Here is a 110,835-nt window from a genome sequence, read left to right on the forward strand (position 1 = left end):
GGTCATCATTATTTCTGCGGTCACGCTATGTAGCGACGATGGATCCGGACATCACGTGACCATCACCTCACAGCGGCGACCTTGAAATCGCCCTGCCATACGCCCGTGGGGTTTGGGGCGAATGACCCAGCTCTCGGAGACAAAGCCGGAATATCACACCGTCGATTTCGATGCCGCGACGCAGCTCACGACCTTCCGCGACGCCGCCGGGGCGATCGTGGACATGCAACGGGGTACGGTCACCATGTCACAGGGCGGTAGCGACGGGTCCGGCAACTCGCCGAAGGTCGCCGACGACTCTACCGACTGACAGATGCACGCAATTCCGTATGCCGTATTGGTCGTCACGTCATTGGATGATGCGACGGCCAATATGGTCATCGAAGCGCTGAACGAACGCAAGGTACAGGTGTTGCGTATCGACCCTGTCGATATCGGCACCGGGGTGACGGTCAGCGCACTCATCGACAGCAAGCGCGCGAGCTGGAGCGGGTGGCTTCGCACACCCAGCCGTGACGTCCCCTTGGATGAGATCGCGGCGGCCTACTATCGCCGCCCCACGTCATTGCGCAGCGACGCGACGCAAGACCAGGCGAGGCGATTTATACTCACCGAAGCCCGATTCGGGCTTGGTGGGCTGCTGAGGACCTTGCCAAATTGCCGTTACGTCAATCATCCCTCCGCGACTGAACGCGCGGACTACAAGGTGACCCAGCTGCAGGTGGCCACTCAGGTGGGCATGAAGATCCCTTCGACATTGGTCACGAACGATCTACCCTCAGCCCGCGATTTCTCCCTGAAACACGGGCGAACCATCTACAAGTCCTTCCGGGGCGCCCCAGCGGTCGATGGTCAGGCGAGCCAGATCTGGACACAACGGATCAGCCCCGATGATCTGGACGGCACGGTGTCAATGACCAGCCACATGTTCCAGGAAGAAATACAGAAGACCAGCGACGCCCGCGTGACCGTCGTTGGCCGACAAGTATTCGCAAGCAGAATCACAACGTCTGACAGATCGCTGGACTGGCGCTCTGGCGACTGGGGCCAACTAGTCCACGACACCATCGAAGTCCCTGAAGCGATCAGGAAATCCCTTTTTGCTTACCTCGATCACTTTGGGCTGACCTTCGGCTGTTTTGACTTCACACTCGAATCGGGGGAAGCCAAATCATCGGAGGTGTGGACATTCGTCGAATGCAACCCCAACGGCCAATGGGGATGGCTGCCGAACAGCGAAGCGATAGCCGACGCTTTCGCTGACGTACTGCTGGAAGGATGGTGGCCATGACCGCCACTGCCGCTAGCCTCCGCCTCGTCCTTGCGGGCTCAATAGCATCGCCCGACTGGCACAACGCGCTAGCAACGGTGCCGCGGGAGCGATTCCTAGGCGATGCCCTCTACCTGTCCGATCCGGCCCGAGGCGACTTGTGGACGCCACTACGGCGTTCCGAGGTCAGTGAGGAAGAGTGGCTGAGCTTGGCCTACTCCAACGAGACCTGGGTAACCCAGGTGGGCGACCTTATGGCCGAGGAAGCGACAGGAGTTGTGCAGGGTGAGCCACGGTCATCGTCCACGCTCCCCGGCCTCATCGTGAGGATGCTGGAGGCGGCCCAGATCAGCGAAGGGGACACGGTCCTAGAAATAGGCACAGGTACGGGCTACTCAACCGTATTGATGTGTCAGCGGCTGGGAAACGCCGCGATCAGCTCAGTCGAGTGCGATCCGACGGTGGCCGCTCGCGCCCGTGAGGCGATCATTGGGGAAGGTTATACCCCCACGCTAGTGGAGGGAGACGGTCTATACGGATACGCCGAGAACGCCCCATACGATCGGCTGATCGCAACCTGCTCGGTTCGCACAATCCCCCGAGAATGGATGTCACAGGTTCGACCAGGAGGCACCATTACAGCCCCCATGCGAGGGTGGATGGGGGGAGTTGCGTTCGCGCACATCACCATGGCCCATGACGGCACGGCCAGTGGCCGTTTCTTGGAAGACGACCTGTATTTCATTACCGCCCGCTCCCACCTGCCTCCACCGCGCCCTCCGATGGTGCGAGGCATCGGCGACACGTCCAAGAGCAGGATCAACCCAGCGATCTTGGAGAATCAAGCGGCTCTGTGGGTCGCTCAGCTTGCGATACCCCAAGCGCAGTGTTCCTGGGGAGAGGACGGAACCACTTTCCTGCTCGACGTCGGCACCGGCTCGCGAGCCGAGGCCCTACCGGGCCCCGCAGGCGAGTGGACGGTACGACAGCACGGGCCGGTTCGCCTGTGGGATGCGGTGGAGAAAGCCATCGAGATGTGGCAGGAAGCAGGCAGCCCGCATCAGTCTGGCTTCGGGCTCACGGTAACCCGTGAGGGCCAGCAGGTATGGCTCGGCAACCCCACAGGGCTGAGCTGGAGCCTGCCGGCGTAGCAAAGAAGTCAGCTCGGTGATCGGCGAGGTCGAGGGCAAGGACGTGATCATCCTGGACGACGAGATCGCCAGAGGCACGACCGACGGCGAGTCGGTGAGCGCGCTGTTCAGCCCGCCGTGACGCATCAGTAGAGCCTGACGCGCTGGCCGGTGACGGTTCGCGCCTGGTGCGAGACGAGAAAGGTGATCACGTCGGCCACCTCCTCTGGCCGCCCGACGTGCCGCAGCGGGCTGTTGGCCGCCACCGCCCGCTCGACCTCGGCGTTCACCCAGCCCGTGTCGGTGGCCGCCGGGTAGACCATGTTGGCCGTGATGCCGTAGCGGCCCAGCTCGTGGGCCGCCGACATGGTGAAGTTCTCCTGTGCCGCCTTCGCCGCGCCATAAGAGACCTCGGTCGGGAAGCCGTCGGGTCCGCCGGATGTGAGCCCGATGATCCGGCCCCAGTCCGCTCGGCGCTCGATGTGGCGCCGTGCGAACTCGGCGATCAGCAGCGTCGCGGCGCGTACGTCCACGGCGAACTGCCGGTCGTAGCTCTCCGCGTCCACCGGCCGCAGCGGCCGCCCGAACGCGTCGTGCCCATCAGGCGTGAACGTGTCGCCCAGTGAGCCGCTGCTGGCATTGTTGACCAGGATCTCCACCGGCCCCAGCGCCCGCTCGGCCAGGTCGAACAGCGCTCGCGGCGTCTCGGGGTCGGCCAGGTCGGCCTCGGCCGCCTCCGCCGTGCCGCCCGCCTCGCGGATGCGCCGTACGACGTCGTCGGCTCCCGCGCCTCGCGACGTGTTGTACCCATCCGGATAGGCCGGATGGTTCACTGGTGCCAGCCGCTTGTACGTCAGGAACACGGCGACCCCCTGCGCGGCCAGCGCGACGGCGGTGGCAGCACCGATGCCCTGGTTGGCGCCGGTCACCAGCGCCACTCTCCCTCGCACCTTCGGGTCGATCACGAACATGCTCCTTGGATGGTCGATACGAAACGCCCCGGTCAGGTGGCGGGAGGCCACGCGCTCTAGGCGAAGCCGCCGTTGCTCATCAGCAGCTGACCGTTGATCCACTGCCCCTGGGGTGAGCAGAGGAAGTCGACGAGGTGGGCGGTGTCCTGGGGCGTGCCGAGTCGGTTGTGCGGGGTCTGGCGGGTGAGGCTCTCCCGGGCCTCGTCCGACATCCAGCCGGTGTCCACCGGGCCGGGGTTGATGACGTTGGCGCTGACGCCGAGGTGGGCCAGCTCGCGGGCGGCGGCCAGGATGATGCGGTCCAGGGCGGCCTTGCTCGCGCCGTAGGGCAGGTTGCCGACGGTGTGGTCGCTGGTGAGGCCGATGATCCGGCCGGTGCCGCGGGTGCCCGTGAAGCGGCGTCCGTACTCGCGGACCAGCAGCCAGGTGGCGCGCGCGTTGACGGCGAAGTGCCGGTCGAAGCTCGCGACGGTGGTGTCGAGCAGGCCCGAGTCGACCGACTCGCAGTGGCACATCACCAGGGCCGTGACGTTGCCCAGCCGGCGTTCGGCCTCGTCGAAGATCCGTGCGGGGGTGTCGACGTCCGCCAGGTCCGCCTCGATCGCCGCGCCGCGCCCGGCGAGGGACTTGCCGATCGCGTCGGCCGCCTCGGGCTCGGCGCCCCAGGCCATGCGTTCGTCATACGGGGTCCAGTAGGTGTAGGCGATGTCCCAGCCCGCGGCCGCCAACTGGCGGGCGATCCCCGCGCCGATGCCGACGGTGCGGCCCACGCCCGTGACCAGGGCAACTTTTCGGTTGGAACTCGTCTCGACCATAGTGGCCATCATGCACGGGCCCACCGATCTTCTGCTAACCCGTTTTCTCGACGACCTCAGGCCGGCCGTACCCCTCGTCGCGTTGTGGGCGCACGGGTCGCTCGCGGCGGGCGACTACCAGCCGGGCAAGAGCGATCTCGATCTCATCGCGGTGGTCGAGACGGACGTCACCGAGGAGCAGCGGCGGCGGCTCGCCAAGCTGCACGAGCGGCTCGATCTGCCGCTCGTCGAGCATCTGCACTGCTCCTACATGCCCAGGCACCGGCTGTCGGACTTCGCGACCGAGCATGTGACCTGGGCGCACCAGGAGCTGTACGAGCGGCCGGTCACGCCTGTGACCCGCCGCGAGCTGCACGCGGGCGCTCTCGAGCTGTACGGCGAGCCGCCCGCGGGACTGCTGCCGCCGGTGTCGGACCAGGAGCTGGGCGAGTTCATCCGGACCGATCTCCGGGACTTCTGGCTGGTCAAGACACGTGGACGTAAGCGCTGGCTGCAGGACATCTGGGTGGATCTCGGGATGATCACCGTGGCCAGAGCCACGGTCACGTTGCGGGACGGGCGGCTGATCACCAAGCGGGAGGCCCTGGACGTGCTGGCCGAGCTGGGCGCGCCCATGAACGTGGTGGCGGACGTCCGAGCCCGCCGGTACGACATGCCGCGGCCGTTCCTGAGCCGGTTCAGGCGCGGGACGCTGGCCCGGGTCTTCATCAGGGCGGCGATCAAGCGCGCCCTGGACTGAGTCCCAGCAATCAAGTGCGCCGCCCGGCGACCGGCCGCATGGCCCTCAGAGGCGCGCGCTCACCCTGATCCAGCGCGGGATAGTGTGGGCCGGGTCATCACCAGAACCCGGGGAAGGGCGGCACATGGGGGAGATCAGAGAGTCCTATCTGGTCGCCGCGGAGTCCGCGGTGGCGCTGCTGCGCGAGCCCGCCGTGGCCGCCGCGTGGGAGAAGCCGAGCGCGCTGAACGAGTTCAGCGTCGCGGGCCTGGCCGCGCACCTGGCCCACCAGCTCGTCCGGGTCGACAACCTGCTCGACGACGGCGGCCGGCCCGCCGAGCCGGTCCCGCTGATCGAGCACTACACCAGGTCGCCGTGGGTGCAGGCGGGTCTCGACCACGAGAGCAACGTGGGCATCAGGCGGGCCGGTGAAGCGGCCGCCGCCGACGGTCCGGCGGCCCTGGCCACCAGGGCCGGGGAGCTGTTCGACCGGCAGCGGGCCGAGCTGCCCGCGCAGGCCCGCGACAAGGTGGTGCACCTGCCGTGGTCGGGCTGGTCGCTGCGGTTCGACGACTTCCTGCTCACCCGCCTGATCGAGCTGGTCGTGCACTCCGACGACCTGGCCGCCAGCGTGGGCGTGGAGACTCCCAAGCTGCCGGCCTCGGTCATCGATCCGGTCGTCGAGCTGCTGGCGCGGCTGGCCGTACACCGTCATGGCGCGACGGCGGTGATCCGCACGCTGAGCCGGGCCGAGCGGGCGCCCGCCACGATCAGCGCCTTCTGACCCGAGCCAACCCGAGCTAACCCGAGTTCTGGACCATGCGCAGGGCCGCGACCACCTCGCGGCCCGACAGCGCGCTGTCCGGGTCGACCAGCCACTGCGACAGGAACCCCGTCAGCATGGCCTGGTAGAACGTGCCGACCAGCCGCGCCCGCTCCGGGTCGGCCGCCGGGTCGATGCCCTCGAACAACTCCGCCAGCCCGACGCGCCCCTCTTGGATGCCGGCCACGAGCTGCTGCCGGATGTCCGGCGTGTGATCGATCTGGCCCAGCAGCTCGAACTGGGTGACCCAGAGCGGCCGCAGCCGGTCGAATGACTCGATCACCCGGTCCCACGCCGCCTCGAAGCGTTCGAGGGGCGTCGCGTCGGCCTTGACGTCGGCGGTCAGTGTCGCCGCCAGGTCATCGCCCCACTCGCGCATCACCTCGAACAGCACCTCGTTCATCAGCGCTTCCTTCGATCTGAAGTGATAGCCGATGCCCGCCAGGCTCACGCCGGAGGCGGTGGCGATGTCGCGCGCCGTCGTGCGCGAGTAGCCCTTCTCGATCAGGCAACGCTTGGCCCCGGCCAGCAGATCTTCCCGGTTTCCCATGCCGCAAAGTCTAACACAATCGTTCTAGACAAGCGTCTGAGACGCGTGTACCTTTCAGGACATGACGAACATCCTGATCTCCGGCGCGAGCATCGCCGGCACCGCGACGGCTTACTGGCTGCGGCAGCACGGCTTCACCCCGACCGTGGTGGAGCGGGCGCCCGCACTCCGCGAGGGCGGCTACAAGGTCGACATCCGCGGCGTGGCACTCGACGTGATCGAGCGGATGGGCCTCCTCGACGCGGTCCGCGCCAAGAGCACCGACATGCGGATCGCCACGCACTACGACGCCAAGGGCCAGCGGATCGCGGAGATGGACGCCGACCTGTTCGGCGGGCGCGAGGGCACCGACGCCGAGATCATGCGCGGCGACCTCAACGAGCTCCTGTACGACCTGACCCGCGACGACGTCGAGTACATCTTCGACGACTCGATCACCGGCATCTCCGAGGACGGGACGGTGACCTTCGAGCGGTCGGCGCCGCGGCGGTTCGACCTGGTCGTCGGCGCCGACGGCGTGCACTCCAACACCCGCCGGCTGGCCTTCGGCGACGAGTCGGCGTTCGTCCGCGACCTCGGCTACTACATCTCGATCTGTACGGTCCCCAACCGCCTGGGCCTCGACCGCGAGGAGGCGGTCCACGCCGCCCCCGGCCGGACCGCGAACGTCTACAGCACGCGGCAGGACTCCAACGCCAAGGCGCTGTTCATGTGGTCGTCGCAGCCGCTCACCTATGACCACCGCGACCTCGGCCGGCAGAAGGAACTGCTGGCCCAGGCCATGGCCGGGGTCGAGTGGGAGGTGCCCGAGCTGCTCGAAGCCGTACGCGGGTCGACGGACTTCTACTTCGACTCCGTCAGCCAGATCCACATGGACCGCTGGTCGACGGGCCGGGTCGTGCTGGTCGGCGACGCCGCCTACTGCGCCTCGCCGGCCTCGGGTCAGGGCACCAGCCTGGCCCTGGTGGGGGCGTACGTGCTGGCCGGTGAGCTGGCGTCCGGCGGCGGCGTCGACGGCTTCGAGCGGGAGATGCGGGCGTTCGTGGACGTCAACCAGAAGCTGGGCCCGGCCAACGTCAAGGGCATGGTGCTGCCGTCGCGCGCGGTCATCTGGTTCCAGACCAGGATGATCAAGCTGCTCCCCCACCTGCCCGGCCGCGACCGGATGATCGACCGCATCGCCGGCCCCATGGCCCGCGCCGCGACGGCCATCGCGCTGAAGAATTACGAGGAATAAAGCATTCCGTTCTGGTATAGTGAGAACCGAACGTTCCGTTCCGCATAAATGCCAGAAGGAGCCTGTCATGACGATCCTCGTCACCGGTGCCACCGGAACCGTCGGCCGCCTCATCGTCGACGAGCTCGCCCGGAACGGGCACCAGGTGCGCGCCCTGACCCGCGACCCGGCCAAGGCCGACCTGCCCGAGGGTGTGGAGGTCGTCGCCGGGGACCTGGCCGAGCCGAACAGCCTTATGGCCGCCTTCGAGGGCGTCGAGGCCGTTCATCTCATCAACTTCGCGGGCGACGACTACGCGCCGCTGAAGACCGGCGAGCAGCTCGTGGCGCTGGCCGGCACGTCGGGCGTGCGCAAGATCACCGTCCTGGGCGGGCGTGCCGACGGCCCGCTGGAGCAGGCCCTGGCCACCAGTGAGCTGGAGTGGACGCTGCTGGCGCCGGTCGAGTTCATGTCCAACACATTGCAGTGGTGGGCCCAGACGATCAAGGCCGAGGGTGTCATCAGGGAGCCGTTCGGCGGCCGGCTCAGCGCCGTGGTGCACGAGCGCGACATCGCCGCCGTGGCGGCCACCGTGCTGACGAGCGACGGCCATGCGGGTAAGACGTACACGCTGACCGGGCCGCAGGCCATCACCACCACGGAGAAGGTACGCATCCTCAGCGAGGCCGTCGGCCAGGAGATCCGCTTCGTCGAGCTCTCCGAGGACGAGGCCCGCGCCAAGTGGCGCGGCGACGGCATGGGGCCGGAGACGATCGAGTTCCTCATCGGCGCGCTCGGCGACACCCCCGAGGCCGGCTACACGGTGGTCCCGACCGTCGAGCAGGTCACCGGCCGGGCACCGCGTTCCTTCGCCCAGTGGGCCGCCGAGCACGCCACGGCGTTCAAGCGCTGAGCACCGGGCAGCTCAAGCGGCCCCGCGCAGCTCGAAAGCCGAGCTCCGCGGGACTCAAGCGCTGAGCTCCGCGTAGTGGCAGGCCGCCTGCGCCGCCGCCGTGGCGGGCAGGATGTCGAGCAGTTCCGACCGGCACTTGGCGTCCACGCCCGCCTCGGCCGCCTTGCCGGAGGCGAGCACCTGGCAGCGGGCGTGGAAGCGGCAGCCGCCCGGGATCCGCGTCGGGTCCGGCGGCTCGCCCGTCAGCACGATCCGCTCGGGCGACTCCGGCAGCACCGACAGCAGGGCCTGCGTGTACGGGTGCCGGGGAGCGGTCAGCACCTGCTCGACCGGGCCCGACTCGACGATCCTGCCGAGGTACATGACCGCGACCCGGTCGGCGATGTTCCAGGCCAGCCCGAGGTCGTGGGTGACGACCAGCGCCGACAGGCCCAGGTCCGCGCGGAGCTTGAGCAGCAGCGCGAGGATCTCGCCCCGCACCGAGGCGTCGAGCGAGGCCACCGGCTCATCGGCGACCAGCACCTTGGGGCTCAGGGCCAACGCCCCGGCGATGACCACCCGCTGGCGCTGACCGCCCGACAGCTCGTGCGGATAGCGCTGGAAGAACCGCTCAGGCGGCCGCAGCCCGGCCCTGGACAGCGCCTCGGCCACGATCTCCCGCTCGCCGGACAGGCCGTGGATGCGCGGGCCCTCGGCGACCGCCTCGTAGACGGTGTGCCGCGGGTTCAGCGAGCCCATCGGGTCCTGAAGGACGAGCTGGACGATCTTCCGGTACGCCTTGAGCGCCTTGGAGCGGTAGTCCAGCGGCGCCCCGTCGTACACGACGGAGCCCGAGGTAGGACGTTCCAGGCCCATCAGCGTGCGCGCCAGCGTGGTCTTGCCGCAGCCGGACTCGCCGACGAGCGCCACGATCTCGCCCGCGCCGATCGACAGGTTCACCCCGTCGACCGCACGGGCCCGCCGCCCCCGCGAGGGGAACTCCACGTGCAGGTCACGGGCCTCCAGCAGGGTGTGGCGCGCCGTGTCGACGGTGTCCGAGGACGTCTCCGTCTCGATCATGAGGCCTCCTCCTTCGCCCGTACGTGCACGCAGGCAGCGGCACGGCTGTCGCCCGCGGGCCAGAGCTCGACATCGAGGGTCGCGCACTCATCCAGCGCCACCGGGCAGCGTGGATGGAACGTGCAGCCGGTGGGCAGGTCCATCGGGTCCGGCGGATCGCCGCCGAGTCCCTTGGGCGCCAGCCGCGACACCGGGTCGCCGACCGTGGGGAAGGCCGCCGCCAGTGCCCGCGTGTAGGGGTGCTTGGCCTCGTGGAACACCTCGCGCGACGGGCCGTTCTCCACGACCCGGCCCGCGTACATGACCGCGAGCTGGTCGCAGACGTCGGCGAGCACCGAGAGGTCGTGCGAGATCATGACCAGCGAGATGCTCTGCTCGGCGATCAGCTCCTTGATCAAGGTCAGCACCTGGGCCTGGACCATCACGTCGAGCGCGGTCGTCGGCTCGTCGGCGATGATCAGCCGCGGCGAGCAGGCCAGTGCCATCGCGATCATCACACGTTGCCGCTGGCCGCCGGAGAGCTCGTGCGGGTAGCTGCGGGCCCGCCAGGTGGGCATGCCGACCTGTTCGAGCAGCTCGGCCACCCGCTTGCCGGCCTGGTCGGGCTTGGCCAGGTTGTGCACCAGCAGCGGCTCGGCGATCTGGTCGCCGATCCTGCGCACCGGGTTGAGACCGTGCTGGGCGCCCTGGAAGACGATCGACGCCTCGGCCCAGCGGACCGCGCGCAGGCGGCCCCACTTCATGGCGAGGATGTCCTCGCCGTCGAGCAGGACCCGGCCGGCGACGCGGGCGTCGCGCGGCAGCAGTCGCAGCAGCGCCATGGCCAGCGTCGACTTGCCGGATCCCGACTCGCCCGCCACCCCGAGCGCCGCCCCCGAGTCCAGCTTCAGCGACACTCCCCGTACGGCCGGCACCTCGCCCGAGGCGATCCGGTACGTCACCGAGAGGTCGTCGAGTTCGAGGAGGGTCATGCGCCCGCCTTCCTGAGCCGCGGGTTGAGCACGGCTTCCAGTGCGCGTCCCACCAGCGTGAACGCCATGACGACGGCGAGGATGCACAGGCCGGGAATGAGGATGTACCACCACGCGCCGTGGGTGGGGGCGCCGAAGTCGTAGGCCGCGCGCAGCATCGTGCCCCAGGAGGTCTTGTTCGAGCTGACGCCGAGGAAGGCCAGCGTGGACTCGGTGACGATCGCGCTGGCGACCTCCAGCGTGGTGCTGGCGAGCAGCAGCGGCGCCACGTTCGGCAGCACGTGCCGGGTGGTGATGTGCCAGTGCCCGCCGCCGAGCGCCTTCGACCGCTCGATGTACGGCCTGGCCTCCACGGACAGCGTCTGAGACCTGATCAGCCGGGCGGTGGACGGCCAGGTGGTGATGCCGATGGCCACGATGATCGTGGCCGTGCTGCCGCCCAGGATGGCCGCCAGCACCAGCGCCGTGATCAGCGAGGGCAGCACCAGGAACCAGTCGGTGACCCGCATGAGCACGGCCCCGATCCAGCCGCGGAAGTGCCCGGCGGCGATGCCGACGATCATGCCGATCACGATGCTCAGCAGGGCGGCGAGGAAGCCGATGAGCAGCGAGGTACGCGAGCCCCACCAGACCATCAGCAGGATGGACCGGCCGGACTCGTCGGTGCCGAACGGCTCCGCGAGGCTGGGCGCCGCCCACTTGTCGGTCGTGCCGCTCACCACGCTGGTCACGCCGTCATCGATGAACAGCGGCGCGATCAGCGCCAGAAGGACCGCGGCGACCAGCACCACCAGCCCGGCCATCCCGGCCCGCTCCTGGCGGAAGCTCCCCCAGAAGCGGCCGAGCGCCAGCCGTCTGCGGGACGCGGCGACGGAGGTCATGCCGACCTCACCCTCGGGTCGATGATGTGGTAGACCACGTCGGCCAGCGTGTTCATGAGGATCACCGCGACGGTGATCAGCATGAACGTGCCCTGCATGAGTGTGAAGTCAGGCACCCTGATCGCCTCGTAGAACAGCTGCCCGAGCCCGGGCCAGCTGTAGATGGTCTCGACGGTGACCGCGCCGCTGACCACGAAGCCGATGCGCATGAAGACCAGGGTCACCGTGGGCAGCAGCGCGTTGGGGACCGCGTGGCGCCGCCGTACCTCCTCGTCGCGCAGGCCCTTGGCGCGGGCCACGTTCACGTAGTCCTGGCCCACCTCCTCCAGCAGCGACGACCGCATGACCAGCAGGTACTGGGCGTAGACCACGGCCACCAGGGTCAGGCACGGCAGCACCATGTGCATGCCCACGTCGAGCACGTAGGCGAAGCCGTCGGGCGCGTCCACGCTCTCGATGCCCCGGGTCGGGAAGAGGCCGGGAATTGGCCCGATCCCGACGCCGAACACCATGAGCAGGAGCAGCCCCAGCCAGAACGTCGGCATGGACCACAGCACCAGCGAGACGCCCGTGGAGATCCGGTCGAAGCGGCTGCCGCGCCGCCATCCGGCCCGCTGGCCCTGCCAGATCCCGAGGCTGACCGCGATGACCAGGCCCCCGCCCGCGAGCAGCAGCGTCGCGGGGAACCGCTCGCCGATGAGGCTGAGGACCGGCCGGTTGTACTCGTAGGAGGTGCCCAGGTCGAAGTGGAGCGTCTTGCCGACGAAGTCGAAGAACTGGTCGAACAGCGACTTGTCCAGGCCGAGCCGGTGCCGTTCCAGGGCGAGCTGCGTCGGGGTCATGTTGCGGCCCTGCGCGAGGTTGCGCACGGGGTCGCCGGGCAGCAGCCGGAACACGAAGAACGTGCCGACGATCACCATGGCGACGCTGAACAACGCCCCGCCGACCTTCGACAGCGCGTATTTCAGCGTGCCTCGGTAGGCGGGGCGGTCGTCACCAGAGCCCGCCGCCTGGACGGCGGGCTCTGCCGCTTCGAGCGGAGTGGTCATTCGCGCTCGTCGGCGACGCTCTTACGCCGCCGGGTCAGGAAGAACGCGGCGAGGCCGATGACCACGACACCGCCGACCACGCCGGCGATGAGGCCGGTGTTGGAGCCGCCGCCGGCGGCGGCGGACCCCGCCGTGGCGGTGGCCTTGACGTCCATGGCGTAGAACGGATAGCCGCTGCTGCCGCCGTAGATCAGGCCCTTGTCCTCGGGGATCGGGGTGATGCTGGTGATCCGGTCCTTGCGGTAGCCCTCAAGGTCGTTCGGGTAGTAGATGGCGATCACCGGAGCGTCGGTGTAGAGGCGCTCCTGCATCTTCTTGATGATCTCGACGCGCTTGGCCCGGTCGAGCTCCTTGAGCTGCTCCTGGTAGAGCTTCTCGTAGGCCGGGTCGCAGTAGAACGACTCGGTGCCGCCACCCTCGCCCGTCGCGGTGGGCCTGCGGCTGCACAGGTGCGTGGCCAGGACCTCTTCGGGGTCGGGGTTGACCGACCAGCCGCTGATCGCGATGTCGTACAGCCCTGTGACGCCCGTCTGCTCGCCGAACTTGCTGGAGTCGAGCTTCACCGTGGTCAGCGTGACGCCGATCTCCTTGAAGAAGCCCGTCAGGTATTCGGCGAGCTTGTCCTCGATCGGGGTGTCGGTGTGGATGCTGAAGCGGAACTCCAGCTTCTTCTTGCCGTCGGGCATCGTACGGACGCCGTCGGCGCCCTTCTTGTAGCCGGCGTCATCGAGGATCTTGTTGGCCTTGGCGACGTCGTAGGTGACCTTCTGGTCGCCCGTGGCCTCCCAGAAGAACTCCTTGTACAACGGCGGGATGATCGAGCCGTCGGCGGGCTTGGCCAGGCCGCTCTGCACCTCGTCGGCCAGCTTCTGCTTGTCGATCGCGTAGTGCAGCGCGGTGCGCACCTTCGGGTCCTTCAGCGCGGGGTGACCGTCGCCGACGGGCTTGTTGTCCGTGGTGGTGGCGCCGGGGTTGACCTCCAGGTACGCGGCGCGGCGGCCCTGCGTGTTCCACTGCTCGATGTTGGGGTCGCCCTTGATCGACTCGAAGTCCGGCGGCGTCATGCGGCCGATCAGGTCGATGTCACCCTTCTTCAGGCCGGCGATGGCGGCCTGCGGGTTGTCATAGAAGATGAACTGCAGTTCGTCGATCTTGGGCTTGCCCAGCCAGTAGTCGGGGTTGGCCTTGAGCTTGACGTACTGGTCCTTCTTCTGCTCGACCGCGATGTACGGCCCGCTGCCCACGGCCGGGTAGACGTCGGCCTCGTACTTGGCGATGTCGGTGACCTTCTCCCAGACATGCTTGGGCATGATCGGGATCGGGTTCTCCAGCATGGACGCCTGTGGAGCCTTGGTCTTGATGACCAGGTCCTGGCCGTTGGCGGTGACGCTCTCGAAGTTCTCGACGGCCGGACCGTTGGCGGTCTTCGCGGCATCGTCGGTCATGACCTTGTTGAACGTCCAGGCCGCGTCCTCGGCGGTGACCGGCTGGCCGTCGGACCACTTGGCGCCGCGGATCTTGAACGTCCACGTGAGCCCGTCGGGCGAGGTCGTCCACGACTCGGCCAGGTCCGGGCTGGGCTTCAGCGTCTTGGGGTCGGGCACGGTCAGGAAGCTGTACATCTCACGCTGGATCGCCGACGAGACCAGCCTGACCGCCAGGAAGGGGTTCATCGAGTCCATCGACTGCGTCGCGCCGATGCGGACGATCTTCTTCCCCGCTGCCGGTTCCGCGGCTTGGGCCGCCTGGCCCTGACCAGCGACTAATACCGCTACGCCCAGCAGAGCCAGGCGTGCGAACCATTTCCTCATTGTGCCTCACCTTCAGGCGGGGGTGTCCTGTGTAGAGAAAGGCACACCATACGAACACTGCGTGTCAACGAGTGCCGGAAAATTGTTTCACCTTCGTTTCCTTGAGCGGTGTAAATTTTCAGCCGAGCTCAAGGACCGTCCCGTCGCTCACACTCAGGCGGCGATCGACGTGTACGGCGTCGAGCATCCGCCGATCGTGGGTGACCAGCAGCAACGTGCCCGGGTAGCTCGACAGGGCCGACTCCAACTGCTCGATGGCGGGAAGATCGAGATGGTTCGTCGGCTCGTCCAGCACCAGCAGATTAACGCCTCTGGCCTGCAACAAGGCCAGTGCCGCGCGGGTACGCTCACCGGGCGACAGCGTGTCGGCGGGCCGCAGCACGTGCGCGGCCCGCAGCCCGAACTTCGCCAGCAGCGTCCGCACCTCGGCGGGCGGCAGCTCCGGCGTCTGCGCGGCGAACGCGTCGAGCAGCGGCTCCTCCCCCTCGAACAGCCCTCTGACCTGGTCCACCTCGCCGACCACCACGCCGGGCCCGAGCGTGGCGTCCCCCTCGTCGAGCGGGGTGCGCCCGAGCAGCGCGGCCAGCAGCGTCGTCTTGCCCGCGCCGTTGGACCCGGTGATCGCCACCCGCTCGGCCCAGCCGATCGCCAGATCGACCGGCCCGAGCGTGAACGCTCCCCGCCTGACCACCGCGCCACGCAGCGTGGCCACCACCGCGCCGGAACGGGGCGCGGCGGCGATCTCCATCCGCAGCTCCCACTCCTTGCGCGGCTCCTCGACCACCTCGAGGCGCTCGATGAGCTTCTCCGACTGGCGGGCCTTGCCGGCCTGCTTCTCGGTCGTCTCGATGCGCGTGTTGCGGCCGATCTTGTCGTTGTCGGTCGCCTTGCGCCGGGCGTTCCTGACGCCCTTCTCCATCCAGGACCGCTGCGTCCTGGCCCGGGATTCCAACTGGGCGCGGGTGTCGGCGTACTCCTCGAACCGCTCGCGGGCGTGCCTCCTCGCCACCTCACGCTCGTCCAGGTACGCCTGGTAGCCACCCCCGTACAACCGGATCTGCTGCTGGGCCAGATCGAGCTCCAGCACCTTGGTGACGGTCCTGGCCAGGAACTCACGGTCGTGGCTGACCACCACCGTGCCGGCCCGCAGGCCGTGGACGAAGCCCTCCAGCCGGTCGAGCCCGTCGAGGTCGAGGTCGTTGGTCGGCTCGTCGAGCAGGAACAGGTCATAGCGGCTGAGCAGCAGCGAGGCCAGCCCCGCGCGGGCCGCCTGGCCGCCGGACAGCGAGGACATGGGCTGCTCCAGGTCCACCGGCAGCCCGATCTCCGCCGCCCGCTCCTCCAGATCGGCGCCGCCGAGCGCGAGCCAGCGCTCCAGCGCGACGCTGTAGTCGTCGTCGGCGCCCGGCCGCTCCTCGACCAGGCCCTGGGTGGCCTCGTCGAGCTCCCGCTGCGCCCGCTCGACGCCGGTGCGCCTGGCCAGGAACCGACCGACCGTCTCGCCGGGGCGGCGCTCCGGCTCCTGCGGCAGATGGCCGACCGTGGCCGTGGCCGGGCTGAGGCGTACCGAACCCTCCTCGGGCCGGTCGAGCCCGGCCAGCATGCGCAGCAGCGTGGACTTGCCCGCGCCGTTGGCCCCCACGAGCCCGATGACGTCGCCGGGGGCCACCACCAGGTCGAGGCCCGAGAACAGGACCCGCTCGCCGTGCCCCGCCGCGAGGTCCTTCACCACCATCGTCGCGCTCATGTAGGCCGATGCTACTAACGTGAGCGGGATGTCTCGCTGGCCCGTACTCGCCGCCGCCGTCGTCACCGTCGTGGCCGGGCTGGGGGTGCGGCTGCTGTGGGACGGCCCGTTCGCCAAATACTCGGGCGACGCGCTCTACACGGTCCTGATCTATCTGCTCATCGTGCTCGTCCTGCCACGCGTCCGGCCGGTGTGGGCCGCGCTGGGTGCGACCGCGCTGAGCTGGGCGATCGAGTTCGCCCAGCTCTGGGAGATCCCGCCGCTGCTCCGGCCGCTGCTGGGCAGCACCTTCAACCCGCCCGACCTGTTCTGGTACGCCGTGGGGGCCGCGGTCGCGTGGGCGGTACATATGCGCCACAGCCGTATTTAGGTAAAGAACGGTCCTTACCAGCTCGAAACTCGGCTGTAACGCCTTGCCTGTGAGATGGAAATGGTCTAGACCTAGACCAAATACCCAGAGAGTCCCCTCCTTCACATACCCCCCAGGGAGACCTCAATGACCACAGAAGAGGATTCCAAGCGCCTCGCCGAGCTTGGTTACAAGCAGGAGCTGTCCAGGACCTGGAGCGGCTTTTCCAACTTCGCCATCTCCTTCTCCATCATCTCGATCCTCGCCGGCTGCTTCACCACCTTCGGCCAGGCCTGGAACAACGGCGGCCCCATCGCCATCTCATGGGGCTGGCCGCTGATCTCCATTTTCATCCTGATCATCGGTCTCTGTATGTCGGAGCTGGTCTCCGCGTACCCGACAGCGGGCGGCATCTACTGGTGGGCCGCCACCATGGGCAAGCCAATCCACGGCTGGTTCACCGGCTGGCTCAACCTCATCGGCCTCATCGCGGTCACCGCGTCGGTCGACTACGGCTGCGCCACGTTCCTGAACATCACCATCAACCGGCTCACCGGCGGCGGGTGGGACGCCTCGCTCGGGAACGCGTTCCTGCTGTTCGTCATCGTTCTGGTGCTCCACGCGCTGATCAACATCTACAGCCACCGGCTCATCTCGCTGCTGCAGAACGTCTCGGTCTGGTGGCACGTGGCGGGTGCCGCGGTCGTGGTGGCGATCCTGATCTTCGCTCCGACCCACCACCAGACGGTCGGCTTCGTCTTCACCGACACCATCAACAACTCCGGCTTCGGCAGCGGCGAGGGCGGCATACCGTTCTGGTTCTACGTACTGCCGCTGGGCTTCCTGCTCACGCAGTACACGATCACCGGCTTCGACGCCTGCGCGCACGTGTCGGAGGAGACGCAGGGCGCCTCCACAGCGGCGGCTCGCGGACTCTGGCAGTCGATCTTCTACTCGGCGATCGGCGGCTGGATCCTGCTGCTGGCCTTCCTGTTCGCCGCGACGAACGTGGACGAGATCAACAAGCAGGGCGGCTTCGTGGGCGCCATCTTCGAGACCGCGCTCTCCTCACCGCTGGCCACCGCGATCTTCGCGATCTCCACGATCGGCCAGTTCTTCTGCGGGATGAGCTGCGTGACCTCGATGTCGCGGATGACCTACGCGTTCTCGCGCGACGGCGCCGTCCCGGGCTGGCGGCTGTGGTCCAAGGTCGACCGCAACCGCACGCCGGTCAACGCCATCATCGCGGGCTGTGTGGTGGCCGCGCTGATCACGCTGCCCGCGCTCTGGGCGCCGCCGGGATCGACCACTCCGGTGGCCTTCCTCGCCGTCGTGTCGATCGCGGTCATCGGGCTCTACCTGGCGTTCCTCATCCCGATCTGGCTGCGGCTGCGGATGGGCGACAAGTTCCGGCCCGGCCCGTGGACGCTTGGCCGGAAATATCGGGCCATGTGCTGGATCGCCTGCATTGAGATCGTGATCATCTCGATCTACTTCATCATGCCGATCAAACCCTCGGCGATCCCCGGCAACGAGAAGTTCACCTGGACGGACGTGAACTACGCGCCGGTCCTGGTCGGGGTCGTACTGATCGGCATCGCCCTGTGGTGGAAGCTGTCGGCCAAACACTGGTTCACCGGGCCACGCAGGACGGTCGACGAACTGCCCACGCCTTAGGACGCCTCGAAAGCCGTGGCCACGGCCGAGCGGACGGTGTCCATCGACGTGGCCTCGAGCTCCCTCTTGAGGGAGGTCATGTCCACGTCGGGCATGCCGCACGCGACCGCCCAGTGCCACGGCTCCAGGTCACCGTCGACGTTGAGCGCGAAGCCGTGGCTGGTGACGCCACGGCTCTGCCTCATGCCGATGGACACGACCTTGCGCCCCGTCTCGGACGTCCAGACGCCGGTCAGCAACTCGGACCCGGGCGGGGTGTCGCGGCGCTCCGCGGGCAGCCCCAGCGCGCCCAGCGCCTCGACCAGCCGCAGCTCCACCTCCCGCACGTAGTCGACGATGCCCTCCTCCTCGCCCAGCTTGACGATGAGGTAGCCGACGAGCTGCCCGGGGCCGTGGTAGGTGAGCTGGCCCCCGCGGCCGGTCTCGACCACGGGGATGCCACGCGACGGGTCGGGCAGGTGAGTCACCGGCGTGCGGCGGCCGGTCGTGTAGACCGGCGGGTGGCTCAGCAGCCAGAGCGTGTCCGGCCGCTCGTCCCGTTGGCGCTCACCGACGAGGTCGGTCATGCGCTCCATCGCCTTGTCGTAGTCGACGAGCTCATCCTGGACGAGTGTCAGTGGCCTTGCCCTCATGCGTCCCAGGATAGGACGCTTTTCGGATAAGACGCCTAGTAGCGCTTCGGCTCCTCGGGGATGAGGATCCACATGATCACGTAGACCACCCAGAGCGGCCCGGGAATGAGCGACAGCAGCAGCCAGAGGATCCGGACGAGGGTGGGAGACCAGCCCAACTTGTCGGCGAGACCGCCGCAGACGCCGGCCAGGATTCTGTGCTCTCGTGAGCGGTACATCGTGTTCCTCCGTGTGGTTGTACCTACCTGAGAAACGGATGGTCAGGCAGGAGATATCCCACTAGGAACCCCGAGAAAACCCTGAGAGGGTCAGCCACTCGTGCGCCTGGGCGAGATGTCGGCTGGTCAGGCCCTCTCTGGGATCAACATGAATGAGCAGGAAATCATCGAGACCCTGAGTGCCCCTGAGGTATTCCTCGTCCTCCAGCCACACCTGGTCGTCGAACCACACGAACGGCCTGCGCTCGACATAGGCGGCCACATGCGGCGTCTTGAACATCTCGCCGTACATACCGCTCTGGTCCGGCCCCATGGGTATGACGGGCAGCTCGGGCAGCCCGATCCGGGGCCCGATCCACTGGTTGGCGTGCTGTTCCCAGGTCGTCGCCCAGACCAGCTCGGCACCGGTGACCAGGGCCAGCTCCAGCAGCCTGGTGCCGTGCCTGGGGTTGAGGTGCACGGTGTAGGTCTCCTCGCCGACCGTGCACACGTACCGGCGGAAGTCAGGTGAGGGCCGACTGAACGGGTTGAGCACACCGTCGACGTCGAGCAGCAGCAGCGGTCTCATCGGACGGCCCGATGCTGCCGCGGGCTGACGCCGCGCACCCGCTTGAAGGCCGCGCTGAGCGCGAACGGGCTGCCATAGCCGACCTGCCTGGCCACCGAGCCGATCGTCGTGTCGGGCTCGCGCAGCAGGTCGGCGGCCAGAGCCAGCCGCCAGCCGGTCAGGAACGCCATGGGCGGCTCGCCGACCAGCTCGGTGAAGCGCCTGGCCAGCGAGGCCCGCGAGACGCCCACCTGCGCGGCCAGCGTGGCGACCGTCCACGGGTGGGCCGGGTTGTTCTGCAGCATCCGCATCGCCCGGCCGACCACCGGATCGCTCTGGGCCCGATACCTGGCCGGCGCCTCGTGGGTGGCGAACCAGGACCGCAGCACGGAGATGAGCAGCAGGTCGAGCAGCCGGTCGAGGACCGCTCCCTGTCCCGGCTGGTCCTTGACGATCTCGGTGGCCAGCAGCGGGAGGAGCGGGTCGCCCCGCTGGACCAGCAGCGTGGGCAGCACCTCCAGCAGCCGCCTGCTCACCTCCCCCTCCATGTGGTAGGTGCAGGTGATCATCACGGTGCCGCCGTCCGTGGCGTTGCCCCAGGTGCGTACGCCCAGGTCCAGCTCCTGGTAGAGGGACTGTCCGTCGATCGTGGCGCAGCGCTGGCCGGGGTGGATGACGACCTGCGGCGGCGTGGCGGGGTCGTCGGCCACCGTGTACGGCTCGGCCCCGCGCACGATCACCACCTCCCCGGGACTCAGCCTGGTGAGGTCACCGTCGTCGGGCACCACCCACGCCTCCCCGCGCACCATCACCACCACCGTGAGCGGCGCCTCGTCCTGAATCCGCAACGACCAGGGCGGATCGAGGATGGAGCGGAGCATGAAGGCGCCCCTCGCCCGCGGACCGTCGAGTAGAGCGGCAAGCTGGTCCATGGGTTAGACGATCGCATATGGGATTGCGCTTCTCAACGATGGAGAGTCTCAGTCTCTGGCGGCTTACTGGAGCCATGACAACTTTGGTGCTGGGCGGCACGGGCAAGACCGGCCGCCGCGTGGCTCACCGGCTCACCGTTCTCGACCATCCGTGGCGGATCGGCTCGCGCTCCGCGAGACCGCCCTTCGACTGGACCGACCGGTCGACGTGGGCGCCGGCGTTGGACGGCGTCGACTCGGTGTACGTGACCTACTACCCGGACCTCGCCTTCCCTGGGGCCGTCGAAGCCGTCCAGGCGTTCACCGAGCTCGCCGTGTCGAGCGGCGTGGGGCGGCTGGTCCTGCTCTCCGGCCGGGGGGAGCCGATGGCCGAGGCGAGCGAGCGGATCGTCCAGACGTCAGGGGCCGACTGGACGATCGTGCGGTGCAGCTGGTTCATGCAGAACTTCAGCGAGGGCTACCTGCTGGACGCGGTGCTCGAAGGAGTGATCGCGCTGCCGATCGCGGACGTTCCCGAGCCGTTCGTGGACGTGGACGACATCGCGGACGTCGTGGTGGCGGCGCTGACCCAGGAGGGCCACACCGGCAAGCTGTACGAGCTGACCGGGCCGAGGCTGCTCACCTTCGCGGACGTGGCCGCCGAGCTGTCCAAGGCCACGGGCCGGGACATCGCCTACGTGCCGGTGACGGCCGGCCAGTTCGCGGCGGGGGCCCGCGAGCAGGGCGTGCCCGAGGACGAGATCGAGGGGCTCAACGGGCTGTTCGCCGAGGTGCTCGACGGCCGCAACGCGCACCTCGCCGACGGCGTACGCCAGGCGCTGGGCCGGCCCGCGCGGGACTTCTCCGACTACGCCGCCGCGAACGCATCGGCCTGGACCGCGCGCTAGCCGCTAGCGCACCACCTTGGCCGGGTCCCAGCCTGGGCCGGGCACGGAGGCCAGCAGCAGGCGCGTGTAGGGGTGCTCGGGCTCGGACAGCACCCGCTCGACCGGGCCCCGCTCCACGACCACCCCCCGGTGCAGCACCAGCGTCTCGTCGCACAGGTGCCGGACGACGGCCAGGTCATGGCTGACGAACAGCAGGGCCACGCCCGAGTCGCGGCGTACCTGGGCCAGCAGCTCCAGGATCTGGGCCTGGATGGAGACGTCGAGCGCGGCCACGGCCTCGTCGAGCACGAGCACGGACGGCTCGACCGCGAGGGCCCTGGCGATCGCGAGGCGCTGCCGCTGGCCGCCGCTGAGCTGGTGCGGGCGCGCGCCGGCCTCGCGGCTGCCGAGGCCCACCTGGTCGAGCAGCTCGGCGGCACGGCCGGGGGGCTTGCCGTGCAGGCGGAGCGAGGTGTGCAGGCATTCGGTCGCGGTCAGCCGGGGGTCCAGCGAGAGGTAGGGGTCCTGGAAGACCATCTGGATCTCGCGGGCCCTGCGCAGCCTGGCCGCCTTGCCGCGCTCCTTCGGGCCGCGGGCGCGGCCGGCCACGGTGATCGTGCCGGAGTCGGGGGTGACCAGGCCGACCAGCATGCGGGCGATCGTCGTCTTACCGGAGCCGGACTCGCCGACCAGCCCGAGCGAGCCGCCCGGCGGCAGCTCGAAGGAGACCTCGTCGGCGGCCACGGTGCTCTGGAAGGACTTGCCGAGCTTGTCCACGGCCAGCATCATGCCTCCACGAGGTCTCGTACGGGCGGCACCGGGCCGCGGGCGGCGAGCATCAGGCCTCCACGAGGCGGCAGGCGGCCGAGCCGCCCGCGACGGTCAGGGGGCTCGGCTGCCAGGTTTCGCACTCGGCGCTCGCGTGCGGGCAGCGCGGCGCGAACGGGCACCCGGTGAACGCGTCGTCGAGCGACGGCGGCCGGCCGGGAATGGGGCGGATCGGGCGCGGGTCGCCGAGCTCGGGCGTGCAGGCGAGCAGCCCGGCCGTGTACGGATGCCGCGGGTCCGCGAACAGCTCCTTGGCCGGCCGGGACTCCACCACCGTCCCCGCGTACAGCACGTGCACCCGGTCGCAGTAGGCGGCGGCCAGGTGCAGGTCGTGCGTGATGAACAGCATGCCGAGCTCCCGTTCGGCCTGGATGCGGCGCAGCAGGGCGAGCGTCTCGGCCTGGGTGGTGACGTCGAGCGCGCTGGTCGCCTCGTCGGCCAGGAGCAGCGCCGGATCGGCGGCCAGCGCGGCGGCGATGACCACGCGCTGGAGCATGCCGCCGGACAGCTCGTGCGGGTACTGCCGCAGGCACAGCTCGGGGTCGCGCATGCCGACGGCGGCCAGCAGCTCCAGCGCCCGTGCCCGCGCCTCGGCCTTGGGCCGGCCCAGCGTGTGCACCATGCGTTCGGTGAGGAAGTCGCCGATCCGGCGTACCGGATTGAGCGACGAGCGCGGATCCTGATAGATCATCGACACCTGCGAGGCACGCAGGTCTCTGAGCGCGGCCGGGTTCATCGAGAGCACGTCGGCACCCGAGACCAGCACCCGTCCCGATACCGTCGCCCCCTGCGGCAGCAGGCGCAGCACCGCGCGGGCGATCGTGGACTTGCCCGAGCCGGACTCGCCGACCAGGCCGACGACCTCGCCCTTGCCGACGCTCAGCGACACCTCGCGCAGGATCGGCCGCCGGCCGCCCGCCTCGATCGTGAGGTCCTCCACGGAGAGCAGCATCAGATTCCCCTCACGCCCATGCGGTCGGCGAGCCGTACGCCGATCACGTTGAACGACACGACCACCAGGGCGATGGCCGCACCGGGCACCAGCACGGGCAGGAACGCGCCCTGGACGATCGCCGGCTGCCCCTCCTTGACCATGAGGCCCCAGTCGGACGACGGCGGCTGCGCGCCGAACCCCAGGAAGCTCAGCGTGGCCAGGCTCATCAGCCCCTCGCCGAACAGCACCACGAGGTAGCCGACGATCGAGCGGGCCATGTTCGGCACCAGGTGGCGCACGCAGATGGCCAGCCCGCCCATGCCCTGCACCCGATAGGCGTCGATGTACGGCTTGCCGCACTCGGCCAGCGCGACGCTCCTGGTGTACTTGGCGATCGTCGGCGCGTAGGCCAGGCCCAGCGCGATGACCGCCGTGGTCATGCCGTTGCCGAAGACCGCCACGATCAGCACCACGAACAGCAGCCCGGGGAAGGCGTACATCACGTCGGTCACCCTGGACACCACGGCGTCGACCCAGCCCCGGTGCCAGGCCGCCAGCGTGCCCAGGGCGACGCCGAGGGCCGAGGCGATGGCCAGCAGCAGGAGCGGCCCGACCAGCGAGGTCCTGGCCCCGTACAGGATCCGGGTGAGCAGGTCGCGGCCCGACTGGTCGGCGCCGAGCAGGTGCTCGGGCGAGACCGGCGCGAGCGAGGCGGCGAAGTCGACCGCGTCCGGCTCGTACGGCGTGACCAGCGGCGCGCACACCGCCGCGACCACGACCAGGGCGAGGAAGGCGGAGGCGAGCAGGTAGCCGAGCGGCCGGACCGGCCGCGGAGAAAGCGTGGCTACAGCGGTCATGCCCGCCTCCTTGCTCGGGGGTCGATCAGCGGCTGGACCAGCTCCACCAGCGTGGTCACCAGGATGTAGGCGGTGACCATGAGCAGCAGCACCGCCTGCGTCACGGGGAAGTCGTGCGTGTTGATCGCGTTGACCAGCAGCGAGCCGATGCCGCTGAGGCCGAACGCGGTCTCCACGGTCACCGTGCCGGCGAGCATGCCGGCCGTCACCAGCCCGCACATGGTCACGATCGGGCCGAGCGCGCCGCGGAACACGTGCCTGACCACGATCAGCCGCTCGGCCAGCCCGGAGGCGCGGGCGACGGTCACGTGGTCGAGCTCGCGCTGCTCGATCATGGCCTGCCTGGTGACCCGGCTGATGATCGCGAGCGCGCCGAGCGCCAGCGTCACGGCGGGCAGCGTCAGGTGCCAGAGCGAGCCGCCGCCCATGACCGGGAACCAGCCGAGCCGGACGCCGAACAGCGAGATCAGCATGGTGGCCACCACGAACGGCGGCACGGAGGTGGCGAACGTCGTGCCCGCCACCACCGCCGCGTCGGTCCGCCCGCCGCGTACCGCCGCCAGCACGCCCAGCGCGATGCCGAACACCACGAACAGCACCGCCGCGTAGGCGACCAGCCCGAGCGTGCTCGGCAGCCGCGCCGCCAGCAGGTCGCCCACCTGGTCGTTGTACTGGGTCGACCGCCCCAGGTCACCGGTCACGGCGTCGCCGAGCCAGCGCCCGAACTGGACGAGGAACGGGTCGTCCAGGTGGTACTGCGCCCGGACGGCCGCCAGGTACTCGGGCGTCAGGTTCTCCTTGCCGCCCGCCAGGAACGTCACCGGGTCACCGGGCGCCGCGTACGACGCTCCGAAGATGACGAACGAGGTGACCAGCAGCGTCGCGAGCAGGCCCGCCAGCTTGCGGACCATGGTCAGCCCTTGGCCCCGAGGTCGGCGGCCCACGGGTAGCCCATGTAGACCTGGGAGGCGGGCGGCCCGGTCACCTTGCCGCCGAGCACGACCGCGGACGGCACCTCGACCAGCGAGATCCACACCATGTCGGCGGTGAACCGCTGCTGCAGCTCGATGACGTCCTTGGCGCGCTGGGCGTCGTCGGTGTCGGCCAGCGCCTTCGCGACGAGCGCGTCGTACTCGGGCGAGCTGAAGCCGACCCAGTTGTTGGCCGAACCCGTCAGCCCGTTGTCGTAGAAGCCGATCGGGTCGGACTTGGTGATGTACCAGTCGTCGGGCACCAGGTCGACCTGGGCGCGCAGCGACTTGTCGGTGTAGAAGCTGCCGAACTCCGACGGCGGCACGGTCTTGATCTGCGCGGTGAGCCCGATCTTCTTGGCCGCGTCGACCACCGCGTTGGCGATCACCGTACGGGCCTCGTCCCCGTTGGTGGCCACCACGATCGGCTCCTTGGGCGTGCCGGCCTCCTGGACGAGCTTCTTGGCCTCGTCGAGCGACGGCGTCTCGGGCGCGCCGGGCAGTTGGTCATACGCGGTCTGGAACGCCTGCTTCTCGTACGACCAGGCACCCGCGCCCACCGGCACCTTCCACGGCCTGGCCAGCCCGGCGAACCCGGACTTGGCGATGCCCGCCCGGTCCACCGCCAGCGACAGCGCCCGGCGGATCTTCGGGTCCTTCAGCACGCCGCGGTCGGTGGGCAGCAGCACGTACACCCGCGTGGTGGGCCCGTAGGCGACGCTGACCGCCTGGTTGCCCTGCATCGCGACCGCCGGGCCGGTCTCGGAGAGGTACGCGCCGTCGGCCGCACCGGTCGTCAGGCTGTTGACCAGCGCGGTGTCGGCGGCCCACTTGAAGGTCACCGTCTTGGTGAGCGGCTTGACGTCCTTGTTCCAATAAGCGGCATAGCGCTCGATGGACAGCTCGGTGCCCGACTTCCAGTCCTTCACCTGGTACGGACCGCTGCAGGCGTCCTCGTGGCCCGGCGTGCCGTACTCCTTGCCGAGCTTGTCGACGATCTTCTGGTTCAGGACGATGCCGCCGCCGCCCGCCATGGCCTGGACGAACAGCGCGTTCGGCTTCTTGAACGCGATCGTGACCTTGCCCTCGCCGGACTTGGTGATCGAGTCGACGTCCTCGAACTCGTCGGACTCGTCCATGCCCTCGCCCGCGTGCCGCTTCAGGCTCCACACGACGTCGTCGGCGGTGACCGGCGAGCCGTCGTGGAAGGTGGCGTCCTTGCGCAGGGTCAGCACCATGGTCTTCGGGTCGGGCTGCTCGACCTTCTCGGCCAGCCACGGCTTGACCGTCATGTCGGGCTGCGTCTGCATGAGCCGCTCGCAGACGTTGGCCATGACCGTGCGGTTGTTGGTGTTGCCGTCGATGTCCATGTCCAGCGTGCCGGGCTCCTCGTCGAGCAGCCAGGTGGCCGAGTCGAGGGCGCCCGTCGCCTTGGCCGTCTGGTTGACCAGGGTGAGCTTGGCCGGGTCGGGCGCCTTGGTGGTGGCGGCCGGGCCGCCGCACGCGGCGGTGAGCCCGATCAGCCCGACCAGGGCGAGTGTCTTCTTCACAACGTCTCTTCTCCGTGCGGTCCGTCGTAGAGGTTCCAGGGCACGAGTTCGTACTCGTGGTCGCAGGGCGTGCCGGCCGCGATGAAGTAGTCGCCCGTGGTGAGGTCGACGCAGCTCGACAGCAGGGTGGCCCACCGGTTCACGGGGGGCCGGGTCTCGTCCGGGTGGGTGCAGAGCGACTCGGGGTAACCGAGGTGGTCGGACATGGCGTGCCTGATCAGCTTGCGGGCCTCGTCACTGCCGGAGGCGTGTCGTACGGCCCGCAGCCCGCTCTCCGCGCGCGGCACCCGGAACAGCGAGTCGGCCGAGCCGGGGCGGTAGACGGCGGCGAGCTGGGGCGGCATGAACGCCTGGTAGTGGTTGCCGTGCACGAGCAGCCCGTCGGTGGGATACATCCAGCCGACCGGGCCCGGCGTGGTCTCCAGGTCGATCGCGAAGCCGTCGCGATGGGTGATCAGCGCGTTGCTGGCGATGTGGGCCCGCGACTTGGTCAGCGCCTCCAGCGCCGAGTTGAGGTCGGCGCTGTCGAGGACCCGGCGCCTGATCAGCGTCTGCGGCACGCCGATCGCGTCGTCGAAGCGCCCGCCGAGCCCGTTGGCGTTGAGCGCGATGCCCGCCGAGTTGGCCCCCTGCCGCCCGACCTGACCCGCCTCGACGTGCATGATCACCGTGGGCTTCCCCGGCTGGACCACCCTGAGCACCATGAGCGTGTCGGACACGCCGTCGCGCCAGTCCCAGTTCTGGCCCGCGTAGACGTGGCCGTCGCCGGACGCCTGCTCCAGCAGGGCGAAGGAGGTGCACCCGTCGGGCTCCATGGAGTTGAACGTGGTGTCGTAGATGATCTCCCCGCGGGCGTTCAGCGCGACGACGTCGAGGAAGCCGATGCCGGCGCCCTCGGCGACGCCCTCCATCTCCTCGACCAGGTCGGGGGCGAACGCCTTGCTCGGCTCCACCCAGCGCGCCGCCCGCTGCGTCACCTGCTCCCAGACCAGGCCGCTGGAGTGGCCGAACGCCTCGGCGTAGTAGGCCAGCGCGCGGTGGATCCGTTCGCGGGCCTGCTCGCCGTACTGGCGGCCGCGTTCGCGCGGACCACCGGCGATCTCGACGACGGGCAGGGAAGTGAGGCTCAATGGTTCTCCTTGGACCGGCCGATGCCTGTAACGTTCATTTCAGTGAGGCAACGAGTCTGTAGCGGTCGTTTCCAGGAAAGAGTAATGGGCGCTACACGGGAGTCAAGAGTCGTAATGGAAAATTCACACAGTCCGATCGAGCAGCTCAGGAGCGCGGTCAAGCAGCTCTGGGACGAGCTGTCGCCCGCCGAGCGAGCCGTGTGCCAGTTCCTGATCTCCGCCGCGCCCGAGCAGATCCTCTTCTCCAGCGCGCAGGAGCTGGGCACGGCCTCCGGCACGAGCAACGCCACCGTGATCCGCACCATGCAGCGGCTCGGGTTCGGCGGGCTGCCGGGGCTCAAGCGGGCGCTGGCCGGCGAGTTCACCTCGGCGGTCGCGCCCGACGTACGCCTGCGGCAGCGCATCAGCCATGTGGGCCACGACCTGTCGGCGATCTGGACCAGGGTCTTCGACGAGGCCCGCGAGCGCGTCGACCACTGCCGGCGGCTCTATGACGCCGAGGCGTTCCAGCGCGCGATCGAGGTGATGGCCCACGCGAGCTCGGTGCTCGTCTACGGCGCGGGCGCCTCCGAGCCGTCGGCGCGCTACTTCGCGCTCAAGCTGGGCCGCCGCGGCCACCGCGCCCGCGCGGTCTCCGCCACCGGCTTCGCGCTGGCCGACGACCTGCTCTCGCTCCAGCACGGCGAGGCCGTCGTCATCTTCCAGCCCGCCCGCAAGCTCAGGGAGCTCACGGTCCTGATCGACCGGGCGCACGCGGTGGGCGCCGGCGTGATCCTCATCTCGGACGACCTGGGCAGCTTCGCCGACCGGGTCGACGCCGTGCTGGCCGCCCCCCACACCCCCACCGGCATCAGCGCCGAGCCCCTGACCGGCATCATCGTGGCCGACGCGCTGCTGCTGGCGCTCGACTCGGTCGACGAGACCCGCTCCGTCGAGCACTCCCACCAATTGACCGCCCTTCGCGAGCAACTGCTCGGCCCGCGGATCCGCTAGCCTCGCCTCGTCACTTACGCGGGCGCAGGAAAGGTGAAGTCGTGATCGGCTGGCTCGAAGCAGTGGTGCTGGGGCTCATACAGGGCCTCACAGAGTTCCTGCCGATCTCTTCCAGCGCCCATATCCGGGTGGTCTCCGCGTTCTTCGGCTGGCCGGATCCCGGCGCCGCGTTCACGGCGGTGATCCAGCTCGGCACCGAGACCGCCGTGCTGATCTACTTCAGGAAAGAGATCTGGGAGATCATCTCCACCTGGACCCGCTCCCTGTGGACACCGGCCCTGCGCAGTCACTACGCGGCCCGCATGGGCTGGTACGTGATCGTCGGCTCCCTGCCCATCGGCGTCCTGGGCATCGTGTTCAAGGACCAGATCGAGACGGTCTTCCGTGACCTGCGCCTGGTGGGCACCACGCTGATCGTCTTCGCCCTCATCCTCTGGTTCGCCGACCACACCGCCCGCAACAAGCTCACGCTGGAGAAGCACCTGAGCTTCACGCACGCCATCGTGTACGGCTTCGCGCAGGCGCTGGCGCTGATCCCCGGCGTCTCCCGCTCCGGTGGCACGATCACGGCGGGCCTGCTGCTCGACTACCGGCGCGAGGACGCCGCCAAATACTCCTTCCTGCTGGCCATCCCCGCGGTCCTGTCGTCCGGCCTGCTGGAGGTCGCCCAGATCGGCAATGGGCAGGCCCCCGCCTGGGGCCCGACCATCGTGGCGACGGTCATCTCGTTCTTCGTCGGCTACGCCGCGGTGGCCTGGTTCCTGAAATACATCGGCAGCCACCGCTTCACCGCCTTCGTGATCTACCGCATCCTGCTGGGCCTGTTCGTGATCCTCGCGGTCACGATCGGCTGGATTCCCGCCCAGGGCTGACCCTCGGACCGTCATCGGCACGCTGGGACGCGCTCTCGCTCGGCGAGTTCGACGAGCTCGCCGAGCCGGCCGGCTCCGGCCGATAGGTCACCAGCGTGAACAGCAGCGCCACCAGCCCGAGCCCGGTGGCCAGCACGACCACGCCCGTCCGGCCGTACCCGTCGAGTGCCAGGCCGCCGGCGATGCCCGCCACGAACAGCCCGACGTACTGGGCCGACGACAGCAGCCCGAGACCGATCGGCACGTTGTGCGGCACGGCCGCGACGGTCCTGTACTGCTGCGCCGGCCCGACCAGCCAGCCGAGCGCGCCCCAGCAGAACGCCCACACCAGGGCGACGGGCAGGGCGAGGTTCGCGACCGGGATGAGCGCCATGAACACCGTCGAGGCGGCGATGCCGATCAGCACCATCCGCCGCGGCCCGTACGCGTCGGTGAACCGCCCGCCGAGCTGGTTACCCACGATCCCGCCGATCCCCCACGCCCACAGCACGGCGGGCAGCGGCAGGTCGAACAGCGAGCCGATGTAGGTGTAGGCGGTGAACGCGGCGGCGAACATCAGCAACTGCGTCGTCAGCACCGCCACCACACGCCGGTCGGCCAGCGGGGCGAACCGATCGGCCAGCCGCCGCGTCGTTTCGATCATGACGTCGGGCACCACGGCGGCCACCCCGGCGAACCCGACCACGCCGAGCCCGACCACCAGCCAGATCGTCGCCCGCCAGCTCGACGCGGAGCCGAGCCAGGTGCCCAGCGGCACCCCGATCGCCGAGGAGACGGTCAGACCGCCCATCACCAGCGCGAGCGCGCGGCCCCGGCGTTCCGGCGAGGTCAGCGCGGTGGCGACGCCGGAGGCGGTCGGCGTGAACATCGCCGCACCGGCCGCGGCGACCACGCGGGTGGCCATCACCAGCGGGTACGTGGGCGCCAGCGCGGTCAACGTGTTGCCCAGCACGAACACGCCCAGCGCGATCAGCAGCACCCGCCTGCGCGACAGCCGGGCGGTCAGAGCGGCGAGCGGCGGCGAGAGCAGCGCGTAGGCCAGCGCGAACACGGTCATCAACTGACCGGCCGCCGACGGCGAGATGTTCAGGTCACGGGAGATGGGCGACAGCAGCCCGGCGGTGACGAACATACCGGTGCCGACGGCGAAGTTCCCGAGCGCGAGGGGGTAGAGCCGACTGCTCACTGGATCTCCTTTAGTTGGATGTCCATCAAACTGACGCATAGTTGGATTGTTGTCAAACAATAAGACGGAGGTAAGGTCGGACCATGCGCCTGCTCCCACACCCGGCCACCGAGGACATCCAGCTCACCGAGGTGTTGCGCGCGCTGTCCGATCCCGTACGCATGGAGATCGTCATCCGTCTCGCCGTCCACGGCGAGATGACGTGCACCAGCGCGGGCGACGCCCTCGGCGTCCACAAGTCGACCGCCTCGCACCACTACCGGGCGCTGCGCGAGGCCGGGGTGATCATGTCGAAGCAGGAGGGGCGGCTGAAGTACATCAGCCTGCGGCGCGCCGACCTCGACGCCCGCTTCCCCGGCCTGCTCGACTCGATCCTGTCGGCGGCCCATGTCCCGGTCTGAGCGGCGGCCCACGTTTGACGGGCGGCCGGTTTCCCCGGCTGATGGGCTGCCCATCCGGCATGTGCTGCCCGAGCTGCTCGGCGTGCTCGATCGGGTCGGCGCGGCCGTCCTGACCTCTCCGCCCGGCACGGGCAAGACCACCGTCGTACCGCTCGCGCTGGCGGAGGCCGGGCTACGCGTGCTGGTGGCGGAGCCGCGACGACTGGCCGTACGAGCCGCCGCCAAGCGGATGGGCGTCAGCTACACCATCCGCGGCGAGCGGCACACCGGCGCGAACCCCATGGTGGAGGTCGTCACCACCGGCGTACTCCTCCAGCGGCTCCAGCGCGACCAGGAGCTGCCCGGCGTGGACGTGGTGATGCTCGACGAATGCCACGAACGCCACCTCGACGCCGACACCGCCCTCGCCTTCCTGCTCGACGTACGGGACACACTCCGCCCCGACCTACGCATCCTCGCCGCCTCGGCCACCGCGGACGCCGCCCCATGGTCCCGCCTCCTCGGCAACGCCCCGATCGTCCGCGCCTCGGGCGCGACCCACCCCGTAGAGATCGTGTGGACCCCACCGGTACGCCCGACCGCCCCACCACACGGCCTCCGCGTCGACCCCGCCCTGCTCTCTCACGTCGCCCAGGTCGTACGGCGAGCACTGGCGGAACGGGACGGCGACATCCTGTGCTTCCTCCCCGGCACGGGCGAGATCGCCAGAGTGGCGGCAATGCTCGGCGGGATGCCTGGTGGCGTCGAGGTGCTTCAGGTGCACGGCCAGGCACCGGCCCGGGTCCAGGACGCCGTGCTGTCGCCCGGATCGGCGCGCCGGGTGGTGCTGGCCACATCGGTGGCGGAGTCGAGCCTGACCGTGCCCGGGGTGCGGGTGGTAGTGGACTCCGGCCTGGCCAGGGAACCGCGCACCGACCACGCCCGGGGGCTCGGCTCGCTCACCACCGTACGAGTCTCGAAGGCCTCAGCCGACCAACGCGCCGGACGAGCGGGACGAGAGGCCCCCGGCACGGTGTACCGATGCTGGACAGCCGCGGAACACGAGCGCCTCGCCGACCACGCCCGGCCGGAGATCGCACTGGCGGACCTCACGGGATTCGCCCTCCAGGCCGCCTGCTGGGGCACCCCGGACGCCTCCGGCCTCGCCCTCCTGGACCCACCCCCACCCGCCGCGATGACCGCCGCCACCCGCACCCTCCACACCCTGGGCGCCCTGGAACCGGCCCCCGACACCCCCACGCCCTCGTACGCGATGGACGACGGCGCCGATCGGGTGACGTGGCTGGTGACCGAGCGGGGGCGGCGGATGGCGCTCGTCGGCGTACACCCGCGCCTGGCCAGAGCGCTCCTCGACCTCGGACCGCGCGCCGCCGAGGTGGTGGCGCTCCTGTCCGACCAGCTCCCACGGGAGGCGGGTGACGACCTCGTGGAGATCTGGCGCTCGGCCCGCCACGGCCGCGACGGCTTCACCGCCCGCTGGCGCCAGGAGGTCCGCCGCCTCACCCGAAGCGCCCCCCGCCCGACCACCCACGACCTACCGCAGGACGAGCCACCCCCACGAGGCGCCCAACAAGACATGACCGACGATGCGATGGCCGGGCTGGCGGTGGCGTTGGCGTTCCCCGAGCGGGTGGCGCGGCGGCGTGGCGGCGGCTACCTGATGGCGTCCGGCACTCAGGCCCAGTTGGCCGAGGGTTCGCGGCTCGGCGAGGCGAAGTGGCTGGCCGTGGCGGTGGCGGACCGTCCAACCGGGTCGGCGTCGGCGCGGATTCGCCAGGCCGTGGTGATCGACGAGGAGACCGCCAGGCTGGCACTCCCGGTCACCACCGAGGAGGAGATCGCGTGGCGAACCCCGCCGGGCGACCGCCGCGGCGACGTGTCCGCCCGCGTGATCGAGCGGCTCGGCGCGATCGAACTCTCCTCCGCCCCGCTCAAGAACGCCGACGTGCGTGCGGCCATCCTGTACGGCCTGCGCACCGAAGACGTGCTGACCTGGACCAAGGAGGCCACCGCACTCAGGGACCGCCTGGCGTTCTGCCATCGCGAGCTCGGCGACCCATGGCCCCCGATGGACGACCTGACCGCCCTGGCCGACCGCTGGCTGGAGCCGGAACTCTCCCGCGCCCGCCGCCGCGCCGACCTGGAGCGCATCGACGTGGCCACCGCCCTGAAGCGGCTGATCCCGTGGAACCGCCGGCTGGACGAGGTGGCGCCCGAGCGCATCGCGGTGCCGACCGGCTCCCGCGTCCGCGTGGACTATTCGGGCGGGCAGCCGGTGCTGGCGGTCAAGCTGCAGGAGCTGTTCGGCTGGACGGAGACACCGATGATCGCCGGCGTACCGCTGCTCGTACACCTGCTCTCCCCCGCCGGCCGCCCGGTGGCGGTCACCGCGGACCTTGCGTCGTTCTGGCGCGACGGCTACCGTGCGGTCCGCGCGGAGCTACGCGGACGCTACCCCAGACACCCCTGGCCGGAGGACCCGCTGACAGCGGCCCCCACCCGCCGCGCAAACCCGAGATGAGCCGGGTGAGACGGAGTGCGAGATGACCGATGATCGCCTACTTGAGGCGGCGCGCAACAACGCCGAGTGGTGTGACGCGGTATGCCGCTCGCACGGATCGCCCGGCACCTTCGGCGCGCTGAGCTGGACCCACCCCGGCGTCACCCCGCCCTACTATCCCGACGCCATCACCCTCTCCCCGGACGCGACGTGGACCGACCTGCTGGACGGGGTCGAGGGCAAGGAGAGCGCCTCCGTCAAGGACAGCTTCGCGGCGATCCGGCCGCCCGGGTGGGACCTGCTGTTCGAGGCCGAGTGGATCCACCGCCCCGCCCCCGTGAAGACCGGCGAGGCCATCGCCACCGCGGCGACCGGTGACGTCATCGACTGGGAGGTGGTCCGCGACCCGGGCACGCTCCGTGACTGGGAAGGCGCCTGCTTCTCCGGGCATAACAACGACCTGTTCCGGCCGTCGTTGCTGCGCGAAGTAACCGTGCTGGCGGGCCGGATCAGCGGCGACATCGTGTGCGGTTCCGCGCTCAACGCGAGCGGCGGTGTCGTAGGTGTCTCGAACGTGTTCGCCCTCGGCTGCGACCTGAACGCCGCCTGGTCGGGCACGGTGGCGCTGGCGGCCGAGCTGTTCCCCGGCCCCCCGCTGGTCGGCTACGAGACCGACCCGGCCCCCGCATCCCGGCACGGCTTCACCCCAATCGGCCCGCTCCGGGTGTGGGTCAAGCCCTGAGCACATCCACCATGCCACCCCGGTCGAACGCCCGAACGTGACCGTCACTCTTTACTGCGAGGCCGAGCGGGGATCCCGTTCTCTCGTGCCACTCGACGCACATACGCGTCCGTGAACGGAGAACGCGCCGCGACATCCGTTGGACGCTTGCCAGCTCTGAGCGCGGCCACGATGCATCTGATCAGTTCACCTCGGGCTTGCTCATGAGCTCGCTCCGTCTCACGGTACCGACGCGTGCTCTCCACCAGCGCATCCAAGGCATCCATGTCATCCATGTCATCCACCATGCGCGACAAGGTATCGAAAGGCGGTTGCGCTCGCGGAACGGAAAGGGCTACCTTTAACGAAACAGAGTATCGATACACGGTTTCGGTTAAGCAGCCCCGCCAGGTGTGTCACCACCCAGCGGGACCTGGACCCATTTCCTGCAGGCACAGGAGACAGATCATGACCGACAATGTACCTTCCGGGCCATGCGCCCGCCTCTCGTGGTGCCGCATCCATCACCTTGCCGCATCCACCGACGTCGAACATGTCGGCACCCTGCTCGACCTGTCCGACCTCACGCACCGTATGAGCGTGGTTCGCTGGCAGAGCGAGCGCGATGGGATCTTGCGGAATCTCCCCAAAATCCGCATTACATACGGACCCGCGCATTCGACCCTGAGCCCCGCATGGCTCGACCTCACTCTGAGCGAGGCGGATATTCTCGCCGAGATTCTCGGCTGCCTCACCATGAGCAGCGCCGCTGGACTCATCAACGTCCTGTACGACCTAGCCCACTAAACAAAAGCTCCGCATGGGCTGAGATGCCCCAAAATGTGACCCGAGGGCCACATGCACCCGGGATCGAGCTATCCTGGTGACCTGCCTGCGGAAGCGGATCACGGTAATATTATGTTGCACGACCGGCAATATCTACTTGAGGAGCACCGCTGGCATCGGCAGCCGACTTCCGCACCATCACGCGAATGCGCATCCGCGAGGCCCGCATCCTGCTTGATCAAGAAGAGTGGTCGGGAGCATATTATTTGGCGGGATACGCCGTTGAGTGTGGGCTAAAAGCGTGCATAGCCCGAGAGTTTCGCGAATATTGCATGCCGGATTTGCAATTGGTCAAGGACAGCCATACCCACGACCTCACGAAGCTGGTCGTCCTGGCCAATCTCAAAGGCCCACTGACACAACAAGAACGTTCAGACTCGGTTTTTGCCATGAACTGGACGCTCACTAAAGACTGGAATGAAGGAAGTCGATATAGCATTTGGGCAGAGGCCGAGGCTAGAGATCTTTACAAGGCAATCAGCCAACGCGGACATGGGGTGCTCCGGTGGGTGAAAGAACACTGGTGAAGCAAGACATCAAAGAAGGAGCGCGCCTGATCCAGGAACTGAACGATCTGGACTTCCCAATAAGTTCCGCCCTGTGGGCGTATATGACAGACGCCGACGAGTGGCGCCTGGTCATCGCAACACCGCCACGCGCGGCTGCCGCCAGGTCAACGACGTACCGACTGATACAAGACGCGCTGATAAGGCTTGAGCTGAGCATCCCTCTAAGCCGGATTGCCTTGGTCCGGGACGACGATCCAGCGGTTCAAAACCTTCGCGCTCTGGCCGAGTCCAATAGAAGCGGCGCGCTGGGCCTCAAGTTCGGCTCGGTGAAAATCTCCGGCCAGCACGTGGATGAAGGCTACGCATATCTGCACGGGGCGCTTGAATACGAGCGTCAGGTGCTCGCGGCGCTCAGGCGAATGAGCGATCTGGGGGAGGCGTACGCGACTGGTGGCAGCAGCCTGTTCACAGACGTACCCGCCGAAGTTGATTTCGTGTTCACCAACCCCCGAAAGATAGTGCTGGTGGAGGTCAAGGCCCTGGCACGCAAAATGGAGGTGGATCACCTTCGCAAGATCGTCGCATGGCATTCACGAGTTGCCGGCATGTCACCTTTTCCGACCACATTTCTCATCGTCGCCAAGAACGGATTCACCGAGGCAGCCCATGGCTATGCGCAAGATTTCCACGCCTTCCTCCGCCTTGTAACCTGGGACGGAGGCAAAGATATATCAGCACTGCGAGAGGGAATATCAGCTTTGCTGAATGAAGAGGGCGAGGCGTAGTGGCGGTAGGCGTCGGGTGCCTGGTCGAAGGGAAAGCCGACACTGGCGATCGGCCCGCTCCGGGTGTGGGTCAAGCCCTGAGCACGTCGTCCACCGTCGGGTTCGTCAGTACCTCGACCGTCTCCACCCCCACCCCCACATCCTTGAACCCACTGGACGTGGCGATGCAGACCACCGGCCCGTCGAAGTCCCGCCCCAGCCTGCGATAGGCCGCCAGCCCCGCGGCCCCCGACAGCTCCTGCCACAGCCCCCGAGACGCGAGCGCCCCCTGCGCCGCCCGCATCCAGGGAACGCTGGCCCGAGGCGAGAGATGGTCCGTTCACGCCGCCCAAGCCTATGAAGCTCCTGCTGCGTCTCGACCCGGCCCCGTCTACGACGCGATCGCCAAGTGGGCGTCGACGCGCGGATCGAGTACGCGTTGCGGCTCGCGCTGAAGCAGGCAGGCCGGGAACCTCGCAAGAAAGAGTGAAAACCCGCACACTTTAAGCATGTTGTGGGCAGGCAGGTCCGCCATCGAGATCGCGACAGCCGTACGTCAAGGTGAGGTGACGGCCGCGGCCGTCGTCGAGGAGCATCTTCACGAGATCGCCGAGCGCGATCCGGGAGTCGGGGCGTTCCGCCTGGTCAGGGAGCGGGCGGTGGACGAGGCGCGGGCCCTGCAGCAGCGCCGCGACCTCGCGCAGCTGCCGCTCGCCGGCGTGCCCGTGGCGGTGAAGGACAATCTGGAGGTCGCGGGCGAGGCCACTCGCGGCGGATCGGCCGCGACGGCGGACACGCCCGCGCCCAAGGATCACGAGACGGTCGGCCGGCTGCGCGCGGCCGGCGCGGTGGTCATCGGCCTGACGAACCTGCCCGAGCTGGGCCTGGTCGCCTTCGGTGACAGCGCCTACGGCATCGTACGCAACCCCTGGAACCTCGCCCGTACGGCCGGCGGCTCGTCGGCGGGCAGCGCCGCGGCGGTGTCGGCCGGGATGGTGCCGGTGGCACTGGGCAACGACGGGATGGGCTCGCTGCGCATCCCCGGCGCGTGTTGCGGGGTGTTCGCCATCAAGCCGGGCACGGGGCTCGTACCTCCGCCGACGGACGACTGGGGCGGCCTCACCGAGAACGGCCCGCTGGCCAGGAACGTGCCGGACCTGGCGCTGACGCTCTCCATCCTGGCCGCCGACCCGGGCCTGGCCGAGGCGTGGCGCGGCGGCACGCGGGTGGAGCCCCGGCCGTCCCTGCCCCGCTCGGTCTGGGCCGACGACGACGAGCTGTGGGCCGCCCAGCCGCCGCCCGAAAGCCCGGAGCCCTTCGACCTGCGTGTGGCGTACGCCCCTCAGCCGCTGCCGGTCGGTCTGCCGATGGACCGGGAGTTCCAGGCCGCGGTGCGCGCGGCGGCCGAGACGCTCAGGGTCGCCGGGCACACGGTCGTCGAGCACGACCGCCGCCTGCCGGCCGCGCTGGGCCCCGCCACGATCGCCACCTGGCTGACCCGCGCGTCGGGAGCGGCCGCCGGCCTCGACCGCAGGCGCCTGGAACGCCGCACCCGCGTGCTCGCCCGCGCGGGCCGCGTGCTCCAGGCCCTCAGGCTGGACGGCGAGCGGGGCCGTGCCCGCTGGCACGGCTACGGTGCCGACACGTGGTTCGGCGACGCCGACGTGCTGATCACGCCGACGCTGGCCGCGATCCCGCCGAAGGCCGACCGCTGGGGCGATCGCGGCTTCGCGCGCAACCTGCTGGCCAACATCAGGTACGCGCCCGCCACGGGCGCCTGGAACATGTGCGGCTGGCCCGCGCTCACCGTCCCCATCGCCACGCACTCCAGCGGCCTGCCGATCGGCGTCCAGCTCATCGCCCCACCCGGCGGCGAACCACAACTGCTCGGCCTGGCCGCCCAACTCTCGGCCGCACACCCACCGGTCCGCCCCCGGGGCTACTCGAACTGACCCGCACCCACCGACCCGCACCCGCGCCCGCGCCCGCGCCCGCCGAACCGACCACGCGGCCGCGCCCCGCGCTCAGCCGAAGTCGGGCAGCCGGCGGCGGGCGTGGTCGATGAACGCCCGCGCCGCAGGCCCCGACGACCCCGTGGACCGCCAGACGAGCGCCATCCGGCCGCGCAGGCCCGGCTCGATGATCTCCAGTACGTGCAACTCGTCCCGCGCGGCGCCGACCGCCGACTCGGGCAGCACGGCCAGGCCGAGCCCCTTGGCGGCGAGTTGCCCCAGCACGTACGGCTCGCTGGCCTCGAAGGCGACGTGTGCCGTGAACCCGGCGGCGGCGCACGCCTCGTCAAGGGCGGCCCGCAGCCCGGTGCCGTGCGGCAGGCAGACCAGCGCCCGGTCCGCCAGCTCGGACAGCGTGATGGCGGGCTCCCCCACCAGGTCGTGGCCGAGGCCGACGGCGGCCACCAGCGCCTGGTCGACCACCACCTGCGCGTCGAGCCCCGCCGGCACGCTCGATCCGATGCCCATGAGCCCGAGGTCCATCCGTCCCGCCCGCACCGCCTCGATCAGGCTCTCGGGGTCGGTCTCCCGGAGCGAGATCTCCACGGCCGGATGCCGCTCGTGGAACTCGGCCAGCAGCCCGGGCAGGTCGAGCACAGAGGGCGCGGAGACCGCGCCCATCACGACCTGCCCGCGCAGCAGCCCGGTGATCTCGTCGACGACCAGCCGGGTGGCGGCGACCGCCGCGAGCGCGGCCCGCGCGTAGGGCAGCACGGCCTCCCCGACCTCGGTGAGGCGCACCTGCCGCGCGGAGCGGTCGAACAGCGGCTGGCCCAGCTCCCGCTCCAACTGCCGGATCTGCGCGCTCACCCCGGGCTGCGCCACATGGAGCCGGGCCGCGGCCCGGGTGAAGCCGGACTCCTCGGTCACGGCCACGAAGTATTCAAGCTGCCGAAGCTCCATAAGCAAACATGCTAGCAGCCAGATAATCCATCTCTTTGACTTCTAGATGAGTCGAGCGCAGGCTATACCGATGGACATGGTGAAGGGCCCGGTGTTCCGACCGGGTGATGAGGGATATGACGGCGAACGCGCCGGTTTCCAGGCACTCGCCCGCCACCGGCCGGACGTGATCGTCGGTGTGACGGACGCCGCCGACGTGCGCGCGGCCGTGGCCCACGCGGCGGCGAACGGGCTGCCCGTGGCCGTGCAGGCGACCGGGCACGGCATGCCGATCGCGGCCGACGGCGGCCTGCTCATCAGCACGCGCAGGATGACCGGCGTGCGGATCGACCCCGAGGCGGCGACGGCTCGGATCGAGGCCGGGGTGCGCTGGGAGCGGGTCATCGAGGAGGCGGCCCGCCACGGGCTGGCCCCGCTGTCCGGCTCGGCCCCGTCCGTCGGCGCCGTGTCGTACACGCTCGGCGGCGGGCTGGGGCTCATGGCGCGCCGCTACGGGTACGCCGTCGACCAGGTACGCGCCGTCGAGGTGGTCACCGCCGACGGCGAGCTCAGGGAGTTGACGGCCGCGACGGAGCCGGACCTGTTCTGGGCGCTGCTCGGCGGGCGGGGCAACTTCGGGGTGGTCACGGCGCTGGAGATCGGACTGGTCCCGGTGACCGGTCTGTACGGGGGCGGCCTGTTCTTCGATCTCGCCACCGGCGTGGTGCGGGGCTGGGCCGAGTGGACACAGGGGCTGCCCGAGGAGATGAGCTCGTCCGTCGCGGTGATCCCGTTCCCCGACGCCCCGCAGGTGCCCGAGGTGTTCCGTGGACGCCGCGTCGCCCACGTGCGGATCGCGTACACGGGCGGCGCGCAGGAGGGCGAGCGCCTGCTGGAGCCGCTGCGCGCGATCGGCCCCGTGCTCGTGGACTCGGTGAAGGAGCTGCCCTACACCGAATCGGGCAGCATCCACAACGACCCGGCCGAGCCGATGGCCTACTACGCCACCCACTCGCTGCTGCGCGAGCTCCCCGCACGGGCCGTCGACGCGCTGCTGGAGAACGAGCGCGCGATCCTGGAGATCAGGCACCTGGGTGGCGCGCTGGCCAAGCCGGGCCTCGGGCCCGTGGTCAACCGCGACGCCGAATACCAGGTCGGCGTCCTCTCCCGGCTCGCGCCGGGCGGCGACCCCGGCGAGGTGCGCCCGCTCCACCAGCAGGTCCGCGCGGCCCTGGCGCCGTGGGCCACCGAAGGTCGCAGCCTGAACTTCCTGTACGGCGAGAACACCGCGCCCGACCAGGTGCGCCTGGCCTACGACCCGGACGACTACCGGCGGCTCGCGGCGCTGAAGGCCGTGTGGGATGCCGGCAACCTGTTCCGGCTCAACGCCAACATCCCACCGGCCTGACTGTCAGGCTCCCATCGGGTGCCAGACCGTCTTGGTCTCCAGGAAACGCGTCATGCGGGTGGGGGCCGGCGCCGCCCGCCAGTCCTCGTCCGACGGGCGCAGGACCCGCTTGAGGTTCTCCGCCGCCGCCTGCTCGCAGCTCAACGCCAGGTCGGCGTCGGCCACACCGGTCAGGTCCAGGCCGTTGACGTCCATGTGGGCCGCCAGCCAGGGCGCGAGCTCCCGCTGGTGACCCGTGAGGACGTTGACGACCCCGCCCGGCAGGTCGGAGGTGGCCAGCACCTCCGCCAGCGTGATCGACGGCAGCGGCGTCTTCTCGGAGGCGATCACCACGCAGGTGTTGCCCGTGACGATCACCGGCGCGACGACTGAGATCAGCCCCACCAGCGGGTCCTCGGGCGCTACGACCCCGACGACCCCCGTGGGCTCCGGCGAGGACAAGTTGAAGTACGGGCCGGCGACCGGGTTGGCCGTGCCGTGCACGGAGGCGATCTTGTCGGACCAGCCCGCGTACCAGACCAGCCGGTCGACCGTGGCGTCCACGGCCTCCAGCGCCGCCTTCCTGCCGCCGCCCAGTTCCTCGGCGAACTGCGCGCGGCGGCCCTCCAGCATCTCGGCGATCCGGTAGAGGATCTGGCCCCGGTTGTAGGCCGTGGCGCCCGACCAGCCGGGGAACGCCTTGCGTGCCGCCACCACGGCGTCACGGACGTCCTTGCGCGAGGCCCGCGACGCGTTGGCGAGGAAGTCGCCCTTGGGCGAGGTCACGGCGTAGGACCTCCCGCTCTCGGAGCGCGGGAACGCCCCGCCGATGTACAGCTTGTAGGTCTTGCGAACGGCCAACCTACTCATCGCCGCGCCCCCTCCACATGGTCTCCTCCGACAGTTGGACCGGCGCGAAGACCTGGCCGCACCGGCTCACGCCGCAGCGGTGGGCGTACCAGCCGGTGCGTACGGGCCGGCCCGCGCGGGCGAAGGCGTGGCCCCGGGTGGCCTGCTTCCGGCGTTTACCCCGGCGCGAACGGCGGTGCTCACACATCAAGGTAGGCCTCCAACCCGAGGAGGCCGCCTTCGCGACCGTACCCGGACTCCTTGTACCCGCCGAACGGGGCGGTCGGGTCGAACCGGTTGAACGTGTTGGCCCAGACCACGCCGGCCCTGAGCTTGTCGGCCATCCACAGGATGCGCGACCCCTTCTCCGTCCACACCCCCGCCGACAGCCCGTACGGCGTGTTGTTCGCCTTCTCCACCGCCTCGGCCGGAGTACGGAACGTCAGCACCGACAGCACCGGCCCGAAGATCTCCTCCCGGGCGATCCGATGCGACTGCGCCACCCCGGTGAACAGCGTCGGCGGGAACCAGTAACCCCGCTCCGGCAGCTCGCAGGCGGGCGACCAGCGTTCGGCGCCCTCCTGCTCACCGGCCTCGCTCAGCGAGCGGATCTTCGCCAGTTGGTCGGCCGAGTTGATCGCGCCGATGTCGGTGTTCTTGTCCAGCGGATCACCCAGCCGCAGCGTGCCCAGCCGCCGCTTGAGCGCCGCCAGCAGCTCCTCCTGGATCGACTCCTGCACCAGCAGCCGGGACCCGGCGCAGCACACGTGCCCCTGGTTGAAGAAGATGCCGTTGACGATCCCCTCCACCGCCTGGTCCAGCGCGGCGTCGTCGAACACGATGTTCGCCGCCTTACCGCCCAGCTCCAGGGTGAGCTTCTTGCCGGTGCCCGCCACCGTCCTGGCGATCAGGCGGCCGACCTCGGTGGAGCCGGTGAAGGCCACCTTGTTCACGTCGGGGTGGGCGACCACGGCGGCGCCGGTCTCGCCCGCACCGGTGACGATGTTGACCACACCCGGCGGCAGGTCGGCCTGCTGGCAGATCTCCGCGAACAGCAGCGCGGTCAGCGGCGTCGTCTCGGCCGGCTTCAGCACCACCGTGTTGCCGCACGCCAGCGCCGGCGCGATCTTCCAGGCCAGCATCAGCAGCGGGAAGTTCCACGGGATGACCTGCCCGGCCACGCCGAGCGGCCGGGGATCGGCGCCGAACCCGGCGTACTCCAGCTTGTCGGCCCAGCCCGCGTAGTAGAAGAAGTGCGCCGCGACCAGCGGCAGATCCACATCCCGGGACTCGCGGATCGGCTTGCCGTTGTCCAGCGACTCCAGCACCGCCAGCTCGCGGGCCCGTTCCTGGATGATCCGGGCGATCCGGAACAGGTACTTGGCCCGCTCCGAACCCGGCAACGCACTCCAGACCCCGAACGCCTTCCGCGCGGCCTGCACCGCCCGATCGACGTCGTCGGCGGAGGCCGTGGCGACCTCCGCCAGCTTCTCCTCCGTCGCCGGGTTGACCGTCTTGAAGGCCGAGCCCGAACCGTCGACGAACTCGCCGTTGATGAACAGCCCGTACGACGGCTTCACCTCGACGACGTCGCGCGACTCGGGCGCCGGTGCGTACTCGAACATCGCCATCATCAGTCCAGGGTGAAGTAGTCGGGGCCCGCGTAACGGCCGGTGGCCAGCTTCTGACGCTGCATCAGCAGGTCGTTCAACAGCGACGACGCGCCCAGCCGGAACCAGTCGGGCGACAGCCAGTCCTCGCCCGCCGTCTCGTTGACCAGCACGAGGTTCTTGATGGCGTCCTTCGTGGTGCGGATCCCGCCGGCCGGCTTCACGCCCACCTGCCGGCCCGTCTCCTCACGGAAGTCACGCACCGCCTCCAGCATGATCAGCGTCACCGGAAGCGTCGCCGCCGGAGCCACCTTTCCCGTGGAGGTCTTGATGAAGTCGGCCCCGGCCAGCATCGCCAGCCAGGAGGCCCGCCGCACGTTGTCGTAGGTCGACAGCTCACCCGTCTCCAGGATCACCTTCAGATGCGCGGCGCCACACGCCGCCTTCACCGCGATGATCTCCTCGAACACCTTGAGATAGTCGCCGGACAGGAACGCGCCCCGGTCGATCACCATGTCGATCTCGTCGGCGCCCGCCGCGACCGCCAGCGCGGTGTCGGACACCTTCACCTCCAGCGACGACCGCCCCGACGGGAACGCGGTCGCCACCGAGGCGACCTTCACCCCCGAGCCGCGCAGGGCCCCGGCGGCCACGGCCACCAGGTCGGGGTAGACGCAGACGGCCGCCACCCGGGGCGCTCCCTCGCCGGGATGCATCGCCTTGGCGCACATCGCACGGACCTTGCCGTGCGTGTCCGCGCCCTCCAGCGTGGTGAGGTCGACCATCGAGATGGCCAGATCGATCGCCATGGCCTTGGCGCTGGTCTTGATGGAGCGGGTGCCGAGCATCGCCGCTCGCTGGTCCGCGCCGACCCGGTCGACACCGGGCAGGCCGTGCAGGAATGCTCGCAGCGTCGCGCCGGACGAGCCGACGTCGGCGAGCGAGGTAGTCACAGTTGACACCCCCACAGGATCGCCGACCAGGTGGGCTACCTCCAAACCGGATCTATAAGGCGGTTCCCGCACATCTCCTAGGTACCCCGCGGCCTGGAGTTTCCCGGAGATAGGGCATCCGCCCGATGTGCCGGTAGGTGCCTTAGCCCGAACCTTAAGAGTGTCAGCAAGGAACAAGAAGGAGTCACCGTGAGTCCCGAGATCGAATACCAGCTCATGAAGAGCCACGTGAACGAGCTGCGTCAGGCGGCCGCCCGGCACCGTCAGGTACGCGAGGCTCAGGAGGGTAACAAGTCCGAGCGCCGCTCGTTCTTCGGCAAGCGCCGCTCCTCATGACCACCCCACAAGCGCCCGGCCGCAACCTCCCTCGCGGCCGGGCCACTATTCCTCCATAAATGCGTCGAAAGCGGCTGATGGGGCATGACATGCTGGATGACATGCTGGGACGTTCAGTAAGTCCCGTCTTCGTGGGGCGGAAAGAGGAGCTCACAGCCCTCTCTCAAGCCTTCGACGAGGCCCGGAAGGGTGCCGCGACGGCCGTGCTGGTCGGTGGCGAGGCGGGAGTCGGCAAGACCCGGCTGGTGCAGCGCTTCGCCGATCAGGCGGCGCGCAACGGCGCCCATGTGCTGTACGGCGGGTGCGTCGAGCTCTCCACGGAGGGCTTGGCCTACGCGCCGTTCACCGCTGCCCTCAGGCAGCTCGTCAGAGAGCAGGGCACCTCCCAGATCGCCGCGCTGCTGCCGGGCGGCGCCGAGCGCGACCTGGCGCGGCTGCTCCCCGAGTTCGGCGAGCCCAGCGGCGACGGCGAGACCGACACCGGCCGGGCCCGCCTGTTCGAGCAGTTCCTGACGCTCCTCGAACGGCTGGCGAGCAACCGGCCGACGATCCTGTTCATCGAGGACATCCACTGGGCCGACAGGTCCAGCCGCGACCTGATCGCCTTCCTCAGCCGCAACCTCAGCGCGGCGCAGATACTGATCGTCATGACCTACCGCTCCGACGACCTGCACCGGCAGCATCCGCTCCGGCCGGTCCTCGCCGAGCTGGGCAGGGTCAGCGGCGTGCTCAGGCTCGACCTGCCCCGCCTGTCGAGGGACGAGGTCGCCCTGCAGATGGCCGGGATCCTCGGCAGCGCCCCCGAATACCCCAATGTGCAGAAGATCTACGAGCGCAGCGAGGGCATCCCGCTGTTCGTCGAGGCCCTGCTGGACTGCGGCGTGGACTGCGCGTTCCCCGAGTCGATGCAGGACCTGATCCTCGGCTCGGTCGAGCGGCTGCCCGAGGAGACCCAGCGCGTGCTGCGCATCGCCGCCGCGGGCGGCATCAGGGTCGGCCACGCCCTGCTCGCCGCGGCCAGCGGCCTGTCCGACCTGGAGCTGGAGGCCGCGCTGCGCCCGGCCATCGCCGGGAACGTGCTGCAGATCGCCGACAACCGCGCCTACGTCTTCCGGCACGCCCTGATCCGCGAGGCCGTGCACGAGGAGCTGCTGCCCGGCGAGCACCAGCGGCTGCACGCGCGCTACGCCGAGGAGATCTCCCGCGACCGCAAGCTCGTCCCGCCGGGCCGGGCCGCGGTGGAGCTGGCCCACCACTGGTACGGCGCCCGGAACGACCTGTGGGCGCTCATCTCCGCGTGGGAGGCCGCGCAGAAGTCATTCTTCGCCTTCGCATACACCGAGGCGATCCCGCTGCTCGAACGCGTGCTCATGCTCTGGGACCGGGTCCCGGACGCGGCCGAGCGCATCGGCGCCGACCACACGGCGGTGCTCGAACGGGCCAGTGAGGCCGCTCACGCGGGCGGCGAGCTCGACCGGGGCATCAAGTTCGTCAGGGCGGCCCTGTCGGAGCTCGACGAGACCCAGGAACCCGCGCGGGTCGCCGCGTTGATCGTGCGCTGGGCGAACCTCAAGATCTACAAGGGCAAGCTGGGCGTGCTCGAGGACTTCCGCCACGCCCTGCGCCTGGTGCCCGAGCCGAACCTGGCCCGAGCCGAGGTCGTCATGCCGCTGGGCCAGCACCTGATGCTCCGCGGCGACGTCGAGGAGGGCACCCTGCTCATCGAGGAGGGCCTGCACCTGGTCAGGGAGCTCGGCGACAAGTGCCTCGAAGGCGACCTGCTGCTGAACCTGGCGCTCGGCCACTCGATCGCCGGCGACACGGAGTCGACGCTGGCCACCAACCTGCGCGCTCTGGAGCTGGGCCGCGCGGAGGGCTCGGGGCGGCTGATCACGCGGGCGATCGGCAACAACATCGACGCGCTGAGCGATCTCGGCCGCTCGGACGAGGCACTCGCGCTGAGCGAGGAAGGCTGGCAACTGGCCAAGCAGTACGGCCGGATGCGGCTCAACGGCCTGTTCATCCTGCTCAACCGGGCCGAGGCGCTGGAGGCGATCGGCCGCTGGGACGAGGCCATCGAGACCGTCGGACAGGCGCTCAGCTTCGGTCCGGTGCTGCGCACCCATCAGCATCTGCTCCGCGTACGTGCCGACATCGCGCTGGCCCGAGGTGAGCTCGCGGTCGTCGAAGGCATCCTGTCGGAGCTCGGCGTGCTCAAGGAGCGGCCCGAGGTCTTCCTCCAGGACCTCACCAACAACACCCGGCTGCGCATCGGCTGGCACCTGTTCAGAGGCGAGCCGCAGGCCGCGCTGGCCGTGACGGAGCAGTTCCTGTCCCGGCCGTCCCAGTCTCCCAAGGCCATGCTGGGCTGGCGGCTGCTGGCCCAGCTCAGCAGGGTCTGCGATGCCATGGAGGCCGCCGAACCGGCCCGGGTCCGCGCGGTGCGCGAGACGGCCGCCGAGGTGGCGGGGAGCCTCAAGGTCAGCGGGCCGGTGGCGGAGGCGTACCGGCTGTCCTACTCGCGCGACTTCGACGCGGCGGCGACCGCCTGGGAGCGGCTCAGACGCCCGCACAACCAGGCCAAGGCCCTCGTACGCGCGGCCACGGCCGCGGCGCGCTCCGGCGACCGGGAGGGCGCGGCGACCCGGCTCACCGTGGCCGCCCCCCTGGCCGCCGCGCTGGGGGCAAGGCCGCTGATGGACGAGATCGAGGCGCTCTCCCGCCGCGTCGGCGTCGTCCAGCAGCAGGCGGCCACCCCAGAGCTGCTCACGCCACGCGAGACGGAGGTGCTCCGGCTGGTGGCGCTCGGCCGTACCAACCGGGACATCGCCGCCGAGCTGTTCATCTCGGCCAAGACCGTCAGCGTGCACGTCTCCAACATCCTGGCCAAGCTGGGCGTGACCACCCGCGGTGAGGCCGCCGCGGCCGCGCACCGGCTCTCGCTGCTGTCCCGCTAGGACGCCCCTGCGAAGCCGTTGCGCACCCCTCTACGAAGCGGTCAGAGGATCGCGTTCACCAGCAGGACGACGCCGAAGATCGCGAACGCGGCGGCGGCACCATACCTGATCGCCTTCTCCGGCAGGTGCTTGCCCAGCAGGCGGCCCACCACGATCGCGAGGGCGTCGGCGGCGACCATGCCCACCGTGGACCCGATCCAGGTGCCCAGCCAGCCGTGCTGCGTCGCCAGCGTGATCGTGGCCAGCATGGTCTTGTCGCCGAGCTCGCTCAGGAAGAACGCCACCGTCACCGCGACCACGGCGTTCCTGGTGGTGCGCCGGGCCTTGCCCGACTCCTCCTCCGTCAGCTCGTCACCGCGCAGCGTCCACAGGGCGAAGCCGAGGAAGGCGATGCCGGCCACGATGGAGATGGCGGTGGTGGGCAACGAGTCACCGATCAGCCCGCCCACCGCGACGCTGACGAGGTGCACGGCGGTCGTGGCGATCGTGATGCCGGCCAGCACCGGCCAGGTTCTGAAACGGGTGGCGAACGTCATCGCCATGAGCTGGCTCTTGTCACCCAGTTCGGCCACGAAAATGACCACAAGGCTGATCCAGAACGCTTCCAACAGTCCTCTTCCGCGCCACCGAGCCGGAAGCAGGCACCCCAGGGGATTTCGGGCACGACTTCGGCCCGGTAGCTTCTTGATCCATAGCTACCAGGCCGAAGGTCTCGTCCGCCCGTTCAGGCCCGCGTGACCGGGCGCGCAAGCGCGCCAGTATGTCGATCACGCGATTGGGACTACTCCCCTTCGGTAATTCCGCACAACCCTAACAGCGGCAGTCAGAGACCTATTCCGCCAGGGAGCAGCCGACCAGCACCGGCTCGTTGACGAGCGTGACGCCGTACTTCTCCAGCACCCCGTCACGCACCTCCCTGGCCAGCAGCAGCAGGTCGGCCGTGGTGCCCGCGCCGGTGGGGTTGGTCAGGGCCAGCGTGTGCTTGGTGGAGATGCGCACCGGGCCGCGTTCGTAGCCCTTGGGGTAGCCCGCCTGCTCGATCAGCCAGGCGGCGGGCACCTTGACCGAGCCGTCCGGCATGTCCCAGCGCGGGTGGCCGGGCGCCCGCTTCGCCAGCTCCTCGGCCTCGGCGGGCGACAGGATCGGGTTGGTGAAGAACGACCCGGCGCTGCGAGTGTCGGGATCGGCCGGATCGAGCACCATGCCCTTGCCGCGCCGCAGCTCCAGCACCGCCCGCCGGGCCTGGCCGAGCGGCACACGGTCGCCCGGCTCGACGCCGAGCCGCCCGGCCAGCTCCTGGTAGGCCACAGGGCCCGACAGCTCGGAGACATCGAGCGCGTACGTCACGCCGAGCACCACGTGCCGCGCCAGATCCCGCTTGAACGCGCTGTCGCGATAGGAGAAGCCGCACTGCCGCGCCTCCACGTCGACCACCTGCCGCGTCTTGCGGTCGTAGGCCCGCACGCACCTGATGGTCTGGGCCACCTCCTGGCCGTAGGCGCCGACGTTCTGGATCGGGGTCGAGCCGACGAGCCCCGGGATGCCGGACATGCACTCGACGCCGGACCAGCCCTCGGCGACCGCGCGGGTGACCAGCGCGTCCCAGTCCTCGCCTGCCTCGACCGTGACCAGCACCTCGTCGCCGTCACGGGAGACGGCCACGCCCTGGGTGACGACCCGGATGACCAGCCCGTCGAACCCCTCGTCGGCCACCACGAGATTGCTCCCGCCGCCGAGCACCAGCGTGGGCTGGGCCAGCCGGTCAGCCTCGGCGATCAGCGAGACGAGATGCTCCGCCGTGCCGGCCTCGACGAATTCGCGGGCGGGGCCGCCCAGCCCCAGGGTGGTGTACGGCGCGAGGTTCTCCATGGGTCACAAGCTTATGAGGCCCTCGGCATGCCCAGCACCTTGTCGTGGTTTCGCCGGGATTCGCGCTTGGCTCCCCGCGTCAGGCGAGTTGGACCACCGCGCGCGCCTTGGACAGCACCCGGGCGTCGCCCGCCTTGGCCGTCAGCGCGACGACCACCCGCCTGTCCGCCAGCTTCTCCTCCACGACACCGCTGATCGTGATCGTCGCGCCTTCGTCGTCGTCGGGGACGACCACCATCGAGGAGAACCGCACCCCGAAGTCGACCACCGCGCCGGGATCGCCGACCCAGTCGGTGACGAACCGCCCGCCCTGCGCCATCGTGTACATGCCGTGCGCGATGACGTCGGGCAGCCCGACCGCCTTGGCGAACCGCTCGTTCCAGTGGATCTGGTTGAAGTCGCCCGACGCCCCCGCGTACATCACCAGGTTGAGCCTGCGGACTCCGTAGTCGGTGGCCGGGATCTCGTACCCGACCTCGATCTCGTCGTACTTCACCGTGGCAGTCATCTCAGGCCGCCCCTCCGCGCTCGACGATCGTGTTGTACGTGGTGCAGACCGGCTCGCCGTCGACCGTGGTGATGTCGCTTCGCACGGTCAGCAGCTCGTTGCGCCCGGCGCTGCGGATGTCGGTGATCGTGGAGCTGGTGACCAGCTCGTCGCCGGCGTAGATGGGGCGGACGTACTCGAAACGCTGCTCGCCGTGGACGACCATGGCGAGGTTGAGGCCGAGGTCGGGGTCGGCCAGCGCCTCACCGCCGCTCTGAATGCTGAACACGATGGGGAAGGTCGGCGGTGCGACCACATCGGGATGCCCGGCGGCCTGGGCGGCGTCCCGGTCGCGGTAGATCGGATTGCCGTCGCCGATCGCGGCGGCGAACTCCCTGATCTTCACCCGGCTGACCTCGTACGAGGCCTTGGACGCGTACGTCCGGCCCACGAAGTCGCGGTTCAAGGCCATCTGTGCTCCCTCGCATGTCCGTTAGGCAGACGCTAACAGAACAAGGTTCGGCTGTCGCCGTGATGACCGCGATTTTGCAACAGCAGGCAGCAGGTAGACGCGACAAACCGGCGCCCTGAGGCAGGACGCCGGTTGTGCGTTATGTGGCCAGGAGAGTGCCCCCGGCGAGACCGCGCTCGGAAAAGAGCTAGCGGGTCTCGCGGTGCGCGCGGTGGCAGCGGCAGTTGGGGCAGTATTTCTTCAGCTCAAGCCGATCCGGGTCATTGCGCCGGTTCTTCCGCGTGATGTAGTTGCGGTGCTTGCACTCCTGGCAGGCCAGCGTGATCTTCGGCCTAACGTCGGTGGCAGCCACGTGGGAGTGCCTTTCTACGTTTGGGACTGGGACATGCCCAAGCCCAGGTCGGCGACCTGGGGAGGGGCAGTAGCGGAGGCCGGACTTGAACCGGCGACACAACGATTATGAGCCGTTTGCTCTGCCTGACTGAGCTACTCCGCCTTTGAGCCGGACGAACGACCCCGGCCCGTAGAGAATACCTGACCGGAGGAGCGCATACGTACTCGGCCAGCTCTGCTGGGCTGGCCAGCCAGTAAGCCTAGCAGCCAGTGCACGGCAGGCAAAATCAGCGCAAACGAGGTCCAGCCAATCTTCGACTCTACTCGATCGCGGTCACCGTGATGCCGTTGCTCAACGCCGACTTGTTGCCAGCGGCGTCCACCGCCCGCATCGTGAGGGTGACCCGTCCGGGAGCGTGGGCGTAGGCGAAGGCGTTGGAGCTGTTCGGGAACTGGGGGCGGATGAACGGGACGATGTCGCTCTCGAATACGCCGTCGAGATAGAGCTCGTACGTGATCGCGGCCTTCGGCGTGACATCGTCCGTCGAGAGCGAGTAACTGAAGGCCAACTCGAGGAACTGGTACTCGAAGACCGTCAGGATGGTCGGGGCACTGGGCGGGAACGTACCGGGATGACGGATGGTTCAGCACGCGATGGTCAGCGCGGCGGCGGCCCCACGTAGTGGATCGCCTTCTGGTCGGCGGTGGGCGTGATCTCGCGCGCCCAGTCGAATGCCGCGTTCTGATCATCCGCGGGGATGTCCGCGGTGAAGTGCGCCGGTGCGCCGTCGAGAGCGCCACTGGGCCGGACCGCCCAGCCGCCTGATTCCCTGGCCAGCACCCACTCGGCAGCAGTGCGGAGCGCTGGTTCAGGCGTTGGGCGGAGGGCTCGGGCAACGGCCTGCGGGAGCGCTCTCCACCGAGATGCGTACATGGTCAGCGGTCTGTGCCGGATTCCGGAGGAGGCGTAACCGAGAATCCCCTTGCGAGGACGGCCGAGGATGCACATGCGCAGAACGTCGGCCACATGCCGCAGCGCAGCCGCTCGGGCGGACCGCTGCTCAGCGGAGTTCGCAATCATCGGCGCTCACCAGCTTCTCCGGACTCCAGGCCCGCTACGCGGCCTTTCTCGCCACGGTCGTCTTGGTCGGCACATCCGCTCGCGACGGCTAACAGTGCGGCGATCAGACGCGCGGCCGACTGGATTCTCACGCAGCTCTCCAGCTGTCGACGCCTAAGACCGTCACAGACAGTATCTAAGGAATCACGATTACGTAATGGAGTTGGTTGGGGTTACTGGTCACACTTCTCTGGCGAGAACTGCCGGCGAGCTCTTCGAGCGGGGGCCGGTCCCGGGCGTGGCTCGGCCTTCACTCTCCGCTTGCCGCGTTGGACGAGATGCTGGCTCCGTCCCGTGACGGGCGATCGCACCGTATGAAGGCCGCGGAGAGGTCATCGAATTCCCTATCCGACAGGTGGGCCAAGAGGCCCTCATCGCGAATCCATCGCGGAAATCCCTGGACAATCAGAAACGCCCGGCCCCAAGTAATCTTGGTCCGGGCGTTTTGCCTTGTCAGAGTGCGAGCCCCCAAACGGAATCGAACCGTTGACCTTCTCCTTACCATGGAGACGCTCTGCCGACTGAGCTATAGGGGCCTGTCCGGCGCTGCGGACAGGTGTAACCATACACGGCACTCAGCGATGATGCGAACTCGTCAGCGCCATCAACCGACGGCCTCGTAGCCCCGCTGGAACGGCAGATCGACGACCTCGCAGAGATCGGCCAGATCGACGTGGCGGGCCACTTCCGCGACCGACACGCAGTCGGCGACGGGAACCCCGTCCCGGCGCACCCGGAGCACCTGCCGGCCCTCACGCTCGGCGAGAACGACCTCGTAGCCGTCTATCCCGACCCATCGCCTGTCCATAGCGGCACACAGTAGCTCCTGGGTCTCTCAATTTCCGGTACGCGACAGGCGTTACACGCCATACCGAGTCGGTAGCGAACCGAATCAGCCGCCCGGCAGGCCGAGAACAGGCCGAGAATCGGCGTGCTGAGCGGGCCGAGCATGCCGAGCGGGCCGAGCATGCCCAGTCATCCCGCCGGGGCCCGCAGCGGCCCCCGCAGGGGTTCGCCCGCCCTGGCGATCGCCCCCGTCTAGGTCAGGCCCTCGGCCAGCCGTGTCCTGCGGACCGCCAGCCGTGCTCGGCGAGCGGCCCGGCCCTGGCGATCGGGCCGCCAGCGGGTGCGAGGGATAGGACTTGGTGCCGGTTTCGAGTCCATCTTGTCCCGCTCCGACCGCCCAATCCGGCGAAGCGTTCTTGGAAGGCGGTCCGAGCGCAGCGAGGCCCTTCAGGGGCGGGCTTCAGCCCGCCTGGGAGAGCGTCCGGAGCGTAGCGGAGGGCCTTTGGTGGAGGGCCTTTGGTGAGGTGCCTCGGGAGCCCTTGGGGACGGCTCTTCGCTCAATAGCGGTAGAAGCCCGCGAAGTCCTTGATCCGCCCGATGTCGTCGACGCGTACCGAGGCTCCGGTCTCGGGTGCGTTCATCATCTTTCCGTTGCCCAGATAGATGCCGACGTGGTGCGTCTTAACGGTGTTTTTCGTGACTTTTCCGAAGAAAACGAGGTCGCCCGGTACGGCGGAGCCGACCCGGCGCATCCGGCGCACGTGGGCGTCGGTGGTGCCGGGTCCGAGCACGTCGACGCCGAACGCCCGGGCATACACCCACCTGGTGAAACCCGAGCAGTCGAGCCCCCGCGTCGTGGCCGCCGGGCAGGGCCGGGTCTTACCCGCGTAGCCCTGGCACGTGCCCTTCGACGGCCCGGGGTCCGAGCCGTGGCCGCCTCCCCAGGAGTAGACGACGCCCCGCTGCTCGATCTCGTACGCGATCCTGACGATCACCGAAGGGACGGGGTACCGCAGGAGCGGCACCGACGCGGTGGCGGTGACCAGGACGAGCGCGAGCGCCACCCAGCGCCATCGCGACCCCGCTGACTCCCGAAAAGTAGGCATCGGGATTTATTCTGCTTTATCGGGAGGCCACGTAGGCGGCCCGGTTTATCGGGCCGCGAGGACGAGCTGCACCGAGCCGACCGTGAAGCGCATGCCCACCTTCCCCTTGGCCTTGGGGTTCGTGGTGAAGGTCAGCGTGACCTTCTGGCCCCGCCGGAGCTCGGCGACGTCGCAGCGGACCGCCGTACCGCTGAAGTCGCAGCCCGATGCCGCGACCACCCGCTGGCCGCCGTACGCGCGCCCGGTCAGCTTGACGTGCGTGACGGTGACCGGTCCGGTGTTGGCCACGGTGACCGTGTAGGACTTCCTGTTCCTGGCCATGCCGGAGACCGTCACCTCGGCGGCCGGGTTGGCCAGCTCCTCCAGCTCGGCCTCGGAGCCGTTGAAGGAGTTCTGGCCACCGGCCAGTGTGCCCTTCTCGGCCGACTGCCAGAACGTGTGCCGCTCCCAGCCCTTGGGCAGCTCACCGGGGTCGCCGCCCCAGCGGGCCAGCCACAGCGGGTTGGCGCCGAACTTGCCTGAGTCACCGGTGCACGTCTGCCACCAGGCCCGGGTCGTGTAGATGATCGCCCGGCGGCCGGTCTGCTCCCGGTACTTCGCGGTGAACGACTTGACCCAGGCGACCATGTCCTTCTGCGACAGGCCGTAGCAGCCGTCCTTGCCGTTCTTGTCCTTGTACGGGTTCTCCTCCAGGTCGAGCACCCCGGGCAGGGTCCGGCCGTCGATCTTCCAGTCGCCGCCGTTCTGCACGAAGAACTCGGCCTGGGCGGCGCCGTCGGACTCGTGCGGCTGCGCGAAATGGTAGGCCCCACGGAACAGCCCGGCCTCCGCCGCGCCGCCGTACTGCGCGTCGAAGGAGGGGTTGCGGTAGTCGGTCCCCTCGGTGGCGTGCACGAACGCGAACTTCCCGCCACCGGACGCGACATTCGGCCAGTCGATCTCGCCGGTCCAGTTACTGACGTCCACCCCGGCGATTCCGTCGGCGGCCCACGCGGTGCCGGTCATGCCGGCCGTGGCGACCGCCGCCAATAACAACAGACGTTTCACGAGGAAGATCATCCCGGAGCCCCAGACTGGCTCGCAAGAAATCTCATATATCGATATAAAACCGCATTTCAGCGGCCAGAAAATCGTTATCCACAGCCTGTGCGCGAAAGGGCGTCTCCGCAGGTCACAGCCGTATATGAACGTGACATTCGCGTTTGCCAAACCGGCTTTATCTGGCTCAAGCTGATATCGATCCTCAATCGAGCCCCCGACCTGGGGTTTCTTCGCCATGCCCGGAGGAGCACGACCATGATCCACGCCCGGGGACTGACCCGAGTGTTCAAGCTGAAGAAAGAGTCCGTCGAAGCCGTACGCGGGATCGATCTCGACGTGGAGGCCGGCCAGCTGGTCGCCTTCCTCGGCCCGAACGGCGCCGGCAAGTCGACCACCCTCCGCATGCTGACCACCCTGCTACCACCCACCTCCGGCACCGCCACCGTGGCGGGCCGGGACATCGCCCGCGACCCCGCCGGCGTGCGCGCCCGCATCGGGTACGTCGGGCAGAAGAACAGCGCCGGCGAGAACTTCCGCGCCCGCGACGAGCTCGTCACCCAGGGCCGCTGCTACGGCCTGACCCCGGTGGAGGCCCGCAGGCGCGCCGACGAGCTGCTCGACCTGCTCGACCTGCGGCCACTGGCCCAGCGCAAGCCCGGCACACTGTCGGGCGGCCAGCGCCGCCGCCTCGACATCGCGCTCGGCCTCGTCCACCGCCCGGCGCTGCTCTTCCTCGACGAGCCGTCCACCGGTCTCGACCCCAAGAGCCGCGCCGACGTCTGGTCGCACATCCTGCGGCTGCGCGAGGCGTACGGCACGACGCTCTTCCTGACCACCCACTACCTCGAAGAGGCCGACAGCATGGCCGAACGCGTGGTGATCATCGACAACGGCGAGATCATCGCGGACGGCACCGCCGAGCGGCTCAAGAACGACCTGGCCGGCGACCGCATCACGATCACCACGGCGACCGAGCAGGAAGCGGCCATGGCCGCCCGGATCGCCGACGGCGAGGCGGCGGTCGAAGCGGCGGTCGAAGCGGCGGTCGAAGCGGCGGTCGAAGCGGCGGTCGAGGCGGCGGTCGAGGCGGCGGTCGAGGTCCAGGGCACGACCGTGCGGCTGCGCGTCGCGAACGCGGCCGCGGCCCTGCCCGAATACCTGCGCACGCTGGAGGCGGCCGGCGTCAAGGTCGCGACCGCCGAGACCATCCGCCCGACCCTCGACGACGTGTTCCTCACCCTTACCGGGAGAAGCCTGACCGATGACGACCTTCCTGCGTGACACCGCGACCGTCTTCACCCGCGAAGCCACCCCCGCCCTGCGCGAGCCCCTGGGGCTGCTGTTCGCGATGGGTCAGCCGCTACTGTTCCTGTTCCTGTTCGGCTCGCTGCTCGACGGGGCGGTCGGCTCGTCGTGGCAGTGGTTCGTGCCCGGCATCCTGGTCATGATGTGCCTGTCGGGGCCCATGGCCGCGGGCTATCTGATGCTGGTCGAGCTGCTCGGCGGTTCGCTGGAGCGCCTCACGGTGACCCCGCTGAACCGTACGGCCATGCTGGTCGGCCGGACGCTGAAGGAGATGGCGGTCCTGCTCTGCCAGGCCGTACTGATCATCCTGCTGGCGATCCCGCTGGGCTTCCGGCTGTATCCGGCCGGGGTGCTGGCCGGGCTCGCGATGCTCATCGTGCTGGGCGTCGGGCTCGGTGCGCTCTCGTTCGTCCTCGCGATCAAGTCGGTGCCCAGCGGCACCCTGTTCTACGTGGTCACCCAGATGGTGATGTTCCCGGTTCTGCTGCTGTCCGGGGTGCTGCTGCCCGTGGAGTCGGGGCCCGCGTGGCTGCGGGTGGTCGGACAGATCAACCCGATCTCGTACATCGTCGACGCCCAGCGCGCCCTCTTCTCGGGCGACCTCACCGACCCGTCCATCCTGTACGGCACGGCGGCCACCTGCCTCATCGCCGCGTTGGGCCTCTGGCTGGGCAACCGGGCGATGAGACGCGGCATCTAGGGACTGATCGCCAGGAACAGGAACGCGGCGAACAGCACCAGATGTACGCCGCTCTGCAGGAGCGTCGCCCGCCCCGGCACCACGGTGAGCGTCGTGACGATGAAGGTCAGGCCCAGCAGCACCAGGTGCGTGGCCCCGAGGCCGAGCACCAGCGGCCCCTTCAACCAGATGGAGGCCACGGCGATGGCCGGAATCGTCAGCCCGATGCTGGCCATCGCCGAGCCCAGGGCCAGGTTGAGGCTGATCTGGATCTGGTCGCGCTTGGCCGCGCGGACCGCGGCGATGGTCTCCGGCAGCAGCACCAGCAGTGCGATCACCACGCCGACGACCGCCTGGGGCAGCCCGGCCGACGAGACCGCCTGCTCGATCACCGGCGACTCGACCTTGGCCAGACCGACGACCGCCACCAGCGCGACCAGCAGCAGCCCGAGGCTGATCATGGTGGCCCGCGCCGACGGCCGTGGCGCGTGCTCCTCGGTGGTGGCGGCCGTGCCCTCGGTGGCGACCGGCAGGAAGTAGTCGCGGTGCCGTACGGTCTGGGTCAGCACGAACAGCCCGTACAGCAGGAGCGACACCACCGCCGCGAACCCGAGTTGCGCGGGAGAGAAGGCGGGCCCTTGCGCGCTCGTCGTGAACGTCGGCAGCGCGAGGCTGAGCGTGCTCAGCGTGGCGACCGTCGCCAGCGCGCCTCCCGTGCCCTCGGCGTTGAAGACCACCACCCTGCGCCGGAGCGCGCCGCTGAGCAGCGACAGCCCGACGATGCCGTTACAGGTGATCATGACCGCGGCGAACACCGTGTCGCGGGCCAGCGACGCCGAATGCTCGCCACCTGAGATCATCAGGCTGACGATCAGCGCCACCTCGATCACCGTCACGGCCACGGCCAGCACCAGCGATCCGAACGGCTCGCCCACCCGGTGCGCGATGACCTCGGCGTGGTGCACGGCGGCCAGCACGGCGCCGGCGAGCAGCACGGCCACGATGACCACCAGGACGAACGGGAGTTCACGCCCCCATGACAGCGCCAGAGCGAGGAGCGCCAGCAGGGGAACAGCGACCATCCACCATCGCGAGATGTAACGGAGCATATACAGGGTGTTGCCCAATCTTCCGGAGTTACCACCGATCATGCCCTGCCATCCCTTTTGGGGGAAATAGACCATGGATCAAGTGATCGCGACGCAGACCGCATCGTGGATCCCCACGCCGCACCGGCTGGAGGTCGTCCTGTCCTCCCGGCTGCCACCCACCGGAGAGATCACCACGGCCTTCGCCGTCGTACGGGACGACGTCGGCAGGATGCTGCTGACCTGCGTCGATCGGGAGGGGCGCGGCTGGGACATGCCCGGCGGGCACCTCGAACCCGGCGAATCTCCCGTGGACGCCGCGGTCCGCGAGCTGGCCGAGGAGACCGGGCTGGTGCTGACTGCGGAGGAGCTGTCCGTTTTCGCGTGGCTGCGGATCGAGCTGACAGGGTCGGTGCCCGAGGGGTACCGCTACGGGGCGCTGACGAATCTGGTGATGTTCCAGGCGCGGCTCGACTCGCCGGGGCCCGCCGTGCGGCCTGCTCCAGGGTCGGAGAGCACGAGCGCCGCCTGGCTGCCGGCCGAGGAGGTGGAACGGCTCTGCGCCGGGCAGAGCTGGCTGATCGCGTACCGGACGCTCTAGGCGTTGCGGACGCTTCGTTGAACGGAATAATCTCATCCCATGCCCAGGGGAACCTCAGAAGTCAGCGAGCCGATGTACTTCGTGCTCACCGCGCTGCGCGGCGGCCCGTTGCACGGGCACGCGATCAGTAAGTCGATCAAGGAGCTGTCCGGTGGCCGGGTCCAGCCCTCGGTCGGCACGCTCTACGGCATCCTGGAGCGGCTCAACGAGCGGGGCGTGATCGCCGTGGACCGCGAGGAGACGGTCAACGGTCGCAACCGGCGCTACTTCAGGATCACCGATGAGGGCCAGGCGCTGGTGGAGTCCGAGGCCCGGCGCATGCAGGAGGCCGCGTCCCTCGTCCTGCGGCCGACCACGTTCGCGCCGCTCGGCTCGCGCCCGACCGCATGACGGCGCTCGAACGGCGCTACCGCAGGCTGCTGCTGGCCTACCCGAGGCAGTACCGCGTGGCGCACGGCGACGAGCTGCTCGACGTCCTGCTCGACTCCGCCGCTCCTGGACAGTCTTCCCCGGTGCCCAGGGAGGCGTGGGGGCTGCTCCTGGGCGGTGTGCGCACCCGCATCACCCATCAGGCCAAGGGCAGCGCGTGGGCGGACGGCCTGCATCTCGGGATCACGGCGGTGTCGGCGGCGAACCTGGCCGCGTTGCTGCCGTACACGGGTTCGTTACCGCTGTGGACGCTGCTGTCGGCGCTCGCGCTGCTGGCGGTCATGCGCGGATGGGTGTGGCCGACGTTGGCGCTCACCTTCGCCACCGGGGTCAAGGCGTTCGCGATCGCCGGCGGCTGGCCGCTGCTGGACCTCACCCTTCTGCCTGTGTACCCGTCGGCGCTCACCGACCGCCCCCTGTTCGAGACCAGCAGCCCGGTCGTGGTGGCCGCGGGCTACGGGGTCGCGCTGTCCGGTCTGGCGGTGCTGATCTGGCGGCGGCATCGGCCGCGGGTCCGGTCATGGTGGTGGTTCGCGGCGGCGGTGGCGGCCTCGTGGGCGGGCCCTTCGTGGCTGCCGGACGAGACGTGGTTCCCGATCAGCCTGAGCAAGATGGCCGTCGAGGTGGTGGCGCTGGGGCTGGCCGTGGCGGGCGCGTACCTGGCGCGCGACCCGCGCTGGGCGCTGGCCGCGGGCCTCTACCTGCTGGTCACGTCGGGCGACCTGGGCCTGCACGCGGACGAACTGACCAGGCAGCACCTCGCCTATTGGGGCGTCCTGGTCGTGCTGACCCTGGCGACCGCGTTCGCGCCCTATCGGCAGCGCCGGCACTGCCTGGATTGACCATGCTCTGTTAAACGGAGTATTGTCACCTGCCATGCTCAAGAGATCCCCTCTTGCTCCTGTCGCCGCGCTGGTCGTACTCGGCGGGTGCGGGGGCACCGCCGAGAACGCGTCGCAGCCGTCCCAGACCACGGCGGCCAAGGACACGAAGAATTCGGTATGTGAGGCGCGGTGAAGTCGCCCCGGAGGCTGCTCGCCTTCGTCATCGCGGGTGTCGTGGTCATCGCCGCCGCCGGCTGGGTCGTGAGCACCCGCCTGCGCTCTCCCGCCGACGAGGCCGCCCGCCGTACCGCGCCGAAGGCGTCGCTCGTCACCGCCGCCGTCCAGCGCCGCAAGCTGGTCAGCACGATCGTGGTCAGCGGCACGCTGGCGTACGGCTCGCCGCTGCCCCTCACCCTCGCCGGGGTGGTCGGCGGCACCTCTGAGCTGCAGCGGGTCACCCGGGCGCCGCGCCAGGGCAGGCTGACGGAAGGAGCGGTGTTCATGGAGGTGAACGGGCGCCCGGTGTTCGCGCTGCGCGGCTCCGTGCCGATGCACCGCACGATCGGGCCGGGCACCGAGGGCGAGGACGTCAAGCAGCTCCAGAAGGCGCTGCGCCGGCTCGGGTTCGGCGGCCCCGCCTCGGGGGTGTTCGACCGGGCCACGATCGCCGCCGTCACCCGGATGTACAAGAAGAAGGGGTACGAGGCCCAGCAGCCCACGCTGGCCGACCGGCAGGCCTACGACCAGTTGCGCAAGGCCGTACAGACCGCGCGGGAGACCCTCGCGACCGAGAGGCAGGCGCTCGACCAGGGGCGTGACGTGCTGCCGCTGAAGGTCAAGCTGGCCAACGCCAAGGCGGACCAGAAGTCGGCGCGGGCCGCGCTGAAGGAGGCCGAAGGGCAGCGGCTCACCCCGGAGGACGACGCCAAGCTGGCCGCGGCCGACGGGACCGTACGCGCGGCCGAGGAGAAGCTGCTCGAAGCCGAGCAGGCGCTCACCGCGGCCAGGTCCCAGCCGACCGCCACTCCGACGGTCACCCCCGCGCCTCAGGCGACGGCGGACACGAGCCTGCTGGAGCTGCGGGTGGACAACGCCAGGGCCGAGCTGGAGCAGGCGCGCGAGGCGTACGGCCGGATCAGGGAGGAGGCGCGGCAGGCCCGCGACAAGCGGCTGGAGGAGCTCCGCAAGGCCGTGCGCACGGCGAACGACGGGCTGGTCGCGGCCCAGCAGGCGCTGCGCCAGGCCCGGCAGCTCTCCCCCACCAAGCTCAAGGTGGCCAACGCGGGCAAGGACGTGACGGCGGCCAGGTCGCTGCTGGCCGAGTTCGGCCGGACCTACGGCACGGCGATCCCCCCGGGCGAGGTCGTGTTCCTGCCGAAGCTGCCCGCCCGGGTGCAGAAGACCGGGGTGAAGGCGGGCCAGACCGTCGAGAACGAGGCCGCGACGGTGACCAGCTCGACGTTCATGGTGACGGGGACGGTCGAGACCGCGGAATCCGACCTGCTCCGCGCGGGCATGAGCGCGGTCATCGAGCTCGACTCGGGCAAGACGTACCCGGCGACGCTCAGCGCGGTCGGCGAGAAGGCCACGGTGCCCGGCCAGGAGAAGGCCGCCGAGAACACGCAACCGGTCCTGCTCACGCCGAGCTCGATGAAGGGGCTCAAGGGCCTGTCGGGCGCCGCGGTCACAGCCAGGGTGACGGTGGGGGCGACCGAGGAGCCGGTGCTGGTGGTCCCGGTGGCCGCGGTCGTCACGGGAGCCGACGGCAAGGCGCGCGTGCAGGTGGAGTACGCCACGGACAAGACCAAGGAGGTCGAGGTCCGCACCGGCCTGACCACCGACGGAAACGTCGAGGTCAGCGGCACGCTCAACGAAGGCGACCGGGTGGTGGTCGGCGATGCCTGAGCAGGTCATCGAGCTGACCGCCGTACGCAGGGACTACCCCGCCGAGCCGCCGGTCCGCGCGCTCGACGACGTCTCGTTCGGGGTGGCCCGTGGCGACTATCTGGCGATCGTCGGCCCGTCGGGCTCCGGCAAGTCCACCCTGCTCAACGTTCTGGGCCTGCTGGATCGGCCCAGCTCGGGCAGCTACCGCCTGGACGGCATCGAGACCACCGCCCTGCGCGACGGCGTCAGGACCAGGCTGCGCGGCGACCGCATCGGCTTCGTCTTCCAGTCCTTCCACCTGCTCGCCCACCGCAGCGTCGTGGAGAACGTGATGCTCGCGGAGATCTACGGCGGGCACCCGCGCAAAGGCAGGCGAGAGCGGGCGCTGGCGGCGCTGGACCGGGTCGGGCTCGGCCACCGCGTGAACTTCCCGCCCGACCGCCTGTCCGGCGGCGAACGCCAGCGCGCGGCCATGGCCAGGGCCCTGATGGGCGGGCCGTCCCTGCTGCTGTGCGACGAGCCCACCGGCAACCTCGACAACCGCAACACCGGGGCGGTGCTCGACCTGTTCGACGAGCTGCGCGAGCAGGGGCTGACGATCGTGGTCATCACGCACGAGCGGGAGGTCAGCACCCGGGCCGGACGCCGGGTCAGGATCACCGACGGCGTGCTGGTGGAGGAGGCGTGATGCACGTACGAGACCTGGCCGGTGAGGCGGTCGCGGGCATGCTGGCCAGGCCGGTGCGCTCCGCGCTCACCACGCTCGGCACCGTGCTGGGCATCACCACGCTGGTCATCACGCTCGGCGTGGCCGCCACCGCGGGCAACCAGATCGTCGGGCGCTTCGACGAGCTGGTCGCCACGGCCATCACGGTGGAGGTGCCCGAGACCACGAACGTGCCGCTGGTCGCCTGGGACTCGCTCGAGCGGGTGACCAGGCTGCGCGGCGTGGTCTCCGCGGCGGCGGTGGCCGAGAGCAAGGACAGCTCCAACCTGTCCGTACGCTCCAACGACCTCGTCGACCCGACCAGCGTCACCACGCAGACCCTGACCGTGCTGGCCGCCACCACCGGCCTGCCCGAGGCCGCCCGGGGCCGGATCGTGCGGGGCAGGTTCTACGACGCCGGTCACATCCGGCGTGCGGACCGGGTGGCCGTGCTCGGCGACCAGGCGGCCAAGATGCTCGGCGTCACCCGCCTCGACCGAGCTCCGGCGATCTTCATCGGCGGGCACGCGTACACGGTCATCGGCATCCTCGGCGACCTGCGCCGCGAACGGAACCTGAGCACCGCCGTCATGGTGCCGCCCACGGTGGGCAAGCAGTTCGGGCTACGGGACGTGACCAGGGTGCTGGTCAACACCAGCCTGGGCGCCGCCGACCTGATCGCCCGGCAGGCGCCGGACGCGCTCTCCCCCGGCAACGGCGACATGCTCCAGGTGGTCGCCCCGCCCAGCCCCACCAGGGCCCGCGACCAGGCGCAGGACGACGTCAACGCGCTCTTCCTGATCCTCGGCCTGGTCTCGCTCGTGGTGGGCGCGGTCGGCATCGCCAACGTCACGCTCGTCACCGTGATGGAACGCGTCGCCGAGATCGGCCTGCGCCGCTCGCTCGGCGCGGCTCGCCGGCACATCGCCGCCCAGTTCCTGCTGGAGTCGACGCTGATCGGGCTGGCCGGCGGTGTGATCGGCGCGAGCGTCGGCGTGGTCGCCGTCGTCGCCGTCTCGGCCGCCAAGCAGTGGACGCCCCTCCTCGACGTACGGCTGGCGATCGGGGCTCCCATCGCCGGAGCCGTGGTCGGCCTGCTGGCCGGCCTGTACCCGGCACTGCGCGCGGCCAGGATGGAGCCGGTGGACGCGCTCAGGTAGCTTTTCGATCATGACGCCGGCACCTGCCATCACGCTCACCGTGTGCCCTCCCCTCACCGACCGCGATCTCAACGACCTCTTCGCCGCCTCCTGGCCCGGCCACGACGACACCTCGTTCGCCCGCACGCTCGAGCACAGCCTCTGCTGGATCGCCGCCCATCGCGGAGACCGCCTGGTCGGCTTCGTGAACGTCGCCACGGACGGCGGCATCCACGCCTTCATCCTGGACACCACCGTGCATCCCGCCGAGCGCAGAACAGGGCTCGGGGTGCGCCTGGTCCGCGCGGCCGCTGACGAGGCGAAGTCCCGCGGCGCCGGCTGGCTGCACGTGGACTACGAACCCCACCTCGAAGGCTTTTACGCGCAGTGCGGCTTCCGGACAACGGCGGCGGGATTGATGCAGCTCTGACGTCCTGCGGGGATGCTAGGGTCCGGTTGGACACCGTGTTCGGTCGGCGATTTCTGGAGGTGCGGGGGCTGAGATTCGTGAGCCGTTCCGCATGACCACCAGTGTCCATACCAAGCATGGGATTCAGATGACATCCATCATCCGACACATCACTGTCGACTGCGCCGAGCCGCACGAACCGTACGAGCTCGCGGAGTTCTGGAGCAAAGTACTCGGGCATCCGGTCGACCCGATAGACGAGCCGGGCGACGACGAGGTGGTCCTGGCGATGCCCGCCGGGCAGCCGGCCCTGCTGTTCGTCCGCGTACCGGAGAAGAAGTCGGTCAAGAACCGGCTGCACTTCGACCTCGAACCGGATCAGACGCGGGACCAGGAGGTCGAGCGGGTGTCCGCGCTCGGCGCGACCGTCGTCGACGACCGTCGCAAGCCGAACGGCCGAGGCTGGGTGGTCATGGCGGACCCGGCCGGCAACGAGTTCTGCGTCGAGATCAGCGTGGCCGAACGGGCCGCCGCGGAATAGTCCAGATCCGGGGCGGATCGCCGGATCCGCCCCGAGGATTGCCGGAAGGACTTTCGCGGGGTCTACTTGTCCATGACCCTTCCCGAACTGGTTCCCTCCGGTCAGCAGGCGGACGTCCAGAAGACGAGCTTCTCGCTCGATGTTCTCGGCCGCTTCATCTGCAGCACCTGGCAGGAGGCGACGGGCAGCGGCGGGCCACCGTTCTCGGCGGTGGTGATCGGCGGCGGCATGTACGGGGCCTACTGCGCGACCAAGATCTACCGGCGGCACCCGGGCAAGCGGGTCCTGCTGCTGGACGCCGGCCCCTTCCTGGTGTCCGAGCACGTGCAGAACCTGGGCCGTATCGGGCTCAACGTCCCCGCTCCCATCTCGCCCAGCGCCGATCCACGCGTGCCGCGGGAACTGGTGTGGGGGTTGCCGTGGCGGGGCAACGTCGACTTTCCCGGACTGGCGTACTGCACCGGCGGCAAGTCCCTGTACTGGGGAGGCTGGTGCCCGCGGCTCACGGCGAGTGATCTGCGGCGCTGGCCGGCGTCGACGGCCGCGTACCTGGAGGACAACTATCTGAAGGTGGAGAGCGAGATCGGCGTCGTGCCCGCGACCGATTTCATCGCGGGAGAGCTCTATACGACGTTGTTCGAGGCGTTCGCGAGCGCCGCCTCGGTGACGCCGGGGTTCGAGACCGGCCTCGGCGACCGTGGCACCGAGGTCGCGCCGCTCGCCGTGCAGGGAGACTCGCCGGTGTCCGGGCTCTTCAGCTTCGACAAGTACAGCAGCCTGCCGATGCTGATGGACGCGGTCCGGGAGGACGTGGCCGCCTCCGGCGGACGCGACGCGGATCGCCGGCTCTTCGTGGTGCCCCTGGCGCACGTCATCAGGGCGCACACGGCCGACGGTGTGGTGACCAGGATCGACGTCGACGCCGCCGGGCAGTCGGAGTCCCTTCAGGTCTCCCCCGGCTGTGCCGTGATCCTGGCCGCGAGCGCGGTGGAGAGCACCCGGCTCGCCCTGTGCTCGTTCCCCACCCCGCTCATGGGCCGCAATCTGATGGCGCATGTACGCAGCGACTTCACCGTCAGGATCCGCCGGACGGCACTGCCGCCGGTGCCGGACCACGTGCAGACGGGCGCGCTGCTCCTGCGCGGGCTGGTGCCGGCCGGCCGCTTCCACATCCAGGTCACCGCGTCGACGAGCCAGGGCGGATCCGACGAACTCCTGTTCCGCATGCTCCCCGACATCGACCTGCTCGATCGGCAACTGGCCAACACCGATCCCGAGTGGATCACCGTCACCCTGCGCGGCATCGGCGAGATGCGGGGGGACCGGACGACCGCGATACCGGATCCGGACAAGAGCTGGATCAATCTCAGTCCGCACGAAGTCGACGAGTACGGCATCCCGCGCGCCTACCTGCACATCACGCTCGATCCGCGGGACGAGCAGGTCTGGCAGGCCATGGACACCGCGGCGCTCGCCATCGCCCGGGCAGTCTCCGGCTCACCGGACCAGATCCAGTACCTGTACGACAACGCCTGGCACGCGGCGCCGTTCCCCCTCGACAGGCCGTTCCCCGAATGGCACCGCGGGCTCGGTACGACCTACCACGAGTCCGGCACGCTGTGGATGGGCGACGACCCGGCCACCTCGGTGACCAACCCGATGGGACGCTTCCATCACGTACGGAACGCCTACTCCTGCGACCAGTCGCTGTTCCCGACGGTCGGGTCCGTCAACCCGGTCCTCACGGGACTGACCCTCGCCAAGCAACTGGCCGAACAGATTTAACACGCGGCGTCTTGTTGAGACCCTGCGGCATGTCGATATTGTGATGCCCGGCATCGCCATGGCGGTAAGTAGAGAACTGAGGTAGGACAAGTGGCGGCACACGGCTTCGGTGATTTCGCGAACATGAACGTCGACGCGTTGCTGCGGGATTCACATGAGCGGGTGGCCCGTTTTGAAGAAGCACAGAGAAGAGCAGCGGACGTGGTCGGCCGGGCCACGACCGCCGACGACCATATCGCGGTCGAGTGCACCACCTCCGGGGTGAGCAGACTCGATATCGACCCCCGGGCCAAGCGCATGAGCGTCGAGGAGATGTCCGCGGCGATCCTCAAAGCGATTCACGATGCCGACGCGGACCTCAAGCGTCAACTGTCGGAGATCCTGACGGATTCGTTCGACGAGAACACCATGAATCCGGAAGCCGCCAGAGCGCAGGTCGAGGAGGCGCAGAAGGCGTTCGACCGCATGATGAGCGACACGATGGGCGAGCTGAACCGCATGCGCAAGGAGTTCGGCTACTGACCGGGGGACCCGCGTTGGACCGTTCGGCGACCGGAGTCACCCGTCACTTCAGGCCGTCCGTCAGGATCTTGTCGTACCCCCAGGCGGCTCCACACGTCACGAGGAGTTTGAAGAGGTCCCACAGAACCTCGTTGCGCAGCACCAGAATCCGCTGCTCAATCGAGAGGGCCACGGAACGCGCCTGCAATTGAGCGTAGATCCTCCCGCCTCCGCTGAGCGCCCCCGCGAGCGCGAACGTCGCGGTGGACGTCGCATTCGCGAAGTTCAGGTAGATCCACGCGGTCCAAATGTTGGCCAGTACTCTGAGGATCCACGAAAGACGATGGGCCGAGTCGGCGGCGGCCTGCGAGCCCATGGCGAACTCGGTGACCTTCTCCCCGAAAGCCGCTCGATCCAGCGCCTGCCAACTGGCCGCGGACACACTGTCGTGCTGCTCCTGCATGGACGTGCCGGAGGCGAACACGTTGCCACTGACGGCACTCCAGCCGTCCGCGGCCTTGTGCAGCAACTGCGGATCCACCGGCACCGTAAGGCCGTACTTGAGCACGGACTTCTGCATCACGGGCAATATGGCGGCAGCGAAGGCGTATTCACCGAGTGTCGTCAGCTGCATCCACAGCAGATCACCGCCGCCGCCGGGCTCGTACGGACTTGGAGTGCCTCCTGGTATGGGGAGTTTAAATGCTTCGGACATTCTCTATGTTCTCCACTTCCGCGGTGCCCACGTTTCCGGATGCCGTATACAGCTCGTCTCGATGACCGTGCAGAGATTGGGCCATGTCGCCCAGCTTCCGCTCGGCGGCGGCGACTATTTTGTCGTGCTCCAGGGCCAACGGAGATCCAAGCACACCCAGCGCGCCCCAGCCGAGTCGCATATTCGGGGGAAAGGCGCCGGCCTCTTCCAGATACGACACGGGAGAGGTCCCGGTGGTGTCGTCGACAAGCGCGTCGCCGAGCCTCTTGATCGCCGCCCGGTCGTATATCCGGGCCGACTCGTCTGAAGGCAACGTCATCACCATCCGTCCCAGATAAGTCACAAAGAGTAACTTTTCCCACGCTATCCGCCAAGATCCTAGAAGCCGGAAGATACGCACGCAGACTTCTGCGCCTTTTGCTCAGCACGGTGCACCGAGGAGACGTGCCCTGGTCAGTCCTCGTCCAGCACCTGGCGCACGTACGTGACGGCTGGGGCGCCGTAGACCCGCTGCACCGCGTCGACCGCGGCGAACAACCGGGGCAGCGCCCACCCAGCCGGCCGCAGCGGCTCCGGCAGTCGCGGCGCGCGCAGGGTGTCGACCAGGGCCGTGCCGAGCAGCCGGCTGAACGTACGCAGCGCCGCCGCCTCCGCCCGAAGCTCGTCCGGGGCCGTGCGGACCGCCGTCTCGATGGCCTCGGCATGCTGGGAGTACGTCTCGCTCAGCGCCCCGAGATCCCAGGCGTCGTACGCGGCGTGGGCGGCGTCCGCCTCCGCCATCGCGAGGGTGGCCCGGTGCAGCCGGACGCCTTCCGGCGGGGTGAGCAGGGTACCGAGGTGGGCGGAGCGGTCGGTGAGCGCGATGAGCACCCCCTGCTGGAGCAGGCCGTACCCGGTGAGCAGCGCGGCCCGGCGCAGCGCGTCGCGGTAGGCGCGCTCGCTCTCCGGCACCTGGTACAGCAGCGCGTGGAAGTGCCCGGTCCACGGCGGGGGCTCGTCCGAGGTGCCGCGCCGGATCTGCGCGAAGCCCGCGGCCATGGCGCCGGCCAGCCGGTAGTACGCGCCGCCGCCGCGCCGCTCGCTGACCAACTGGCCGTCGCGCCGCATCCGGGCGACAAGGGCGCGCGCCGCCGCCTCGGTCAGGCCGAGATCCCCCAACAGGCGGGTCAGCGCGGTGCCGGACAGCTCCGGCCGCCCGGAGACCCCGAAGAGGAACGGGACGAGCGCGACAGAGCGCCCACGCGAAGGTCGTGTGAGCGACCAATCCGATGATACATTTCCGATCACGCTCGTGAGTTTATTCGACATACGAGGAGGGTCTGATGGCACGGTTCCGGGCAATCGCGCTGAACTGGGGACCGACGATCGTGTTCAACGTCGTCCTGCCCTACCTGACGTACACGGTGCTGGCCGACCGCGGCGTGTCGGCCGTCGCCGCGCTCGCGATCTCCGGGGTCTGGCCCGCCGTCGAGGTGCTCGGCATCTTCCTGATCAAGCGTCGCGTCGACGACTTCGGCGTGCTCGCGCTGATCGTGGTCGGGCTCGGTGTGCTGAGCGCGCTGGTGTTCCGCAGCGCGTCGCTGGTGCTGGTCAAGGACTCGGCGGCCACCGGCCTGTTCGGCCTGGTGCTGCTCGGGTCGCTGCTGACGCGCCGCCCGTTGATGTTCTACTTCGGACGGAAGTTCGGCACCGACGGCACCGAGGAGGGGCTGGCCCGGTGGAACGGCTTGTGGGAGTACGCCGGCTTCCGCCGGACGCAGCGCGTCCTCACCCTCGTGTGGGGCGTCGCCTATCTGGCCGAGGCGGTCGCACGGGTCGTCCTGTCGTACGTGCTGCCCACTTCGACGATGGTCTTGATCTCCACGGTGCTGCCCATCGTGGTCACGGCCGCGCTCGTCGCCTGGACCGTCATGTACGCACGCCGCAGCCGGGCCGCCGCCGTTCGCCGCAACCCGGCGGCGTTCTCCACCTGAGATCGACATCTTCAGCAGGTACGACGCACACCGGGGCGGCCGAGGCCGGTCAGTCGGTGCCGAGCTCCATCGCGGCGCGGTCGAGCATCTCGTCCTCGTCGGAGACCTCACCGCGTGAGGCGATGATTTCGGCGCCGCCCTCCGGCATCGCGCCGATCAGCTCGGTCGAGGCCGCCACCGGGATGCCGATGAGCGCGTGATGGGTGGTGCCGACCATGCCGAGGCTGGCGTACTGCTCGAGCTTGGCGCGCGAGTCGGCGATGTCCAGGTTGCGCATGGTGAGCTGGCCGATCCGGTCCACCGGGCCGAACGCCGAGTCCTCGGTGCGCTCCATCGACAGCTTGTCCGGGTGGTAGCTGAAGGCCGGGCCGGAGGTGTCCAGGATCGAGTAGTCCTCACCGCGCCGCAGCCGCAGCGTCACCTCGCCGATGACCGCCGTGCCGACCCAGCGCTGCAGGGACTCTCGCACCATCAGCGCCTGCGGGTCGAGCCAGCGGCCCTCGTACATCAGCCGGCCGAGCCGCCGTCCCTCGTTGTAGTAGTTGGCCAGGGTGTCCTCGTTGTGGATCGCGTTGACCAGCCGCTCGTACGCCGCGTGCAGCAACGCCATCCCCGGCGCCTCGTAGATGCCGCGGCTCTTGGCCTCGATCACCCGGTTCTCGATCTGGTCCGACATGCCGATGCCGTGCCGTCCACCGATCGCGTTCGCCTCCATCACCAGGTCGACCGGGGTGGCGAACTCCTTGCCGTTGATCGTCACCGGGCGGCCCTGGTCGAACCCGATGGTCACGTCCTCGGTGTCGATCTCGACCGCAGGATCCCAGAATCGCACGCCCATGATCGGGTCCACGGTCTCGATGCCGGTGTCGAGGTGCTCCAGGGTCTTGGCCTCGTGGGTGGCGCCCCAGATGTTGGCGTCGGTCGAGTAGGCCTTCTCAGTGCTGTCGCGGTAAGGCAGGTCGTGGGCCAGCAGCCACTCCGACATCTCCTTGCGCCCGCCGAGCTCGGACACGAAGTCCGCGTCGAGCCAGGGCTTGTAGATGCGCAGGTGGGGGTTCGCGAGCAGCCCGTAGCGGTAGAACCGCTCGATGTCGTTGCCCTTGAACGTCGAGCCGTCGCCCCAGATCTGCACGTCGTCCTCGAGCATCGCCCGCACCAGCAGGGTCCCCGTGACGGCACGACCGAGCGGCGTGGTGTTGAAGTAGGGGCGCCCGGCCGAACGAATATGGAACGCACCGCAGGCGAGCGCGGCCAAGCCCTCCTCGACCAGCGCCGCCCGGCAGTCGACCAGGCGCGCGATCTCAGCCCCGTACGCCACCGCACGACCGGGCACCGAGGCGATGTCGGGCTCGTCGTACTGGCCGATGTCGGCGGTGTAGGTGCACGGGACGGCGCCCTTGTCGCGCATCCACGCGACGGCGACCGAGGTGTCGAGGCCGCCCGAGAAAGCGATGCCGACGCGCTCGCCGGTGGGCAAGGAGGTGAGAACCTTGGACATGAGAGAGAGTATGCATCCAAACGCATGCTCATGCAAAGCCCGGCCCGCGACTTGCCGGTTCTTGGCGTTGGTGTCGTGAGAGAGGAGGATGGGCACCATGGGAGACGAGCAGATCCCGACCATCGGCAGCTGTTACGCGTGCAAGCGCACCTTCCGCTTCACCCCGGCGAGTGTCACGACCGCCATGATCGACCCCGAGACCGGTCTTCTTCCAGGCATGACCGTGCTGGGCAGCATCCGCGAACCGACACCGGAAGCCGTGGCCAGATCGGTCAAGGAACCCATCTGCCCTGACTGCGTGAAGAAGGCCGGCGAATTCGCGGACCCGCCAGCTCTCCAGTTCGACGCCTGGCCACGAGGCCCCGCCTGAATGGGCATGCCCGGTCCGCGTCAGTCCAGGCAGAACTCGTTGCCCTCGGGGTCGGTCATCACGATGAGGCCGCCGCTCATCGGAGGATCGGGCTCGTAGCGACGTACCCGCTTCGCTCCCAGCGCGACGAGCCGGTCGCACTCGGCCTCCAGCGCCGCCATCCGCTCCTCTCCCCGCAGCCCGGGAGCCGCGCGGACGTCGAGGTGGACGCGGTTCTTGGCGACCTTGCCCTCCGGCACCTGCTGGAAGAACACCCGTGGCCCGTGCCCATCCGGGTCCTCGATGGCCGATCTCGTGTTGCGCTGCTCCTCCGGTACGCCGACCCGCGCGAGGAAGTCGTCCCACGCGGCCAGCGGGTCGGCGCCCTCGGGCAGGTCGACGCCGGGCGGGGCGGGGTGGACGTAGCCCAGTACCTCGCGCCAGAAGAATGACAGCGCTCGCGGGTCGTGGGCGTCGAAGGTGACCTGGATGTGGCGGCTCATCGCGTTACTCCGTTCGTGTGCAGGTAGAGATCGCGCAGCAGGCAGACCTCGGACAGGTGGTGGATCAGCTCGCGGTGGATGTGCAGCACCAGATCGGCCATGGACGCCTCGGGATAGGGCTCCTTCGCGCCGACCGCGACCTGGAGCTCGGCCTCGCTGAGGCCGCGCACCCCGGCCAGCCAGCCGTCGAGCTGGGCTTCGAGCTGGTCGAGCGCGGTGGCCGCGCTGCCGGCGTACTCCCAGGTCTCGTACGACGCCGCCGGAGCGCCGAAGTACGCCGCGTTGCGCGCGGCGAGCACGCCGACGATGACATGGCCGAGCCGCCAGGCGATCGTGGTGAAGGCTGCGGGGACCGGCTGGGGAAAGGCGTAGTCCATCGTGAAGTCCCCGGCACCGACCTGCACGGGCGCCGTCGAGCTGCCGCGCGGCCGCACGCTCCAGGCGTCCGGCACCGGCGACCAGAAGTACTCGTCGTCGGTGAGGCCGTCGAGCCGGGCTCGGACCTGATGGTTCCAGTGGAACTCCCACTGCTCGCGCAGCGTACGGTTCCAGTCGGGTTCGTCTGCGTCCATGGAGCCACCCTCACACCCCAAGCGGACAGAATCGGTCCGCTATCTCTGGCAGGGTGTGGGAATGGACGTGGCAAGCGGTGCGGAGCGGGGTACGACGGAGCGGGTGCTCACCCTGCTCGGGCTGCTGCAGCAGCGTCAGGTCTGGACCGGCCCCGAGCTCGCCGACCGGCTCGGGGTCACGCCGCGTACGGTACGGCGTGATGTCGAGCGGCTGCGCGCACTCGGCTATCTGGTGCATGCCGGCCAGGGTGTCGGCGGCGGCTACCAGCTCGGCCCGGGGCAGGACCTGCCGCCGCTGCTTCTCGACGACGAGGAGGCGATCGCCACCGCCCTCTCACTGCTCGTCGGCGCGGGTGGCGCGGTCGCCAGCGCCGGCGACGCCGCGCTCCGGGCGCTGACCAAGCTCGACCGGGTGCTGCCCACCCGGTTGCGGCACGAGGTGCGCGCGCTCTCCGGCTCGGTGGAGTCCTTCGGCGGCGGCCGTACGCCGGTCGACTCCGAGGTGCTCATGACGCTGGCCAGAGCCTGCCGCGACGAGGTCGAGGCCGGCTTCGGCTATCCGTCCGGGAACGAGGTGCGACGGCGGCGGATCGAGCCCTACCGCCTGGTCGCCTCCGACCGGCGCTGGTACCTCTTGGCCTACGACCTCGATCGCGACGACTGGCGCAGCTTCCGCGTCGACCGGATGACCGACGTGTCCGCCCGGACCTGGCACTTCCGCCCGCGCGAAGCGCCCGACGCGGCGACGTACGTACAGGAGAGTGTGGCGAGCCGGGTCTACCCACACCAGGCGCGCTTCCTCGTGCACGCGCCGGCCGACACGGTACGCGCGCAGATTCCGGCGTCGGCGGCCGTCGTACGGCGGCGCGGGAGCGAGCTCTGCGAAGTGCTCAGTGGCGCCGGCAGCCTCGACTTCGTGCTCATGCATGTGCTCCTGCTGGGGCACGACTTCGAGGTACTCGACCCTCCGGAGCTCGGGGAGCGCTGTCGCGTGCTTGCGGAGAGACTGCTGGCGGCCGGTGCGACGCTCTGACCGCCTCAGCCCGCGGCCTTCTTGATGAGCGCGCCGATCCGCGCCTCGTCGGCGGCGGTCAGCTCCGTCAGGGCGAAGGCGGTCGGCCACATGGTGCCTTCATCGAGGTTCGCCGGGTCGCTGAAGCCGAGTGTGGCGTACCTCGTCTTGAACTTGTGCGCGCTCTGGAAGAAGCAGACGACCTTGCCGTTCCTGGCGTACGCCGGCATCCCGTACCAGAGCTTCGGCGAGAGGGCCGGCGCGTTGGCCTTGACGATGTCGTGGAGCCGCTCGGCGATGACGCGGTCCGCCTCCTCCATCTCGGCGATCTTCGCGAGCACGTCGCTCTCCACGTCCGCCTTGGCCGCGCGTGAGCCGCGCCGGGCGGACGCCTTCAGCTCCTTGGCGCGCTCCTTCATCGCGGCCCGTTCCTCATCCGTGAATCCGTCGAACTTCTCGTCGGCTGCGCCGGTGTTCTCGGTGTCCTTCATGGCAGATTTCCTCTCTTGCGGCATGCCAAAGATCCGCCGGGGTGGCGGCTTCTCGGCAAGTGATCGGTTGTCGCCCGGATGGGGCGGGTGTTCCCGGGCGGCGGTCAGCCGAGCCAGCGGCCGTCGCGCATGAGGTCGCGTCCCCGCAGCTCGTTCGCCTCTCGCCAGGCCTGGATGCGCCGTGGCCGGATCAGGAAGTACTGGTAGGGCTCGTCGAGTTCGCGCGGGTCGAAACCGGTCTTGGCCGCGAACGCGTCGCCCGTCTCCGGGGCGAGGTCGGCGAGGTTCACCGGCTCGGCGGTGCCGTCGACGACCACGACGTCGCGCGTCGGCCCGAGGCCGAGTCGTACCCGGCCGTCCGCCAGCAGGTTGCGGCCGGTGACCGAGGCACTCGGCGTCGAGATGAGGAACGCGGTCCCGTCCCAGAGGTACGAGAGCGGGATGAGGTGGACGCCCGCGGAGCCCGGCGTCGCGACCCAGAGATCGATGTCGGCCTCCAGTCTCGCGCGAGTGTCCCGCAGCCTCTCTTCGAGCTCACGCGGCGGTGCTCCCGTCACGATGCCGCCTCCCATGCGAACCCGTCTGGGTCGGTGAAAGAACCGGCGTCGCTGCCGAGCATGAGCCGGTGCGATCCGGTGCCGTCCATGGGGACGCCGACGTTCTTGGCAAGGGCACGGCGCCCGTACAGGGCCAGCTTGACCGGACTCGACGCGGTGGCGAACTCGACGTACTTGCGGCCGAAGCTCTTCGCCACGACGAGGCCGCGGTCGACGTAGAACCGCTTGCTGGCGGCCACGTCCGTGGCTCCCAGCAGGAGCACCATCTCGTCGAACTGCCGGCTGGCCGGCCCGGTGTCCTTCTTCTCCGACGTCGCGACCTTCCAGATCGTCCCGTCGGGGGCCTGTACGACGCCGCCGTAGCCCCAGAACGACTTCTCGGCAGGCTTCACCGGCGTGGCGCCGGCGCCGAGGGCGGCGCCGATGAAGGCGTCGACGGTGGACGGCTGGGACACCGTGAGCGACAGCACGAACCCACGGAAGCCGGTCGCCGGCACCTCCGAGGCCCGCAGGTGCACGTGAGCGCCCAGACCGAAGGCGGTGTAGAAGCGGTCGGCGGCCTCGGTATCGGCCACTTCGAGGGTGAGGGATGCGATGGAAGTCATAGCCATCACGCTAGTTGCGGCTCGATGACCGGCGCTTCTCGATTCCTGACCGGTCTCGTCACCTGTTTCGCCACGCACGACGGCATCCCCGCCGCGGCGCCCGCCGCCTGGCGTTGGTAGGCGCTGGGCGGCATGCCGACCAGCTCGGTGAAGCGGGTGCTGAACGTGCCCAGCGACGAGCAGCCGACCGCGAAACAGACCTCGGTGACGCTGAGGTCGCCACGACGCAGCAGCGCCATCGCGCGCTCGATGCGCCGCGTCATCAGATAGGAGTATGGTGACTCACTGTAGGCGAGCCGGAACTGTCTGCTGAGATGCCCGGCCGATATGTGCGCGCCGCGGGCGAGCGCCTCGACGTCCAGCGGCTGCGCGTACTCCCGATCGATCCGATCGCGGACACGGCGCAGCCGCGCGAGATCGTTCAGGCGCTGTGCCGCGGTAAGTGCGCGTCCCCATGCGGGATGACACATGACAGAACTCCTTTCAGGTCGATCGATTGCCGAACGGCTCAGCGAAGCTCCTGGATGCGGACCAGGTTGCCCGCGGGATCGCGGAAGGCGCAGTCGCGGACGCCGTACGGCTGCTCCGTCGGCTCCTGGACGACCTCGGCGTCGCCGGCCTGCAGCTTCTCGAAGGTGCCGTCGAGGTCCCGGGTGGCCAGCAGGATCCAGCCGTAGGTGCCCTTGGCCATCATCTCGACGATGGTGCGGCGCTCGTCCTCGGTGATGCCGGGGTCTGCGGCCGGCGGCGCCAGGAGGATGGACGTGCCGGGCTGGCCGACGGGGCCGACCGTGATCCAGCGCATCGTGCCCTGCCCGACGTCGCTGCGTACCTCGAAGCCGAGGGTGTCGCGGTAGAAGGCCAGGGCGGCGTCCGGGTCGTCATGCGGGAGGAAGCTCGTATGAATGGTGAGGTCCATAGCCATTCACATTAGCCGCGGCTCGATGACCAGCGCTTCTCCGATCCTGCTCGGTCCAGCCCTAGTGCTGTGGCCCCACCGTCCACGGCCGGAGCTTCTCGGGGTTGCGGACCGCCCAGATGTGCTTGATCAGGTCGCCCGCGACGTCGAACGCCATCACCATCACGGTGACGCCGTCCTGCTGAGCGATCAGGCCGGGCTGGCCGTTGACCGTACGCTCCAGGATCATCAGCTCGGTCCGGCCGGCGATCTCGACGGCGTAGCGCGCGATCTGCTCGCGGCCTTCGATGGGGCGGAGCACGGCGCTGACCAGGCCGCCGCCGTCGGCGATCGCCGTGGCGTCCGGGTCGAGCAGGCTGATGAGGGTGGCGATGTCCTTGGCCTGCCAGGCCTGCTTGAAGTCCCGGACGATGCCGGCCTGCCGCGCCGCCGGGGTCGCGGGAGCCTGCGACGTGCGAATGCGGCGGCGGGCCGAGGAGGCCAGCTGACGGCAGGCCGCCGGCGTACGGCCGACGATCTCGGCCACTTCGGCGAAGGAGTGGCAGAAGACGTCGTGCAGGATGAACGCGACGCGTTCGGCCGGGGTCATCGATTCGAGCACGACGAGGAAGGCCATGTTGATCGACTCGTCGAGAGTGACCCGTTCGGCCGGGTCGACCGCGGTGCCGCCCGGCCGCACACTGATCCACTCCGTACGATCGGGCAGCGGCTCAGGGATCCATTCGCCCACGTAACGCTCCCGCCGAGCCCGTGCCGAGCCGAGCAGGTCCAGGCACACGCGACTGGCCACCGTCGTCAGCCAGCCGCCGGGCGATTCGATGGCGTCCTGCTGCTCACGGGACATGGCGTACCAGCGGGTGTAGGTCTCCTGGACGACATCCTCGGCATCGGCCAGGGAGCCGAGCAGCCGGTACGCCAGATTGATCAGCTGACGCCGCTCGCTCATGATCGCGCTCAGGCTCGGATCAAGCCGGCCGTGTCCTGGCTCGGATGGGGTGGTCATGGTGTCGTCGGCTCCCTCGGTCGCGGCTGCCCTCACCCATTCGACGACACAGCGCGCCGAACTGTGAGGCCGGCGCCTCGGGTGGGGGATTGCGAAGGCTCAGTTGACCAGCGCTCGTGTCGCGCGGCGACCTGGGCCGAGGGTACCGTCGTACGCGGAGCGCCGCCGCTTCGCGAGGAGGTTGTCCGTCCGCAACGGACGATGAGCGGAAAAGGAGAACACCCACCCCTTTCCACTCTCAACCTATAGCGCACCGGGGGACTTGCGGCAAGACCCGGGTCGTGCCGCAGAATCGTGGGCCGAGGCCAGAACCTGCGGAAACGGGAGCCACGAAGTGCGCGGTGTCGTGTTCGTCACGCCGGTTCAGACGCCTTTCTTGCGTGTAATGGTCGCCAGCGACCTCAGATCGGAGCCAAATCACGTGAACCCGCTGACCACCAGCGCGTTTGATCTTCCCGACCACCTCTCCCCCAAGGCCGACCCGAAGCTGATCGCCGGCGATGAGCAGCACTTCACGGCCATCGCGGAGAGCCTCGAGCAGTCGATCGCCGACCTGTCCGACCGCCTCGACGCCGAGCGCAAGGCTCCCGGCGGCAAGGGCCGGCAGGCGTTGGACCGGGACTTGGAGGTCCACCGGCTGACCGCCCGCCTGCGCGCGCTGCGCCGCTTCGGTTTGGACCTGTGCCTCGGGCACATGGTCAGCGCGGACGACCCCGAGCCCATGTACGTCGGACGACTTGGCCTTACGGACAGCACGGGTCGTCGGCTGCTCCTCGACTGGCGCTCCCCCGCGGCTGAGCCGTTCTTCGGAGCCACCCACGCCAACCCGATGGGCCTGGCGAGCCGCCGCAGGTACCGCTGGACCCGCGGCCGGATCAGCGACTACTGGGACGAGGTGTTCACCTCGGACGGGTTCGAAGGGCACGCCGCGCTCGACGACCAGTCCGCCTTCATCGCCAGCCTGGGCAGCAACCGATCGGCCCGGATGCGAGACGTGCTCGGCACCATCCAGGCCGACCAGGACGCCATCATCCGCGCGGGATCCAGCGGCGCTCTCGTCGTCGACGGCGGTCCGGGTACGGGGAAGACCGTCGTCGCTCTGCACCGCTCCGCCTACCTCCTCTACTCCGACCCTCGCCTCGGTCACCATCGGGGCGGGGTGCTGTTCGTCGGTCCGCACCAGCCCTACCTGGCCTACGTCGCCGACGTCCTCCCCAGCCTCGGAGAGGAGGGCGTACAGACCTGCACCCTGCGGGACCTCGTCGCCGAAGGAGCTGCGGCCGGGATCGAGCCCGACCCGGCCGTGGCCCTCCTGAAGTCGTCCGCGGACCTGGTGAAGGCGATCGAGCCCGCCGTCAGGTTCTACGAGAACCTGCCCACCAAGGGGATGACGGTCACGACCCCCTGGTCCGATATCCGGCTGAGCACCGACGATTGGGCCGAGGCGTTCGAAGCAGCAGAACCCGGCACCCCGCACAACGATGCGCGCGACCAGATCTGGGAGGAACTCCTCAAGATCCTGGCCGACAAGCACGACAACGACGACATCTCAACCGTCCTGCTCCGCAAGTCGCTGCTGCAGAACAGGGAGCTGCTCACGATCTTCAACCGCGCGTGGCCGCTGATCGAAGCGGCAGACCTCGTCGGAGACCTGTGGTCGGTACCCGCCTACCTGCGGCTGTGCGCTCCCTGGCTCAGCCTCGATGACGTTCGGCGGCTGCAGCGCGAGGACGCCCAGGCCTGGACGGTGTCCGACCTGCCGCTCCTGGACGCGGCACGGCAACGGCTCGGTGACCCGGAGGCGTCGCGACGTAAGCGCCGGCAAAAGGCCTCTGTCGCCGCCGAACGCGAGCGCATGGCCAGCGTCGTCGACAACCTGCTCGAGGCCGATGACGACGGCGAAGGCGTGATGACGATGCTTCGCGGACAGGACCTACGGGACGCCCTGGTCGACGAGACCGCACTGCTCAGCACCGAACCCGACCTGCTCGCCGGCCCGTTCGCCCACATCGTCGTGGACGAGGCTCAGGAGCTGACCGACGCGGAATGGCAGATGTTGCTGCTCCGCTGCCCGTCCCGGAGCTTCACCATCGTCGGGGACCGTGCCCAGGCCAGGCACGGGTTCACGGAGTCGTGGCAGGAACGGCTCAAGCGGATCGGGCTCGACCGGATCACCCTGGCCTCCCTGAGCATCAACTACCGGACCCCGGAAGAGATCATGGCGGAGGCCGAGCCGGTCATCCGGGCCGTGCTCCCAGACGCCAACGTACCGACCTCCATCCGCAGCAGCGGCGTCCCCGTCGTACACGGATCCGCTTCGGATCTGGGCTCGATCCTCGACACCTGGCTCGCCGCACATGCCGACGGGATCGCCTGCGTGATCGGCGACCCCACATTCCGTGGGACGTCCCGCGTCCGGTCGCTGACTCCGGAGCTGTCGAAGGGGCTCGAGTTCGACCTGGTCGTCCTCATCGACCCAGAGGCGTTCGGCAAGGGCATCGAAGGAGCGGTCGACCGCTATGTCGCGATGACCCGAGCGACCCAGCAACTCGTCATCCTCACGAGCTCCTGACCTCGGCCCCCCGCCGAGTTGACGAACCGTATGCGGGCTAGATCGTTTCCAGGATCGCCACGACGGTGGCGTCCAGCAGTGTGAGGGCGTTGTCGATGCCTTGCTCAAGGACGGCGTCGGCGAGTTGCCGGTCGGCCAGGGCGCGGGAGAGTTGCAGTGTCCCGATCATTCCGGCGTAGACGGTGAGCGTCTTGAGGCGTGCTGACTGCGGATCGTGCGGCGCCAGACGTGCGGTGAAGTCGTCGATGATGGCCAGTACGCCGACGGTGTAGGCCTGCCTGGTCGCGTCCGTGCAGCGGCCGATCTCATCGAGCAGGGCGGCCGACGGGCAGCCTTCGCCGGGGTTGTCGCGATGCTCGGCTGACAGGTACTGGCGCACGATCTGCTCGACTCCGGCGCGGCCGGGCGCCACCTCGCTGAGGTGTTCGCGCTGTTCGCGGAGCTGGTCGGCGACCGTGGTGGCGACCAGCTCCTCTTTGGATGCGAAGTGGGCGTAGAAGGCGCCATTGGTCAGTCCCGCGTCCGCCATGAGCGTGGCGACCCCGGAGCCGTCGATGCCGTCTTTCTTGAGCCGGCGGCCGGCCGTCTCGATGATCCGCTGCCTCGTCTCCTGCTTGTGCTCCCTGCCGTACCGCACCACGCGCTCCTCCTCCCACGGGGAGGAGCCACGTGCCCTCCCCCGCATCCCATCTTCGTACGATCATAATCTAAATTCGCCAGAACCCTTGCGCCCGGACCGCGTCCCATTCTATGGTCGTATGGTCGTAATCTAAAGGCGGCGCACGAGAAGCGTGCGCAGCACTGAGCAGGGGTGTCACCGTGGGAGTCAGTACGCAGGCGCAGCAGTTCGCACAGTTCCTGGAAAGCGTGAGCGCGAAGTCGTCGGTGCCGGGCCTCGATCTGGCGATCGTGCGCGACATCGTCGAGACGCACCATCTGGCGTCGACGGAGCCGGAAGGCGTCACCTACGCCGAGGTGAACGCGGACGGCGTCCCCGGCATCTGGTGCATCCCCGAGGGGGCCGACCCCGATCGAGCGTTGCTTCACTTCCACTTCGGCGGGTCGGTCACCGCCTCGATGCACTCCGACCGCAAGGCCGCCGGCCACATCGCGAAGGCGGCAGGAGTCCGCTCGCTGGTCGTGGACTTCCGCCTGGCGCCGGAGCATCCCTACCCGGCGCAGCTCGACGACGCCGAGACCGCCTACCGGTGGCTGCTCTCACGAGGCTACGAGCCGCGGAACATCGGCAGCACGGGTCACTCGATCGGCGGCACCCTCGCGGTCATGCTGCCGCTCCGTCTGCTCGCGAAGGGCGAGGCGACCCCGGGTGCGATCATCAGCATTTCGCCGTGGACCGACCTCACCCTCCAGAACGCGACGGTGAACGGGAATGAGGGGACGGACAAGATGCTCAGCAGGGGCGTGCTCGAGCTCTTCCGCGGAGCATGGCTGCAGGACCCGGCCCTGGAGTTCACCGACCCTCAGATCAGCCTCGTGAATGCCGATCTGACCGGCCTGCCGCCCACGAGCGTCCACTACGGCGAGCACGAACTCCTCGCCGACGACGGCGCCGAGTTCGGGCGCCGGCTCGCGAACTTCAAGGTCACCTCAGAGGTCCGCCCGATGCCGGAAGGGCAGCATTCGTTCATCCTGGGCGCAGGGCACGTACCCGAGGTGGACCAGGCGATCGAGCAGATGGGCCAGTGGCTCCGCCGCCACCTCGGCGCCTGAACAGAAGCACCAGGCGTCACCGCGGACAACGGCGTGCCGAACTCGGTGGCCGCGATGGCGCGTGACGCCATCGTCTTCATCCGGGTGGCCAACGGCGAAGACGACAGGGTGGCGCCCAGCAGCAAATAGGAGAGAAAAATATCATGAAAGCATTCATTCTCGACCGTTACGGAAAGCACAATAAAGTACGTGCGGGCGTGATGCCGGACCCGGAGGTGCGGGAGAACGATGTACTGGTCCAGATCCACGCCGCAGGCGTGAACCTTCTCGATTCCAAAATCAGGGACGGAGAGTTCAAACTCATTCTGCCCTACCACCTGCCGGTCATCCTGGGCAATGATGTGGCCGGCGTGGTGGTCCGAGTCGGGTCTCGAGTACGGCGATTCAGGCCCGGCGACGAAGTCTACGCACGGCCAGGCCAAGATCGGATCGGCGCTTTCGCGGAACTCATCTCGATAAGAGAAGACGACCTGGCACCGAAGCCAACACGCCTCACCATGGAAGAAGCGGCCTCCATCCCACTGGTCGGCTTGACCGCTTGGCAAGCGTTGGTCGAATCAGCGAAGCTGAAGAAGGGGCAGAAAGTTTTCATCCAAGCAGGGTCCGGCGGCGTAGGGACATTTGCCATCCAGTTGGCCAAGCATGTCGGAGCGACCGTGGCTACAACAACCAGCACGGCGAACATCGAGCTGGTGAAGCGCCTCGGCGCAGATGTCGTAATCGACTACAGAAAAGACGATTTCGAGAAAATTCTGCATGACTACGATGTGGTCTTGCACAGCCTGGACGACGAGGCGCTCAAAAAATCTCTACGCGTGCTGAAGCCCGGCGGAAAACTCATCTCGATCTCAGGCCCGCCTGATCCTGATTTCGCGAAAGAGGTCGGATCGCCGTGGATCTTGCGGCCGGTGATGCGCGTTTTGAGCTATCGAACCAGGAGAGCAGCAAAACGTCACCGCGTCAGCTATTCGTTTCTCTTCATGAGAGCAAGCGGAGATCAGCTGCGCGAGATCAGTTCTCTCGTCGATTCGTGGATCATACACCCGGTCCTGGATCGGGTCTTTCCATTCGAATCAACCAATGAGGCCATGGCTTACCTCGAAACGGGACGCGCAAAAGGCAAGGTCGTCGTCAAGGTGAGATAGATACCAACTTCCTCGCCGCCTGACCTCGCCCACGGAACCGGCTGGCCACCCTGACCCAGATTCGTTCGACGTGCCTTTCTCATTTCACCAGGAGCTTTCCATGGACCTGTCCACCAGCACCGTTCTTGTCACCGGAGCCAACCGGGGGTTCGGCCGCGCGCTCGCCGCCGAGTTGCTCAGCCGCGGCGCCACCGTCTACGCCGGTGCCCGCAACCCCGGCCAGGTCGACCTGCCGGGCGCCACGCCGATCGCGCTCGACGTCACCGACCCCGCCTCCGTGGCGGCCGCCGCCCAGGCCACCGGTGACGTGACGGTCCTGATCAACAACGCCGGCTCAGCCACCGGCAGCGACCTGCTCGCCGGGGCCCTGGACGACATCCGCCTGGAGATGGACACCCACTATTTCGGCACCCTCTCGGTAGTCCGCGGCTTCGTACCCCAGATCGCGGCCAACGGCGGCGGCGCGATCCTGAACATCCTGTCCGGCCTGTCCTGGGTCAGCTTCCCGGAGATCGGCGCCTACTGCGCCGCCAAGTCCGCGCAGTGGTCGCTCACCAACGCCCTGCGCGTGCAACTCGCCGACCAGGGCATCCGAGTGGCCGGACTGCATGTCGGCTACATGGACACCGACATGACGCAGACGGTCACCGCGGCCAAGTCCGACCCCGCCGACATCGCCCGGATCGCCGTCGACGGCATCGCCGCCGGCACCTACGAGATCCTCGCGGACGACGCCAGCCGCCAGGCGCAGGCCGCGCTGGCAGCGGGCGTCACGGCGCTCTACCCGCAGTTGGCCTGAGGACCGGTCCACCCGCCGTTCCGCTGCGTTCCGCCCGCGGGCCAGGGGCTCGATCCAGCACAAAGTGCCTGATCACGTACGAGGTGCGGGTGTTATCGTCCATCGCATGACCGAACTGATCGCTCCCACGGAACGGCTGCATTCCTCGTGGCTCACAGCGTGTGACGAGTGGCATCCTGGTGCTCACCAGGACGGGGCCGGCTTGCGGCTGGTTGATGACGATGACCTCAACAATCCGGAAGAGTTCGCCTCATGGGTCGAGCAACTGCGCCAGCAGTCGGACCGGTCGCTGCCTGTCGAGGAAGGACGCGTCCACGCCACCCATTGGTGGATCGTCGACGGCGAGACCTACCTCGGGGCCATCGACCTTCGACACTATCTGAACGCCGTTCTGCTGGAAGGCGGCGGGCACATCGGCTACAGCATTCGACCTTCTGCCAGAAGACAAGGACTGGCCACGTGGGCGCTGGGAGAGGTTCTCCTCAAGGCGCCGGCGCTCGGTCTGGACCGAGTCCTTCTCACCTGTGACGATGGCAACGCCGGTTCGGCGCGCACCATCGAAAGCAACGGCGGTGTCCTGGAAGATGTGCGCAGCACCGGGATCGGGGTGAAGCGCCGCTACTGGATTGCTCTCGATGACGCTGGTCACAGCCATTCATGACGGCAGCGACGAGGCCGGGCGCCTCGTAGCGGACGCCACGCGGGCGGCACACCGCCGCTTCCCGGGGTCCGGAGAGGACCCCGGGACATCCGCATCAAGCGGCTGTCGATGGTTCGGCCGCCAGGGCTGCCCGTCGGGTGTCGTAGGTCGAGGGTGGGCGTACCGGGCGCAGGCTCGGTGTCAGTCGTCGATCGCCTGGTAGAGCGTGGTCCAGAAGTCGTGGATGAGCCGCGCCGGATCCGGGACTGACATGCCGACCTGGGTGAGCAGGATCCCGGTGAGCTGGTTGGCCGGGTCGGCGTAGGTCGAGGCGCCGCTTCCGCCGTCCCAGCCGAACTGGCCGATGGGCGCGTAGTCGCCGCGGTAGGTGCGTACCGCCATCCCGAAGCCCCAGCCGCCGTGCTGGCCTTGGCCGAACGACACATGGACGTTGTCGACGGCCATGGCGTGCCGGGCGGCTTGCTGCTCGGGCGTGAGGCGGTTGGTGGTCATCAGTTCGACGGCCGGCCGGGACAGGATCCGTTCGCTGCCGTGCGTCCCGCCGTTCAGCAGCATCTGGAAGTAGGCGTGGTAGTCGTCGGCGGTGGAGACCAGCCCGCCGCCGCTGCCCTGGAACGCCGGAGGCCGGCTCCACCGTCCGTCCTTGGCCTCGTCCCACACGTGGAACTCACCGCTCTGCGGGTCGGGGGCGTAGAGGGTCGGTAGCCGGTCGATCTTGTCGGCGGGCACCTGGAAGGCGGTGTCCTTCATGCCCAGGGGGTCGAGGATGCGTTCGCGCAGAAACGTCTCGAACGACTGGCCCGTGACCCTGGCCACCAGCACGCTGAGCACATCGTGGCTGATCTGGTACTGCCAGCGCTCTCCGGGCTGGTACATCAGCGGCAGCGTGCCCAGGCGGCGCATCCACTCATCCGGCCCGGGCATCGGCTCCGGCAGATCGGGCGTGAGCCCCTGCTCGAAGATCGCGCCCATGATCGGAGTGCCCAGCGACGTCATGTCCATGCCGAGCCCGAACGTGGAGGTCAGCAGGTCCCGTACGGTGATCGGCCGCCGCGCCGGCACGGTGTCGTCCAGCGGGCTGTCGATCCGCTTCAGCACCCGACGGTCGGCGAGCTCGGGCAGCCACGGCTCTACCAGGTCGTCCAGCCGCAGCCGGCACTCATCCAGCAAGACCATCGCCGCCGCCATCGCCACCGGCTTGGAGGTGGAGGCCATCCGGAAGATCGTGTCCCGGCGCATCGGCGCGCCCCCGTCATGGCGCATCGTCCCGATCGCCTCGACGTGCGTCTCACCGCCCCGGCTGACCAGGGCGACAAGCCCGGGAATCTTCCCCGACTCGACATGCCGTGCCAGCACCTCGCGCAGTCTGCGCAGCCCTGCTTCGGAGAAGCCGCTGTTGCCGTGTTCCATCATGAATCTCCTTGCGCACAGTGTTCGATCTCTGCGAGCCCCGTCCCGGCGTGGCGCTCATGGCCTCGGCGAGCTGGAGCCCGGTCATATGTGGACTCCCTCTGTGAGCGCCACCGGCGCCGCAAATGTTCGGGAATCGCTGAACGCCTGCGACACTACATTGCGTTCATAAATCAGTCAACAAGCAATGAGAGCCCATTCTGCCTGTTCAATCCGGCAAGAGAGCAGGCATTGCAATGATCGTGAAGCTAAATGCAAAGGGTGATCAAGATGAGAATTGCAATGGGCTGCGGGTGAATGCATACTGTGCAGCGAGGGGTGCCGAGCCGCGCATGCCGACAGATAGGAGCCAGACACCGATGCCCGGAGGCAGACTCACCGATGAGGACCGTCAGCACATCGCCGCGGGGCTGGCCGACGGTCTCGGATACGCAGAGATCGGCCGGCGTCTAGGGCGGCCCGCCTCGACCATCATGCGGGAGGTCACCCGCAATGGCGGACCCGACGATTACGGGGCGGACCGGGCGCACGAGGCCACACGGCATCGTGCGCGCCGGCACAAGCAGGCACAGCCTCCCGCACCACCGATCCCTGACAGCGGCCATGGGCGCGATCCCCAAGCGGTCCATGACTTCGCGGAGTCCTTCACCGATCTCCTCGTACAGCAGGGGCTGCCCCGGATGGAGGCCAGGGTGCTGGCCGTCCTGTACGTCACCGACTCCGGCGCTCTCACCGCCGCCGACCTGGTCCAGCGGCTTCGCGTCAGCCCCGCGTCGATCTCGCACGCCGTCGCCTTCCTCGAACAGCAGGGAATGCTCAAACGGGAACGGGTTCCCGGCGCGCGGCGCGAACGCTATGTCATCGACGATGAGATGTGGCTTCCATCTCTCCTCGCATCTCTGCAGATGAACGACGCCCTGGTGGCCGCATCGCAGCGCGGAGCCGAGATCCTCGGGGCCACAACCCCGGCGGGCGCCCGCTTCGAGTCCTCCGCCGAACTCCTTATCCTCGTGACCGAGGCCTTCCGGCAGGTCATGGAGCGGTGGCAGCAGATCCTGGCCGCCCGGAGCGCCCAACATCCGGGCACGCTGACCACACGGGACGAACTCACGCACTGAACCGAGAAGACAGGCCCTAGGCGCGCCGCGGTGGCCGGTTCGTCACCGGTATTCATCGCAGGGTGAGGGGAATCTCGGATTCGATGCGGGTCAGCTTCTCCGGGTTGCGGACGTAGTAGAGGCCGGTGATGCGGGCGTCCTCGACCCGGATCGCTATGACGCCGTCGATCTCGCCGTCCACGCGTAGGACCAGTGCCGGGTTGCCGTTGACCACGGTGGGGTCTCCGGTGAGCGCGACTTCGGCCTTGCCGATGCCGCCGACGATCATGCGGGCCACCTTGCCGGCGCCGATGATCGGCCGCGGCGCGGCCTGCTTGACGCCGCCGCCGTCGCTCACCAGGACGACCTCAGGAGCGAGCACGTCAAGGAGGCCCTGCAGGTCCCTGGTTTCGAGCGCGCGCCGCAACGACTCCAGAGCCGCCCGGGCCTCGCTCGGGGAGATCACCTCGCGAGGGCGGCGGGCATCGACGTGCCGGCGGGCGCGGTGCGCGATCTGGCGGACGGCGGCGGGGTTCTTGCCGACGGCGGCCGCGATCTCGTCGTAGCTGACATTGAAGGCCTCGCGCAGCACGAAGACGGCGCGCTCGGTCGGCGACAGCGTCTCCAGGACGAGCATCAGCGCCATCGACACACTCTCGGCGAGCTCGACGTCCTCGGCCACGTCCGGCGCGGTGAGCAGCGGCTCGGGCAGCCAGGAGCCGACATACGCCTCCTTGCGCCGCCTCATGGTGCGCAGCCGGTCGAGCGACCGCCGGGTCGTGATCTGGACCAGGTAGGCGCGCTGGTCGCGCACCTGCCCCATGTCGACCTTCATCCACCGCAGCCAGGTTTCCTGGAGGACGTCTTCGGCGTCGGCCGCCGATCCGAGCATCTCGTAGGCGACGGTGAAGAGCAGGTTGCGGTGGGCGACGAACACCTTGGTGGCGGAGTCGATCCGGCCGCCACTAGCGAGCGACTCGGCTGTGCCCGTCGTTGGCCCGCTGCGCTCGTTCATAGCCGGCTCCTGCCGTTCGCTCTCGACTGTGCTCCACACACAAGACGTAGACCCTCACCGCTGTGTGACACCCGTGATAAGTGGCGCACGTCACATGACCGCGCTGTCACAGGGATCGGGTCACCGGCGCCTCATGTTCGTCAGGACGCCGCGTGAACGATCCGCGCGGCGCACAACCCCACCGCGGAAAGAACGGAAAGACATCATGAGCAAGGTCTGGTTCGTCACCGGTTCGTCCCGCGGCCTCGGCCGCAACTTCGTCGAGGCCGCCCTGTCCCGCGGCGACAAGGTGGCCGCGACCGCCCGGAGCACCGGAAGCTTTGACGAGCTGGTCGCCGCCTATGGCGACGCGGTGCTTCCGCTGGAGATGGACGTGACCGACAAGGCCGCCGTCTTCGACAGCGTCAAGCGGGCCGGCGAGCACTTCGGCCGTCTGGACGTCATCGTGAACAACGCCGGCTACGCCCAGATCGGCGCGATCGAGGAGCTGACCGAGCAGCACCTGCGCGACCAGTTGGAGACCAACGTGTTCGGCGCGGTGTGGGTCATTCAGGCCGCGCTGCCCTACCTGCGCGAGCAGGGCGCGGGGCACATCATCCAGCTGTCCTCGGCGGCCGGGCTCATCGCGATGCCGCTCGGCGGCGCCTACCACGTCTCCAAGTGGGCGCTGGAAGCCCTGAACGAATCCCTCGCCCAGGAGGTCGCCGACTTCGGCATCAAGGTGACCGTGGTCGAACCCGGCGGCTTCGCCACCAGGTCCGGCAAGAACCCCGATCCACTCGCCAACGGCCACATGGCCGAGCCCAACCCGATCTACGACGGTCTCCGCCGGCGCCTCGCGGGGATCTCGGGCAAGCAGCCCGCCGGCGACCCGGCCGCCGCGGCCCAGGCACTCCTCAAGATCGTCGACTCCGACGACCCGCCCCTGCGGGTCCTCTTCGGCCAGGGCTTCTACCCGATGATCCAGCAGGTCTACGCCGACCGGCTCAAGACCTGGGCCGACTGGCAGGACCTTTCAGCGGAGGCTCAGGGCAAGCTCGATCAAGAAGATCGGTGACCCCGGTCTGAGCTGCCACACCGCCACGGTGGCCACCGCCAGGACCTGGCGGCAACGGCTCGGCGGCGGCCGTCAACGCCGACGGCGCCGCCCGCGCCTACCCCGACCCTCCGCAGACGCCGATCTTCCACGTCCACCTGCCGGCACCCCGGCGAGCCGTCGAGAAGGCCGGCGCGGCCATGCTCGCCGAAACCGGCATCCAGTTGTACGGCCGCGTGCGATCCGGACCGGACCCATCCCGGTGCAGCTTCGAGGTGACCGTCGGCGAGAACGCCATGGACTTCACCCCCAGAGAGGTCGTCACCCTCCTCCACGAACTCCTGAAGCGCGCTGGCGCCTGACGGTCCCCTTCGCCCGCCGGTCACTCGCGCCCTTCAGCAAGGCAGGTGCGCGGTCGGTTGACCGTTTGCGAAGGCTGCCGGGTCAGGCTCCGTCCACCAGCTTGGCGATCGACTCCAGGGCGTCGAAGCGGGGGAATTCATCGCGGAGTTTCTGTGCACGAGTGCGATAGGAGGGCGTCGACAGGACGGTGTCCACGGCGCTGCGGAGTGTGGCGTCGTCGGGTCGGGCGGTGCCCAGGTTGACTCCTGAGCCGCTCCACTCGACCCGGGCGGCGACCAACGGCTTGTCCTCGGTGGCGCCCCCGACGACGAGCGGGACACCGTGTCGTAGAGCGGTGTGCACACCACCGTAGCCACCGTTGGTGACCAGGACATCGGCGAAGGGCAGCAGCATGTCGAAGGGGATGAAGTCGGCCAGTCGTGCGTTGTCAGGAACATTTCCCATGAGGTTCCGCACCTCCTCGGCACCATCCGGACGCGCGGTGGCCGCGACGACAAGGACATCGGAGTCGCCGAGGACGCGCACCGTGGGAATCACCAGTTCTTCCAGGTCCACGTTGGCGAACGTCCCCTGTGTGGTCACCACGACCGGGCGGCCGTCCAACAGTTCCTGCCACCATGACGGCTGCTCGAAGGTTTCGGCCGGGGCCGAGGGCAGCGGGCCGACGAAGCGGAAGGAGCTCGGGAGGTCGTCGCGGGGGAACTCGAACTCGGGGATGGTCAACTGCAGATAGTGGTCGGGGACGGTGATCAGGCTGTTGAGCACGAACCCGGGAAGGGTGACGCCGACCGACTCGAACACCTTCTCCAGATGCTCTTGCGCGTCCACGTGCACCTCCGGTCCCCATCCGGTCGCCGGGAACAGCGGTGTGATGCCCAGGCTGACGGTGACGGGACGGGTTTCCGGCCCGGAAGCCAGGGAGAGCGGCAGCGCTCCCATGAACAGCGCGTCGCTGATCACCGCGGTGGCCGGAAAATCGGCGAGCAGGCGGCGCAGCGCCTCATATTGCGCCGGAACCGGGTCACCAAAGACATACTTGACATCGAATCCGATCTGGGCAGGGCCAGGAGGAAGCAGGCACCGCCCGGGAAACTCCCGGTTCATCAGCCGTTCGTCGTAGTCGGCCTCCTCGGGGAGCGCCGTGAAGTACGCACCGACGGCCTCCGTCCGTTCCTTGAACCTCATACCGGTGAGCACGGTCACCTCATGACCGCGCCCGACCAGATCGGCCGCGACGGCGAGAAGGGGTGCGACATGCCCGTGGACGGGCGTGGCGGCAACAACGATCTTGGACACTGCGATCTCCACTGACATCATCCGGAACCGGCTGACCTGCTGTTTTTACTGGGTCGCAAGCGTACGTCGATCCCTGTGTGTAAGAAGTGATCGGACGAGGCGGGTCTTCAGTCATGCATGGATGGAAGCGGGGAACCATTTGTCGCGCGAAGCGATGGCAGCACATCAGGGGTTGCCGGGAACGGTGCGCTTGACGGTGCTCGGTCCTGTGCGGGCCTGGCGCGACGGCATCGAGCTGGATCCGGGGCCTCCTCAGCAGCGGGCGATGCTGGGGCTGTTGCTGGTGCGGGCGGGGCGATCAGTGACGCTGGGCGAGATCGTGGACGTCCTGTGGGGAAAGAATCCACCGGCCAGCGCGGTCAACGTCGTGCACCGGTACGTGGGAATGTTGCGGAGGCTGCTGGAACCCGCGCTCGCCGTACGCGAGGAAGGCCGGTGGCTCATCCGCGACTCCGGCGGCTACCGCCTTGACGTGGGCCCCGACGAGGTGGATCTGCTGAGCTTCCGCCAGTTGACCGAGGAAGCCCGCCGGAGACAGGTGGGTGGTGAGCCCGGAGCCGCCCTGAAACTGCTGACGGAAGCGCTCGCGCTCTGGCGCGGTCCGGCCGCCACCGGGATTCCCGCGGAGGTGCGGGCTCATCCGGTGTTCACCGCCCTGGACCGTGAGCAGCTGACCGGTGTCCAGGAGGCGGCGGACCTGGCGTTGTGCCAGGGTGCGGCCGATCAGGTGCTGGGGCAGTTGGGGGAGACCGCCGCGCGGCATCCGCTGGACGAACCGGTGCAGGCCAGATTGGTCCTCGCCCTCGCCGCCGCCGGCCGCCAGGCGGAAGCGCTGGAAACCTGGCAGGCCGTCCGTTCCCGGCTCGCCGACGAGCTGGGCACCGACCCCGGCCCCGAACTCCGCGCCGCCCAGCGACAGATCCTCAGCCAGCAGGTCACCCCGGCGGCCGTCCGAACGTCCTCCGAACGCGCCGCACCTGCGCCAGAAGCCCCCCACACGACAGCCCCGCCCACGCAGTTGCCGCCGGACCTCGCGGTCTTCGCCGGCCGGCGCGCCGACCTCGCCAGGGGCCTCGCCCTGCTCCCCGAGGACGGGCGGAGCCCCAAGACAGTGATCATCGGTGCGATCAGCGGCATGGGCGGGATCGGCAAGAGCACGCTGGCGGTGCACTTGGCGCACCAGATCGCCCACCGGTTCCCCGACGGGCAGTTGTACGTGAACCTGCGCGGCTTCGACCCCAGTGGATCCGTCGTGGACGCCGGCGAGGCGGTCCGTGGTTTCGTGCAGGCCCTAGGAGTGCCGCCACACCGGATTCCGGCCGGATTGGACGCCCAGACCGCCCTCTACCGGAGCCTGCTGGCTGACCGCCGGGTCCTGATCGTGCTGGACAACGCCCGCGATGCCGAGCATGTTCGCCCGCTGCTCCCCGGCGGCCCCGGATGCCTGGTGGTGATCACCAGCCGTGACCGCCTGTTCGGCCTGATCGTCGCCGAGGGCGCCCATCCCTTGGCCTTGGATCTGCTGTCGGCGGATGAGGCCCGGGAAACGCTCGTCCGCCGTCTGGGTGCGGACCGGGTCGCCGCCGCGCCCCAGGCCGTCGAGGAGATCATCGCCAAGTGCGCGGGGCTGCCCCTGGCACTGGCGGTGGTGGCCGCGCGGGCCACCGCCCATCCACGCTTACCGCTCACCGCGATAGCGGGAGAACTCCGCGTGGCCGATGGCAGCCTCGACGCTTTCGCCGGCTCCGACCCGGCCGGCGACGTACGAGCCGTTTTCTCCTGGTCCTACCGGGTGCTCAGTCCCGATGCCGCCCGGCTGTTCCGGCTCCTGGCCGTACATCCGGGACCCGATATCGCCGTGCCCGCCGCCGCCGGCATCGTGGGGATGCCCGCGGAGCAGACCCGCCGGCTCCTCACCGAACTGATCGGGGCCCATCTCCTCACCGAGTCCTCACCCGGCCGCTACGCCTGCCATGACCTGCTCCGCGCCTACGCCGCCGAGCTCGCGCACGCGCACGACTCCGAAACCGAGCGGCGCGCCGCCGCGCACCGGGTCTTCGACCATTACCTGCGCACCGCGCACGCCGCCGGCCGGCTGTTCTCGCCTTACTGGAGAGCGACGACGCTGCCCGCGGCCCAGCCTGGCGTGGCTGCCGAGTTCTTCGAGGACGACCGGCAGGCGCTGGCCTGGTTCAACCGCGAACACCTCGTGCTCATGTCCGTCATCGACCAGACGGTCCGCGACGGCTTCGACACCCACGCCTGGCAACTGGCCTGGACCCTTGAGCGCTTCTTCGACCGCCAGGGCCACTGGCACGACCTCCTCACCGTGCAGCGCGACGGCCTGGCCGCCGCCGTGCGGGCGGGACACCGGACCGCACAGGCCCACCTTCATCGAGGCCTGGCCCGCGCATCCGCCCGTTCGGGCCACTACGACGACGCCAATGCCCACGTGCGGCGGGCCCTCCGCCTGTTCACCGAGCTCGGTGACCGCTCGGGCCTGGCCCACACCCACCGCAGCCACGGCTGGATACTCGACCAGCAGGGACGGTACGAGGAAGCGCTCGACGAGGCGGGGCGCGCCCTCGACCTGTACCGGGCCAGTGGCGACCGCGCGGCGGAGGGGAGCGCGCTGCACGCGCTCGGCTGGACACACGCCCTGCTCGGCGAGCATCGGCACGCCACCGTCTACTTCGAGCAGGCCCTCGCCGCGACGGACAAGAACCGTAATCGCTACGGCGCCGGCGGCACACTGGACAGCCTCGGCTATGCGCACCACCACCTCGGCGACCATTCTCAGGCCATCGCCTGCTATGAGGAGGCTCTCCGCCTCTACCGCGACATCGGCGACCGCTATCAGGAGGCCGGCACACTCAAGCGCCTCGGCGAGACCTATCTCGCGACCGGCGATCGGGGCACCACCCGGACCGTCTGGCACCAGGCCCTGGCCATCCTCAATGCCGCCGATCCCCTGGCCGCCGCCGAAGTCCGCGCGAAACTGCGCCGGCTCGACTGAGCCGAGGGCGGTAACCGCTCCACCACTTTTTGTTCACTCACCCCCCTCTAGATTTCCGAGGTCAGCGGGGGGCCGGGCCAAGGCTCGGTCTCCTGACCATCGCAGACAGCAGGGGGATGAAACGTGAGCTACTTCACCGTGGGTGACGGGCAACTCTTCTACACCGACGAGGGCTCCGGCGGAGAGGCGGTGCTCTTCGTCCACGGAGGCACGTGTGACTCGCATGACTGGAGCCCGCAGATCGAGCCGTTCACGGCTCGGCACCGGGTGATCGCGCCGGATCTTCGCGGCCACGGCAGATCGTCCTCGGTCTCGGGAGGTCTCGCTCCTCATGACTTCGCCGGCGACCTGGCCTCGCTGCTCGACCAGCTCGGAAGCGGGCCCGTCGTCGTGGTGGGCCACTCCCTGGGCGCGGTGGTCGCGTCCGTGCTCGCCGTCGAGCGCCCGGACCTCGTCCGTGCTGTCGTCGCCGTCGATCCCAGCTATGGTTTCGATTCCGGCTTCGCCGCGGAGGTCGCCGCCGCCTTCCGTACTCCTGACCCGGTCGGCGTGGCCGCGGCCGTACTGAGCGCGATGGAGGCGCCCGAGGTCGAGCCCGCGCTCGGCTGGCTGCCTGCCTGGCACCGCCGCCGGACGCTGGGGACCGCTCCGGAGACCGCCGCCGCGGTGTTCCAGGGCCTGTTCGAGGCGCCGAACGAGGTGACGTTGCGCCCCGGTGCCGAGGATTATCTACGCCGGAGAGCCTGCCCGGTCCTGACGGTGTCCGCGAACGCCTCTCTGAAGGCGAAGGGCATAGACCTCGGCTGGGACGAGTCGGTCAGCCCGCATCCGTACAGCTCGGCGGTGGCCTGGGACGGGGTCGGCCACTGGATCCATCAGGAGAGAGCGACGGAGTTCAACGAGCTTGTTCTCGGCTGGATCGCCGGGTTGCCCGCCTCGCCGGAGAATCTCGGCTGATCACAAAGACGGCGGCCGCCGCCGGAGCTTGATGCTCCGGCGGCGGCCGCCTTCGTATGGGTTGTGCTGCTGTCGCCTCAGGACCCGCTCTTCTTGCCGGACGCGCTCGCCACGATGGCCACGCAACCGACAGCGAGGACGATCTGCACGACGAACACCAGCCAGGATCTGTCGGCGAAGCCGAGCAGGTAGGCGATCCCGGTGCCGACGCCGGCGGCGACGGCACCCGCGGCGATGGTGGCGAACACGCTGATGTTCTGACGTCCAGGCAGGATGAGCCGGCCCAGGCCGCCGGCGATGGCCCCGGAGATCACGCAGCCGATCAAGAAAAAGATCATTTCATTCTCCTTGGAGTGGGTGTTTCGAGAGAGCGCGTTCGGATGAGCCCGAACGACGAACGCGGGCTGTCCGCCGACGCTTGGTGATGGGGCGTCCTACTTTGCGAGGTCGCCGCAGGTGAAGCCGTCCTTACGCTCGGGGTCGAGCTGGATCTGGCTGAGGTTGGTGGTCTCCATGGGCCTTCGGAAGGTCTCGAGCTTGTCGCAGTCGTACAGGACGTACGTGCCGTCGCTCTCGCCCAGCAGCATCATCCAGCGACCGTCGTAGAGCGGCTTGTCGTTGTCGGCGCTCTTCACGACCGCCCACTGGTCTTGGAAGCCGACATAGCTCAGCAGGTCGTTGGCCTGCCCGGTCTCCTGGACCTCGACCGCACTCTGGATCAGGCCCAGGATGAGAAGGAAACCCAGGCCGACCCCGGTCAGGCCGCCGATGACCACCTTCGTCCCGGCACGCCCGAGCGGCTTGCGGCGCAGCAGCCGGAACGGAACCAGGAAGGCCAGCACGCCGAGCCCAACCGCGATGACGACCATGAAGATCAGGTCCAGATCGCCGACGAGGTTGAAGACACCCCAGTACGTCGCCCCGCACCACAACGCCCCGATGGTGGCGACGATCCAGGGCCGCTCCCTGGCACTCTGGAGAAGCCTGCCCGTCATGCCACCGGTCATCTTGTCGATCAGCCAGCCCAGGCCGACGAGGGCTCCGAACAGCGGGATGCCCACCAGCAGGAGCAGGACCAGGGTGCTCATCATGCGCCCGAGCAGGACCGACTGGTCGACACCCACCTGCTGCGGATTGACGCCGAAGACGGCGTACATCTGCTCGACCCCGATGTAGAGAACCGCGTAGAGCGCCACCGCGACGGGCACGACGACGGAGCCGATGCGTTCGAGCAGTGCCAGAACGCCGCCCTCGGTCTCCTGAGGCGCGGGGGTGTCGCTCTCCGGAACCACGGGAATGTCCGTGTGTCCCGGCGATATCCGATGACTCGACATGGGGCTCGAACGTAGGGCTCGCCCCGCAGGTGAAACGTTGACGGCGCGTATACGCGGTGGCCGGGGCCGGGGCGGGCGGTGCGGCCGATCACCTCCAGTCAGTTCTTAGGCACAACCCCGGCCTACGATTACCCGTGTCCTGACGACGCGTCATACCCCCCTCTGGGCCAGGGGCTTTACCGATCAGCAGGGTTTCGCGGCGTGATGCCGTGGGACCGGCGGGCGCGCGCGGGATCAACGGGCAGATTGTCGGGATTTGAGGTGGAGGACCATCGATCATGGGCACAGAGTTACGGGTTTCCCTGCTGGGGCCGGTCCGAGCGTGGCGCGGTGATGCGGAACTCGATCTGGGCTCACCCCAGCAGCGAGCGGTGCTCGCCTTCCTGCTGCTGCGCGAGGGTGACGTGGCGTCGGCCGAGGAGATCGTGGACGCGCTGTGGGAGGAGCGGGCGCCTGGCAGCGCGCTGTCCGTCGTACGCACCTATATCTGCAGATTGCGGCGCGTCATGTCCCCCGCCGAGGTCGACGACCAGGTGATCAGGTCATTGGGCGGCGGCTACGCCATCGCCGCCGGCACGGGGTCCGTGGACTGGGACGCCTTCCGCCGGCAGGTACGCGAGGCGCAGGCCATGCGCGGGCAGGGAAACTCAGCCGAGGCGGCCGACCTGCTGCGCGACACTCTGCGGCTTTGGCAGGGCACACCCCTGGGCGGAGCCCACGGCTACTACATCGAGCAGGAACGGGCGCGCCTGATCAAACACAGAGTGGCCGCCCAGGAGGAGAAGCTGGCGCTCGACCTGGACCTCGGCCTGCACGCCGAGGTCAGCGAGGAACTGGCGGCAGCCGTCGCCGCCGCGCCCATGCACGAGCGGCTGCGCGAACTGCAGATGATCGCCCTGTACCGGTCGGGCCGGCAGGCGGAGGCGCTGTCGGCGTTCGACGAGGTGCGGCAGTTGCTCGCCACGGAACTCGGCATCGACCCCGGCGCCGGCCTGCGTGATGTGTACGTCCGCATCCTGCGCGCCGACCCCGGGCTCGCCGCGCCGGCACCGCAACCGGCTCCGGCCCGCGCGACCGAGCGGCCGCCCGCCCAGGTGCCCGCCCTGCCGCCCGGTTTCGTGGGCAGGGACGCCGAGCTCGCTGACATCCAGGACGCGCTCAGCCCTGCCGGGTGGACGCCGGTCGTCGCGATCACCGGACTCGGCGGTGTGGGAAAGACCGCGCTGGCCATCAAGGCCGCGCACACGACGCGGGACCGGTTCCCGGACGGCCAGGTGTACGCGGACCTCGGGGCATCCAGCGATCGACCGGTGGCCCCCGCCGCGGTGCTGGGCTCGTTCCTGCGTTCTTTCGGCGTGCCGGAGAGCCGCTTGCCCGACGGTCTTGAGGAGCGGGCGGCATTGTGGCGAACGGTGCTGGCCGATCGACGGGTGTTGATCCTGCTGGATGACGCGAGTGACGCGGACCAGGTACGCCATCTGCTGCCGGCCGCGCCGGGTTGTGCCGCGATCGTCACCACGTGGCGGCACCTGATCGACCTGTCCGGCGTGCGCTGGGTCAGGCTGGACGCCCTGCCCTCGACCGACGCACTGGGGATGCTCATCCAGTTGGCCGGCCACCGGCGGGTCCTCGAGGAGCAGCAAGCCGCCGTCGAGCTGGTCGACCTCTGCTCCCACCAGCCACTGGCCGTACGCGTGGCCGCCGACCTGCTGCAGGCCAGACCGCACCAGACGGTGCGGCAGGTCCGCCTGCAACTGGAGGACGACCTGAACCGGCCCGCGGGCACGGACGACGGCTGCGCGCTGATCGAGGCGCCCCTACTGTTGGCGCAGAGCCGGCTCGGCGCGCAGCAGGCCACGACCTTCCGGCTCGCCGCGTTGCCCGACTATGGCGAGCTGACGCCGGAGTCGGTCGCGGCACTGCTCGACGTGCCGCGCCTACAGGCGCTTCGGCTTCTGGAGTCGCTGGTCGACGCGCACCTGCTGCTCGCCGGGCCCCGCGGCACCTATCAGTACCACCGGCTGGTCAAGGCGTTCGCAAGACGACAGGCATGGGCGCACGAGGGCGTCGAACCGTGTGACGCGGCATTGAGCAGGCTGCTGCGGTTCTACTCGGAGCGCCTCACCACCGCGCCGGCGTTGCCCATGGTCTGACGCGGTGGAGCGACATCACCCGTGGCCGCCGAGTTTGGCGAGGATGACCGCTCTGGCTTCGATCCGGGAGTCGTAGAGGCGTTCCAGGGCCGCCCGCCAGTTCGACCGGGCGGCCTCGTGGTCGCCGACGGCGTGCAGGGCGTCGCCGAGCCGTTCCAGCACCAGAGCGTCGTGGTCACGACCGTGCCATCCCGGGCCGTCGCCCAGTGCCATGGCCCTGCGATAGTTGTCGATGGCGGCACGGTGCTCGCCCAGAGCGTGATGCGCCCAGCCGATGGTGTAGCGGTTGAAGCTTTGGCCGATCACGTTGCCGATCGCGGTGTGCAGGGCCAGCGACCGTCGGCTGTATGCCAGGCCCGCGCGATGTTCGCCCAGCCGGATGAGCACCCAGCCCACCGCGTTCAGGGCACCGGCCTCCTCGAAGGTGCCCACCCCGTCCTGCCGGGACAGGTGGAGAGACCGCCGCGCGTGGTGCAGCGCTTCCGTGAAACGGCCCTGCCTGTCGTGCAGGCGGGTCAGCTCAAGATGCGCGACGGCCTGGCCCTTCACGTCCCCCAGCTCGGTGAACAGCCTCAGCGCACGCCAGTAGTTGTCGTACGCCTCTTCGGGCAGTTCGGCACGTGTACACGCCGATGCCAGAGCGTGCATCGTGTGGGCCCGCATGGACGCGTCGCTCAGCCCGGCCGTGGCTCGTACCGCGATCCGCGCCAATGCCAGCGCGCTCTCCGCGGGCCGCAGCAGGATCAGGTAGGTATGCATCGACCAGGCCAGATGCACGACATGGTGGTCGAGCCCCAGCCGGGCGGCGTGCTCGACCGTGACGAGGATGACGCTCTCCTCTGCAATGAACCAGGCCAGCGCCTGGGTCGTGTCGCCGATCCGGTCCGGGGTGACGCCGGCACGTGGCTCCGGCGGGGGAAGCACGTTCTGGCCCGGCTTCATCAGCTCCGAGCAGCGGTGGGCCGTACGGAGGTAATGGTCCAGAAGCCGGTGCTGGGCGGCCGTGAGATCGTGGCCCGGGTCCGCCGCGGCGGCCATCTCTGCGGCGTACGCGCGTACCAGATCATGGAACAGGTAGCGGCCGGCGACGTGCTCGGTGAGCAGATGCGTGGTGGTGAGTTCCGCCAGCAGAGGGCGCACGCGGGAACCGCTCTCGCCGGCCAGGCTGGCCGCGGCCGACGCGCTTATGTCGGGCCCGGGCGCGGCGCCCAGCAGCCGGAACAGCCGGGCCGCCGCCGGGGTGAGCGCGTGGTAGGACCAGGAGAACACCGCCCGGGGGGAAGCCGCCGTGTCGAAGCCGGTGAAGGCGTCCAGGCTGCCGCGCTCCCGGCGCAACTCCGCCGCGATGGCTGCCAGGGTGAAGGACGGCTGGGTCAGGGCGTGGGCGGTGACGATCGCCAGCGCGAGCGGTAGCCCGCCGCACAGAGACCGGATCTGCGCGGCCGCGTCGGGCTCCGCGTTCACCCGCTCCGCACCCAGCCGGGCGCGCAACAGGTCGGCGGCCTCATTGGCCGGCAGCGGGCCCAGGCTCGTCGAGCGGGCCCCCTGATCGCCGGCGAGCCCGCCGAGCCGGTCGCGGCTGGTCACGACGACCAGGCAACCGGCGGCGGCGGACAGCAGCGGGCGTATCTGCTCCACGTCCCGGGCATTGTCCAGCAGCAGGAGCATCCGCCGTCCGGCTACTCGGTCACGGAACAGGGCGGCTCGCGCTTTCACGGCGGCTGGGATCTCCTCCGCGGCCACGCCGAGACCGGCCAGCAGGACGCTCAACGCCTCACCGGCGCTCATCGCCCGCTCGCTGGGGTGGAAGCCGCGCAGGTTGACGTACAACTGCCCATCGGTACAGCGGTGGGCGACCTGATGTGCCCAGTGCAGGGCCAAGGCGGTCTTTCCGATGCCGCCCATGCCGCAGATGACCCTGATCACCGCGGTGCCCGGCCCGGCAGCGTCATAGTCCTCCTCCAGCGCCGCCAGCTGCTCCAGCTCCGCGCGCCGCCCTGCGAAAGCCGGCGAATCGGCGGGCAACTGAGCGGGCCTGCTCGCGCCCGCGTACGCTTTGTCCGAGTCGCGGAGAGCATGCGATGGCGACGCCACGAGGGCGCTCCCAGCGGCGAGAGCAGCCAGCACACCTTCTCCGGCCGCCATCAGTTCGGGCCCGGGGTCGATGCCCAGATCCTCGGCCAGACGCTCGCGGACCTTCCGATAGACACCGAGGGCCTCGGCCTGGCGGCCGGTCGCGGCCAGCAACTGCACCAGCCTGGCCTGCAACAGCTCATCCAGCGGCTCCCGCTCGGCAGCGGCCCGCACCGTCGGCAGCAACCGCGCGGGCAGGCCGACGGTCAGCGCGTAGGTGGCAGCCTCGCCCACCGCGGCCGCGAATTCCCGGTCCAAAGCGACGAACACCGGACGGGCCCGCACTTCGGGCGTGATCCCGGTGCCCGCGGCCCCTCGCCACAACCGCAGCGCCCGCGAGTAACCTTCCACCGCTTCGGCCGGTCGTCCCTCGGCGGCGGACACCCGGGCCCGCACCATGTCCTGGCGGAATCGGAGAAGGTCCGCGCTGGTCGCGTCCACCACGACCCGGTAGCCTCCCGCCGCCCGCACCAGCCACCGGCCTGCCTCACGTGCTCGCAGGTCCGGCTCCAGCGCCCGGCGTAGCAGCCCCACATTGCGATACAGCACGTTGAGCGCGGTGCGCGGCGGATCCTGCCCCCACAGCCCATCGACCAGGTCCTCGACGCCGACCGGCTGTTCCCCGGCGGCCAGCAGCAAGGCCAGGAGGGCACGCTGCTGCGACCCGCCCAGAGCGACCTCGCGCTCCTCCCGCAGGACCCGCACCGGACCCAGTACGGCGAACCACATCCGCCCGGGCAGGACAAGCCACCACCCTTCATGTGAGACGAGAGCACCAGAATGCGTACGGCGACACCGGCGGAACGCCGACGCCTGGCGAGCCGAGCCGTTCAGGCGCAGACGGCGTTGACCTCCGCCCGCATGCACGCATGCTCGCATGCGGGAAGAGGGATCATATGACGGCGCATGTGCATAACTAGTGATGAAAGCGTGTACGCCCCTGCGGGCCACGTCACTGGATGGTCACCACGCCGATCGCGGCGTTTCCCACGCACCACCGTGCATCGGAGTGGTTGCGCGTTGTCAACGAAATATATATGGCCCGTCCGGCAGAGTCTCTGCGAGCAAGACGATCGAGATGGAGGGGTACATGAAGACCGAGATCCGTCACCCTGGTTCGTTCGCGGTCGCGCGCTGCCATCTGGACGGCGGGGAGACTCTACGCGTCGAGGCGGGCGCGATGTACGCCACGAGTGCGGGGGTCCAGCTCCACGCCAAGGTGGAGGGTGGTCTGCTGCGTGGGCTGGCACGTTCGGCGCTGGGCGGGGAGTCGCTGTTCACCACTCGCTACACCGCTCCGGAAGGTGGCGGGTGGGTGGACGTGGCGCACCACCTGCCGGGCGACGTCCAGTCCGCCGAGGTGCGGAGCGAGAACTCGCTGATGCTGACCAGGGGATCGTGGATCGGGTCCAGCGAGGGCGTGGACATCGTCACCAAGTGGGGCGGCATGTCCAACCTCATCGGCAGCGAGGGCGGCTTCCTCATCAAGGCGCAGGGCGACGGCGTCGTCGTACTCGGCTGCTACGGCGCGATGGACGTGATCACGCTGGCAGCGGGGCAGCAGGTCGTGGTGGATTCCGGGCACCTGGTCGCCTACGACGAGACGGTCAAGAGCAATCTGCGCCGGGCGGTCGAGGGTAAGACCGTCCAATCACTGAAGTCAGGCGAAGGCCTGGTCTTCGAGTTCACCGGGCCGGGCAGGATCATGACACAGACCAGGAATCCCGGGGCGCTGATCCTCCATCTGACGGAAGTACTCCCCTTCGAACGCGCTTGAGTCGAGGCCGACGCCGGCGGTTTCCGACCCGGTGATGGCAGAACGTAAAGCGCCAGGTCGCGCCGCTCGGGCGGGGTCAGGTCGATCCCGCCCGGCGCCGACACGGTCGATTTGCCTTTTCAGATACCCCCTGGGGTATGGTTGGGACATGGAGCTGAACGAAAGCATGGTGGGCGACGCACTGACCCGGCTGAAGCGGGCACACGGCCAGCTAGCCGGCGTGATCGCGATGATCGAGGCGGGCGAGGACTGCGCGAAGGTGCTCACCCAGCTCGCCGCAGTCTCCAAGGCCCTCGATCGGGCCGGCTTCAAGATCGTCGCAACTGGACTGCGCCATTGCCAGGACGCCCAGAACCGTGGCGACCAGCCCCCCATGAGCGTGGCCGAGCTGGAGAAACTCTTCCTCGCTCTGGCTTGACACCTGCGGCCGCGACGTTCGCGGCCGCTTATTTTTAACCCAATTATACCCCCCGGGGTATTGAGAAGGAGTAAGCGCATGGACGTCACGGCGTTCCGCACCCCAGGTCTGGGCGACCAGACTTATCTGCTCACTCACGAGGGCAAGGGGGTCCTCGTCGATCCCCAGCGCGATATCGACCGCTTCCTGGAGGCCGCCGCCGAGCGCGATGTGGACCTGCGGTTCGTGCTGGAGACCCACCTGCACAACGACTACGTCTCCGGCGCCGAGCAGGCCGCCCTGAGCACCGGCGCCGAGCTGGTGCTGCCCGCCGCGGCGGCGCCCGCCTACCCGCACACGCCCGCCTTCCACCTGGAGGACATCAACGGCGGCAGCCTGACCGTCCGGCCCTTCCACACCCCCGGCCACACCCCTGAGCACACCAGTTACCTGGTGCTCATCGACGGCGATCCGGCCGCCCTGTTCTCCGGCGGCAGCCTGCTCGTCGCCTCGGCCGGACGGCCCGACCTGCTCGGCCCCGAACGCGCCCGCTCCCTGGCCCGCCTCCAGCACCTCTCCCTGCACCGCCTGGCAGCGCTGCCGCCTGACATCGCCCTGTACCCGACCCACGGCGAAGGCTCCTTCTGCACCGCCACCAACGCCGGCAGGCTGACCTCCACCATCGGCGCGGAGCTGAAGGACAATCCACTGCTGGCCATCGACGAACCCGGGAAGTTCGCCGACACGCTACTGGCCGCCCCTATGCCCATCCCCGCCTTCTATCGGCGCATGGGGCCGGCCAACACCCTCGGCGTGCCGCCCATGCCACCCATCCGGGTGCCCGAACTCGACCGCCCCATGGAAGACACTCACGTCGTCGATATCCGGCCCCGTCAGGCTCAGGCCCGCGGCATGCTGCCCGGCTCGATCGGCATCGAACTGGACGACGACTTCGGCACCTGGACAGGCTGGCTGCTGCCGGACACCGCACCGATCACGCTGGTGGCCGGCCCCGACCAGGACGTCGTCGCGGCCGTCACCCAGCTCGCCCAGATCGGCATCGACACCGTCCGCGGCGTCGTGCACGACCTCGGCGAGGCCGCCACGCAGACCTACGAGCTGGCCGAGCTCGCCGCCTTCGTCAAGCGCCTGACCCGACCGGACGCTCAGCTGCTGGACGTGCGCATGCCCAGAGAGCGGGAGCGGACACGGCCGACGGGAGCGATCGAGTGCTTCCTGCCCGACCTGTTCGCCCAGGGAATCCCCGGCGAGCTCGACCCCGCCCGGCCGGTTCTCGTCGCCTGCGCCTCCGGCCGCCGCGCCGCCATCGCCGGCGGCCTCCTCGCCCGCGAGGGCTATCGGCCGATCGTGCTCACCGGAGCGGGCGTCTCTGAGGTCGTCACCGCGCTCCGCACGCGCGACGCCGCCTGATCCCGCCTTTCGCTACGAATTCGCTACGAACAGGAGAACCCCTTCGTGTCCCGCATCGACGTCGCCTCCGCCCGCTCGCTGATCGCGGCCAACCCCGACGTCCTCGTCGTGGACGTCCGCACCCCCGCCGAGTTCGCCTCCGCGCACATCAACGGCGCGATCAACCTGCCCCTCGATCAGATCGACGCACCATCGTGCTCGCCTCCGTCGTGGCGGGTCTCTGGCTGCCCGCCGCCGTGATCGTCGCCGCGGTCATCGGCACCGGGCCTGGCCTTCGCCGCGCTCACCGACACCTGCGCCATGGGGATGCTGCTGGCCAAGCTGCCCTACAACCGGGCCGGCGGCGTGAACGTCGACGCCACCATCGCCCGCCTGCGCCAACGCTCCACACATCTGGACGTCTGACCATGGCCTGCCGGGGCCCACCTATGACCTTCACATACCCCGGGAGTATCAATGATCGTCTTGCCGCAGGCGCGCTTTGGTCAGGAACTGGACAGCGAATGGCCTGGGAACTGGTCAGGCGAAAAGCCGACACTCGGCAGGCTGGCTCTGCGACGGCGAACACCGTGCCGCCAGCGGTGCTGTCTCCGTGCCACCGAGGAAGGCTGATCGATCGTGACCGAACGCGTACGCGTGGCTGTGCTGGCGGGTGGGCCGTCCGCCGAGCACGAGGTGTCGCTGCAGTCGGCGCAGGCTGTGCTCGATGCCCTGCCGAGGGATCGGTACGAGCCCGTCGCCGTCATCATCGACCGGCAGGGCAGGTGGCCGGTGGAGCTGCGACGCGATCTGGCGGACGTGGTCTTCCCCGTGCTGCACGGGCCGTTCGGCGAGGACGGCGTCGTCCAGGGTCACCTGGAGACGCTGGGCATCCCGTACGTGGGCTGCGGCGTCATGTCCTCTGCCGTGGCCATGAACAAGGTCGCGATGCGGCGCACGTTCCTGGCGGAGGACATTCCGGTCACCCCACATGTGTGGTTCACCGAGCACGAATGGCGCACCACCACCGACTCCTGGGGTCTGGTGAAGTCGCTCGACTGGCCGATGTACGTCAAACCGGCCAGCATGGGCTCCTCCATCGGCATCTCACGTGTCACCTCCATGGAGGAACTGCGCGTGGGCGTAGATCTGGCGCTGGCCCACGACCGGGTGGTCATCGTCGAGCAGGGCGTGACCGCGCGCGAGATCATCTGCGGTGTGCTCGGCGGCTATGACACTCCGGATGCCTCGGTGCCCGGCGAGCTCATCGTGCCCGGCGACTGGCTCGACTATGAGGCCAAGTACCTCAGCCAGGCCGAGCTCGCCATCATCCCTGCCGTGCTGCCGGAACGGGTGGCCGAGGACGTGCGCGAGCTGGCCCTGCGCGCCTTCCGGGCGATCGGTGGCTACGGCCTGTCCCGGGCCGACTTCCTCTATGAGGAGGACACGGGACGCCTGTACGTGCTGGAGATCAACACCATGCCCGGCTTCACCTCCCGTTCCGTCTACGCCAGGGCCTGGGCCGCAAGCGGTGTCCCGTACCCGGACCTGTTACGCCGCCTCATCGACCTCGCGTTCGCCAGGAGCGGCTCGTGATCCCCATGACGCTGAACACGATCGCGCAGGTCGTCGGCGCAGGCCTGTATGACGTGCGCGACCCGCGGGCGCTGGTGACGGCGCCCTCGGCGGTCGACTCCCGCGAGGTGGTGCCTGGCGGCCTGTTCGCCGCGACGGTCGGCGCCCGCGTCGACGGTCACGACTACGCGGCCGGTGCCATCGCGGACGGCGCCGTCGCCGTGCTGGCCTCGAGGCCCGTCGGCGTGCCCGCCCTCGTGGTCGAGGACGTCCAGCTCGCGATCGGCCTGCTGGCCAGGCACCTGCTCGAACACATCAGCCCGACCGTGATCGGCCTGACCGGCTCCGTGGGCAAGACCACGACCAAGGACCTGCTGGCACAGGTGCTCGAACGGCACGCCGCGACGGTCGCCACCGACAGATCGTTCAACAACGAGCTCGGGCTGCCGCTCACCGTGCTGCGTGCCGATGCCACCACCCGATACCTGGTGCTGGAAATGGGTGCGGGCCGGAAGGGCGACCTGACGTACCTGACCGGGCTCGCACCGCCCCAGGTCGGGCTGGTGCTCAACGTCGGCACGGCACATGTGGAGCGTATGGGAGCCGGGCCGGCCGACGTGGCCAAGGCCAAAGGCGAGCTGGTCGAGGCACTTCCGGCGGACGGGTTCGCGCTGCTCAACGCCGACGACCCGTACGTCATGGGCATGGCCGGCCGCACCAGGGCCCAGATCCTGTTGTACGGCGGGTCGGCGGAGGCGCAGGTGCGCGCCGAAGATGTGCGGATGGCCGACCGCGCGCGAACCGCGTTCACGTTGGTGACGCCCTCCGGCCGCGCCCCGGTCGAGCTCGACCTCATAGGCGAGCACCAGGTGAGCAACGCCCTGGCCGCCGCCGCCGTCGCCACCGCGCTCCGCCTGGGCGTCGCCGAGATCGCCGATGGGCTGACCGCCGCCCGGCGGCGCTCCGCGGGCCGGCTGGAGATCGTCGAACGACCTGACGGCATCACCATCGTCGACGACGCCTACAACGCCAGCCCCGAATCCATGCGGGCCGGGCTGCGGGCGGTGAAGGCCCTGGCCGGTACCCGTCGTACCGTCGCCGTGCTCGGCGCGATGGGGCAGCAGGCGGACGCCTCCCGCGCCCGGCACGCGGAGATGGGCCGGCTCGTCGCCGACCTCCGCTTCGACGTGCTGATCGCGGTCGGAGCAGGGGATCCGCTCGCGATGGCGTGGGCAGCGGCGTCCTCGGACCAGGGCATGGCCGTCCATACCGTCGAGGACGTGGCCGGGGCCCTCAGGCTGGCCACCGCACTTCTCGAACCGGGAGACGTGGTGTTCGTCAAGGCCTCCAGCGAGATCGGGCTCGGTGCCTGCGCCCGTGCGCTGGCCTGCGCCTAGTGATGGCCCTGCTGAACAAGCTGGCGAAACGGAGTTCCATGCGCACTATCGGTCTCATCGGCGGGTTGAGCTGGGAATCGACGCTGATCTACTACCAGATCATCAACCAGCGGGTACGCGAGCGACTCGGCGGCAGCCATTCCGCCAACAGCCTCATCTGGTCGGTCGACTACACGACCGTCGAGAACCTCATCTTCACCGACCGCTGGGACGAGGTGAGTACGTTGCTGACCGGTGCGGGCCGCAAACTGGAGGATCTCGGCGCCGGCCTCCTGCTCATCTGCAGCAACACCTTCAGCCGGGTGAGCGACGACGTGGAGCGGGCCGTGAGCGTGCCCGTGCTGCACATCGCCGACGCCCTGGGCGCCGAGGTCCGTGCCAGGGGCATGCGCAAGGTCGGCCTGCTGGGCACTCAGGTCACCATGGAGCAGCCCTTCTACCGGGATCGGCTGGCCGCCCACGGCTTCGACGTGGTCATCCCGCGGCGTGAGCAGCGGGAACTGGTCCATCGCGTGATCTTCGACGAACTGGTGCGCGGGGTGCTCCGGGAATCGTCCAGGGACGCGTACGCCCAGATCATCGATGATCTCGCAGACGACGGCGCTGAAGGCGTCATCCTCGGCTGCACGGAGATCGAGCTGCTGATCGGTGAGAAGGACAGCGCCATCCCGGTGCTGCCGAGCGCTCGACTGCACGCGGAGGCGGCGGCCGGCTTCGCGCTCGCCGACTGACACGATGTGACGGCTCAGGTGGATCTTGCGCTAGTGCCGTACAGCTCCCGGTGCCACAGGTCGGCGCGGACACGTTCGATGCCGGCCGTCAGATGGCGGCGGTAGGTGGTGAAGGGGAGGCCGAGTCGTTCCGCGGCCAGCTCCTGGGTGGGCGTGCCGCGGAGGAACGTGACGGACAGCGCCCGGTGGAACTTGACCGAGCGCGGATCCTCACGCAGGCCGTCGATCGCCTGGCGTAGCAGGTCACCCAGCGCCGTGGCCGGGTTCTGCCCGGCCCGCTCGGCGATCAGCCTGGTGCGCGTCAGTGGGGAAGCGGCCAGCGCGGCCGGCCGCGACAACTGGCGCAACGCCTTGCGAACCGCCTCAGCGAACTCCGTCTGGGACAGCACCGCCAGTTTCGCCGTCGCGGCACTCGGGCCGCCGGCTGGCCCCGCGACGAGCCGCTCCAGCCACGCCCGCGCCGGCACCGCGCGCCAGTCATGAACGAACAGGGTGCAGGCGTCATCCCCCAGCCGCGGCTGCTCGGAGATGTCACGCATCCCGGAACCCCACGCTTGGTTCGGATGCCGTATCTCGATATATGACCAGGCCATCCGCTCCGCCCGCAGACAATTGCCGATCACTCGCCACTGGATCAAATCCATCAGCGGCGAGTTCCGATACGGCGGCAGCGCCCAAAGTCGGCCGACCGCCACATGTTCACCGGCGCGCAACGGCGTGGTGGCACGCGCGTGCGCCCACGCCATGGCCACGATGGGATCGGCCGTCAGCTCCTCCTCATCGAGTTCCGCCAACCGCAACCACGCGGAGAAAGCCACGGGCTCGCCGGTTTCGGTCCGTCGATACAGCCGGAACGCCTCCGGCTGACGTTCCGCCCAGAAGGCGGCGCAGCCCGCGGCCGCCGCACCCTCCGCTGCCGTCGCCACCCGGAGCAACGTGCCGACGTCCTCCTCCCGCAACACCTCTTCCTGGAACTCGCCCTCGTCGTGGCGGCCGTGGAAACCGGCTAGCGCCCCGTTGTCGCGATGCAGGTAGAGCAGCGCCGCCACCGCGCCGAGCACGTCCACATCGCTCGCCGCGCGCACCCTCTCCGCCAACTGCGTACGAATGCGGTCGTGCATCACCGCGTACCCCTCGGGATCCCGCCATCGCAGGTCCGCCTCCAGCAGCTCCCGCACCACGTCATGCGGAAACAGCCCGAGACTGCCCGACTCCACGAACGGCAACCGCCGCAACCACCGGAACAACGTCCCGGCGTCCTCCGGCAAGGCCGCCCGCAGCAGGTCCTCCGTCGTCATGTACGCATGCGCGCAGATCTCCAGAGCATGCCGATGCGCCGCCGAAGGCAACTCGCCCACCAGCTGATCCAGCAACGTGGCCACCACGTCCTGATTCGGCGTCCACCGCCGGCCGGCCCCGCCGTCCTTCACCGCCACGGCCGCCCCCAGGAGCAGCGCCAGCGGATGACCACCGGCGAAGGCCAGCAGCGGCTCGCGCGACTCGGCCGGCACCCCGGAGGAGTCCATCAGGGCCCGCGCGTCTCCGGCCCGCAGGTCTCGCAGCGGCAGCACCTCCAGCGCACCCGCCCATCCCGGATCCGCCTGCCACCGCATATCCGGCGGGTTCCGCCCCGCGATCACCACCAGCGCCCCCAGGGGCACCCGCGGCAGGAACCGCTCGCGCAGCCATCCCTCCAAGCCCTGAATTCGTTCGAAGTGGTCGACCAGCAGCACCGCGTCCGCATCGCGAAGCCCCAGCTCGGCCTCGGCCTCGGACACCGCCGGCGACGGTTCCAGCATGCGCCCGTCCACCATGGACACCGGCCGCCCCGCCACCGCGGCCTCGTGAGCGAACCGCCGCAACAAGGCCGACTTCCCGATGCCGCCAGGACCGTGCACGTACAGAACGCTGCAGCCGCCGCCGTACAACGCCGCGTGGAAAACCGCGAGCTCTTCCTCCCGCCCCACGAACGCCAGCTCGCGCGCTGCTCGCAGGCGCCATCCCAGCAATCCGGACTTGTCGCTACTCCCCGATGACATACCCCTAACCCCTGTCCGAACGCCCGGTCGATACCCACGCCGGGTGGGGTCGTCGTCGTGGTGGCGTGCCGCCGCTGTCCGGGCGGTGCTCGAAGTGCCACCACTCGTTGTCGTAGATGCGGTAGAGGTCGTAGCGGGCGCCGTGTTCCTCGAGCCAGCGCGCGCCTTCGTGGGGGCGCACGTCCAGCGCGATGCCCTTGACGTGGTTGGATTCCGCCGGTGGTAGCACGAGCATGCGTGCCAAGACCGGGGAGCCGGAGCGGCGCACCTCCTCGTCGAACATCCGTTGCTGGACAAGGGGATCGCGGTATCCCGAGGTGAGGCCGATGAGCTGGCCGTGACGCCAGAGCGCCTCGGTGCGCGCCGCGATGAACGCCGCCATGGCGCCGTCGGTGAGCCCGGTGAGGTCCTCGGCGGGGAATCGCATCCGTAACGCCCAGCGGCAGGCCAGTTCGCGGGCGCGGTCGGGATGGCGGACGAACGCCACGGGCAGCAGGAGCACCGCGAGCACCAGCGTGACCGCGGCGTACAGCCGGTCTCGGGGCCGAGGTGGGATAGTGCGTGGTTCGTTCATGACGAACTACGATTGGCGACGAATGTTCGTGCGTTATGCGCCGCATGTCATGGTTTATCGACGGCGGCCACCGTCGGCGCGACCGTGACACAACCATGACACGGCGCGTACGAGGCGGGGACACGGCCGGCCGATAGTGGATGGGGTTGACCGGCGGACGAGTTACGGAGCGTGCGGTGAAACTCGGCGGCGTGTCGCGAGTGTTGTTGATCGAGGATGACCCGGCCGTGCGGGAGGGCCTTGAGCTGGCCCTGACCCGGCATGGGTACGGGGTGCGCGCGGTGGAGTCCGGCGAGCAGGGGCTGGACCGGCTGCGTACGGACCTTCCCGACGTCGTCGTGCTCGATCTGATGTTGCCTGGCATGGACGGGTTCGAGGTCTGCCGCCGCATCCGGGCCGCCAGGGAGATACCGATCATCATGCTGACCGCGCGCGGCGACGACATCGACGTGGTGGCCGGGTTGGAGGCGGGCGCCGACGACTACGTGGTCAAGCCGGTGCAGCCCAGGGTGCTCGAAGCACGCATTCGCGCGGTGCTCCGGCGGATCGGCCGGGACCAGGCGGAGCTGGAGCGGCACGGGGACCTGACCATCGATCGGGCCGGGCTGGTGGTCGCCAACCGCGGCGTGCCGGTCAGCCTCCCCCCGACCGAGCTGCGCCTGCTGCTCGAGCTCTCCGGCACGCCGGGCCGGGTGCACAGCCGCCAGCAGTTGCTGGAGTCGGTGTGGGAGCACGGGTATTTCGGCGACTCGCGTCTCGTGGACGCGTGCGTGCAGCGGTTGCGCGCGAAGATCGAGGACGACTCGGCGGCGCCCGTCTACGTGCAGACGGTGCGTGGGTTCGGGTACCGGTTCGGGCCGGTGTGAGCCGCCGGTGGCACCTCGGCCGAGCCTGGGGCTGCGTGCCCGGCTGTTGTTCGCGTTCGCGCTGCTGTGTGTGGTCACCGCGGCGGCGGTGTCCGGCGGGATGTACGTCCAGGCCCGCAACGCCATCTTGCAACGGGCGCAGGATGCCGCGGTGCACGCGATGACAAGCCGCCTGCAGGCGCTCTACCCGTTGCAGACTGCGACACCGGACCAGGACCAGCTCGACGAGATCGCCACCGCCGCGACCGACCATGACTGCTGTGGGTTCGCCGTCTACGGCGAGATGCACTCGCCGGCCGCCGAGCCGCCGGAGGTCGGGCCGCCGGAGGTCGGGCCGCCGGAGGTCGGGCCGCCAGGGCGCTGGAGGCCGGGCGGGAAGCCGCCACTCGTGAATCTCGGGGTGATTTCACCGGAGTTGCGACGGGAGGTGGCCGGCGGCCTTACCGCGTGGCAACGTGTGGTGTTGCAGGACGGGCCCTGGCTGATCGTCGGCACGCCGTTGCTGATCGTCGAGCAGGGTCGGCCGACGCGGCTGTCCGGCATCGAGGTCTACGTCGCGCGCAGCCTGGCTGCCGAACAGCTCAGCATCGACGAGCTCGCCCTGTCGGCCTGGGGCACCGGTGGGGCGGCCCTGGCGTTCGCGGTCGTCCTGGCGTGGCTGGCCGGCCGTGGCGTGCTGGGCCCGGTGCGCGAGCTCGGTCGGGCGGCACGCCTGCTGGGCGAGGGCGAGATGCGGACCAGGATCGTGGTCCGCGGCTCCGACGAGCTGGCCGATGTGGCACGTACGTTCAACAACACCGCCGCGGAACTGGAACGGCACGTCAAGCAGCTCCGCGAGATGGAGGCCGACGCC

At 69.3% G+C, this 110,835-nt stretch carries 116 protein-coding genes and 2 tRNA genes (1 of these 118 only partly in view); 58 read left to right on the forward strand and 60 right to left on the reverse strand.

All coding sequences use genetic code 11. From position 1 onward, the window contains the following. Window positions 1-112 precede the first annotated feature (112 nt). The 3 genes from AB0F17_RS54910 to tgmC are packed head-to-tail and all read left to right on the forward strand — an operon-like array spanning window position 113 to window position 2,421. Complete coding sequence (locus tag AB0F17_RS54910) at window positions 113-310, forward strand: putative ATP-grasp-modified RiPP (RefSeq protein WP_358041615.1); 198 nt, start codon at window positions 113-115, stop codon at window positions 308-310. Between the two features lie 3 nt (window positions 311-313). Further along, entirely contained in the window at window positions 314-1,291 is a 978-nt protein-coding gene (locus tag AB0F17_RS54915) for an MvdC/MvdD family ATP grasp protein (RefSeq protein ID WP_358041617.1), read from the forward strand. Next, complete coding sequence (gene tgmC / locus AB0F17_RS54920) at window positions 1,288-2,421, forward strand: ATP-grasp peptide maturase system methyltransferase (protein ID WP_358041620.1); 1,134 nt, start codon at window positions 1,288-1,290, stop codon at window positions 2,419-2,421. Before AB0F17_RS54915 ends, tgmC begins: the two co-directional genes overlap by 4 nt. 125 nt (window positions 2,422-2,546) lie before the next feature. Here the strand turns inward: tgmC and AB0F17_RS54925 are convergent, their stop codons facing one another. Beyond that, window positions 2,547-3,365 carry an SDR family oxidoreductase gene (locus AB0F17_RS54925; RefSeq protein WP_358041623.1) on the reverse strand — a complete coding sequence of 273 codons (819 nt, stop codon included), beginning with the start codon at window positions 3,363-3,365 and terminating at the stop codon, window positions 2,547-2,549. Window positions 3,366-3,427: 62 nt separating this feature from the next. Continuing rightward, window positions 3,428-4,186 carry an SDR family oxidoreductase gene (locus tag AB0F17_RS54930; RefSeq protein WP_358041626.1) on the reverse strand — a complete coding sequence of 253 codons (759 nt, stop codon included), beginning with the start codon at window positions 4,184-4,186 and terminating at the stop codon, window positions 3,428-3,430. Between the two features lie 10 nt (window positions 4,187-4,196). On the opposite strand from AB0F17_RS54930, the gene AB0F17_RS54935 reads away from it, so the two are divergent. Together AB0F17_RS54935 and AB0F17_RS54940 are read left to right on the forward strand one after the other, a co-directional pair. Then, entirely contained in the window at window positions 4,197-4,925 is a 729-nt protein-coding gene (locus AB0F17_RS54935) for a nucleotidyltransferase domain-containing protein (RefSeq protein ID WP_358041629.1), read from the forward strand. A 124-nt stretch (window positions 4,926-5,049) separates the two neighbouring features. Beyond that, a complete protein-coding gene (locus tag AB0F17_RS54940; RefSeq protein WP_358041631.1) occupies window positions 5,050-5,688 on the forward strand; it encodes a maleylpyruvate isomerase N-terminal domain-containing protein in 639 nt (212 codons plus the stop codon). A gap of 16 nt (window positions 5,689-5,704) precedes the next feature. Here AB0F17_RS54940 and AB0F17_RS54945 read toward each other — a convergent pair whose 3' ends face one another. Then, window positions 5,705-6,277, reverse strand: a complete 573-nt coding sequence (locus AB0F17_RS54945) for a TetR/AcrR family transcriptional regulator (protein ID WP_358041634.1) — start codon at window positions 6,275-6,277, stop codon at window positions 5,705-5,707. Window positions 6,278-6,338: 61 nt separating this feature from the next. Between AB0F17_RS54945 and AB0F17_RS54950 the strand changes: the two genes are divergently transcribed. Together AB0F17_RS54950 and AB0F17_RS54955 are read left to right on the forward strand one after the other, a co-directional pair. After that, the gene (locus tag AB0F17_RS54950; protein ID WP_358041636.1) at window positions 6,339-7,514 is read left to right on the forward strand and encodes an FAD-dependent monooxygenase; all 1,176 of its coding nucleotides are present in this window, start codon (window positions 6,339-6,341) and stop codon (window positions 7,512-7,514) included. 67 nt (window positions 7,515-7,581) lie between these two features. Further along, window positions 7,582-8,406, forward strand: coding sequence for an NAD(P)H-binding protein (locus AB0F17_RS54955; RefSeq protein WP_358041638.1), 825 nt, complete (start codon window positions 7,582-7,584; stop codon window positions 8,404-8,406). A 54-nt stretch (window positions 8,407-8,460) separates the two neighbouring features. Here AB0F17_RS54955 and AB0F17_RS54960 read toward each other — a convergent pair whose 3' ends face one another. The 6 genes from AB0F17_RS54960 to AB0F17_RS54985 all read right to left on the reverse strand — a co-directional run bounded on the left by AB0F17_RS54960 (window position 8,461) and on the right by AB0F17_RS54985 (window position 15,924). Continuing rightward, on the reverse strand, window positions 8,461-9,465 hold the full coding sequence (locus AB0F17_RS54960; protein WP_358041640.1) for an ABC transporter ATP-binding protein: 1,005 nt from the start codon (window positions 9,463-9,465) through the stop codon (window positions 8,461-8,463). After that, window positions 9,462-10,436, reverse strand: coding sequence for an ABC transporter ATP-binding protein (locus tag AB0F17_RS54965; RefSeq protein ID WP_358041642.1), 975 nt, complete (start codon window positions 10,434-10,436; stop codon window positions 9,462-9,464). The genes AB0F17_RS54960 and AB0F17_RS54965 overlap by 4 nt, the downstream gene beginning before the upstream one ends. Beyond that, complete coding sequence (locus tag AB0F17_RS54970) at window positions 10,433-11,317, reverse strand: ABC transporter permease (protein ID WP_358041645.1); 885 nt, start codon at window positions 11,315-11,317, stop codon at window positions 10,433-10,435. Before AB0F17_RS54970 ends, AB0F17_RS54965 begins: the two co-directional genes overlap by 4 nt. Then, window positions 11,314-12,366, reverse strand: a complete 1,053-nt coding sequence (locus tag AB0F17_RS54975; protein WP_358041648.1) for an ABC transporter permease — start codon at window positions 12,364-12,366, stop codon at window positions 11,314-11,316. Before AB0F17_RS54975 ends, AB0F17_RS54970 begins: the two co-directional genes overlap by 4 nt. Next, on the reverse strand, window positions 12,363-14,177 hold the full coding sequence (locus AB0F17_RS54980) for an ABC transporter substrate-binding protein (RefSeq protein ID WP_358041651.1): 1,815 nt from the start codon (window positions 14,175-14,177) through the stop codon (window positions 12,363-12,365). The genes AB0F17_RS54975 and AB0F17_RS54980 overlap by 4 nt, the downstream gene beginning before the upstream one ends. Window positions 14,178-14,295: 118 nt before the next feature. Then, entirely contained in the window at window positions 14,296-15,924 is a 1,629-nt protein-coding gene (locus AB0F17_RS54985) for an ABC-F family ATP-binding cassette domain-containing protein (RefSeq protein ID WP_358041654.1), read from the reverse strand. A gap of 28 nt (window positions 15,925-15,952) precedes the next feature. Here AB0F17_RS54985 and AB0F17_RS54990 point away from each other — a divergent pair, with 28 nt between their 5' ends. Both AB0F17_RS54990 and AB0F17_RS54995 read left to right on the forward strand, forming a co-directional pair. Further along, a complete protein-coding gene (locus tag AB0F17_RS54990) occupies window positions 15,953-16,294 on the forward strand; it encodes a DUF2809 domain-containing protein (RefSeq protein WP_358041657.1) in 342 nt (113 codons plus the stop codon). 126 nt (window positions 16,295-16,420) lie between these two features. Beyond that, complete coding sequence (locus AB0F17_RS54995) at window positions 16,421-17,950, forward strand: amino acid permease (protein WP_358041660.1); 1,530 nt, start codon at window positions 16,421-16,423, stop codon at window positions 17,948-17,950. Here AB0F17_RS54995 and lipB read toward each other — a convergent pair. The 4 genes from lipB to AB0F17_RS55015 form a co-directional block, all read right to left on the reverse strand. Continuing rightward, window positions 17,947-18,582 (reverse strand): lipoyl(octanoyl) transferase LipB, encoded by a 636-nt coding sequence (gene lipB / locus AB0F17_RS55000; RefSeq protein WP_358041662.1) that lies wholly within the window; start codon window positions 18,580-18,582, stop codon window positions 17,947-17,949. The two genes, AB0F17_RS54995 and lipB, sit on opposite strands and share 4 nt — an antisense overlap. A 35-nt stretch (window positions 18,583-18,617) precedes the next feature. Next, window positions 18,618-18,800 (reverse strand): PspC domain-containing protein, encoded by a 183-nt coding sequence (locus AB0F17_RS55005; RefSeq protein WP_358041665.1) that lies wholly within the window; start codon window positions 18,798-18,800, stop codon window positions 18,618-18,620. 61 nt (window positions 18,801-18,861) lie between these two features. Continuing rightward, window positions 18,862-19,368 (reverse strand): HAD domain-containing protein, encoded by a 507-nt coding sequence (locus AB0F17_RS55010; protein ID WP_358041669.1) that lies wholly within the window; start codon window positions 19,366-19,368, stop codon window positions 18,862-18,864. Further along, on the reverse strand, window positions 19,365-20,279 hold the full coding sequence (locus AB0F17_RS55015) for an AraC family transcriptional regulator (protein ID WP_358041672.1): 915 nt from the start codon (window positions 20,277-20,279) through the stop codon (window positions 19,365-19,367). Before AB0F17_RS55015 ends, AB0F17_RS55010 begins: the two co-directional genes overlap by 4 nt. Window positions 20,280-20,353: 74 nt before the next feature. On the opposite strand from AB0F17_RS55015, the gene AB0F17_RS55020 reads away from it, so the two are divergent. Continuing rightward, window positions 20,354-21,166 (forward strand): NAD(P)H-binding protein, encoded by an 813-nt coding sequence (locus AB0F17_RS55020; protein ID WP_358041674.1) that lies wholly within the window; start codon window positions 20,354-20,356, stop codon window positions 21,164-21,166. Window positions 21,167-21,169: 3 nt separating this feature from the next. Here AB0F17_RS55020 and AB0F17_RS55025 read toward each other — a convergent pair whose 3' ends face one another. Genes AB0F17_RS55025 through AB0F17_RS55050 form a run of 6 tightly spaced genes read right to left on the reverse strand, consistent with a single transcriptional unit; the run spans window position 21,170 to window position 27,415 of the window. Next, the gene (locus AB0F17_RS55025) at window positions 21,170-21,934 is read right to left on the reverse strand and encodes an ABC transporter ATP-binding protein (RefSeq protein WP_358041677.1); all 765 of its coding nucleotides are present in this window, start codon (window positions 21,932-21,934) and stop codon (window positions 21,170-21,172) included. 49 nt (window positions 21,935-21,983) lie between these two features. Beyond that, window positions 21,984-22,925 carry an ABC transporter ATP-binding protein gene (locus tag AB0F17_RS55030; protein WP_358041679.1) on the reverse strand — a complete coding sequence of 314 codons (942 nt, stop codon included), beginning with the start codon at window positions 22,923-22,925 and terminating at the stop codon, window positions 21,984-21,986. Further along, window positions 22,925-23,764, reverse strand: coding sequence for an ABC transporter permease (locus tag AB0F17_RS55035; protein WP_358041681.1), 840 nt, complete (start codon window positions 23,762-23,764; stop codon window positions 22,925-22,927). Before AB0F17_RS55035 ends, AB0F17_RS55030 begins: the two co-directional genes overlap by 1 nt. Continuing rightward, complete coding sequence (locus AB0F17_RS55040) at window positions 23,761-24,675, reverse strand: ABC transporter permease (RefSeq protein ID WP_358041684.1); 915 nt, start codon at window positions 24,673-24,675, stop codon at window positions 23,761-23,763. The genes AB0F17_RS55035 and AB0F17_RS55040 overlap by 4 nt, the downstream gene beginning before the upstream one ends. A gap of 2 nt (window positions 24,676-24,677) precedes the next feature. Beyond that, on the reverse strand, window positions 24,678-26,285 hold the full coding sequence (locus AB0F17_RS55045; protein ID WP_358041687.1) for an ABC transporter substrate-binding protein: 1,608 nt from the start codon (window positions 26,283-26,285) through the stop codon (window positions 24,678-24,680). After that, complete coding sequence (locus tag AB0F17_RS55050; protein WP_358041690.1) at window positions 26,282-27,415, reverse strand: C45 family peptidase; 1,134 nt, start codon at window positions 27,413-27,415, stop codon at window positions 26,282-26,284. Before AB0F17_RS55050 ends, AB0F17_RS55045 begins: the two co-directional genes overlap by 4 nt. A gap of 114 nt (window positions 27,416-27,529) precedes the next feature. On the opposite strand from AB0F17_RS55050, the gene AB0F17_RS55055 reads away from it, so the two are divergent. Next, a complete protein-coding gene (locus AB0F17_RS55055; protein ID WP_358041692.1) occupies window positions 27,530-28,408 on the forward strand; it encodes a MurR/RpiR family transcriptional regulator in 879 nt (292 codons plus the stop codon). A gap of 41 nt (window positions 28,409-28,449) precedes the next feature. After that, the gene (locus tag AB0F17_RS55060) at window positions 28,450-29,280 is read left to right on the forward strand and encodes an undecaprenyl-diphosphate phosphatase (protein WP_358041695.1); all 831 of its coding nucleotides are present in this window, start codon (window positions 28,450-28,452) and stop codon (window positions 29,278-29,280) included. Here AB0F17_RS55060 and AB0F17_RS55065 read toward each other — a convergent pair. Further along, on the reverse strand, window positions 29,249-30,466 hold the full coding sequence (locus AB0F17_RS55065) for an MFS transporter (protein WP_358041698.1): 1,218 nt from the start codon (window positions 30,464-30,466) through the stop codon (window positions 29,249-29,251). The two genes, AB0F17_RS55060 and AB0F17_RS55065, sit on opposite strands and share 32 nt — an antisense overlap. Window positions 30,467-30,549: 83 nt before the next feature. Here AB0F17_RS55065 and AB0F17_RS55070 point away from each other — a divergent pair, with 83 nt between their 5' ends. The 6 genes from AB0F17_RS55070 (at window position 30,550) to AB0F17_RS55095 (ending at window position 36,228) form a co-directional block, all read left to right on the forward strand. Further along, window positions 30,550-30,867: a helix-turn-helix transcriptional regulator gene (locus AB0F17_RS55070; RefSeq protein ID WP_358041700.1), complete on the forward strand. Its 318-nt coding sequence runs from the start codon at window positions 30,550-30,552 to the stop codon at window positions 30,865-30,867. Then, entirely contained in the window at window positions 30,854-33,388 is a 2,535-nt protein-coding gene (gene hrpB, locus AB0F17_RS55075; RefSeq protein ID WP_358041703.1) for an ATP-dependent helicase HrpB, read from the forward strand. Before AB0F17_RS55070 ends, hrpB begins: the two co-directional genes overlap by 14 nt. 22 nt (window positions 33,389-33,410) lie before the next feature. After that, window positions 33,411-34,109 (forward strand): hypothetical protein, encoded by a 699-nt coding sequence (locus AB0F17_RS55080; protein WP_358041706.1) that lies wholly within the window; start codon window positions 33,411-33,413, stop codon window positions 34,107-34,109. Window positions 34,110-34,556: 447 nt separating this feature from the next. Beyond that, window positions 34,557-34,895, forward strand: a complete 339-nt coding sequence (locus AB0F17_RS55085; protein WP_358041709.1) for a hypothetical protein — start codon at window positions 34,557-34,559, stop codon at window positions 34,893-34,895. 185 nt (window positions 34,896-35,080) lie between these two features. Further along, entirely contained in the window at window positions 35,081-35,461 is a 381-nt protein-coding gene (locus tag AB0F17_RS55090) for a hypothetical protein (RefSeq protein ID WP_358041712.1), read from the forward strand. Beyond that, complete coding sequence (locus AB0F17_RS55095; RefSeq protein WP_358041715.1) at window positions 35,458-36,228, forward strand: hypothetical protein; 771 nt, start codon at window positions 35,458-35,460, stop codon at window positions 36,226-36,228. Before AB0F17_RS55090 ends, AB0F17_RS55095 begins: the two co-directional genes overlap by 4 nt. Before the next feature lie 70 nt (window positions 36,229-36,298). Here the strand turns inward: AB0F17_RS55095 and AB0F17_RS55100 are convergent, their stop codons facing one another. Beyond that, window positions 36,299-36,511: a hypothetical protein gene (locus AB0F17_RS55100; RefSeq protein WP_358041718.1), complete on the reverse strand. Its 213-nt coding sequence runs from the start codon at window positions 36,509-36,511 to the stop codon at window positions 36,299-36,301. Between the two features lie 205 nt (window positions 36,512-36,716). Between AB0F17_RS55100 and AB0F17_RS55105 the strand changes: the two genes are divergently transcribed. Next, window positions 36,717-38,159 carry an amidase gene (locus tag AB0F17_RS55105; protein WP_358041721.1) on the forward strand — a complete coding sequence of 481 codons (1,443 nt, stop codon included), beginning with the start codon at window positions 36,717-36,719 and terminating at the stop codon, window positions 38,157-38,159. A gap of 72 nt (window positions 38,160-38,231) precedes the next feature. Here the strand turns inward: AB0F17_RS55105 and AB0F17_RS55110 are convergent, their stop codons facing one another. After that, window positions 38,232-39,122 carry a LysR family transcriptional regulator gene (locus tag AB0F17_RS55110; protein WP_358041723.1) on the reverse strand — a complete coding sequence of 297 codons (891 nt, stop codon included), beginning with the start codon at window positions 39,120-39,122 and terminating at the stop codon, window positions 38,232-38,234. A 70-nt stretch (window positions 39,123-39,192) separates the two neighbouring features. Between AB0F17_RS55110 and AB0F17_RS55115 the strand changes: the two genes are divergently transcribed. Beyond that, window positions 39,193-40,509: an FAD-binding oxidoreductase gene (locus AB0F17_RS55115; RefSeq protein ID WP_358041726.1), complete on the forward strand. Its 1,317-nt coding sequence runs from the start codon at window positions 39,193-39,195 to the stop codon at window positions 40,507-40,509. A gap of 3 nt (window positions 40,510-40,512) precedes the next feature. Here the strand turns inward: AB0F17_RS55115 and AB0F17_RS55120 are convergent, their stop codons facing one another. From AB0F17_RS55120 to deoC, 4 genes are read right to left on the reverse strand one after another with little or no spacing between them, the layout of a single operon-like run. Beyond that, complete coding sequence (locus AB0F17_RS55120) at window positions 40,513-41,358, reverse strand: aldehyde dehydrogenase family protein (RefSeq protein WP_358041729.1); 846 nt, start codon at window positions 41,356-41,358, stop codon at window positions 40,513-40,515. Beyond that, complete coding sequence (locus AB0F17_RS55125) at window positions 41,351-41,545, reverse strand: hypothetical protein (RefSeq protein WP_219529375.1); 195 nt, start codon at window positions 41,543-41,545, stop codon at window positions 41,351-41,353. Before AB0F17_RS55125 ends, AB0F17_RS55120 begins: the two co-directional genes overlap by 8 nt. Next, window positions 41,538-42,962, reverse strand: coding sequence for an aldehyde dehydrogenase family protein (locus tag AB0F17_RS55130; RefSeq protein WP_358041960.1), 1,425 nt, complete (start codon window positions 42,960-42,962; stop codon window positions 41,538-41,540). The genes AB0F17_RS55125 and AB0F17_RS55130 overlap by 8 nt, the downstream gene beginning before the upstream one ends. Window positions 42,963-42,970: 8 nt before the next feature. Next, window positions 42,971-43,900, reverse strand: coding sequence for a deoxyribose-phosphate aldolase (deoC, locus tag AB0F17_RS55135; protein ID WP_358041963.1), 930 nt, complete (start codon window positions 43,898-43,900; stop codon window positions 42,971-42,973). Window positions 43,901-44,089: 189 nt separating this feature from the next. On the opposite strand from deoC, the gene AB0F17_RS55140 reads away from it, so the two are divergent. After that, the gene (locus AB0F17_RS55140; protein WP_358041733.1) at window positions 44,090-44,236 is read left to right on the forward strand and encodes a hypothetical protein; all 147 of its coding nucleotides are present in this window, start codon (window positions 44,090-44,092) and stop codon (window positions 44,234-44,236) included. An 89-nt stretch (window positions 44,237-44,325) separates the two neighbouring features. After that, window positions 44,326-47,193, forward strand: coding sequence for an AAA family ATPase (locus tag AB0F17_RS55145; RefSeq protein ID WP_358041736.1), 2,868 nt, complete (start codon window positions 44,326-44,328; stop codon window positions 47,191-47,193). Between the two features lie 41 nt (window positions 47,194-47,234). Here AB0F17_RS55145 and AB0F17_RS55150 read toward each other — a convergent pair whose 3' ends face one another. The 12 genes from AB0F17_RS55150 to AB0F17_RS55205 all read right to left on the reverse strand — a co-directional run bounded on the left by AB0F17_RS55150 (window position 47,235) and on the right by AB0F17_RS55205 (window position 54,413). Further along, window positions 47,235-47,801, reverse strand: a complete 567-nt coding sequence (locus tag AB0F17_RS55150) for a TMEM165/GDT1 family protein (protein WP_358041739.1) — start codon at window positions 47,799-47,801, stop codon at window positions 47,235-47,237. Between the two features lie 223 nt (window positions 47,802-48,024). Next, the gene (locus AB0F17_RS55155; RefSeq protein WP_358041742.1) at window positions 48,025-49,062 is read right to left on the reverse strand and encodes a UDP-N-acetylmuramate dehydrogenase; all 1,038 of its coding nucleotides are present in this window, start codon (window positions 49,060-49,062) and stop codon (window positions 48,025-48,027) included. Between the two features lie 79 nt (window positions 49,063-49,141). Beyond that, window positions 49,142-49,570: a MaoC family dehydratase gene (locus AB0F17_RS55160; protein ID WP_358041745.1), complete on the reverse strand. Its 429-nt coding sequence runs from the start codon at window positions 49,568-49,570 to the stop codon at window positions 49,142-49,144. Window position 49,571: 1 nt separating this feature from the next. After that, the gene (locus tag AB0F17_RS55165; RefSeq protein WP_358041749.1) at window positions 49,572-50,021 is read right to left on the reverse strand and encodes a MaoC family dehydratase N-terminal domain-containing protein; all 450 of its coding nucleotides are present in this window, start codon (window positions 50,019-50,021) and stop codon (window positions 49,572-49,574) included. A 187-nt stretch (window positions 50,022-50,208) separates the two neighbouring features. Beyond that, window positions 50,209-50,373, reverse strand: a complete 165-nt coding sequence (rpmG, locus tag AB0F17_RS55170; RefSeq protein ID WP_019632658.1) for a 50S ribosomal protein L33 — start codon at window positions 50,371-50,373, stop codon at window positions 50,209-50,211. A gap of 70 nt (window positions 50,374-50,443) precedes the next feature. Further along, window positions 50,444-50,517: transfer RNA gene (locus tag AB0F17_RS55175), tRNA-Met, on the reverse strand. A gap of 157 nt (window positions 50,518-50,674) precedes the next feature. Then, window positions 50,675-50,923, reverse strand: a complete 249-nt coding sequence (locus AB0F17_RS55180; RefSeq protein WP_358041752.1) for a hypothetical protein — start codon at window positions 50,921-50,923, stop codon at window positions 50,675-50,677. Between the two features lie 89 nt (window positions 50,924-51,012). Then, complete coding sequence (locus tag AB0F17_RS55185; protein WP_358041755.1) at window positions 51,013-51,435, reverse strand: hypothetical protein; 423 nt, start codon at window positions 51,433-51,435, stop codon at window positions 51,013-51,015. Between the two features lie 502 nt (window positions 51,436-51,937). Continuing rightward, window positions 51,938-52,010: transfer RNA gene (locus AB0F17_RS55190), tRNA-Thr, on the reverse strand. A gap of 68 nt (window positions 52,011-52,078) precedes the next feature. Continuing rightward, complete coding sequence (locus AB0F17_RS55195; RefSeq protein ID WP_358041758.1) at window positions 52,079-52,282, reverse strand: transposase; 204 nt, start codon at window positions 52,280-52,282, stop codon at window positions 52,079-52,081. Between the two features lie 535 nt (window positions 52,283-52,817). Continuing rightward, the gene (locus tag AB0F17_RS55200) at window positions 52,818-53,366 is read right to left on the reverse strand and encodes a C40 family peptidase (RefSeq protein WP_358041761.1); all 549 of its coding nucleotides are present in this window, start codon (window positions 53,364-53,366) and stop codon (window positions 52,818-52,820) included. A gap of 45 nt (window positions 53,367-53,411) precedes the next feature. After that, a complete protein-coding gene (locus AB0F17_RS55205) occupies window positions 53,412-54,413 on the reverse strand; it encodes a lysozyme (RefSeq protein WP_358041764.1) in 1,002 nt (333 codons plus the stop codon). 249 nt (window positions 54,414-54,662) lie between these two features. Between AB0F17_RS55205 and AB0F17_RS55210 the strand changes: the two genes are divergently transcribed. Next, a complete protein-coding gene (locus AB0F17_RS55210) occupies window positions 54,663-55,688 on the forward strand; it encodes an ATP-binding cassette domain-containing protein (RefSeq protein WP_358041767.1) in 1,026 nt (341 codons plus the stop codon). Continuing rightward, window positions 55,669-56,412, forward strand: a complete 744-nt coding sequence (locus AB0F17_RS55215) for an ABC transporter permease (protein WP_358041770.1) — start codon at window positions 55,669-55,671, stop codon at window positions 56,410-56,412. Before AB0F17_RS55210 ends, AB0F17_RS55215 begins: the two co-directional genes overlap by 20 nt. Here the strand turns inward: AB0F17_RS55215 and AB0F17_RS55220 are convergent. After that, window positions 56,409-57,473, reverse strand: a complete 1,065-nt coding sequence (locus tag AB0F17_RS55220) for a hypothetical protein (RefSeq protein ID WP_358041773.1) — start codon at window positions 57,471-57,473, stop codon at window positions 56,409-56,411. The two genes, AB0F17_RS55215 and AB0F17_RS55220, sit on opposite strands and share 4 nt — an antisense overlap. A gap of 100 nt (window positions 57,474-57,573) precedes the next feature. Here AB0F17_RS55220 and AB0F17_RS55225 point away from each other — a divergent pair, with 100 nt between their 5' ends. From AB0F17_RS55225 to AB0F17_RS55275, 11 genes are all read left to right on the forward strand, one after another. Then, window positions 57,574-58,080: an NUDIX hydrolase gene (locus AB0F17_RS55225; RefSeq protein ID WP_358041776.1), complete on the forward strand. Its 507-nt coding sequence runs from the start codon at window positions 57,574-57,576 to the stop codon at window positions 58,078-58,080. A gap of 39 nt (window positions 58,081-58,119) precedes the next feature. Then, window positions 58,120-58,470: a PadR family transcriptional regulator gene (locus AB0F17_RS55230; RefSeq protein ID WP_358041779.1), complete on the forward strand. Its 351-nt coding sequence runs from the start codon at window positions 58,120-58,122 to the stop codon at window positions 58,468-58,470. Beyond that, the gene (locus tag AB0F17_RS55235) at window positions 58,467-59,351 is read left to right on the forward strand and encodes a hypothetical protein (protein WP_358041782.1); all 885 of its coding nucleotides are present in this window, start codon (window positions 58,467-58,469) and stop codon (window positions 59,349-59,351) included. Before AB0F17_RS55230 ends, AB0F17_RS55235 begins: the two co-directional genes overlap by 4 nt. Before the next feature lie 34 nt (window positions 59,352-59,385). Next, entirely contained in the window at window positions 59,386-59,526 is a 141-nt protein-coding gene (locus AB0F17_RS55240) for a hypothetical protein (protein ID WP_358041785.1), read from the forward strand. Then, window positions 59,523-61,238 carry a peptidoglycan-binding protein gene (locus AB0F17_RS55245; RefSeq protein WP_358041788.1) on the forward strand — a complete coding sequence of 572 codons (1,716 nt, stop codon included), beginning with the start codon at window positions 59,523-59,525 and terminating at the stop codon, window positions 61,236-61,238. The genes AB0F17_RS55240 and AB0F17_RS55245 overlap by 4 nt, the downstream gene beginning before the upstream one ends. Continuing rightward, a complete protein-coding gene (locus AB0F17_RS55250; RefSeq protein WP_358041791.1) occupies window positions 61,231-61,908 on the forward strand; it encodes an ABC transporter ATP-binding protein in 678 nt (225 codons plus the stop codon). Before AB0F17_RS55245 ends, AB0F17_RS55250 begins: the two co-directional genes overlap by 8 nt. Further along, window positions 61,908-63,086, forward strand: a complete 1,179-nt coding sequence (locus AB0F17_RS55255; protein ID WP_358041794.1) for an ABC transporter permease — start codon at window positions 61,908-61,910, stop codon at window positions 63,084-63,086. Before AB0F17_RS55250 ends, AB0F17_RS55255 begins: the two co-directional genes overlap by 1 nt. A 10-nt stretch (window positions 63,087-63,096) precedes the next feature. Further along, window positions 63,097-63,495, forward strand: a complete 399-nt coding sequence (locus AB0F17_RS55260) for a GNAT family N-acetyltransferase (RefSeq protein WP_358041797.1) — start codon at window positions 63,097-63,099, stop codon at window positions 63,493-63,495. Window positions 63,496-63,622: 127 nt separating this feature from the next. Continuing rightward, window positions 63,623-64,015, forward strand: a complete 393-nt coding sequence (locus AB0F17_RS55265) for a VOC family protein (protein WP_358041800.1) — start codon at window positions 63,623-63,625, stop codon at window positions 64,013-64,015. A 72-nt stretch (window positions 64,016-64,087) separates the two neighbouring features. Further along, window positions 64,088-65,800 (forward strand): GMC oxidoreductase, encoded by a 1,713-nt coding sequence (locus AB0F17_RS55270; protein ID WP_358041803.1) that lies wholly within the window; start codon window positions 64,088-64,090, stop codon window positions 65,798-65,800. 90 nt (window positions 65,801-65,890) lie between these two features. Then, complete coding sequence (locus AB0F17_RS55275) at window positions 65,891-66,322, forward strand: hypothetical protein (RefSeq protein ID WP_358041806.1); 432 nt, start codon at window positions 65,891-65,893, stop codon at window positions 66,320-66,322. Between the two features lie 43 nt (window positions 66,323-66,365). On the opposite strand, the gene AB0F17_RS55280 is transcribed toward AB0F17_RS55275, so the two are convergent. From AB0F17_RS55280 to AB0F17_RS55290, 3 genes are all read right to left on the reverse strand, one after another. Beyond that, the gene (locus AB0F17_RS55280) at window positions 66,366-66,935 is read right to left on the reverse strand and encodes a hypothetical protein (RefSeq protein WP_358041808.1); all 570 of its coding nucleotides are present in this window, start codon (window positions 66,933-66,935) and stop codon (window positions 66,366-66,368) included. Window positions 66,936-66,999: 64 nt separating this feature from the next. Further along, entirely contained in the window at window positions 67,000-67,341 is a 342-nt protein-coding gene (locus AB0F17_RS55285; RefSeq protein ID WP_358041811.1) for a hypothetical protein, read from the reverse strand. A 128-nt stretch (window positions 67,342-67,469) separates the two neighbouring features. Continuing rightward, window positions 67,470-68,303 (reverse strand): hypothetical protein, encoded by an 834-nt coding sequence (locus AB0F17_RS55290; protein ID WP_358041814.1) that lies wholly within the window; start codon window positions 68,301-68,303, stop codon window positions 67,470-67,472. Between the two features lie 35 nt (window positions 68,304-68,338). On the opposite strand from AB0F17_RS55290, the gene AB0F17_RS55295 reads away from it, so the two are divergent. After that, entirely contained in the window at window positions 68,339-68,989 is a 651-nt protein-coding gene (locus AB0F17_RS55295; protein ID WP_358041817.1) for a VC0807 family protein, read from the forward strand. Window positions 68,990-69,038: 49 nt separating this feature from the next. Here AB0F17_RS55295 and argG read toward each other — a convergent pair whose 3' ends face one another. After that, entirely contained in the window at window positions 69,039-70,487 is a 1,449-nt protein-coding gene (argG, locus tag AB0F17_RS55300; protein ID WP_358041819.1) for an argininosuccinate synthase, read from the reverse strand. 97 nt (window positions 70,488-70,584) lie between these two features. Between argG and AB0F17_RS55305 the strand changes: the two genes are divergently transcribed. After that, window positions 70,585-70,857 carry a hypothetical protein gene (locus AB0F17_RS55305; protein WP_358041822.1) on the forward strand — a complete coding sequence of 91 codons (273 nt, stop codon included), beginning with the start codon at window positions 70,585-70,587 and terminating at the stop codon, window positions 70,855-70,857. Between the two features lie 20 nt (window positions 70,858-70,877). Here the strand turns inward: AB0F17_RS55305 and AB0F17_RS55310 are convergent, their stop codons facing one another. Continuing rightward, on the reverse strand, window positions 70,878-71,339 hold the full coding sequence (locus AB0F17_RS55310; RefSeq protein WP_358041825.1) for a VOC family protein: 462 nt from the start codon (window positions 71,337-71,339) through the stop codon (window positions 70,878-70,880). After that, on the reverse strand, window positions 71,336-71,911 hold the full coding sequence (locus AB0F17_RS55315) for a DinB family protein (RefSeq protein ID WP_358041828.1): 576 nt from the start codon (window positions 71,909-71,911) through the stop codon (window positions 71,336-71,338). The genes AB0F17_RS55310 and AB0F17_RS55315 overlap by 4 nt, the downstream gene beginning before the upstream one ends. Window positions 71,912-71,972: 61 nt before the next feature. On the opposite strand from AB0F17_RS55315, the gene AB0F17_RS55320 reads away from it, so the two are divergent. Further along, the gene (locus AB0F17_RS55320; protein WP_358041831.1) at window positions 71,973-72,944 is read left to right on the forward strand and encodes a YafY family protein; all 972 of its coding nucleotides are present in this window, start codon (window positions 71,973-71,975) and stop codon (window positions 72,942-72,944) included. A gap of 5 nt (window positions 72,945-72,949) precedes the next feature. On the opposite strand, the gene AB0F17_RS55325 is transcribed toward AB0F17_RS55320, so the two are convergent. From AB0F17_RS55325 to sigJ, 6 genes are all read right to left on the reverse strand, one after another. After that, the gene (locus AB0F17_RS55325) at window positions 72,950-73,414 is read right to left on the reverse strand and encodes a DUF1801 domain-containing protein (RefSeq protein WP_358041834.1); all 465 of its coding nucleotides are present in this window, start codon (window positions 73,412-73,414) and stop codon (window positions 72,950-72,952) included. Window positions 73,415-73,518: 104 nt separating this feature from the next. Next, entirely contained in the window at window positions 73,519-73,971 is a 453-nt protein-coding gene (locus AB0F17_RS55330; protein WP_358041837.1) for a pyridoxamine 5'-phosphate oxidase family protein, read from the reverse strand. After that, the gene (locus tag AB0F17_RS55335) at window positions 73,968-74,576 is read right to left on the reverse strand and encodes a glyoxalase (protein WP_358041840.1); all 609 of its coding nucleotides are present in this window, start codon (window positions 74,574-74,576) and stop codon (window positions 73,968-73,970) included. The genes AB0F17_RS55330 and AB0F17_RS55335 overlap by 4 nt, the downstream gene beginning before the upstream one ends. A gap of 5 nt (window positions 74,577-74,581) precedes the next feature. Continuing rightward, window positions 74,582-75,046, reverse strand: a complete 465-nt coding sequence (locus AB0F17_RS55340) for a helix-turn-helix transcriptional regulator (protein WP_358041844.1) — start codon at window positions 75,044-75,046, stop codon at window positions 74,582-74,584. Window positions 75,047-75,084: 38 nt separating this feature from the next. Then, window positions 75,085-75,495, reverse strand: a complete 411-nt coding sequence (locus AB0F17_RS55345; protein WP_358041847.1) for a VOC family protein — start codon at window positions 75,493-75,495, stop codon at window positions 75,085-75,087. A gap of 61 nt (window positions 75,496-75,556) precedes the next feature. Then, window positions 75,557-76,498: an RNA polymerase sigma factor SigJ gene (gene sigJ, locus AB0F17_RS55350; RefSeq protein WP_358041850.1), complete on the reverse strand. Its 942-nt coding sequence runs from the start codon at window positions 76,496-76,498 to the stop codon at window positions 75,557-75,559. A gap of 421 nt (window positions 76,499-76,919) precedes the next feature. Between sigJ and helR the strand changes: the two genes are divergently transcribed. Further along, on the forward strand, window positions 76,920-79,070 hold the full coding sequence (helR, locus tag AB0F17_RS55355) for an RNA polymerase recycling motor ATPase HelR (RefSeq protein ID WP_358041853.1): 2,151 nt from the start codon (window positions 76,920-76,922) through the stop codon (window positions 79,068-79,070). Window positions 79,071-79,107: 37 nt separating this feature from the next. On the opposite strand, the gene AB0F17_RS55360 is transcribed toward helR, so the two are convergent. Beyond that, on the reverse strand, window positions 79,108-79,707 hold the full coding sequence (locus tag AB0F17_RS55360; protein ID WP_358041856.1) for a TetR/AcrR family transcriptional regulator: 600 nt from the start codon (window positions 79,705-79,707) through the stop codon (window positions 79,108-79,110). Between the two features lie 182 nt (window positions 79,708-79,889). Here AB0F17_RS55360 and AB0F17_RS55365 point away from each other — a divergent pair, with 182 nt between their 5' ends. From AB0F17_RS55365 to AB0F17_RS55380, 4 genes are all read left to right on the forward strand, one after another. Continuing rightward, window positions 79,890-80,801 (forward strand): alpha/beta hydrolase, encoded by a 912-nt coding sequence (locus AB0F17_RS55365; RefSeq protein WP_358041859.1) that lies wholly within the window; start codon window positions 79,890-79,892, stop codon window positions 80,799-80,801. A 143-nt stretch (window positions 80,802-80,944) separates the two neighbouring features. Continuing rightward, window positions 80,945-81,946, forward strand: a complete 1,002-nt coding sequence (locus AB0F17_RS55370) for an NADP-dependent oxidoreductase (protein ID WP_358041862.1) — start codon at window positions 80,945-80,947, stop codon at window positions 81,944-81,946. Between the two features lie 100 nt (window positions 81,947-82,046). Continuing rightward, a complete protein-coding gene (locus AB0F17_RS55375) occupies window positions 82,047-82,745 on the forward strand; it encodes an SDR family oxidoreductase (RefSeq protein WP_358041865.1) in 699 nt (232 codons plus the stop codon). Window positions 82,746-82,851: 106 nt separating this feature from the next. Further along, window positions 82,852-83,406, forward strand: a complete 555-nt coding sequence (locus AB0F17_RS55380; protein ID WP_358041868.1) for a GNAT family N-acetyltransferase — start codon at window positions 82,852-82,854, stop codon at window positions 83,404-83,406. A gap of 180 nt (window positions 83,407-83,586) precedes the next feature. On the opposite strand, the gene AB0F17_RS55385 is transcribed toward AB0F17_RS55380, so the two are convergent. Continuing rightward, a complete protein-coding gene (locus AB0F17_RS55385) occupies window positions 83,587-84,816 on the reverse strand; it encodes a serine hydrolase domain-containing protein (RefSeq protein ID WP_358041966.1) in 1,230 nt (409 codons plus the stop codon). Window positions 84,817-85,175: 359 nt separating this feature from the next. On the opposite strand from AB0F17_RS55385, the gene AB0F17_RS55390 reads away from it, so the two are divergent. After that, on the forward strand, window positions 85,176-85,934 hold the full coding sequence (locus AB0F17_RS55390; RefSeq protein WP_358041871.1) for a helix-turn-helix domain-containing protein: 759 nt from the start codon (window positions 85,176-85,178) through the stop codon (window positions 85,932-85,934). Between the two features lie 52 nt (window positions 85,935-85,986). On the opposite strand, the gene AB0F17_RS55395 is transcribed toward AB0F17_RS55390, so the two are convergent. Then, complete coding sequence (locus tag AB0F17_RS55395) at window positions 85,987-86,928, reverse strand: RNA polymerase sigma-70 factor (RefSeq protein WP_358041874.1); 942 nt, start codon at window positions 86,926-86,928, stop codon at window positions 85,987-85,989. Between the two features lie 205 nt (window positions 86,929-87,133). On the opposite strand from AB0F17_RS55395, the gene AB0F17_RS55400 reads away from it, so the two are divergent. Then, window positions 87,134-87,985, forward strand: a complete 852-nt coding sequence (locus AB0F17_RS55400; RefSeq protein ID WP_358041877.1) for an SDR family NAD(P)-dependent oxidoreductase — start codon at window positions 87,134-87,136, stop codon at window positions 87,983-87,985. A 179-nt stretch (window positions 87,986-88,164) separates the two neighbouring features. Then, window positions 88,165-88,326 carry a hypothetical protein gene (locus tag AB0F17_RS55405; protein WP_358041880.1) on the forward strand — a complete coding sequence of 54 codons (162 nt, stop codon included), beginning with the start codon at window positions 88,165-88,167 and terminating at the stop codon, window positions 88,324-88,326. 82 nt (window positions 88,327-88,408) lie between these two features. On the opposite strand, the gene AB0F17_RS55410 is transcribed toward AB0F17_RS55405, so the two are convergent. Next, the gene (locus tag AB0F17_RS55410) at window positions 88,409-89,623 is read right to left on the reverse strand and encodes a nucleotide disphospho-sugar-binding domain-containing protein (RefSeq protein WP_358041883.1); all 1,215 of its coding nucleotides are present in this window, start codon (window positions 89,621-89,623) and stop codon (window positions 88,409-88,411) included. A gap of 196 nt (window positions 89,624-89,819) precedes the next feature. Between AB0F17_RS55410 and AB0F17_RS55415 the strand changes: the two genes are divergently transcribed. Beyond that, entirely contained in the window at window positions 89,820-92,639 is a 2,820-nt protein-coding gene (locus tag AB0F17_RS55415; RefSeq protein ID WP_358041886.1) for a BTAD domain-containing putative transcriptional regulator, read from the forward strand. 123 nt (window positions 92,640-92,762) lie between these two features. Next, a complete protein-coding gene (locus AB0F17_RS55420; RefSeq protein WP_358041889.1) occupies window positions 92,763-93,596 on the forward strand; it encodes an alpha/beta hydrolase in 834 nt (277 codons plus the stop codon). Between the two features lie 77 nt (window positions 93,597-93,673). Here the strand turns inward: AB0F17_RS55420 and AB0F17_RS55425 are convergent, their stop codons facing one another. Beyond that, entirely contained in the window at window positions 93,674-93,934 is a 261-nt protein-coding gene (locus AB0F17_RS55425) for a GlsB/YeaQ/YmgE family stress response membrane protein (protein WP_358041891.1), read from the reverse strand. 96 nt (window positions 93,935-94,030) lie between these two features. Further along, window positions 94,031-94,888: a hypothetical protein gene (locus tag AB0F17_RS55430; RefSeq protein WP_358041894.1), complete on the reverse strand. Its 858-nt coding sequence runs from the start codon at window positions 94,886-94,888 to the stop codon at window positions 94,031-94,033. Between the two features lie 320 nt (window positions 94,889-95,208). Between AB0F17_RS55430 and AB0F17_RS55435 the strand changes: the two genes are divergently transcribed. Then, the gene (locus AB0F17_RS55435) at window positions 95,209-97,083 is read left to right on the forward strand and encodes a BTAD domain-containing putative transcriptional regulator (protein ID WP_358041897.1); all 1,875 of its coding nucleotides are present in this window, start codon (window positions 95,209-95,211) and stop codon (window positions 97,081-97,083) included. A gap of 15 nt (window positions 97,084-97,098) precedes the next feature. On the opposite strand, the gene AB0F17_RS55440 is transcribed toward AB0F17_RS55435, so the two are convergent. Continuing rightward, on the reverse strand, window positions 97,099-99,945 hold the full coding sequence (locus AB0F17_RS55440; protein ID WP_358041900.1) for a BTAD domain-containing putative transcriptional regulator: 2,847 nt from the start codon (window positions 99,943-99,945) through the stop codon (window positions 97,099-97,101). A 361-nt stretch (window positions 99,946-100,306) separates the two neighbouring features. On the opposite strand from AB0F17_RS55440, the gene AB0F17_RS55445 reads away from it, so the two are divergent. The 7 genes from AB0F17_RS55445 to AB0F17_RS55475 all read left to right on the forward strand — a co-directional run bounded on the left by AB0F17_RS55445 (window position 100,307) and on the right by AB0F17_RS55475 (window position 106,503). Further along, the gene (locus tag AB0F17_RS55445; RefSeq protein WP_358041903.1) at window positions 100,307-100,993 is read left to right on the forward strand and encodes a TIGR00266 family protein; all 687 of its coding nucleotides are present in this window, start codon (window positions 100,307-100,309) and stop codon (window positions 100,991-100,993) included. Window positions 100,994-101,141: 148 nt separating this feature from the next. After that, window positions 101,142-101,411, forward strand: coding sequence for a metal-sensitive transcriptional regulator (locus tag AB0F17_RS55450; protein ID WP_358041906.1), 270 nt, complete (start codon window positions 101,142-101,144; stop codon window positions 101,409-101,411). Window positions 101,412-101,489: 78 nt separating this feature from the next. Next, window positions 101,490-102,821: an MBL fold metallo-hydrolase gene (locus AB0F17_RS55455; RefSeq protein ID WP_358041909.1), complete on the forward strand. Its 1,332-nt coding sequence runs from the start codon at window positions 101,490-101,492 to the stop codon at window positions 102,819-102,821. A 45-nt stretch (window positions 102,822-102,866) separates the two neighbouring features. Continuing rightward, window positions 102,867-103,061 (forward strand): rhodanese-like domain-containing protein, encoded by a 195-nt coding sequence (locus AB0F17_RS55460; RefSeq protein ID WP_358041912.1) that lies wholly within the window; start codon window positions 102,867-102,869, stop codon window positions 103,059-103,061. A gap of 378 nt (window positions 103,062-103,439) precedes the next feature. Further along, window positions 103,440-104,396, forward strand: coding sequence for a D-alanine--D-alanine ligase family protein (locus AB0F17_RS55465; protein ID WP_358041915.1), 957 nt, complete (start codon window positions 103,440-103,442; stop codon window positions 104,394-104,396). A 5-nt stretch (window positions 104,397-104,401) separates the two neighbouring features. After that, a complete protein-coding gene (gene murF, locus AB0F17_RS55470; RefSeq protein WP_358041969.1) occupies window positions 104,402-105,772 on the forward strand; it encodes a UDP-N-acetylmuramoyl-tripeptide--D-alanyl-D-alanine ligase in 1,371 nt (456 codons plus the stop codon). Between the two features lie 38 nt (window positions 105,773-105,810). Further along, entirely contained in the window at window positions 105,811-106,503 is a 693-nt protein-coding gene (locus AB0F17_RS55475) for an aspartate/glutamate racemase family protein (protein ID WP_358041918.1), read from the forward strand. Between the two features lie 14 nt (window positions 106,504-106,517). Here the strand turns inward: AB0F17_RS55475 and AB0F17_RS55480 are convergent, their stop codons facing one another. Continuing rightward, window positions 106,518-108,542: an ATP-binding protein gene (locus AB0F17_RS55480; RefSeq protein WP_358041921.1), complete on the reverse strand. Its 2,025-nt coding sequence runs from the start codon at window positions 108,540-108,542 to the stop codon at window positions 106,518-106,520. Between the two features lie 4 nt (window positions 108,543-108,546). Beyond that, on the reverse strand, window positions 108,547-109,116 hold the full coding sequence (gene vanY-N, locus AB0F17_RS55485) for a D,D-peptidase/D,D-carboxypeptidase VanY-N (RefSeq protein WP_358041924.1): 570 nt from the start codon (window positions 109,114-109,116) through the stop codon (window positions 108,547-108,549). Window positions 109,117-109,307: 191 nt separating this feature from the next. Here vanY-N and AB0F17_RS55490 point away from each other — a divergent pair, with 191 nt between their 5' ends. Beyond that, window positions 109,308-109,982 carry a response regulator transcription factor gene (locus tag AB0F17_RS55490; RefSeq protein ID WP_358041927.1) on the forward strand — a complete coding sequence of 225 codons (675 nt, stop codon included), beginning with the start codon at window positions 109,308-109,310 and terminating at the stop codon, window positions 109,980-109,982. Between the two features lie 7 nt (window positions 109,983-109,989). Beyond that, a protein-coding gene (locus AB0F17_RS55495) for a HAMP domain-containing sensor histidine kinase (RefSeq protein WP_358041930.1) crosses the window boundary here: on the forward strand, window positions 109,990-110,835 show its 5' portion. The gene runs 672 nt beyond the window's last position; the window shows 846 of its 1,518 coding nt (coding positions 1-846); the start codon lies at window positions 109,990-109,992; its stop codon lies beyond the right edge, outside the window.

The sequence above is a fragment of the Nonomuraea sp. NPDC026600 genome (assembly GCF_040638335.1).
In the GTDB taxonomy this organism is placed as follows: Bacteria; Actinomycetota; Actinomycetes; order Streptosporangiales; family Streptosporangiaceae; genus Nonomuraea.

Bases quoted from the DNA above. Each gene is read 5' to 3' on its own strand.
- AB0F17_RS55100 (WP_358041718.1), bottom strand. From the start codon at position 36,511: ATGCGGGCGGCGCAGGGGGCGCTCGCGTCTCGGGGGCTGTGGCAGGAG.
- AB0F17_RS55195 (WP_358041758.1), bottom strand. From the start codon at position 52,282: ATGGACAGGCGATGGGTCGGGATAGACGGCTACGAGGTCGTTCTCGCC.
- AB0F17_RS55115 (WP_358041726.1), top strand. From the start codon at position 39,193: ATGGACATGGTGAAGGGCCCGGTGTTCCGACCGGGTGATGAGGGATAT.
- AB0F17_RS54955 (WP_358041638.1), top strand. From the start codon at position 7,582: ATGACGATCCTCGTCACCGGTGCCACCGGAACCGTCGGCCGCCTCATC.
- AB0F17_RS55185 (WP_358041755.1), bottom strand. From the start codon at position 51,435: ATGATTGCGAACTCCGCTGAGCAGCGGTCCGCCCGAGCGGCTGCGCTG.
- AB0F17_RS55375 (WP_358041865.1), top strand. From the start codon at position 82,047: ATGGACCTGTCCACCAGCACCGTTCTTGTCACCGGAGCCAACCGGGGG.
- AB0F17_RS55240 (WP_358041785.1), top strand. From the start codon at position 59,386: ATGCTCAAGAGATCCCCTCTTGCTCCTGTCGCCGCGCTGGTCGTACTC.
- AB0F17_RS55475 (WP_358041918.1), top strand. From the start codon at position 105,811: ATGCGCACTATCGGTCTCATCGGCGGGTTGAGCTGGGAATCGACGCTG.
- AB0F17_RS55270 (WP_358041803.1), top strand. From the start codon at position 64,088: ATGACCCTTCCCGAACTGGTTCCCTCCGGTCAGCAGGCGGACGTCCAG.
- AB0F17_RS55070 (WP_358041700.1), top strand. From the start codon at position 30,550: ATGCGCCTGCTCCCACACCCGGCCACCGAGGACATCCAGCTCACCGAG.
- AB0F17_RS55260 (WP_358041797.1), top strand. From the start codon at position 63,097: ATGACGCCGGCACCTGCCATCACGCTCACCGTGTGCCCTCCCCTCACC.
- AB0F17_RS55345 (WP_358041847.1), bottom strand. From the start codon at position 75,495: ATGGACCTCACCATTCATACGAGCTTCCTCCCGCATGACGACCCGGAC.
- AB0F17_RS55145 (WP_358041736.1), top strand. From the start codon at position 44,326: ATGCTGGATGACATGCTGGGACGTTCAGTAAGTCCCGTCTTCGTGGGG.
- AB0F17_RS55405 (WP_358041880.1), top strand. From the start codon at position 88,165: ATGCTCGCCGAAACCGGCATCCAGTTGTACGGCCGCGTGCGATCCGGA.
- AB0F17_RS55200 (WP_358041761.1), bottom strand. From the start codon at position 53,366: ATGCCTACTTTTCGGGAGTCAGCGGGGTCGCGATGGCGCTGGGTGGCG.
- AB0F17_RS54930 (WP_358041626.1), bottom strand. From the start codon at position 4,186: ATGGTCGAGACGAGTTCCAACCGAAAAGTTGCCCTGGTCACGGGCGTG.
- AB0F17_RS55025 (WP_358041677.1), bottom strand. From the start codon at position 21,934: ATGATGCTGGCCGTGGACAAGCTCGGCAAGTCCTTCCAGAGCACCGTG.
- tgmC (WP_358041620.1), top strand. From the start codon at position 1,288: ATGACCGCCACTGCCGCTAGCCTCCGCCTCGTCCTTGCGGGCTCAATA.
- AB0F17_RS55030 (WP_358041679.1), bottom strand. From the start codon at position 22,925: ATGCTGCTCTCCGTGGAGGACCTCACGATCGAGGCGGGCGGCCGGCGG.
- AB0F17_RS55105 (WP_358041721.1), top strand. From the start codon at position 36,717: ATGTTGTGGGCAGGCAGGTCCGCCATCGAGATCGCGACAGCCGTACGT.
- AB0F17_RS55255 (WP_358041794.1), top strand. From the start codon at position 61,908: ATGCACGTACGAGACCTGGCCGGTGAGGCGGTCGCGGGCATGCTGGCC.
- AB0F17_RS55370 (WP_358041862.1), top strand. From the start codon at position 80,945: ATGAAAGCATTCATTCTCGACCGTTACGGAAAGCACAATAAAGTACGT.
- AB0F17_RS55440 (WP_358041900.1), bottom strand. From the start codon at position 99,945: ATGTGGTTCGCCGTACTGGGTCCGGTGCGGGTCCTGCGGGAGGAGCGC.
- AB0F17_RS54965 (WP_358041642.1), bottom strand. From the start codon at position 10,436: ATGACCCTCCTCGAACTCGACGACCTCTCGGTGACGTACCGGATCGCC.
- AB0F17_RS55230 (WP_358041779.1), top strand. From the start codon at position 58,120: ATGCCCAGGGGAACCTCAGAAGTCAGCGAGCCGATGTACTTCGTGCTC.
- AB0F17_RS55435 (WP_358041897.1), top strand. From the start codon at position 95,209: ATGGGCACAGAGTTACGGGTTTCCCTGCTGGGGCCGGTCCGAGCGTGG.
- AB0F17_RS55110 (WP_358041723.1), bottom strand. From the start codon at position 39,122: ATGGAGCTTCGGCAGCTTGAATACTTCGTGGCCGTGACCGAGGAGTCC.
- AB0F17_RS54985 (WP_358041654.1), bottom strand. From the start codon at position 15,924: ATGAGCGCGACGATGGTGGTGAAGGACCTCGCGGCGGGGCACGGCGAG.
- AB0F17_RS54980 (WP_358041651.1), bottom strand. From the start codon at position 14,177: ATGAGGAAATGGTTCGCACGCCTGGCTCTGCTGGGCGTAGCGGTATTA.
- AB0F17_RS55130 (WP_358041960.1), bottom strand. From the start codon at position 42,962: ATGTTCGAGTACGCACCGGCGCCCGAGTCGCGCGACGTCGTCGAGGTG.
- AB0F17_RS55385 (WP_358041966.1), bottom strand. From the start codon at position 84,816: ATGGAACACGGCAACAGCGGCTTCTCCGAAGCAGGGCTGCGCAGACTG.
- AB0F17_RS54950 (WP_358041636.1), top strand. From the start codon at position 6,339: ATGACGAACATCCTGATCTCCGGCGCGAGCATCGCCGGCACCGCGACG.
- AB0F17_RS55310 (WP_358041825.1), bottom strand. From the start codon at position 71,339: ATGAGCCGCCACATCCAGGTCACCTTCGACGCCCACGACCCGCGAGCG.
- AB0F17_RS55280 (WP_358041808.1), bottom strand. From the start codon at position 66,935: ATGCAGCTGACGACACTCGGTGAATACGCCTTCGCTGCCGCCATATTG.
- AB0F17_RS55210 (WP_358041767.1), top strand. From the start codon at position 54,663: ATGATCCACGCCCGGGGACTGACCCGAGTGTTCAAGCTGAAGAAAGAG.
- lipB (WP_358041662.1), bottom strand. From the start codon at position 18,582: ATGAGGGCAAGGCCACTGACACTCGTCCAGGATGAGCTCGTCGACTAC.
- AB0F17_RS55285 (WP_358041811.1), bottom strand. From the start codon at position 67,341: ATGGTGATGACGTTGCCTTCAGACGAGTCGGCCCGGATATACGACCGG.
- AB0F17_RS54990 (WP_358041657.1), top strand. From the start codon at position 15,953: ATGTCTCGCTGGCCCGTACTCGCCGCCGCCGTCGTCACCGTCGTGGCC.
- AB0F17_RS55225 (WP_358041776.1), top strand. From the start codon at position 57,574: ATGGATCAAGTGATCGCGACGCAGACCGCATCGTGGATCCCCACGCCG.
- AB0F17_RS55455 (WP_358041909.1), top strand. From the start codon at position 101,490: ATGGACGTCACGGCGTTCCGCACCCCAGGTCTGGGCGACCAGACTTAT.
- AB0F17_RS55445 (WP_358041903.1), top strand. From the start codon at position 100,307: ATGAAGACCGAGATCCGTCACCCTGGTTCGTTCGCGGTCGCGCGCTGC.
- AB0F17_RS55335 (WP_358041840.1), bottom strand. From the start codon at position 74,576: ATGACTTCCATCGCATCCCTCACCCTCGAAGTGGCCGATACCGAGGCC.
- AB0F17_RS55215 (WP_358041770.1), top strand. From the start codon at position 55,669: ATGACGACCTTCCTGCGTGACACCGCGACCGTCTTCACCCGCGAAGCC.
- argG (WP_358041819.1), bottom strand. From the start codon at position 70,487: ATGTCCAAGGTTCTCACCTCCTTGCCCACCGGCGAGCGCGTCGGCATC.
- AB0F17_RS55450 (WP_358041906.1), top strand. From the start codon at position 101,142: ATGGAGCTGAACGAAAGCATGGTGGGCGACGCACTGACCCGGCTGAAG.
- AB0F17_RS55005 (WP_358041665.1), bottom strand. From the start codon at position 18,800: ATGTACCGCTCACGAGAGCACAGAATCCTGGCCGGCGTCTGCGGCGGT.
- AB0F17_RS55235 (WP_358041782.1), top strand. From the start codon at position 58,467: ATGACGGCGCTCGAACGGCGCTACCGCAGGCTGCTGCTGGCCTACCCG.
- AB0F17_RS55155 (WP_358041742.1), bottom strand. From the start codon at position 49,062: ATGGAGAACCTCGCGCCGTACACCACCCTGGGGCTGGGCGGCCCCGCC.
- AB0F17_RS55040 (WP_358041684.1), bottom strand. From the start codon at position 24,675: ATGGTCCGCAAGCTGGCGGGCCTGCTCGCGACGCTGCTGGTCACCTCG.
- AB0F17_RS55250 (WP_358041791.1), top strand. From the start codon at position 61,231: ATGCCTGAGCAGGTCATCGAGCTGACCGCCGTACGCAGGGACTACCCC.
- AB0F17_RS55315 (WP_358041828.1), bottom strand. From the start codon at position 71,911: ATGGACGCAGACGAACCCGACTGGAACCGTACGCTGCGCGAGCAGTGG.
- AB0F17_RS55220 (WP_358041773.1), bottom strand. From the start codon at position 57,473: ATGGTCGCTGTTCCCCTGCTGGCGCTCCTCGCTCTGGCGCTGTCATGG.
- AB0F17_RS55010 (WP_358041669.1), bottom strand. From the start codon at position 19,368: ATGAGACCGCTGCTGCTGCTCGACGTCGACGGTGTGCTCAACCCGTTC.
- AB0F17_RS55400 (WP_358041877.1), top strand. From the start codon at position 87,134: ATGAGCAAGGTCTGGTTCGTCACCGGTTCGTCCCGCGGCCTCGGCCGC.
- AB0F17_RS55035 (WP_358041681.1), bottom strand. From the start codon at position 23,764: ATGACCGCTGTAGCCACGCTTTCTCCGCGGCCGGTCCGGCCGCTCGGC.
- AB0F17_RS55015 (WP_358041672.1), bottom strand. From the start codon at position 20,279: ATGGACCAGCTTGCCGCTCTACTCGACGGTCCGCGGGCGAGGGGCGCC.
- AB0F17_RS55380 (WP_358041868.1), top strand. From the start codon at position 82,852: ATGACCGAACTGATCGCTCCCACGGAACGGCTGCATTCCTCGTGGCTC.
- AB0F17_RS55480 (WP_358041921.1), bottom strand. From the start codon at position 108,542: ATGTCATCGGGGAGTAGCGACAAGTCCGGATTGCTGGGATGGCGCCTG.
- AB0F17_RS55325 (WP_358041834.1), bottom strand. From the start codon at position 73,414: ATGAAGGACACCGAGAACACCGGCGCAGCCGACGAGAAGTTCGACGGA.
- AB0F17_RS55265 (WP_358041800.1), top strand. From the start codon at position 63,623: ATGACATCCATCATCCGACACATCACTGTCGACTGCGCCGAGCCGCAC.
- AB0F17_RS55055 (WP_358041692.1), top strand. From the start codon at position 27,530: ATGGAAAATTCACACAGTCCGATCGAGCAGCTCAGGAGCGCGGTCAAG.
- AB0F17_RS55305 (WP_358041822.1), top strand. From the start codon at position 70,585: ATGGGAGACGAGCAGATCCCGACCATCGGCAGCTGTTACGCGTGCAAG.
- AB0F17_RS55320 (WP_358041831.1), top strand. From the start codon at position 71,973: ATGGACGTGGCAAGCGGTGCGGAGCGGGGTACGACGGAGCGGGTGCTC.
- sigJ (WP_358041850.1), bottom strand. From the start codon at position 76,498: ATGACCACCCCATCCGAGCCAGGACACGGCCGGCTTGATCCGAGCCTG.
- AB0F17_RS55125 (WP_219529375.1), bottom strand. From the start codon at position 41,545: ATGTGTGAGCACCGCCGTTCGCGCCGGGGTAAACGCCGGAAGCAGGCC.
- AB0F17_RS55160 (WP_358041745.1), bottom strand. From the start codon at position 49,570: ATGACTGCCACGGTGAAGTACGACGAGATCGAGGTCGGGTACGAGATC.
- AB0F17_RS55165 (WP_358041749.1), bottom strand. From the start codon at position 50,021: ATGGCCTTGAACCGCGACTTCGTGGGCCGGACGTACGCGTCCAAGGCC.
- AB0F17_RS55395 (WP_358041874.1), bottom strand. From the start codon at position 86,928: ATGAACGAGCGCAGCGGGCCAACGACGGGCACAGCCGAGTCGCTCGCT.
- AB0F17_RS54935 (WP_358041629.1), top strand. From the start codon at position 4,197: ATGCACGGGCCCACCGATCTTCTGCTAACCCGTTTTCTCGACGACCTC.
- AB0F17_RS55295 (WP_358041817.1), top strand. From the start codon at position 68,339: ATGGCACGGTTCCGGGCAATCGCGCTGAACTGGGGACCGACGATCGTG.
- vanY-N (WP_358041924.1), bottom strand. From the start codon at position 109,116: ATGAACGAACCACGCACTATCCCACCTCGGCCCCGAGACCGGCTGTAC.
- AB0F17_RS54945 (WP_358041634.1), bottom strand. From the start codon at position 6,277: ATGGGAAACCGGGAAGATCTGCTGGCCGGGGCCAAGCGTTGCCTGATC.
- AB0F17_RS54940 (WP_358041631.1), top strand. From the start codon at position 5,050: ATGGGGGAGATCAGAGAGTCCTATCTGGTCGCCGCGGAGTCCGCGGTG.
- hrpB (WP_358041703.1), top strand. From the start codon at position 30,854: ATGTCCCGGTCTGAGCGGCGGCCCACGTTTGACGGGCGGCCGGTTTCC.
- AB0F17_RS54960 (WP_358041640.1), bottom strand. From the start codon at position 9,465: ATGATCGAGACGGAGACGTCCTCGGACACCGTCGACACGGCGCGCCAC.
- murF (WP_358041969.1), top strand. From the start codon at position 104,402: ATGACGCTGAACACGATCGCGCAGGTCGTCGGCGCAGGCCTGTATGAC.
- AB0F17_RS55080 (WP_358041706.1), top strand. From the start codon at position 33,411: ATGACCGATGATCGCCTACTTGAGGCGGCGCGCAACAACGCCGAGTGG.
- AB0F17_RS55085 (WP_358041709.1), top strand. From the start codon at position 34,557: ATGACCGACAATGTACCTTCCGGGCCATGCGCCCGCCTCTCGTGGTGC.
- AB0F17_RS54970 (WP_358041645.1), bottom strand. From the start codon at position 11,317: ATGACCTCCGTCGCCGCGTCCCGCAGACGGCTGGCGCTCGGCCGCTTC.
- AB0F17_RS55120 (WP_358041729.1), bottom strand. From the start codon at position 41,358: ATGAGTAGGTTGGCCGTTCGCAAGACCTACAAGCTGTACATCGGCGGG.
- AB0F17_RS54915 (WP_358041617.1), top strand. From the start codon at position 314: ATGCACGCAATTCCGTATGCCGTATTGGTCGTCACGTCATTGGATGAT.
- AB0F17_RS55425 (WP_358041891.1), bottom strand. From the start codon at position 93,934: ATGATCTTTTTCTTGATCGGCTGCGTGATCTCCGGGGCCATCGCCGGC.
- AB0F17_RS55020 (WP_358041674.1), top strand. From the start codon at position 20,354: ATGACAACTTTGGTGCTGGGCGGCACGGGCAAGACCGGCCGCCGCGTG.
- AB0F17_RS54995 (WP_358041660.1), top strand. From the start codon at position 16,421: ATGACCACAGAAGAGGATTCCAAGCGCCTCGCCGAGCTTGGTTACAAG.
- AB0F17_RS55390 (WP_358041871.1), top strand. From the start codon at position 85,176: ATGCCCGGAGGCAGACTCACCGATGAGGACCGTCAGCACATCGCCGCG.
- AB0F17_RS54975 (WP_358041648.1), bottom strand. From the start codon at position 12,366: ATGACCACTCCGCTCGAAGCGGCAGAGCCCGCCGTCCAGGCGGCGGGC.
- AB0F17_RS55340 (WP_358041844.1), bottom strand. From the start codon at position 75,046: ATGTGTCATCCCGCATGGGGACGCGCACTTACCGCGGCACAGCGCCTG.
- AB0F17_RS55090 (WP_358041712.1), top strand. From the start codon at position 35,081: ATGCGCATCCGCGAGGCCCGCATCCTGCTTGATCAAGAAGAGTGGTCG.